Here is an 87,041-nt window from a genome sequence, read left to right as displayed (position 1 = left end):
TTCTGGTTGTCGCTGACGAGCACCACGGCGGAGAAGGCGGCCAGGGCGCCCTGGATGACGTATACGGACATCGAGGGTGTGTCGAAGATCCGGGGCCGTATGACGGGTGCCAGGAGCGTCCATGCGAGGACGGCCCCCGCGACCGATGTGGTGACGGTGTGACGGGGGAGGATGCGGAGCAGCGCCGGGGCGGCGAAGGCCAGGGCGAGTGCCGGCATGAGGTAGGTCGCGTCGGGCTGGCTGCGTGCCACGGCCGGGACGGCCACGAGCGCGCAGAGGACGGCCAGGGTGCTGGAGACCGCGAGCAGTCGGCGGCGCGGTCCTTGGCCGGGCGTCGTCGGGAGGTCGCGGATCGCGGCGATGATGTTGAACCTGCTGATGCGCACGCTGGTGGCCAGGATGGCGGCGAAGGCGATGAGCAGGCCCATGGCCAGTCCGTTGAGGACGCTTGTGGGGGTGATGGCGAACGCGATGCGGATGCTGCTACCGCCGACCGACCAGCCCTGGAAGATCCGCGCGGCCACCACGGCGACGCCCCAGCCGACCGCGACCCCGATGGCCACGCCCAGTGTGCTGGGGGGTGGGCCTCGACCCACAGCATCCGTCCGGCGGCGTCGCAGACCGCGAACAGATGCTCCCCGCCCGTCGCGTACGCCCCCATCAGCTCCCTGATCACCGGCATCGCCGCCGCCAGCGGATGACCGTCCCGGTACGCGGTCAATTCGTCCTCGTCGAGCTCCACCCGGGCAGCCCCGTCCGGACTCACGCGTGCGCGTGCGGAGCGCCGCCACGACGCGGCGACCAGCGGCCGGACGTTCCCGGTCTCGGCAGGGACCCCGTCCGTCGTGGTCGAGGGTTTCGGCCCCGTCCGCCCGGCAACCCACGCATCGCTCAACTCGGCCTCCTCGTCGAGGTCGTCCGGCCCGTCGGGCACATCGTGATGCGGCGGCGCGCCGCAGACAAGCGTCCCGGCACTCGGGCATATGCACCCTGTCCGGGAGCCGCCCCCGACCCGTCCCCGACCCGTCACGTAGAGTGGGGCTCGGGCCGTGACTGGCGCTGGAGGTGGATCACCACCGGGGAGCGGCCCGGCGGGAGCGCGTTCCACCGGCGCGACCGTACCGATGCCGTGCGCCTGGGCGAATCACCGGTCAGAGACGACGCCCAGGAGTTGCCATGTCCACCAGCACCGCCACCCTCATGGACGGCACGGCCCTCGCCCGCCGTACGGTCGAGGAGACCGCCGCCCGCGCCGCCGAGATCACCCGTCGCACCGGCGTCACCCCCTGCCTCGCGACCGTCCTGGTCGGCGCGGACCCGGCCTCCGTGACGTACGTGAAGATGAAGCAGAACCGCTGCGCGAAGGCCGGAATCCGCTCCCAGCACGTCGAGCTCCCCGCCTCCACGACGACCGAGGAGCTCGTCGCCGCGATCACGGCGCTCTCCCAGGACCCCGAGGTCCACGGCATCCTCCTCCAGCACCCCGTCGGCCCGCACATCGACGAGCGCGCCGCGTTCGAGGCCATCGCACCGGAGAAGGACGTCGACGGTGTCACCATGGCCTCCTTCGCCGCCATGGGCTTCGGTCTGCCCGGCTTCGTCTCCTGCACGCCCGGCGGCATCATGCGCCTCCTCGACGCGTACGACGTCGAACTCCGGGGCAAGCGCGCCGTCGTCGTCGGCCGCAGCGCGATCCTCGGCAAGCCGGCCGGTCTGCTCCTCCTCGGCCGCGACGCCACCGTCACCTACTGCCACTCCCGGACCGAGGACCTCTCCTCCGTCGTCCGCGAGGCCGACGTCCTCGTCGCCGCCGTCGGCAAGCCGAACTTCATCAAGGGCGCCGACATCAAGCCCGGCGCCGTCGTCGTCGACGCCGGCTACAACCCGGGCAACATCGGCGACGTCGACTTCGCGTCGGCCGCCGAGCGCGCCTCCCTCATCACCCCGGTCCCCGGTGGTGTCGGTCCCATGACCATCGCCGTGCTCCTCGCCCAGACGGTCGAGGGCGCGGAGCGCCAGCTCGGCCTGTAGGGACGACGTGTGACGGGGCGGCAGCGGCGGTGGTGGCGTGCGGGAGCGGCGCCGACGATTGTCACGGTTCTGTACGGGCGTCGCCCGGTGCGCGGAAATGGGTGGCCGGACGGCCGCCGAACGGCGAACCTGGACCGCGTGCCGCACCCGTCCACCGACACCCCACCGCCGGACCGCCGACCGGGCGAACCCGACCTGCTCGGCGCGTCCGCTGCGCAGGCCGAGTCCACCCCGCGTGACGTGTCCCCTGCGCACGTCCAGTCCGGCTCGCGTGACGCGGCCGAGCCGGGCGACGCGTCCGACCACGTCGATGCGTCCGGCGCGCGTGACGCGTCCGGCGCGCACGACGTCTCCGACCCGGACTACTCGTCCGGGTCGCGCGGTTCAGGTGACCCGGTCGGTGCCTCGACTCTGCTCGGTGCCTCGGATCTGCTCGGCGCGCCGGACCAGGTCGGTGCGGCAGCCCGCCCCGGCGGTGCGTCCCGCTCCAGCGACGCTGCCGGCCCCGGGGATACGTTCGGCCCCGGCGACACGTCCGACGCCGGCGACACGTCCGGCGGGAGTCGGGCGCGCCGCTCCGCCGTGGCGCCGCGAGCCGGCTCCGAGTCCGGCTGGTCTCCCCGGCTCGTCCGGCTCGGCGCGCCCCGGCCCGGCCCCGCCGCGCGGCGCGCCAACCGGTTCGGCGTGCCGCTCGTCCCGCTGCTCGTGGCCGCCCTCGTGGCGACCGCCTTCCTCGCCGCCCGTGGCGGAACAGAGCAGAGCGTGTCCACCGCCGGCCGGCCGGGCGAGGACGCGATCGGCGCTCCGCCGCCCGTCGTCGGCGGAGACGGCCGGCCCGAGGCCACCCCGCCCGGCGACGGAGGACCGGCCGACACGCGCACCGGCGACACCGGGGCCACCGGCACCCGTACCGCCGACACGCCGACGGCAGACGCGGGCACGGACGGCACACCGACCCGCACCGCGCGCCCACAGCGGTCCGCTCCCCCCGGGGACAGCCCGTCCCCGACGCCTTCCCGCACCGGGAGTACCACCGCCCGCCACACCCGACCGCCTCCGCGACGCGTGACGGTGGCTCCGAGCGGCCCGTCTCCTTCGAGGCGCTGCGCGTCGGCGACTGCTTCGACATCGACCGCGACGCGCCGGGCACCGCCCTCCGGCGCGCCTGCGACACGCCGCACCAGGCCGAACTCGTCGCCCGGCTCCGCCTGACCGGCCTGCGCGCCACCGACGCGGCGATCCGTGAGGCGGCGACCCTGCTGTGCCGCGAACCGCTGCGCCGCAAGGCCGCGCGGCAGCCGGCCGGCACGCGCTGGACCACCTTCGTCCAGTACCCGTACCGAACCAGCTACCTCCTCGGTTCGGACACCGTCGCCTGCAGCCTGGCCGCCTCCTCCGCCACCGGCGGCAAGATCAGCCACCGGCTCCGGTAGGGCCGGCGGCGAGGGCCGTCGCCAGGGCGGTGGCCGGATCGCGGTCGGGCGGTCCGGCGGGGGACCAGCGGGCCCCGGACTTGAGGTACGGCCACCAGCGCCCGTCCTCACCGAGCCGTAGCTGCGTCTCCGCGCCCACCACGGTCCAGCGCGCGCCCGCCCGTCGCAGTACCGGCCGCTCGTCGTCCTCCCAGGCCTCCGAGAGCCGGGCCCCGGCCCAGGTGAGAGCCTCGGCGTCCGGCGTCCACTCCTCCTCCAGTACGGCGAGGGCGGCGGCGCCCCCGAACCGCCACGCGCGCATGGCCAGGTCCATCTCCGCCCGTGTCCGCCCCGAACCGGAGGTGAGCCGCGCCGCGATCCACGGCGCGGGGGAGCCCGACGCGAGCCGCACCGCGTCCTGCGCAGCCGTCAGCGGCGGCGCCTCAGCAGGGGATCCGCCGACCGCGCCGCCACCGAGCACGCCCGACGCGCCGACGGTGAGCGCCTCCACGAGCATGCGGTGGGCGCGGTCCGCCGCGTCCGACGCGAGGAATTCGAGCGCCTCCGGGTCGATCCCCGGCCCCGGCTCCGTATCCGTGTCAAGGGACGGCGACCGGCCCGGCGCGTCAGGGGCGACCGGTGGGGCGGGCAGCGGCGGCAGCAGGAAGGCCGCCGCGTACGCCTCCTCGGCCGACACGCCGGGCATCCCGCCGACGCCCTCGGCGCCGTCCGCGTCCGGCGTGTCGTCCGCTCCCCGCCCGCCGCGCACGGCACGGGAGACGCTGCGCTCCTGCAGCTGGTCCAGGAGGGTGCGCTCGCCGCGCCCCCGCATCAGGAGCAGCACGAAGGGGTCCTCGTCGAGCAGGCGCGCCACCTGGTAGCAGAGCGCCGACGTGTGCGGACAGTGGTCCCACGCCTCGCAGCCGCACTCCGGATCGAGGTCGCCGATCCCCGGCAGCAGATCGAGTCCGGCCGCCGCCGCGTCCTCCACCAGGTGCGGCGGCATCTCGCGGTCGAGGAGTGCCGCGATGTGGCCCGCGCTGTCCACGGCGAGGTCGAGAAGCCGTTCCCACTCCTCCTCCGAGAACTCCCGGACCAGCACGTCGCTGCGGTGCGCCGTGCCGTCCCGGTCCTTGACCACCGCCGTGATGCGGCCGGGCCGCACCGACACGGCGCCCACCGCGCCCGCCCGCGCCTGCCGGCGTCCCGCCTTGAGCTGCTGGCCGTCGAGCGCCGTGTCCTCCAGGGCCTTGAGCCACGCCCGGCCCCACCAGGTGCGGGTGAAGGCCGCGCCCTGCGAGGGAGGCAGCGCCGCGAAGGTCCGCTCGTCGCCCTCGTGTCCGTACTCGCTCATCGTCCGTCCCCCCGCAGTCGTACGAGCTCCGCCAACTCGGCATCGGTCAGTTCGGTCAGCTCCGGCGGGGTGTCCCCGCCCGCGCCGAGGACGGAGTCCGCCAGCTCCCGTTTGCGGTCGAGCATGGTCGCGATCCGGTCCTCGATCGTGCCCTCGGCGATCAGCCGGTGCACCTGAACCGGTCGGTCCTGTCCGATCCGGTACGCGCGGTCGGTGGCCTGGGCCTCCACGGCCGGGTTCCACCAGCGGTCGTAGTGCACGACGTGTTCCGCGCGGGTGAGGTTGAGGCCCGTGCCGGCGGCCTTCAGGGAGAGCAGGAAGACCGGGACCTCGCCGTTCTGGAAGCGGACGACCATCGCCTCGCGCTCGGCGACCGGTGTCCCGCCGTGCAGGAACTGGGTCCGTACCCCGCGTGCCGCGAGATGCGCCTCCAGGAGCCTGGCCATCCCCACGTACTGGGTGAACACCAGCGTGCAGGCGCCTTCGGCGAGGATCGTGTCGAGCAGTTCGTCGAGCAGTTCCAGCTTGCCCGAACGGCCCTCGATCCTCGGCCGTTCCTCCTTGAGGTACTGCGCCGGATGGTTGCAGATCTGCTTGAGACCGGTCAGCAGCTTCACGACCAGACCGCGCCGCTCCATGCCGTCGGCCTCGGAGATCGCCTCCAGGGTCTCCCGTACCACCGCCTCGTAGAGACCGGCCTGTTCCGGCGTCAGGGAGACGGTGCGGTCGGTCTCCGTCTTCGGCGGCAGCTCGGGTGCGATGCCCGGGTCCGACTTGCGGCGGCGCAACAGGAACGGACGGACCAGCGCGGCCAGTCGTGTGGCGGCGGCCGGGTCCCGGCCCCCCTCCACGGCGGCGGCGAACCGCGTCCGGAAGGTGCCCAGGCTGCCGAGCAGTCCCGGGGTGGTCCAGTCGAGGATGGCCCAGAGCTCGGAGAGGTTGTTCTCCACCGGTGTGCCGGACAGCGCCACGCGCGCGCGTGCCCCGATGGTCCGCAGCTGCTTGGCCGTCGCCGAGTACGGGTTCTTGACGTGCTGCGCCTCGTCGGCGACGACGAGTCCCCAGGTCCGCGCGGCGAGTCGTGGCGCGTCGAGCCGCATGGTGCCGTACGTGGTGAGGACGAAACCGCCGTCGGCCAGGTCCTCCAGGTCACGGGTGGCGCCGTGGAAACGGCGCACGGGCGTGCCGGGCGCGAACTTCTCGATCTCCCGCTGCCAGTTGCCCATGAGCGAGGTCGGGCAGACGACGAGGGTGGGCCCTGCGGAGGCCGGGTCGGACTGCCGGTGGAGATGCAGGGCGATGACCGTGATCGTCTTGCCGAGTCCCATGTCGTCGGCGAGACAGCCGCCGAGGCCGAGCGAGGTCATCCGGTGCAGCCAGTCGAGACCGCGCAGCTGGTAGTCGCGCAGGGTCGCGGCGAGCGCCGGGGGCTGGGAGACCTCCGGCCGGCCGCCCTCGGGATCGGCGAGCCGCTCCCGCAGCCGCTCCAGCCAGCCGCTCGCCGCCACCTCGACGGTGTGGCCGCCGATCTCCGTGGTGCCGGTGAGAACGGCCGAGAGGGCGTCCACCGGAGTCAGCTTCCGGTCCGAGTGGGACCGGGCCCGGTGTACCTCGGCCGGGTCGACCAGCACCCACCGGTCACGCAGGCGCACGAGGGGTCGCCCGGCCTCGGCGAGCCGGTCGAGCTCGGCGCGGCTCAGCTCGTGATCGCCGACGGCGAAGCGCCAGTTGAAGCCGAGCAGAGCGTCGGCGGAGAGGAAGGAGGGAAGCCCGGAGGAGCGGCTCTCGTCGGACTCCTGAGAGTCCTCGGCTTCCCCGGTTCCTCCGATGCCCCCGACTCCTCCGGGTCGCGTGGCCTCTCCGAAGCCCTCGGGGGGGCGCCCCGCCTCGTGGGCCGTTCCACCCGTCGGGCCGATCACCGCGCTCGCGGTCAGCCGGTCGGCGAGCTCGCGCGGCCAGTGCACCTGGACCCCGCTCGCACTGAGGGCGCGCCCCGGCGCGCCGAGGAGCTCCGCGACCTCCTCGTCGGCGAGTTCGACGGTGTCGGGTACGGCCGCGGTCAGGAGCGGGGCCAGCGGGGGCCAGGCGCGGGCGGCGCGCCGCAGTGCGAGGAGGGCGTCCATCCGGGCCCGGGGACCGAACGCGGCTCCCGTCCGGCCGGAGCCCGCCCATACCTCCGCCGCGTCCGCGACCAGCGTCGGATCGGCGACGCCGTGCAGTTGCAGCACCGCACGGAAGGTCGGCGCCTCCTCCGACTCGGCGGTGAAACCGGGAAGTTCGAGCCGGAGCGAGAGCCGAACGCCCGCGTCGTGCACTGCGGCCACATCGGCGGCCCACGCCCGGTGCTCGGGAATCGTCTGCGGCGTGTGGGTCGCGAAGGCCGGCCCGCCGGCGGCGAGGGGAGCCGCCGGGGTACGGGGCAGGGCGTCGGCGACGGCGTCGGCGAAGGCGCGGAGCAGCGCCTCGGGTTCGGGAAGGAGCGGCGGCTCGTCCGACGACAGCGGTACGGCGTGGGCCGTGGGCGGCATCGACGCGGCGAGCGTCCGCAGTTCGGCCAGTTCGGCGGGGCCGAGGGGACCTGCTCGCCAGGCGTCGACGTCACCGGGCGTGAGGCCGGGTAGGAGCAGGCCGCGGGCGACGAGGTCGAGGGCGAGGAGCGAGGCGGCGCCCCAGAAGGCACTCGCGGGGGACGCGGCGTCGGAGAAACGGGCGCGGGCGAGCAGCGGCAGGGAGTCCCGTACGGAGAGGGTGAACGCGGGAACGGTCACCGGCCGAAGGGTCTCGCCGTCCACCACCGTGATGTCGACGGGGACCGGCGTGGCGTCCGGGGCGGTGTGTCGGGCGGTGCCCGGTGTGTCCGAGGTGCCTGTGCCCGTGTCTGTTCCTGCGCCTGCGCCGGTACCCGTGCCGTCGGGTGTGTCCGGCAGTGCGTCACCGTCCGGCGACCAGAAGGCGATCCGGCCTGCGCGAGGCGGATCGGCGGGAAGGAAGACGGCGGAGAGGCGGGTGAGTTCGCGGGGGAGTTTCAGAGCGGGTTCGCGGGCGGGATCATCGGGTCCGTGCGACAGCGACAACGCATTCCTCAAATTTGACTACCTGACGTCCGAGCCGCCGAGGGTACCTGACGCGAAGCCGCGACGGCGCGCTCATCTCGCGTGATCCACACCACAGCCCCGCGAGGGTGGGGATCTCCCTACCTCCGGCCCCCGGCGCGCCCCCGCCCCGGGGCGGGTGGTGACGCCATGGCTCCGGACGCCCGCGGATCCGTACGTTCTCGGTAGGCGCCCACAGGCCGAACGAACACGGAACCCGCCGAGTCGCCGCCGGATCCCGACCGACAGAAACCGGAGCCAGCCATGTCCCAGGCCACCATCCTGCCCCCGGCCGCCGCACCCGCCGCGGCGCCCGGCCGCGCCAGGGGCGGCAGCGAGTTCTCCCCGCTCCTGCGGATGGTCAGGGAACAGGGCCTCCTCGAACACCGCCCCGCCTGGTACGCCCGCGGCATCGCGGTGAACCTCTTCGGCATCGCCGCCGTGGTGGCCGGACTCGCCCTGATCGGTCCCTCCTGGTGGGTCCTGCCGCTCGCCGTACCCCTCGCGCTGCTCTCGGCCCGGGTCGCCTTCGTCGGCCACGACGCCGGACATGCCCAGATCACGGCGAACCGGAAGGTCAGCCGGATCGTCCAGCTCGTCCACGCCAACCTTCTGCTCGGCATGAGCAGGGAGTGGTGGAACGACAAGCACAACCGTCATCACGCCCACCCCAACCACCTCGACAAGGACCCGGACGTCGCGGCCGACATCCTCGTCTTCGCCGAGCACCAGACCACCGGTCGCAAGGGGCTGCGCGGATTCCTCACCCGCCACCAGGCCTGGCTGTTCTTCCCCCTGACGACCCTGGAGGGCATCGCGCTCAAGGTGTACGGGGTCCAGTCCCTGCTGGCGAAGGACGGACCCTGCCGCACCCGCCGCGAGCGGCTCGTCGAGGGCTCGCTGCTCCTCGCCCACTTCGCCGGATACACGGCCCTGCTGCTCACCCTCCTCACCCCCGCCCAGGCCCTCGTCTTCGCCCTCGTCCACCAGATGCTGTTCGGAGTGCACCTGGGTATGGCCTTCGCCCCCAACCACAAGGGCATGGAACGGCCCGACGAACACGCGGACGGCGAGAGCTGGGGTCATCTGCGGCGCCAGGTGCTGACCTCGCGCAACATCCGGGGCGGCGTCCTGACCGACTGGTTCCTCGGCGGGCTCAACTACCAGGTCGAGCACCACCTCTTCCCGAGCATGCCGCGCCCCCATCTGCGCCTCGCTCAGCCCGCCGTCCGTGCCCACTGCGCCGCACTCGGCGTCCCGTACACCGAGACCGGCTTCGTGGACTCGTACCGCCAGGCCCTCGGTCATCTTCACGAGGTGGGCGCGCCGCTGCGTTCCGAGTGGGCCGAGTAGGGTCGGGGACGGTCACGCGAGGTGTGATCATCGGTTCGGCAGTCGGCAGTCGGCAGTCGGCAGTCGGGGCAGTCGGTGACCGGCGGTCGAACCCGCCGGTGGCCGGCTTTCCGGCCGCGGGAGAGCGGAGAAGGGGGAGTTCCTCGCCATGAGCGACGGTACGGTCACCACGGTCAGCAGTAACGGCACGTACACGTTCACCAAGCCCAACAGGGAGGGCATCACCCTCCTCGCCGGGCTCGGCGTGGAGGGCGACGTCCACGCTGGCGTCACGGTGAAGCACCGCTCCCGTGTCGCTCAGGACCCGACCCAGCCCAACCTGCGCCAGGTCCACCTCATCCACGCCGAGCTCTTCGACGACGTCGCCGGCGCCGGCTTCGAGGTCGCCCCGGGCGACCTCGGCGAGAACGTCACCACCCGGGGCATCGACCTCCTCGGTCTGCCCACCGGCACCCGTCTGTACCTCGGGGCCGAGGCCGTCGTCGAGGTCACCGGACTGCGCAATCCCTGTGCCCAGATCGACAACTTCCGGCACGGACTCCTCAAGCAGGTCCTCGGCCGTGACGAGAACGGCGAGATCGTGCGCAAGGCCGGGATCATGGGGATCGTCCTGAGCGGCGGGGAGGTGCGGCCCGGCGACCCGATCCGCGCCGAGCTGCCCGAGGGCCCGTACCGCCCGCTGGAAAGGGTCTGAGCGAGAGCGCAGAGCCGGCCGGAGGGGTCTGGCCGGGAGCAGTGCTCACCGGACCAGGGTCTGACCGGAACCGAGCTGCCCGCCGGGGCCGGTCGGCGCCCCCGGCTCACTCCTCCAGAGCGCAGGAGTTGACCACGTCACCGCTCGCGGGCCGCGCGATCGTGCGGTCCGTCGGCGGCGCCGTACCGTTCTCCACCCAGCGCGTCAGCGCGTCGAACGCGGAGCGGTAGCACGGCAGGATCGGACGCAACTGGTCCGGATACGTGTCGTACAGGCCGTCGGTGTGCGTCCCGTCCCGCACCGTGTAGTACCGGTGCAGCCCACCCCGGCCCCGCGCGTCGATCATCCGGGTGTAGACGTCCGAGTCCGTGGCGATGGGCAGCAAGGTGTCCAGGTCGCCGTGGAGTGTGATGAGCGGCTTGCCGATCCGTCCGTCCAGCGCGACCTTCGCGACCGCTCGGTGGACGGAGGCAGGCCGGGACGCGTAGTCGTACGAGGCGTCCGAGGCACAGGGCGCGAAGATCTGCTCCACGGTCGCGCCGGCGGTGGCGCCGGGGCACGCCGGATCGTACGAGGGGTCGAACTCGGCCCGGAAGATCTTCTGCGTCAGTCCCCAGTACGCCTTCTCGTGGTACGGCCAGAGGAAGCGTGAACCGGGCGCGAAGCCCGCCCCGATCAGATCCTCGTCGGAGGCCTGCCCGAGCGATCTGGCCACGGTCACCGGGAGGCTTGTCAGCAGATTGGGGCCCCGCGTGGTCCACAGCACGCCCTCCCAGTCGACCCCGCCGTCGTACAGCTCGGGACGGTTCTCCAGCTGCCAGCGCGTCAGGTACCCGCCGTTGGAGATGCCCGTCATGTACGTGCGTTCCGGGGACCGGCCGTAACGCTGCCGCACGGCCTTCTTGGCGGCCCGCGTCAGCTCGGTCACCCGCCGGTTCCACTCGGCGACCGCGTCGCCCGGGCCCCGTCCGTCGGTGAAGAAGTCCGGTCCCGTGTTGCCCTTGTCCGTGGCCGCGTAGGCGAAGCCCCGGGAGAGGACCTGGTCGGAGATGAGGGCGTCCGTCGAGTACTGCCGCCGGGTGCCCGGCGCGCCGGTGACGACGAGCCCGCCGTTCCAGCGGTCGGGCAGCCGGATGACGAACTGCGCGTCGTGGGCCCAGCCGTGGGTGGCGTTGAGCCGCGAGTCGTCGGGGAAGTAGCCGTCGACCTGGACTCCCGGCACACCCGAGGGATTACGGGTCCCCCGGGCGGCGAGCCCGGCCTGGTCCGTCGTGTCGGTGTACGGCGTGCCGGCCAGCCCGGCGGTCGTCAGATCCGCGAGACAAGCGGACTGCTGGTGTTCGGCGCCGGGGACCCGGAGCCGGTCCTGCCGCGCGCAGTGCGAGGTGGCGGGCTCCTCCGCCCCGGCGGGGCTCGCGGGGGCGAGGACGGTGACCCCGGTCAGAAGCGCGGCGAACAGGGAGACGCCTGGGAACAGGCGCATGAGAGACCTCCGGTGGGGCGACGGAAAGGGATGGGCGCCACATCGTGCGGCGCGCCCCTCCCGCCGGGCCATGTCCTGGGACCACACCTCGGTCCGTCGTCCTATGGGGCACAGGATCGAGACAAGGACCACCGAAGCCGTGGTCAGCGGTCTCGGCCGAACTCATTACGCTGCCGGAGTGGACACTCCGTCGGCGGACGAGATACGCGCGATGCACCTGAGGCACGCACCGAATGAAGAGGCCTTCGAGCTCGTCTTCACACACTGCGAGATCGTGTGGAAGGTGGCCGAGCGGCTGATCTCTCGGGCGGCCCTGGACGTCGACGTGGACCTCGTGCGCGCGGGCTGCCTGCTGCACGACATCGGCGTGTACCGCCTCTTCGACGCCGAAGGGCGGCTGGACGGCCGGAACTACATCCGCCACGGCCTCCTGGGGCACGAGATCCTCGTGGCCGAGGGGCTGCCGGAGGTCGTGTGCCGGTTCTGCTCGTGCCACACGGGGGTCGGACTGACCAAGGAGGACGTGGTCAGCCAGGGTCTGCCGCTGCCTCCCGCCGACTATGTGGCGATCACACAGGAGGAGCGGCTGGTGATGTACGCGGACAAGTTCCACAGCAAGAGCACACCGCCGAGGTTCCTGTCCCCGGACACCTACGCCCGGTCCGTGAGCCGGTTCGGCCAGGACAAGGTCGTGGCGTTCGGGGCACTGCGCACGATGTTCGGAGACCCGGAACTCGACGAGCTCGCCGCGACGTACGGCCACGCCCTGACCTGACGGCTCGCGGCTCCTCAGGCCGGGCGGGCGAGCGGCACGACACGGACAGGGGCCGGACGCACGGCTCAGTACGGGCAGGCACCGGGCGCCCGCCCCGGGGCGGACACGCGGCCCCACCTGTCAGGGGCGGTCGTACGGTTACGGTGCCACCCGTCAGGACGGCCATGTGCGCACGCTGCCGGCCCGCGGGACGGCCATACGTTCACGGTGCCACCCGTCAGGACGGTCGTACGGCCATCGCGTCGAGGGATTCGAGGAGCGCGGGGAGCCGGGGTCCCCGTGTCACCGGCAGCACCTCGCGCGGCAGCTCGTCGAGGAGGATGAACGCCATGTCGTCGGCCCTGGCCGCGAGCGACCAGCCGGGGCCGTCCGCGCGGAGCATCCGCGTACCGGCGTCCGCGCCGGGGGCGGACCGCACCCGGCCCACCGGCGGCGGGTCTTCCAGATAGCCGCGCAGCTCGTCCAGGGCCCGCCTGACTCCGGCGGAAGAGCCGCCGCCGCTGGGTGCCGCCCCGGCGGGTACGGCCCCCGGGGCTGCGGCCTCGGTGCCGGGAACCGCCGGGCCCGCCGGAGCCGCGTCGTCGTCGCTCACCTGGGCGCGCCAGGCCGCCCACTGGAGGGCCACCTCGTCGGCGCCGAGGCGTCGCTGGGCAGGACCCCACTCGTCGCCGGAGGGCGGGACGAGCGGGGCCGGGTCGCCCTCCTCCGGCGCGGGGTCGTGCGGGGCCGGTACGCCCGGGGCCCGGCTGCGCACCGCCAGCGGCCAGCCGGGCAAGCCGGCCACCACCGAGTTCTCGTCGGGGGAGAGGTCGTAGGCCATGCCGCAGTCCCAGGAGGAGATGGCCACCGCGACGAGCGAGACATCGTCGACGACGACCGTCCAACGCGCCCCGAGCCCGTCCTGGCCGAACACGAGCCCGTACCCCTCCGCGTACGGCTGCAGCCCCAGCGCCGCGCAGGCCGCCGGGTAGTCGTCGCCGAGCACGCTCGGGAAACGCGCGGGTGTCAGCAGGGCCGCGGTCAGTACGAACAGCGCGTCGGCATCGCCGTCGGCCTCGGCCTCGGCGATCGGGTCGGTCCCAGCCACGCATGCCTCCCCATCTGGTTGTCGGCGCACCTTAACCAGTGAGTAGGGAGGCCTGTCCATAGCCCGGAGCCGTGACCTGCATCGCCGTAGGGCCGCGACGGCCGACGATCAAGCCTTTCGCGCCGCACGTCCCGCGCGTCACTCCCCGGCCGACCCGTCGGATCGTCCCGGAGCACGAGGCTCCTCGCGGAGTCCGAGCAGCGAGCGGGCCACGGCGCCGGGCGACTCGTTCCGTTCCCGGGCGAGGGTGAGCAGGGCTCGGCAGGCCAGCTCGTTGACCCCGAACGACAGCATGCCGGGGGAGACCCTGCTCGCCGCCTCCTCGGCCCTCGCCGGGTCGTCCTCGGCGCACGCGGCCACGTACTCCGCCGCCGCCTCGAAGAGGTTGTGCCCCTGCCGGGGCCGGGGTGGCGTCGGCGCGGCGGTCTCGGGCGCCCGCCGGGCGGAGGGAAGGAGTCTGCGGAGTCGTTCCGATACCCGTGCCACGCCCCACCGCCTTCCCCGGGCAGGACTGCCCGGCATGTCCACGGTAAGCAGTGAAGTGCCGGGAAAAAAGAGGGCGTTGGCGTCGGTGATGGCAAGGTGCCGTGATGGAGGGCCGACGAGGTACGGCGTGGGAGGAACACGGCCCGGTCGAGCGGCCCCGGTCGAGTGGCCCCGGTAGAGCGGCCCCGGTCGGGCGGAGCCGGGGCGCGCGGGGGACATGACGGATGCCCCTCACGAGAGCGACAAGTACGCGCTCAAGTCCGTGGGCGCCGGTGGAATCTACGTGTGCGACGAGGGGCTTTCGAGTACGCAGCCGCGCGACGGCCGGGCCACGAAGCCGCTGGCCACGCGCAGCATCAAGATCGACTACCTGTTCGGCCCGTCTGCCGGGACGGTCGTCTCGTGCGACGTGACGGCCGACGAGGGCCAGTCGGACCACTACCCGGTCAAGGCGCGGTTCCGCTTCTGAGCGCGGTGACCCGGAACCCGGTCCGGGACACCCCGAGGGTGTCCCGGACCAGATCACTCCGGTTGCGGAGGCGTGTCCGTACCGAGGAGCGGGAGGTTCTTCTCGACGGCCTTGCGCCAGGAGCCGTCGGAGATCATCCGTTCGAGCGCGGTCGTGACCCTTCCCCGAAGCGGACTGCCCTTCGGGAGGCCGACGCCGTAGCGCTCGTCGCTGACGCGGAAGCCGGCGAGCTTGAACCGGCCCTTGTACGTGTCCTGCGCGGCGTAGCCGGCGAGCAGCGCGTCGTCGGTGCTGAGGGCGTCGACGGCACCCGAGGCCAGGTCGTCGACGCAGCGCGAGTAGGTGTCGCGGGTCACGACCTGCGCCTGGGGGGCGAGTCTCGCGGGGATCATGAGTGCGGAGGTCGAGCCGGTGGCCGCGCAGACCTTCTTGCCGTTGAGATCCGTCGGGGTCCTGACGGAGCTGCCCGTCGGCAGCAGGACGTCCTGATGGGCCACAAGATAGGGGCCGGCGAAGTCGATGCTCTTCTTTCGTGCCTCGTTGATCGTGTAGGTGGCCACGACGAGGTCGACGTCGCCGCCGGCGAGGGCTGACTCACGGGTGGCGCTCCGGACCTCCTTCCAGACGACCTCGGCCGGAGCGTGTCCGAGTGCGCGGGCGAGGTAGTTCGCGACGTCCACGTCGAGACCGGCGTAGGTGCCGTCCGGCTTCTTCAGGCCGAGACCGGGCTGGTCGAACCTGATTCCGATGGTGATCTTGGGGCCGCCGCCGGTCGGGCTCGCCGCGGACGCGTCAGTGGACGGCGTGGACGGCGTGGACGGCGTGGACGAAGAGGACGCGCTCTGACCGCCGGGCCGGCCCGCGACACGGTCGCCCTCTCCGCCTTCCTGCCCGCCACCGAGGGGAAGGAGGTTCCAGACGAGCACGCCGCCGAGCACGACGACGGCCCCCGCCGCCGCGGCGTACACCCCGGTACGCGGCTTGTGTGCCGAGGGCGGCAGGGGAGGCCGGGGCGGTGGCGGAGGCGCGAGAGGGAAGGCGGTGGCGGTGTCGGCGGTGGCATCGACGGAGAAGGGCGGCGCCGCGGCTGCCTGCGCTCCGCCGCCCGGCGGGATCGCGTCCCGGGGCTCGCCGTCGACGGCGGGCCGCCCGCCGTCCGCGACCGCTTCCGGAGCCTGAAGTGGAGCGTGATCCTGATCCTGAGGTAGAGGTTCAGGTTGAGAGCGGGCGAGGCCCGGGGCCGGGGGTTCGGCTTGAGGTCGAGTCTCGGCGTTCGCCTCCGCTTCGACGTCTGCGAGCAGACGATCCAGCGACCCGCCGTCCGGGCGTGCGCCCGGATCCCGTACCAGCACGCTCGTCAGCACCCGTGTCAGCGGCCCGGCGCGACGGGGCGGCGGCACGTCCTCACCGAGCACGGCCGCGAGCGTCGCGAGGGTGTTGGCCCGGCGCAGCGGGTGGTGACCTTCGACCGCCACGTACAGGGTCATCGCCAGGGACCAGAGGTCGGCGGCGGGCCCGCCCTCCTCGCCGCCGACGCGTTCGGGTGCCATGTAGTCGGGCGTGCCGATGATCGAGCCCGCGGCGGTGAGGGCCGTGGCCCCGTGGATCGCCGCGATGCCGAAGTCGGTGAGGACGGGCAGGCCGTCGGGCCGCAGGAGGACGTTCGCCGGCTTGATGTCGCGGTGCTGGATGCCGGCCGCGTGCGCGGCGCGCAGTCCGGCCAGGATTCCGCGCCCCAGAGTGGCGGCCGCGCCCGGTGTGAGGACGCCCCGGTCGAGCCGGTCCTGGAGCGAGCCGCCGGCGACCAGCTCCATGACGAGCCAGGGGTACGTGCCTTCGCCGCCGTCGACGATGTGATGGATGGTCACCACCTGGGGGTGCGCCACGCGCGCGAGGGCCCGGGCCTCGCGGAGGACCCGGATACGGAGTTCCCGGGCGCCCTCGGGGTCGTACTCGGCCAGTGCAGGGTCGGGAGGGCGTACCTCCTTGAGGGCCACCTCACGGTGGAGTGCCAGGTCCCGTGCTCTCCACACGGTGCCCATTCCGCCCCCGCCGAGCCGCGCCAACAGCTCGAACCGATCGTCGACAACCCGCGCCACTCACAGCCCCCTCGCCCCGACACGGCCCCCGGCGGGACCTGGTGAGTCCCGCGGCCTCGGACCGTCGCCCGCCCCGACTCTGCCACATCCGGCCGACGGATCCGGCCGGTTCGAGGAGGGCCGATCGGCGGCGGCGCTCCGCCCGCGTCCGGGCCATGACGCGGCCCTGACACGCGGCGGATGTCACTCCTCCGCAGCCGGCCGGACGCCGCCGTGCAGGCCCGTCGCGCCCGGGCCGTGTCCTGGCCAACGCCTCGGTCGACGCTGTGGGGCTGGGCAGGGCCGTATGAGGCCGTGTGGGGCCGTTGCGAGGCGGTGGGAGGCGGTGGGAGGCCGTGCACGGTGCCGGTGCGGGGCCGCACCGGTGCGCGTGGAGGCTCAGCCCTCCCGTACGGCCGTGGCGAGATAGCGCGCGTCCTCGTCGACGTAGCTGACGAGCCGCCAGCCGGCCTCGGCGAGTACCGGGCGCAGCCGGGGTTCGGCGCGTAGGTCCTCCGGGGTGATCCGCCGGCCGTGGCGGGCCGCGAGCGCGGCGCGGCCGATCGGGTGGAAGAGCGCGAGCCGGCCGCCGGGCCGTACGACACGGGCGAGTTCACGCAGGTCGGCGACAGGTTCCGCGAGGTGCGAGATGAGCCCCGCGCCGAAGACGGCGTCGAGCGCGCCGTCGCGCACAGGGAGGCGCCCGACGTCGGTGAGCAGCAGTGTCGCGGTGCCGTCGGCTCCGCCGCGACCGGCCCCGGCGGCCTGTTCGAGCATCTCGGGGGTGAGATCGGCGCCGAGTACGGTGCCGGAGGGGCCGACGGCGGCGCGGAGCGGCGGGAGGGCCCGCCCAGTCCCGCAGCCCGCGTCGAGCACCGCGTCGCCCGGGCGCAGACCGAGTTCGTCCACCGCGGCCGCGTAGGCGGGCCCGTCGTCGGGGAACCTGCTGTCCCAGTCGGCGGCGCGAGCGCCGAAGAACTCTCGGACGTGTGTGGGGTCATCGCTCATGCGGACATGATCCCGTACCCGGAGGGGTGAACGATCTGTGTGCACGTTCGAGTCCTGCGCGATCGTTCGGGATCATCTCTCTGTCATATTCCATCAGCTTTCGAAATGCGCCCCTGGTGCGCCCCCCGATGCGCACTAGCGTCCCTGAGCCATGGGACACCTGGACCACGCCACCTTCGGCTGGCTGACACCTGCACTGTCGTACGCGATGGCCTGCGTCGGTGCCGCCCTCGGGCTGCGCTGCACCGTACGGGCACTCGACGCGACAGGCCGCTCGCGACGCAACTGGCTGCTCACCGCCGCCTCCGCGATCGGCACCGGCATCTGGACGATGCACTTCGTGGCGATGCTCGGCTTCGGCGTGACCGGCACCGACATCCGCTTCGACGTTCCGCTCACCATCCTCAGCCTCGTCATCGCCATGGCGGTGGTCGGCGTCGGAGTGTTCGCCGTCGGCTACGGACGCGACCGCGTCCGCTCGCTCCTGATCGGCGGGCTCACCACGGGAGTCGGCGTGGCGAGCATGCACTACATGGGCATGGCCGCTCTCCGGCTCCACGGCGAGGTGCGGTTCGACCCCCTGCTCGTCGGCCTCTCGGTGCTCATCGCCGTCGTCGCCGCCACCGCGGCTCTGTGGGCGGCCCTCAACATCCACTCGCCCGCGGCCGTCGCCGTCGCCTCGCTCGTGATGGGCGCGGCCGTCAGCAGCATGCACTACACGGGCATGTTCGCGGTGCGGGTGGACGTGACGCCCTCCGGCGCGAGCCTCTCCGGGGCCACCGTCATGCAGTTCATCTTCCCGCTCGCCGTCGGCCTCGGCTCCTACCTCTTCATCACCTCCGCGTTCGTCGCCCTCTCCCCGACCGCGAAGGAGCGGGCCGCCTACGCCTCGGCCGGGCGCCTCACCGAGCCCGACGAGCGTGCGGCGGACGTCGCGCCTCCCGGCTTCCGCGCCGCGCAGACCGCCCGTACGCCCGTGAACTGATCCGTACTCCTCCCGTCTCACCCCCTTCCCGTCTCACCCCCTTCCCGTCTCACCCCCTTCCCGTCTCCCCATTCCCGCCTCACCCCTCTCGTAGGACCCACCGCACCAGAGACAGTCGCAGCCGGAACGAGGAGGCCATGCGAACTCCCCGCAAGACCAAGGGCACCGAGGCGACGGCGCCGCCGTCGGCGGCCGCGCGCGGGCGTCGCGCACACGCCGGGCCGCCCGCCGACGAGCCGGGGGAGCCCACCCCCGAGGCCTCCACCACCGCTGGCCACGCGGCCACCTGCCACGCGGCCTCCTCCCATCGAGCCGGCACCACAGCCGCCCCCGCTCCGCCCGCGCCTCCTGCCGGAACCGGAGCAGGAGACGGATCAAGAGCAGACGCCAGAGCAGGGGCCGGATCCGGAGTCGACGGGCGCCTCGATGCCCGCCTCGACGTCCGCCCCCCGCGGCACGGTCTGCGCCCCCGTACCGTCCGCGCCAAGATCGTCTCGCTCCTGATGGTCCCCGTCGTCTCGCTGCTCGCGCTCTGGGGATTCGCCACCGTCACCACCGCCCAGGACATCGCCCGGCTCCGCCAGCTCCAGCGCGTCGACGCCGAGATCCGCGAGCCCGTGACGGCCGCCCTCGCCGCCCTCCAGGCCGAACGGCGCGCCGCCGTACGCCAGGTGGCCGCCCCCGGCGCCACCCGGGCCGCCGAGCTCAAGGACCGGATTCGCCGGACGGATGAGGCCGTCGGCCGCCTCCGCCTGAACGACACGCACACCGTCGGCGACACCGGCGATCTGCCCGGCGACGTCGGCGACCGGGTGAGCGCGTTCGTCGGCAAGGTCGAGGGCCTCGCCAAGCTCCGCACCGCCGCCACCGACGGACGGGCCGACTGGGACCAGGTCTACGAGGAGTACACCGCGGTGGTCTCCGCCGCCTTCGCCGTCGGCGGCGCCCTCACCGGCATCCAGGACACCCGACAGGGATCCGACGCGCGCGTACTCCTGGAATTCGGCCGGGCGGGGGAGATGCTCTCCCGTGAGGACGCCCTCCTCACCTCCGCCCACCTCGTCGGCCGGTTCACCGAGGAGCGGCTCCGCGCCTTCTCCGGCGCCGTCGAGACCCGGCGCACCCTCACCGCCTCCGCCACCGCCGACCTGCCCGCCGCCGAACACGCCGCGTGGACCCGCCTCGCCGCCGGAGACCACACCCGCCTCATCCGCGCCGAGGACCGGATCAGCGCCGCGAGCCCAGGGCGCCCCGCCGCCCAGGCGGTCACCTCCACCGACTGGGACGACACCCTCGCCGCGGTACGGAACGGACTCACCGCGATCGAGACCGACGCGCGCACCGCGGCGGCCGATCGCGCCGACCCCTTCGCGGGCGGTGTCCTCAGCGCGGGTGGCGCTGCGGTGGTCCTCGGCCTCGCGGCCGTCGCCGCCTCCCTCGTCATCTCCGTACGGATCGGCCGCGGACTCGTCGTCGAACTCGTCAGCCTCCGCAACACCGCCCTCGGCATCGCACGCGGCAAACTTCCCGCCGCCATGCGACGGCTGCGCGCCGGAGAGGAGATCGACGTCCAGGCCGAGGCGCCCCCGGGACCCGTCTCCCAGGACGAGATCGGCCAGGTCGGCGAAGCCCTCACCACCGTCCACCGCGCGGCCCTCTCCGCCGCTGTCGAACGCGCCGAACTCGCCAGCGGCATCTCCGGCGTCTTCGTCAACCTCGCCCGTCGCAGCCAGGTGCTCGTCCACCGCCAGCTCAACCTCCTGGACAGCATGGAGCGGCGCGCCGACGATCCCAACGAACTCGGCGACCTCTTCCGGCTCGACCACCTCACCACCCGTATGCGCCGCCACGCCGAGAGCCTGATCATCCTCTCGGGGGCCGCCCCCGGCCGTGCCTGGCGGATGCCCGTCCCCCTCACCAACGTCGTCCGCGCCGCCGTCTCCGAAATCGAGGACTACGCGCGCGTGGAGGTACGACGGCTCCCCGAGACGGCCGTCGTCGGCGGCGCCGTCGCCGACCTCACCCACCTCCTGGCCGAACTCATCGAGAACGCCGCCCAGTTCTCCCCGCCCCACACCAAGGTGCGCGTCAGCGGCGAACCCGTCGGCAACGGATACGCCCTGGAGATCGAGGACCGGGGACTCGGCATGGGCAGGGAGACGCTCGCCGAGGCCAACACCCGCATCGCCCAGTCCGAGGCCCTCGACCTCTTCGACAGCGACCGGCTCGGCCTGTTCGTCGTCAGCAGGCTCTCCTCGCGTCATGACATCAAGGTGCAGCTGCGGACCTCGCCGTACGGCGGCACGACGGCCGTCGTCCTGCTCCCGACCGACCTCCTGCAGGGCGCGCTGCCGCCGGGCCGCGCCACCTCGGCGAGCGGCCACGGACCCGACACGCCTCACGCCGGAACCCCGCACGTACGGGATCCCGGTACGCCCGCCCCCGGCGCGGGCCACTCGGGTACGGACGACCGGCGCGGCCACGACGGGCATGCGACGGACGACCGGCTCGGTGCGGACCGGCTCGGCTCCGACCGTCGTACGGACGACGCGCGCGCCGCACGCGAACGCGAGGAGGCGCATCGCGCCGAGGCCCGCCGCTTCGGCCGCCCGCAGATGACCCGCCCCCCGGCACAGTCCGGTCCGCCCCCCGTGGGCCCCGCGCTCGCCGCAGGCCCGCAGGCGGGCCCCGCCCTCGCCGGGGGCACCCCCGCCGGACCCGTTCCGGCGCCCCGTGGGACCGCTCAGAGATCACCGGCCGGAGCCGGGCCCGGGAACCTGCCGAAGGAGGCGGGTGGCCCCAGGCCGCCGGTCCCGCCGCAGGCGCCGCCCTCCTCGCGCCCACAGTCCCTGCCTCGCCCGACCGCCGTGCCCGCGCTCGCGCCGCCCTCGGAGCCGGGGCCCCCACCGGCCCGGGTCACGGAACTGCGCCGCCGCGGCCCCTCCGTACCGCCACCGGCCCGTGAACAGCGGCCCGGCACACCCGCCGGCCAGGCCGGTCCCGCGGGGCACGGCGACCCGGAGGGCGAACTGCCCCGCCGCGTACGGCAGGCGAGTCTCGTTCCACAGCTGCGTGAGGCGCCCGCGCCGGCACCGGTGTTCGTACCGACGGCGCAGGGCACGGACGCCCGCACCCCCGAGGTCGTACGGGACAGGATGTCGGCCTACCAGGACGGCTGGCAGCGGGGCGGCGGCGCCGCTCCGGGGAGCAGGCGCCCTCTCGGAAGCGGTACCGGTACCCATGCGCGCCCCGGCCACGAACCCGGCCACGGAACGACCCCCCTCGACGACCCCCCTTCCGAAGGAGACCACGCATGATCGACCACGAGAGGATCTCTCACCACCGACCCGGCGAACTCGACTGGCTCCTCGACGACCTCGTCATGAGGGTCAGGGAGGTCCGCCACACCGTCGTGCTCTCCAACGACGGACTGGCCGTCGGGGCCTCGAACGGACTCAGCCGCGAGGACGCGGAGCACCTGGCCGCCATCGCCTCCGGCTTCAACAGCCTGGCCAAGGGCGCGGGACGCCAGTTCCACACGGGCGGGGTCCGCCAGACCATGGTCGAGATGGACGACGGCTTCCTCTTCGTCGCCGCGGCGGGGGACGGCTCCTGCCTCGCCGTCCTCAGCTCCGTGAGCGCCGACATCGGCCTCATCGCCTACGAGATGGCCCGCCTCGTGAAGCGCGTCGGCGAGCACCTGCACACCCCGCCGCGGCTCACGGTGACCCCGCCGGCCGCCGGCTGACCCGGAGACATCCATGAACGAGGACAGCACCGGCGGCGGCCCGTCCGCGCCGGGCAGTCAGTGGTACGACGCCGACGCCGGACCGCTCGTACGCCCGTACGCGATGACCGGCGGACGGACCAAGCCGGGGCCCAGCAACGTACGGTTCGACCTCATCGCCCTCGTCGTCGTGGACGACGACCCGCCCGGGCCCGCCGAGGAGTCCCTCCTCGGACCCGAACACCGGTCCCTGCTCACCCTGTGCCGGGCCGAGACCCAGTCGGTGGCCGAGCTCTCGGCCGACGCCGACCTGCCCGTCGGCGTCGTCCGGGTCCTCCTGGGCGACCTCCTCGAATCGGGCTTCGTGCGCGTCAGCCGGCCCGTACCGCCCGCACAGCTCCCCGACGAAAGAATCCTGAGGGAAGTAATCGATGGCCTACGAGCGCTCTGAGAGCACCGGTGCGGACGACGGCGCGGACACCACCGCCCTCGCCCTGAAGATCCTGGTCGCCGGTGGATTCGGTGTGGGCAAGACCACCCTCGTCGGCGCGGTCAGCGAGATCCGGCCGCTCCGCACCGAGGAACAGCTCAGCCGAGCCGGGGAGCTCGTCGACGACACGGGGGGAGTCGACCAGAAGACCACCACGACCGTCGCCATGGACTTCGGCCGCATCACGATCCGCTCCGGGCTCTCCCTGTACCTCTTCGGGACGCCGGGCCAGGACCGGTTCTGGTTCCTGTGGGACGAGCTGTCACAGGGTGCCCTGGGGGCCGTCGTCCTCGCCGACACGCGGCGGCTCGAGGACTGCTTCCCCGCGGTCGACTACTTCGAGCACCGGAAGATCCCCTTCGTGGTCGCCGTCAACTGCTTCACGGGCGCGCGTACCTACGGCGCGGCCGACGTCTCCCGCGCGCTGGACCTGGACCGGGGCACACCCGTGGTGCTGTGCGACGCACGCGACCGCGACTCCGGCAAGGAGGTGCTCATCCGGCTGGTCGAGTACGCCGGACGGATGCACACCGCCCGGCTCCTCGACACCGTGGGCTGAGCCGCCCGGGCGTCACCGGTACGCCGGCGGCGGACCGTGTCCTCGGTGTCCAGGGCGGGCCGGACGATCAGCCGCCGGCCGGAGCGCCCAGCGTGGACCGCGGTGCTCAGCGGATCCTGTGCTCCGTCCAGAACGGGCCGAGGTCCCTCGACGTCGCCGCCTGCGCCGCGCGCTTGAACTCCGCGGGGGTGGCGACGCCCAGCCAGTGGTCCCGCACGTAGCGCCGCAGCATGCCCGCCATCGCCGGGCCGCCCAGGACGCGTTCCAGGTCGTGCAGGGCGCAGGAGCCGCGCCTGTAGACGACTTGGCCGTACTCCGAGCGGTGGCCGTCGGCGAAGTAGGCCATGGACCGAGTGACGGCGGCCGTGTCGCTGGGCCACTGGCCCTGGTCGTCCCAGCAGGTGGTGGTGTCGTCGCGGTAGTACAGCTCGGTCGCGTACTGGGCGAAGGACTCGTCCAGCCAGGGCGACGCGAACTGGTCGTTGCCGACGATGCCGTAGAACCACTGGTGGGCGATCTCGTGGACGACGGCCGACCCCTCCGGTTCGGTCCACAGCAGCACGAGGCCCGGGAACTCCATGCTGCCGAAGTCGTCGAGGTTGTCGCTCATGACGAGGTCGAGCTCGCCGTACGGGTACCGCCCGAACCGCTTGCCGAACTCGTCGACCGAGCCCACGGCGTCCCTCAGGTCGACGGCGACACCCTCGGGGGACGTGGCGGCGGTCCAGTACGCGTTCAGCCGGACCCCGCCGGGCGTGGTCACCGTCTTCGACCGGAAGGGGCCCGCCGCCCACGCGAAGTCCCGCACCCCGCGCGCGACGCTGGTGCTGATCGTGCGGCCGGGTGCGCCCGCGCGCCGGGTGGTGACGCCAGTCGTGGGAACGAGCAGTGCACCGGGATGGTCGAGGACGACCCTGAAGTCACCGGCCAGGGTGTGGAAGCTCTCGCCGAAGCCGACGTCCGGGTCGAGGTGATCGCCCTGCGCGTCACGTACCGAAAGCAGGGGCAGCGCATTGCCGAGGTAGCGGTGCGCACCGTCCTTGCCGAAGCGGTGGACGCGGTCCGGGACGGTGATCGCGAGGTCGAACGAGATGGTCGTACGTGCCCCGTACCGCAGTGGCTCGGGCAGGTCGATCCGCAGCGCGGTGCAGTCGACGGCGAGCGGCCGCGGCGTGCCGCCGGCCACCCTGCCCACCCGGACCGGGGACGGCTTGTCCGGAGTCCCGCAGCCGTCGGTGCCGTTTCCCCACAGCCGGATGTCCACCGAACTCAGCGAGGTGCGGGCCGCGTTGCGGAAGGACACCGACTGGCGTCCGGTCCAGCGAGAGCCGTCGTCGTCGGAGCGGAGTGTCACGTCGTACGACGGGCGGTTCGGCGTCGGTGTCCGGGTCGGGGCCACGGCCTCGGCAGAGTCCAGGGGGTCCTGCGCCGCGGCTGTTCGAGGGACGAGCAGCAGGGCGGCCGCGAGAACGGGCAGCAGCGCCCGCCAACACCTGAGCGAGGTCATGGCAGGCACGCTAGAACGCCCGTGCGGCCGGACGGGCGGGTTCCGGAGCACGGGCGGGTTCCTGAGTGCCACCGCTCCCTCTTCCGGGCGGCGGGTTTCGGTTTTCCGGATCGATGTTTGCCGGTCGGCCTTTTCGGCTGGCCCCTTTGGGTCGGTCTCTTTCAGTCGACGCCCTCCGGCCGGAGACCGCTAGTCGGCGACTAGTCGGCGACACCGCCTCTGGCGATCACCTTCTGGATGCGTACGCGGACGAGGAGTTCGCCCGGGACGGCATTGCGCTCCCCGAACTCGTCCGCCCGGTCCTCGCCCATGTAGCGGGCCCCGATGCGGCCGGCCCAGTGACGCAACTCCGCCGGTTCCTCGCTGAGTTCGGCTTCACCGCTGAGCGAGACGAAGGCGAACGGCGGCGTGTCGTCGTCGACGCACAGGGAGACGCGCCCGTCGCGTGCGAGGTTGCGCCCCTTCACCGTGTCCTTGCCCGTGTTGAACACGAACGTGTCGCCGTCGAGGAGGAACCAGATCGGCACGAGGTGCGGACTGCCGTCCTCGCGGACGGTCGCCAGCTTGCCGGTGCGGGTTCCCGCGGACACGAAGGCCCGCCACTGTTCATCGGTCATCCTCGTCATGCCCCCATCCTGCGGCACGCGCGGGCGTGGTGCAGTGCTTGCCCTGTTCACGACAGTGCGTAAGGCTTGCGGCGATACGGCGGACCACTGCGGCACGGGGACCACGGCAATCCGGGTCTACGGGGACGCACCACCCAGGGGGAGGACCACTGATGGCGTTGGACAAGGGACTGGACTGGCTTCTCGACGACCTGACCCAGCGGGTCGGATTCATACGGCACGCGCTGGTGCTGTCGAACGACGGCCTGGTGACGGGCGCGAGCAGCGGACTCGCGCGCGAGGACGCCGAGCATCTGGCGGCAGTCTCGTCAGGCCTGCACAGCCTCGCCCGAGGCTCTGGGCGGCACTTCCGGGCGGGCCGGGCGCGGCAGACGATGGTGGAGTTCGACGAGGCACTGCTCTTCGTGACGGCGGCGGGCGAGGGCAGTTGCCTGTGCGTACTGAGCGCGGCGGAAGCGGATGTCGGTCAGGTGGCGTACGAGATGACGCTGCTGGTCAACCGTGTCGGCGAACACCTCGGCGTGGCGGCACGGCAGCCGAGCCGTCCTGGGGGTGGCGTGATCTGACGCTCTGGCGCTCTGACGCTCTGACGCGGTGGCCGATGGGCTGAACGGCCTGCGGGTGGTGCCGCGATGGGTTGTCCACAAGGCGTTGTCCACAGGTCGTGCGAGGTTCGTCACTCTGCGTTACGTTCTCGGTGGTGGGTCAAAGAGATCCGCACGGAGAGAACACGGACGCACGGGGGAGGGCCACGGGATGACGGTGGACGAAGGGGCGCGCACGGTGACACCGGTGCGGGCCGCGCAGGAACTGGAACTGAGGCGCGACGAGTTCCGGCTCGCGGTCCAGCTCGGCCTGGTGAGGACGGTCCCGGTGGGAGAGGGCGGACGGCGGCGGATCGAGCGGTGCGAGCTCGACCGCCTCAGGGCCGCGCCGGATTTTCCCGCCGGCTTGCGCGAACGGGTGCGCGCGGTCGGTACCGGGGAGGCCGCGGCACTCCTCGAGATCACCCCGGAGCGGTTCACCAGGCTGGTCCGGACGGGCCACCTGAGTCCGGTGCGGTTCTCGCTGAACCGCTACCGGGCGGTGGTGTGGACGTATCTCGCCGAGGAGGTCGCCGAGTTCGGCCTCGCCTGCCCGGCGCTGCTCACCGGCCGGCTGCCGCTGGAACTCCGCGAGCGCCTCGCCGCGCACGAGGACCTGCGGCCCAGGAACTGGCGGGCGCGGCGGCTCGGCGTGCTGCTCCGTGCCACGGACGATCCGTGGGCGCGGACCGCAGCCGTCGCCTCGCTGCTCGACCCGGTCCAGGTGGCCGAGGTCGTCGACGACCCGTACGAGCGCGCACACCTCGACCGGCTTCGCCCGCCGGCGCCGCCCGGCATGCCGGTGCAGGCGGCGGCGCGAGAGATCGCCGAGCGCCTCACACGCGCCGACGACCCGGACGAGATCCTCTGGTACCGGATGAGCCTGGCCATGTCCCTGGACGAGGCGCGTGCCGAGCAGCCGGCTCCGTATCCCGGCGAGGGGCGAGCGATGGTGCCGGGGGTTGTCCCTTCGGCCGGGACGAGGGCGGGCTTCGGGCGCCGGGGGTCACCGCCCCGGCCTCCGGTGCTGACCATGGCGCCCGTGCCGTCCGTGCCGCTCGTACCGTTCGAGCCGTCCGCCCGGCCCGCGTCGTTCGTGCCGCTCGGTGCGGGGGTGGGGAGGGGCCGGGGGAGGGGCCGGGCGGAGGTCCCGGCGTCACCGCCCATGCCTCCGACGCCGCCGCCTCGCGTGCTGGCGGCACCCGAGGCGCCTCCGGCACTCGTGGGGCGTCCGGCACCCGCGGTGCCTTCGGCTCCCTCGGTGCGCCCGGCGGTGGGCGACCGTCTACCGGGACGTCCGGCCCGCACCAAGCTTCTCGACCGGCTGCGGCGCAGGAAGGCGGCAGGGGACGGGCGGGGCGGAGGACGGAGGCGCCCGGTGGCCTGGCCCTGACGGCGACGTGTGACAGAGGAGTCTCCACCGAAGCGGCGGCGTCGGCGTGCGGTGCGGGCGGGCTGTGGGGAGGATGGGCCCATGCTGCTCGCCCGTGTCGCGGAGGTGTCCCGGGAGGTCTCCGCCACCTCCGCGCGCTCGCGCAAGATCGGCCTCCTCGCCGAGCTGTTCGCGGAGGCCGAGCCCGAGGACAGCCCCCTCGTGATCGCCTACCTCTCGGGCCGGCTGCCGCAGGGGCGGATCGGCGTGGGATGGAGTGTCCTGAAGGAGGTGGCTCCGCCCGCCGTACCCCCTGCCGAACTGCCCGGTCTCACGCTCGGGCGGGTCGACGAGGCGCTGACGGAGCTCGCCGAGGTCTCCGGCACGGGGGCTCGCGCCGAGCGGACCCGGCTCGTCCACGCGCTGTTCGCCGCCGCCACCGACGACGAACAGCGGCTTCTGCTGCGGCTGCTCACCGGGGAGGTGCGCCAGGGAGCTCTCGACGCCGTCGCCCTGGAGGCCGTCGCCCAGGCCGTCACCGTGCCCGCCGCCGAACTGCGGCGCGCCGTCATGCTCGAAGGGTCGCTGCCGCCGGTCGCCCAGGCGGTGCTGGCCGAGGGTGCCACGGCGCTCGACCGGTTCACCCTCAGGGTCGGCAATCCCGTACAGCCCATGCTGGCGCACACCGCCGCCTCCGTCACCGAGGCGATCGCAGCCCTCGGCGCCTGCGTCGTCGAGGAGAAACTCGACGGCATCCGCATCCAGGTGCATCGACGCGGCGACGACGTCCGTGTCCACACCCGTTCGCTCGACGACATCACCGACCGCCTGCCGGAAGTGGTCGCGACCGCCCGCGCCGTACCGGCCGACGCGTTCATCCTGGACGGCGAGGTGATCGCCCTCGACCCCGACACCGGCCGCCCCGTCTCCTTCCAGTCCATCGCCGCCCGGGTCGGCTCCCGCACCGACGTGGCCGGCGCGCACGCCGGTCTGCCGCTCACGCCCGTCTTCTTCGACGTCCTCGCGGTCGACGGCGAGGGACTGATCGACCGGCCCGGCCACGACCGGCACGCGGTGCTCACGCGGCTGCTCCCCGAGCCCCAGCGGGTCCGCCGCCTCGTCGTGACGGATCCGGCCGACCCCGCGCAGGTCGAGGAAGCCGAGCGGTTCTTCGCCGACACGCTGGCCCGCGGGCACGAAGGCGTCCTGGTCAAGGCGGGGGACGCGCCCTACGTGGCGGGGCGCAGAGGACGCACCTGGCTGAAGGTGAAGCCGGTCCACACCGTCGACCTCGTCGTCCTCGCCGTCGAACGTGGCCACGGACGCAGGACCGGGCTCCTCTCCAATCTCCATCTCGGAGCCCGCACCGCCGACGGCGGTTTCGTCATGCTCGGGAAGACCTTCAAGGGGCTCACCGACGAGATGCTGCGCTGGCAGACCGAGCGGCTCGCCGAACTCGCCGAGGAGGACGACGGATTCACCGTGAGAGTGCGGCCCGAGCTCGTCGTCGAGATCGCCTACGACGGGCTCCAGACCTCGACCCGCTACCCGGCCGGTGTCACCCTCCGCTTCGCCCGTGTCCTGCGCCATCGTCCGGACAAGCCGGCCTCCGAGGCAGACACCGTCGAGGAGATCACCGGCAGGCGCTGAGCAGGTGCTTTTGAACTGCTCTTGAAGTCCTGCAGGTCAGCCTCGTGCCGCGCAGGATCTTGTTGTCAGCGTGACCGTCTATCTTCGGCACATGACACAGAGGGATGCTGCCGCGTTCGGTCGTGAGTGGGCTCGTTTCGAGTCGTGGCTCAGGTCGCACTCTCCTGCCGACCACGCAGTCTTGCGAAGGCCGGCGGAGCGCGATCGGCTCGTCGAGCTGGAATCACGGCTCGGCTTCGACCTGCACCCGGAACTCAGGGCAATGCTCGAACAGCACGACGGAGCTGCCGGACCTGTTGCGGTCCCCGGTTCCCGCGGACCGCTGCCTGCTGGCGCGTTTCTTCCCTCCGGACACCGACTCAGCGGTGTGGACGACATCGTGATGATGTACGACGTCCTCGCGGACGTCGGCAAGGACAACATCGACGCCGACCTGTGGGAGGAGGACGCGTTGGCAGTGAATCTCCATCACTGCGTGCCTTTCGCACTTCCCAACGATGGCGGTGTCGCCTTCATCGATCACCGTCCCGGGCCCTCGTACGGTCACGTCTACGAGATGGGCATCGGGTCAGGAGACCTGGAGGGGATCCTCTGGGCGACCAGCCTGACGGAGTTGTTCCGAGCCCTGACCGGGGCTCTGGAGACGGGCGGCCCCTTTCTGTACTACTGGCCCGCTCCCTACGAGGACGCATCGGGCCACCACTGCCTCGAATGGGAGATCCGAACCTGAGGAAGCCTGAGGGGCGGGCGGCCCTCGCGGGACGGCGTCGCGCGAGGGATGCTGGAGACGTGGCACGACGAGCGTCGGTGCGACGGGCGCGGGGCGCTGGGAGCGACGGGCCGCGAGGAGATGAGCGACGTGTACGACTTGCACATCGACACCGACGTGACCGTGCAGCTCAACGACTGCTGCCGGGAGGACGCGCAGGCCGTTTTCGACGTCCTCGACGGTGTCTACGAGCTGGAGGACGCGACGGCCCCGAGCCCGCAGGCGGCCGAGGGGCCTTCCCCCACCGTGTGGACGGCCATCTTCGACACGGCGGGCGGACGGCACCAGGAGGTGCGCCCCACTCACCTGACCTCCCCGGTAGGCGCCACACTCAGTGGCGGCTACCACGCCGTCGGCGAGGTTCAGAAGGTGCTCGCCGTCGGCTTCGACATCCAGTCCATGCAGTCCGTCTCCGGTGACCAGGAGACCGAGGCCCGACTCCTGCTCGCCTCCCGCTGAGCCGGAGGCGCGAACTCCCCGGACGGAGCGGACGGGCGCCGTCCGGGGTTGTCGTGCGCCCACCCGCGCGGGTGTCGTCCCTCTTGATGTGCCCACGTGCCCACGTGCCCACGTTTCCACGTGCCAGGGCGTCTGCCCGCGCGCTTGAAGGACCCCGCCGACACCCCCGGTATACACCGTGTGTAGAGTGCTGCGTCGGCCGTGATTACTGCCCTGACCTGGTGGTTTTCCGGCTGAACCGAAGACAGCGCCGGGGAAAGCGGGTTCCATCATGTTCCGATCCAGGCTGGGCCGACGCCGAGGGGCGGCTACTGCCCTGCTCGCCGCGGCGTCACTGATGCTGACGCTCGGAGGCTGCGGAGTCGCCACCCTCACTCCGCAGGACGCCCGGGGCGAGGGCGGAACGGACGACAAGCCGGGCGCCGCGGCCCGCCGTGTCGACTGCGCCGAGGTCAAGTGCATCGCGCTGACCTTCGACGCGGGACCGGGCAAGGACACCCCCCGGCTCCTCGACATCCTCAAGGAGAAGAAGGTCCGCGCGACCTTCTTCCTGCTCGGCAGCAAGCACGTCGACCGCTACCCCCAGGTGGTCAAGCGAATAGCCGACGAGGGGCACGAGGTGGCCAACCACACCTGGACCCACCAGATCCTCACCGATCTCGACGAGGCGGAGGTGCGTGACGAGCTGTCCCGCACCCAGGACGCCGTCGAGAAGATCACCGGCCGGAAGCCCACCCTGATGCGCCCTCCGCAGGGGCGCACCGATGGCGTGGTCGCCGGCGTCAGCAGGGATCTCGGACTCGCTCAGGTCCTGTGGAGCATCACCGCCAAGGATTACGCCACCACCGACTCCGCCCTCATACGCCAGCGTGTGCTCGACCAGGCGCACGGTGACGGGATCATCCTGCTCCACGACATCTACGACGGCACGGTTCCGGCCGTTCCCTCGATCATCGACGAGCTCAAGCGGCGGGGTTTCACCTTTGTGACCGTGCCGGAGCTGCTCGCCCCGGGCAAGGTCGAACCGGGAGCCGTCTACCGTCCCGAGAGGGACTGACCAGACCTGCCGAAACCGGGTGAGGTGACTCACACCGCCCACGGGGGCATGCTCGGAACATTCGGGAAACGCTGACCGTTCCTACTTATGTGACTGCGAAGGGGTCCGGTCCCCAAGGTCCCCCCCCAGAGGTGACCGCTCTTCGCGTCACGGCGATCGGCCCCGGTTGGAATCCCCCGTCCAACCGGGGCTCTGTCGTTTCCGGTCACCCTCCCGCACGGCGGGACTGCGGCGCACGAGGGGCGCTCACTCCGGCGCGTTCGACCCGTTCGAGTGAGCATCGGCATGGTGGCCCCAGCCTCGGGCAGTGATCATCCCGAGCCGTCGAGTCGATCACTCGCCGGCCGTCCGAACAGGGACGATCGACCGGGGGACCTCATGCTCCGCACCACCGCGCACACACGTCACGCCCTCCTGACCGCAGCCGCCGCACTCCTGCTCTCCGGCTGCACCGTCGTGGGATCCGGAGCACCCGAGACCCCCGGGATCCCCGCCGGTACGGCGGCCCAGGACGCGCTCCTCAAGGCCGCCGAGCACCGGCTCGTCGTGGACTGTCTGCACGGCCAGGGCCTCTCGCTGACGTCCAGGCCCCGCGCCCCGGACGAGGACCGAACTCTTCGGGCGGCGCTCTTCGGCGCCGGTCCCCGAGAGCTGTCCGTCACCCTCGCCACAGGGGCCACCGTCACCGCCCACGAGGACGGTTGTCTGGCCAGGGCCAGACAACGGCTCTACGGCGACCAGCGTCGCTGGTTCCGGGCCCAGGTCGTCGTCGACAACCTCCGTGCCGAAGCCCAGGCCCGGGTCGGCGCCTACCCCACCCACCGCGCGGCCCTCGCCCGCTGGAACCGGTGTGTGACGTCGTCGGGCAGCGCCCCGCGCCCCGACCGCCCCGATCCGGCCGTCGCCGCCCGGTGCTCCCGCGAGACCGGACTCGACGAGGTCCGGGCCCGGCTGGAGGCCGCCGAGCTGGTCACGGTGCGCGCCCTGCGCCGTGAGGAGCTCACCACGTACCGGCAGCTGCGCGACCGCGCACTGCGGCGGGCAGTCGAACTGCCCGTGACCGTCCCCTCGCAGAAAGGCCCCACCCTCTCGTGAAGCGACTTCTCGTCACCACTGCCGCGGCCCTGTTCGCCGCCACCGCCGGCCTCGCCTTCGCCGCCTCCGCGGGGGCCGCCGAATGCCCCAGTGGGGAGTTCTGCGTCTGGCAGGACTCCAACTTCGGCGGCCAGCGCGCGAACTGGAGCGGAGACGACGGCTGGTGGGAGAGCTGGATCTCCGACACCGACTCCTCCTGGGCCAACCACGGCATCTCCGGCCCCGGCATCAAGGACCACGTCAAGGTCTATGAGAGTGCGTGGCAGGGCGGCAGCATGACCCTCTGTCTCGCCCCGGGACAGGAGGTCGGCTACAACGGTGCTGCCAATGACCGCGGTGACTCCCACATCTGGTCGATGGGCTGCTGACCCGGCTCCGCGCTCTCCCGGTGCAGGGCCTGTGCGGCGACCTTGGTACCGCCCCCGAATCAGCCGTGGGCGATGGTGCCCGTCGGGTGGCGGAGGGCCGAGGTGAGCATCAGGCCCGCGCCACGGACGACGCTGGTCGACGGGTCGTTCGCCAGGCGGAGACGGGCGCGGAGGAGGTGGGCGAGGCGGCCGGTCACGTCCAGGCACAGGGCTCCGCCGCCGGTCACCAGGACGCCGCGCCGCAGCGCTCCACGCACGGCACCGGTGCGGTCGTGGCGCCACAGGTCGCTCACCATGTCGGCCGCCGTCGCCGCGACCGTGTCCGGGGCGCCGCGGTAGTCCGGGGCGCCGTCGGGGTCCCGGACGTCGTCGACCCCCACCTCGGCCAGCCGGGCGTCCTCGACGAGGCCGTCCACGACGAGCGTGACCTCGGTCAGCTGTGCGCCGAGGTCGACGACGAGCAGCGGGCCGCCGCCCGGTGGGGCCGCGTAGGCCGCCGCGGCGCGGGCGCTGTCCACGGCGATGACCCGTGTCGGGCCGAGCGCGTCCACCATCTGTCGGGCGGCCTGCCGCTCCTCGGGAGCGGCGAGCACGGGGTGGGTCAGCATCACGACGGTGTCGTGCCCGCCGTCGCCCGGGGCCGAGGCGGTGAGGCGTCGGAGCAGCCGGAGCTGGGAGGCCGTGTCGGTCACGCGCCCGCGTCGCACCGGACCGCTCGGCACGTCCGCGAAGACGCCCGCCCCGGGTGCCCAGGCCCGGGTCCTGGAGCTGCCGATGTCGAGGGCGATCCCCCGTACAGGCCGCCTCGCGCCCGGGCCGCCGCCTGAAGATCCGAACGATCCCATCGCTTCCGTCCATTCTCCGCGGACCCGCTGATTGTGAGGTCGATACGGCCTCACTATGCAGTATCCGTGGCAGGAGCGCCATGAAGCTTGTGGATCGAAGGGCTCTCCGTGAGGTGGGGTCAGTTCTCGGCGCCCAGCCACAGGTCGGGGCCGAACACCTCGTAGTGAATGTCGGCCGCGGCGGTGCCCCGGCCGATGAGGTCGCCTCGGACCGTACGGAGGAACGGCAGCGGTCCGCACAGGTACGCGGTCGCGCCGGTCGGCAGATCGAGGGTGGTCACGTCGGCGCGGCCGGGCCGCGCTCCGGAGTCGCCGGGCTCCTCGTACCAGAGGTGCAGCGTTCCCTGCGGCAGTGCATCGACCAGGCGTCGCAGTTCGTCGGCGTGTGCGTGGGAGGCGGGGGTGCGGTCGGCGTGGACGACCACGACGGGGCGGGTCGAGCAGGTGGCGGCGAGGTGGTCGAGCATCGCCAGCATCGGGGTGCTGCCGATCCCGGCGGAGGCGAGCAGCAGGGGTCCGTCGCCCTCGGGCAGGACCAGGTCCCCGAACGGGGCGGAGACCTCCACGGTGTCGCCCACGCGTGCGTGGGTGTGCAGCCAGGAGGAGACCTCGCCCGCCGGGTCGCCGTCGACCCGCTTCACGGTGATCCGCCACTGCGGGTGCCCGGGGGCGGCGGACAGGCTGTACTGGCGGATCTGCCGGGCGCCGTCGGGCAGCGCGACCTGGACGCTTACGTACTGGCCCGGCCGGAACGCGGCCGTGGCGGTTCCGTCGGCGTGCCGCAGGACGAAGGAGACGGTGTCCGCCGTCTCCTCCCGCCGCTCGGCGATCTCCATGGACCGCCAGACCTGCCCTTCGGCGACGCCGGCTTCCTGGTAGAGGCGGGTCTCCACGGCGATCAGCGCGTTGGCCATCAGCCAGTACACCTCGTCCCAGGCCCGTGCGACCTCGGGCGTCACCGCGTCGCCGAGGATCTCGACGATCGCGGCGAAGAGGTGCTCGTGCACGGTCTTGTACTGCGAGGAGGTGACGCCGAGCGAGGCGTGCTTGTGGGCGATCCGCGACAGCATCACGTCGGGACGCTCGTCCGGCTTCTCGAGCAGGGCGACGGCGAAGGCGGCTATCGAACCGGCGAGCGCCTTGCGCTGCTCGCCGGCGGCCTGGTTGCCCCGGTTGAACAGGTCGCGCAGGAGCTCGGGGTGGGCGGCGAAGAGGCGGTCGTAGAACCGCTCGGTGATCCGGTCGAGCGCGCCGCCGACGGCGGGCAGGGTGGCGCGGACGACCGGGACGGCCTGCTCGGACAGCATGGGAACTCGCAATCTGGTAGATGATTCGCGTATTTAACGGGGTGCGTGCGCGCTGTCGGGCGCGAACGGCTCAGGGCGTGGGGCGTGGGGTGAGGGAGAGGAGCAGAGGGCCGGTGGGTGAGTCCACCAGCTCCGCCACGGTCAGGGGGTCCAGCGTGCGGTAGAACGCCTCCTGCGCCTCGCGCAGCGCCCCCCGCAGCCGGCAGGCGGTGCGCAGTGGGCACGGGGGATCGCCCTCGCAGGCGACGACCTCCTCCTCGCCCTCCAGGGTGCGGGCCAGCCAGCCCACCGAGGAGCGCCGGCCCCGTTCCGTCAGGGCCAGGCCGCCACCACGGCCGCGCCGCGCCTCGACCACGCCGAGATGCTGGAGCCGGGTGACCACCTTCGCCATATGGGCGTAGGGCACGTCCATGGACTCCGCCACCTCGCGGGTGGTGACGGACTCCTCCGGAGCGGTGACCGCCAGGCGCATCACGGCACGGAGCGCCAGGTCGGTGAACTTCGTCAGTCTCACGCCGTGACCGTATCAAAGCGGTATCCGGCATACGCATTAAGGGGTGGGGCCTCGTCTCCAGCGTCGCCACAGCCACCAGCCGCCCGAGAGCAGGCAGCTGGTGGTGAGCACGATCCCCACGACCGGCCATCGTCCGCCCGCGATCCGGAGGTCCGTGACGATCACCAGGAAGAGCGCGACGGTCGGCAGGAGAACGGAACCGACCGCGCGCAGCCCTGCCTTGGCCAGGGCCGGGTCGAGTCGCACACCGCGCGGGGAGCGCAGATCCAGGGAGCCGACGTAGAAGACGGTGGCCCGGTCGGTCAGCCGTGTGGTGCCGCGGTAGTACTGGACGGCCATGTAGGGCAGCCAGACCAGCGGCGCCACCAGGCCGACCAGGAACACGGCACCGAGGAGTGCCCACCGGCCGATGCGGACCCACAGGCCGGCTGCGTCACCCGGTGTGACCAGCCCGAGGAGCCGTGCCATCCGCGCGATGAGGTTCCGGAACCCCGCCGTGCGCCCCCGGCCACCGCCGGTTCGTGGCCGGGCTCCGGCCCCGTCCAGCGCGGCCCGCGCGGTCTCGGTGTCCCCGTACACCCCTTGCAGGACGAGCAGTTCGGCCCCGCGCTGCGGGTCCGTGGCGTCCCGCCCCTCGACGGCGGCGATTTCGAGCACCGTGCGTACCTGGGAGAGGAGCGCGGCGCAGAAGGCCAGCGGGATGAGCAGCAGGAACGGGCCGCCGACGAAAGCGCCTTCCGCCGTCACCGTACGGCGTCCACGGGCCACGACCAGGGTGCGCAGGGCGGCCTCGTCGGCCTCGGGGTGCTCCCTGCGGAGGCGGGCGACGGCCGGTCCGGCCCGGGGGCCCAGATGGCGCAACGCGAAGGACGCGAGCGACTCCGGCAGCCTGCCGGGCTCGGCCATGATCTCCCTCAGCAGGGAACCGGCGAGCCCGGCGGCCGGTGCCGCCCGCGTCCTCCCGCGCACCTCCGTGCGCGCTTCCCGTGCGTGCCCCTCCCGGGCCTCAGGCCAGGACCTTGGCCTTGGCCTTCTCGAACTCCTCGGGAGTGATCGCGCCCTTGTCCTTCAGTTCCGCCAGCCGGGCCAGCTCGTCGGTGGCACTGCCGCCGCCACCGCCCTCCGGCGTCGAGGCGGTCTTGCGGATGTAGTCCTGGAAGGCCGCCTCGCTCTGCCTGGCCCGCTTGAGGTCACGCGCGCCCATGCTCTTGCCCCGGGCGATGACGTAGACCAGCACCCCGAGATAGGGGAGCACGATGCAGAAGATCAGCCAGCCGGCTTTGGCCCAACCGTTGAGGGAGTGGTCCCGGAAGATGTCGGTGATCACCTTGAAGAGCAGGAACAGCCACATGATCCAGATGAAGAACCACAGCATGGTCCAGAAGAGGTTGAGGAGAGGGTAGTCGTCCATTCCTGCACGCTCCGTTCCGACGCCGGCCGGGAGAGGCCAGGTGTTGGAGCGAGTCTCACCCAGCCTCGGCGCCCCCGCATGTCGTGGCCGCTCGGCCTGCGGCCCGCCCGCCGCCGTGTTCGGATGGAGGGCGTGAACCGCGCCCGTCGCCGGGGGCCGCATGCGGAGCCGCGCCGGGCAGAGAAAGGCTCAGACGGCGGGCAGAGCAGGGCTCAGACGGCGGTCAAGGCGCGGCTCAGGTGGCGGTCAAGGCACGGCTGAGACGCCAGGCAGGGCATGGCTGAGAGGCCGGGCAGGGCACGGCTGAGACGCCCCGCGGGGCAGGGATCAGGCGCCGCGCAGGGCCGCGAGCGCGCGGTCCGCGTGGGCGCTCATGCGCAGCTCGCTGCGTACGACCTCCCGGATCCGCCGGTCCTGGCCGATCACGAACGTGACCCGCTTCGTCGGCGCGAGCGAGAATCCCCGCTTCACCCCGAACCGGTCGCGGACGGCACCGTCCGGGTCGGACAGCAGGGGGTAGCCGAGCGAGTGCCGGTCGGCGAACTCCTGCTGCCGTTCCACCGCGTCCGTGCTGATCCCGACGGGCAGCGCGCCGACGGCGCGGAACTCGGCCGCCAGATCGCGGAAGTGGCAGGCCTCGGCGGTGCAGCCGGGGGTGAGCGCCGCCGGATAGAAGAAGAGGACGACCGGTCCTTCGGAAAGGAGACCGGTGAGGGAGCGCGGGGCGCCCGTCTCGTCCGGAAGGCTGAAGTCCTCGACGAGGTCACCGACGTTCATAGAGGCCCGTCCCCGATCCGTACCCGATGTGCCACCGGCGCGTCCGGTGGCCGGCCGGTGACGTTACCCCAGAGTAGGAGCCGACGTCACCCCTCGTACGCCCTCGCTCCTCGGGGTGCCTCAGCCGCTGTGCGCCGCCTCCGCCGCCTTGCTGCGGGCCGTCGCCCGGCTCCGTGCCGTGGCGCGCCGGTCGAGGACGGCGAGGGCGCGCTCGCCCCAGCGCAGGTTCTCCTCCTCGAAGAACCGGCCGCGCATCAGCGTGAGGTACGGGCCCACCCGCTCCGCCTCGTCGAGGTACGTCTCCTCGTCCCGGCCGGCGAGCATCCATTCGCGCAGCCGGTCGTAGCGGGCCAGTTTCGCCCGGGCCGTCTCCATCCGCTGGGCCACGAACCCGCGGACGGCCGTCGTGTCGCCCTCGTCGCAGGCCTGCACCTGCACCATCAGCTCGTCACGGACGGCGCTGGGCCGCGGCGGCGTCGAGGTGTAGGCGGCCAGATCACGCATCCCGGGCTCCGTGAGGCTGAACATCCGCTTGTTGGGGCGACGTTCCTGCTCCACCACGCGCGCCGTGATCAGGCCGGCCTCGGCGAGCTTGTCCAGCTCGCGGTAGAGCTGCTGCGGGGTGGCGGCCCAGAAGTTGGCGACGGACACGTCGAAGATCTTGGCCAGGTCGTATCCGGAGGCCTCGCCCTCCAGGAGAGCTGCGAGGACGGCGTGCTTGAGGGACATCCGGCCACGCTAGCAGCACGTTGAATAGTTTCCTCCGCACCTATTCAACCGGCGATCCCCGAGCCGGACGGGGCTCTCTCGCTGGCACGTCCGTCCGGCGCCTGCCTAGGCTGGAGGGAGGGGACGGCAGATCCGAGGGGCAGCGCGATGGACAACCACACGTTTGTCTACACCACCTATATCCGGACCACCCCCGACGAGCTCTGGACCGCGCTCACCGACCCGGAGAGCACTCGCCGGTACTGGGGCGTGGCCTTCGAGAGCGAGTGGACGACCGGCGCCCCCATGGTCTGGGACGAGAACGGACGCAGGACCGTCGACCCCGAGCAGGTCGTTCTGGCGGCCGAGCCCGGCCGCCGCCTCTCCTACACCTGGCACACGTTCACCCCGGCCTGGGCGGAGGCCGTGCACCTCGGGCAGGACGTGTACGAGCGGCTCGCCCGTGAGCGCCGGTCCCGGGTGACCTTCCTGATCGAGCCCTCCGGAGACACCGTCAAGCTCACGGTCACACATGGCGACCTGGAACCCGGCGGTCTGATGAGGGGGATGATCGGCGAAGGCTGGCCCGCGCTGATCTCCAGCCTCAAGTCCCTTCTGGAGACGGGGGAGGAGCTCCCGGAGCCGCCCCGCTGACCCATTCGAGTCGTCTCGTCCACCACTCCGCCGCCACGCCCGGCGTCTTGATCATCCGATTCTCCTTTCATCCGATTTGATACTGCGGTCGGCACCGCTCGCCGGCATCGCCGTCAGAAAGGGGAGGGTGTCCGACGTGTCGTCACGCAGATACGTACGAGGGTGGGGAGCGTTGTCCCTGGCCGTCGGGGCCGTCCTCGTCAGTACGGCTGCCCAGTCGCCCACCGAACCGGACGCACGCACCACCGCGGGCCCGGAACCCGCCACCGTCGTCACCGTGGACGGCTGCACCACTGTCGGCGGCCTCTGCTCCGCACCCCGTCACACCGTCGTGCTCGACGGTGCTCCGGTCCTCACCGGGCGTCCCTTCACACTCGGCCCCCGGGCCTCCGGGCCGGTGGAACTCGCGCTGCGCACCCGCGGAGTCCTCGCCGACGTCACCGTCACCGACCAACGCGGCCGCCGCGTCGCCGGCACCCCGAGCCCCGACCGCACCCGGTGGACCAGCACCGCACCGCTCCCGGCGGGGTCCCGCTACGCCGCCCGCCTCGTCGTCGAGCAGAGCGGGGCCGAAGACCCCCACCGTCACCTCGCACGGCTGGACTTCCGTACGGACACGGCCCCCGCCGGAGAACGGCTCACCGTCACCTTCGGGCCGGAGGACGGCGGCACGTACGGCGTCGGCCAGCCGGTCACCGCCGAACTCAGCCACCCCGTACCGGCGGACGCCCCGGAGGCCCGGCGGATCGTCGAACGAGCCCTCCAGGTGCGGACCCGACCTCATGTCGAAGGCGCCTGGTACTGGGTCGACTCCGACACCCTGCACTACCGGCCCCGCGGCTACTGGCCCACCCACGCCACGGTCCGGGTCCGCAGCGGCCTCGACGGGGCTCGGATCACCGGCGGCCTCTTCGGAGGCCGCTCGCAGCCCCTCACCTTCACCACCGGGGACCGGATCGAAGCCGTCACCGACGTCTCCGCCCTGCGGATGACCGTGTTCCGCGACGGACAGCCGCTCCGCACCCTCCCGGTCACCACCGGCAAGGCCGGCTACCGCACCCGGGGCGGTACCAAGGTCGTCCTGGGCAAGGAGCCGCTCGTGCACATGCGCGGCGACTCCATCGGCATCGCGCGCGGCAGCCGCGACTACTTCGACCTCAAGGTCCGCTGGGCCACCCGGGTGACCTGGAGCGGCGAGTACCTCCACGCGGCCCCCTGGTCGCTCGACGTCCAGGGCAGTGAGAACGTCAGCCACGGCTGCACCGGAATGAGTACCGAGGACGCCGCCTGGCTCTTCGCCACCGTCCGCGAGGGCGACCTCGTCCGTGTGATCAACGGATACGGCGAGCTCATGAGCCCCTTCGACAACGGCTTCGGCGACTGGAACCTCAGCTGGCCCGAGTGGCGGCGCGGGAGCGCCCTCGGCCCGAGTGCGGCCGGCCCCCGTTCGGCAACCGCCGCGACGTTGCTGCGCCCGGCACTGTGAACCGCAAGGAGCTGAGATGACGGACATCACCCAGGTCGCCGTCGGGGACGGGACCCTCTACGTGGAGGCGCGGCGCCTCGGCCCCGACGCGGAACTCGAAGGGCTCGGTGGCCGGCTCCCCGACCTCTCCGCCGTCACCGAGGCGCTCTCCTCCTTCGCCGGACAGATCGGGGACGCCCTCCACCGGGCGGCCCCGGACCGCGCGACGGTCGAGTTCGGCTGTCAGCTCGGCCTGGACGCCGGCAGACTCACGGCCCTCGTCGTCCAGGGCAGCGCCCACGCGAGCCTGCGCGTCACTCTCGAATGGACGAGGCCGCCGCACTGAGCAGCCGGAGTCCCCGCCTAGCGACCGCGTCATGACGGAGGAGCGAGGCTCGGATGCCGCATCCCGGCCTCCGAACCCCGGCCTGCCGTGCTACCGGTACTCGACCGTGAGCGTCACCGGCGTGTCCCGGTTCACGAAGAGGTACGCCGTCCCGGTCGGAGCCGCCGTGAACCCGAGCCGGACCTGTGTGACCCCGCCCCGGTTCAGCGCCGCGAGCGCCTCCGCCGAGAGATCCGTCGACACGGCGCTCCCGGAGGTGAACGCGTCGATCCGCGCCGCGCCCGCCACCGTGGCCGCCGCCGACCAGTCCGCGGGCTCGACCGCGCACGCCCCGAAGCAGCCCGTGCGCACGTCCGCCTGGAGCCGGTTGCCCGTGGGAGAAGCCCAGGGATCGCCCGAGCCGCTGGTCCTGCTGACGGTGAGCCAGGCCCGGGTGATCTCCTTGCCCGCCGGGATCGTCGAGGTGTCGAAGGAGAACACCGACCGGTTCACCTTGCCGTCCGTGCCCCGGCCGAGCGCGAACCCGGAAAGATCCTCCAGGGTGCCGACCGCGGCGCCCGAACCGTCCGCCGCGGCCTTCACGTACCCGTCCTCGGCGTCCGTGCTGGAGAGGACCGTCCGGCCGGAGGTGGGCGGCGGCGTCCCGGCGCCGCGCAGCGCACGCACCATGCCCATGATCGCCTCGATCTGCTTCCCGCCGTGGCGGGCGTAGGCCGTGTCGCCGAGGTAGCCCCACCAGTTCCAGCAGCCGTTCGGATTCTCCAGGGTCGTGGTGGGCGCCGCCTGCGGATACAGCACGATCATGTCGTTGGTGTCGGCGTACTCGTTCAGGTACGCGCCCTCGACGAAGCGGGTCCCGAAGCCCTGGTACGCGTACCCCTGCTTGCAGCCGTGGAGGGCCACGAGCAGCTTGCAGCGCGCCCCCTGGACGCAGGACGCCGGGACGTACGCGAAGCCCTCGGCGCCCATCGACAGGGCCGCCGCCGAGCCGCCCGGCGCGTACACGTTCTGGTCGAAGCGGATGAGTGAGCCGCCGGTGCCGGAACCGGGGGCGGCGACCGATCCGAAGAGGTGCCCGAGCAGCGCCCCCTCCGCGTCGATCCCGCAGCTGTTGAGGAACGGGGTCTGCGTCACCGTGCACGAGTTGGGGCCGAGCGGCGTGATCCAGGCGTGGCCCGCCGCCGTGGACCGGTTGTACTGGACGCGGGCGCCGAAGTGGCCGTAGTAGTCGGCGAGCGCGTCCGCCACCGGGCGCTTCACCGTCGAGTCGCCCGAACCGCTGAACACGTACACCGGGTCTCCGGCCAGATTCTCCACCGGGTCGACCTGGCCCTGTGCCGACCGGTCGCGGGTGGCCTGCTCCAGAGCGGCGAGCTGAAGGTTCTGCGTGGTGTCCATACAGGCGTTGAGCGCCGTGGCGAGCTGGCCGCGCGCGCAGTCGTACGGCCCCGAGGCGAACGCGGCCGAGCCCTGGAAGGTGCCCGAGTAGGCCACGTGCAGCTGGGTGGCCATGTAGCCCCCGGACGACACCCCCGCGCTGAACACGGAGCCGATGTCGTACCCCTGGAGCGTTCCGGGCACGGGCGGGGGAGCGGCGGCCCCGGCGGGGACCGCGGTGGGGAACAGGGTCGCGGCGGCGCAGAGCAGCAGCGCCGCGAGGCGGCGTGGCCCGCGAAGGAGGGCGGGGCGCGGTGCACCCCCGGGGCGGGATGGACTCATCGGACGGAATGGAAGCGTGAGACGGGTTGAACGCATGAGGTCTCCCGGATGGCTCGTTCCTGACGGAGGTTCGGCCGGGAGGCTACGGGCGGTTCGGAGCCCTCCTCCATGGGCGAGGACGCCACAATCAGGCCCGCCGGGTATGGCGGCCCGTCACCTGGCAGCCGCCACGGGGGCGACCGGTGCGAGCTGCGAGGATGCCGTCATGGAACCTCACGAGGAGAAGAACGGCCCCCTGGCCGAGGCGATCGCGCTGCGTGAAGAGGGCCGCCGGGAGGAGGCCCGCGAGCGGCTCGTCGCACTCGCCGTCCAGCACCCGGACGACGCGGAGATCGCCTACCAGACGGCCTGGGCGCACGACGTCCTCGGCCTGGAGGCTGAGGCCGTGCCGTACTACGTACGCGCCCTGGCGGGCACCGGGCTCGGCTCCGGGGACCGGCGCGGGGCTCTCCTCGGCCTCGGCAGCACCTACCGGGTCCTCGGCCGCTACGAGGAGGCCGTCACCCTGCTGACCGGCGCCGTCGAGGAATTCCCCGAGGAGGGGGCCCTGCGGGCGTTCCTCGCGATGGCCCTCTACAACACGGGCGAGCACCACGAGTCGGCCCGCCTGCTGCTCCGGCTGCTCGCCGCCACCAGCGAGGACCCGTCCGTACGCACCTACCGCCGGGCCATCGAGCACTACGCCGAGGACCTCGACGCGACCGAGTGACGCGAGGCCGGCCCGCGGTCCGCCCGGGGCGGTGGGGTGGACTCTCGCGATCCGTCGGCGGAACTCGGTCCGCAGGCGGACAGCGGCCCGCCGGTCGTGGCGGGCCCCTCAGCCTCGCCCGCCCCCTCAGCCTCGCCCGCCCCCTCAGCCTCGCCCGGCCCGTCGGCCTCGCCGGGGCCGTCAGTCGTTCACAGCCGTCAGGAGCACAACGGCGTCGTCCAGCGCCGTCAGCCCGTGCCGCTCCTTGGGGATCATCCGCAGCGTGCCCGCCGAAAGCTCCTCCGCCCACCCGGCCGCCGTCAGGTTCACCCGGCCCCGCAGCACCTGGAGGCTCGCGGCCGGCGGCGCGTTGTGCTCGTCCAGGGACGTGCCGGCGGTCAGGGCGATGACGGTCTGCCGGAGCACCCCGTCGTGCATGACCAGATGGGCGCTGCGCCCGTGCGCCGCGGTGCGGGCCGCGACCAGATGCTCGTCGGCGAGGGCGGTGAGGTCCAGCTTCATGACTCTCCCTGCGGGGTGCGCGGGCGGATACCCCCAGCCTCCCGCGTGCCGTCCGGGACGCAACTCGGGGCCGCCGGTCGTGCGGAGCGCACCACGACCAGCCCGCCGACGGCGACGAACAGCCCGGCGGCGAGCAGAGCGGCCGACCAGCCGTGCGCCGCGTACAGCCAGGACCCGACGAGGGAGCCGAGGGCCCCGCCGCCGAACGTGGCCAGCATGAAGACCGTGTTGACCTGTGCCGCCACCGCCCGGCCGATCCCGAAGATCCGCGCCTGGTTGGCCACCTGGCAGGAGCTCACCCCCACCACCAGCAGATTCGCCCCCGCCACCAGCGCCACGGGGGAGTGGGGGGCCAGACCCGCCGCGCCCAGGCCGAGCCCCGCGAGCAGCAGCCCCCAGGTGCTGACGCGCTCGGGGCCGTACCGGTCGGTGAGCGGACCGGCCGTCGCCGACAACAGCGCCGCGGGCAGCGTCAGCACCCCGAAGAGGCCGGCGGCACCCGGCCCGTACCCGAGCGGCGGCGCGGCCAGATGGAAGGCGAGCACCGCCCAGAACACACTGAACGCGGCGAAGACGCACGCCCCGAGCAGCGCCGGGACCCGCAGGTCGCGGTGGACCACCAGAAGCCGCGGCAGCCCCGCCAGGAGCCCGGCGTACGAGGTCCGCCCGCGTGCCCCGAGCCGCACGGGCAGCCTGCGCGGCAGTACGCACAGCAGCGCCCCCGTCGCGGCGGCGGCCACGACGTAGGCCACCCGCCAGCTGCCGCCGGCATCGGTCACGGCGCCCGAGACCGTTCGGGACAGGGTCGACCCCAGGGTGAGTCCCAGACCGACGAGGCCCACGACGCGGCCCTGCCGCCCGGGGCCCGCGAGCGCCGCCGCCACCGGCGTGAGGATCTGCGGCAGCACCGTCGTCGTGGACAGCGCGAGCGTCGCCAGCGTCAGGGTGACCACGTCGGGCGAAGACGCCGCGACGAGCAGGGCCACGCAGGTGAGCCCGAGCAGCACGCGGGTGAGACGGCGGAGCCGCGCGGTGCCGGCCAGTGGCACGAGCAGCAGGATGCCGACCGCGTATCCGAGCTGGGAGGCCGAGGCGACCAGGCCGGCCGTCCGCTCCGAGACGTCGAGGCCGCGTGCGACGGCGGCGAGGAGCGGCTGCGGGAAGTAGATATTGGCCACGGTGACCGCGCCGGCCAGGGCGAAGAGCGGCATGTTCACGGGCCGGGCGGGTTCTGGGGCGGCACGTCGACTCGGTTCCACGGACTCTCTTCCGTACGGCGAGGGGGATGCCTCCAGGCTCCTCGCCGTCGACCCGGTCGAACAAGATGCGATCATCGAACCGGCGTTGAGTCACGCTAAACGAACGAGAGGAGGGCTCCGGTGCTCGAACGGTACGAACTGGAAACGTTCCTCACGCTCGCCGAGGAGCTCCACTTCGGGCGCACCGGCGAACACCTGGGCGTCTCCACCGGCCGTGTCAGCCAGACGGTCAGGAAGCTGGAGCGCCGCGTCGGCACCCCGCTGTTCGCCCGCACCAGCCGCACGGTCGCCCTCACCCCCGTCGGACGGCGCCTGTACGAGGACCTCCTGCCCGCCTACCGGCAGCTCCGTACGGCCCTGGAGCGCGCCACCGACGCCGGACGCGGCATCCACGGTCGGCTGCGGACCGGCTTCGCCACCCCCTGGGGCGGCGAACTCCTCACGGCCGCCGCCGACGGCCTCCTCGCCCGCCACCCCGGCTGCGAGATCACCGTCCGCGAGGTCCCCCTCGACCGCGGAGTCCGCCCCCTCCAGGACGGGGAACTCGACGTCCAGCTCACCGCCTTCCCCGTGCGCGAGCCGGACCTCACCACCGGCCCGGTCGTCCTCCGGGACGACCGTGTACTGCTGGTGCCGGCCGCACACCCGCTGGCCGGCCTGCCGTCCCTCGGTCTCGACGACCTCGCAGGTCTGCCCCTGATCACCACCGAGGGCGCCAACCCCCGTCACTGGCTCGACCACCACTACCCCCGGCGCACGCCGTCCGGAGCCCGCATCGAACGGGGCCCGGTCGCCGCGACCTGGCAGGAGGTCCTCTCCCACGTCACGGCCGGCCGGGGCGTCGCCCCGGGCGCGGCCCGCGGCGCCCGCTACCACCCCCGCCCCGGCATCGCGTACGTCCCGCTGAGGGACGCCCCGCCCCTGGAGTACGGACTGGTCTGGCGCACCGCAGCCGACTCCGCCCTGATCAGGGCGTTCGTGACGGCGGTCGGCACGCCGCCGTCCTGAAGGCCGACGGACCGGCCGCCGAGCCGCGGAATCGGCGACCGACCGGGAGGATCGGCCGCCGCCCCGGGGGATCGGGCACCGTCCCAGAGGGATCAACCGCCCTCCCCTGGGATCAACCGCCGTCCCGGGGGACGAGAGCCCCCGTCAGATGGTCGTACGCCACATGCGCGTGGAGCCGGACGCCGGTGACGAGGGTGTCGTCGTCCGCGTAGAAGTGCGGGTTGTGATTGGTCACCAGACCGCGGCCGCCGGGCACGGGCACCGGCCGCCCGGACGCGTCCAGGGTCGCGTCCTGGACGCCGAGCATCACGTACAGGCCGCCGAACCGGCTCACGAGCTCGGAGACGTCGTCGTACCCGAGCGTCGCTCCGCTCTCCACCACCCGCTCCTCGCCCACCACTCGGCGGAAGGTCGGCAGCCCCGCCTCGACCCACGGCCCGCTGTTGTGCACGGGTGGCACCGCCTGCAGGTACTCCACCGTGGCCGTCGCCCCGTACGCCGCCGCCGAGTGCTCCGCGAGCGTCGTGAGACGCTGCTGGACCCGGCCCATGTCCGACTCGACGGCGCAGCGGACCGTGCCCCACAGCGTCACCGTCTGCCCGACGATGTTGAAACGGCCGACGTCCTCGACGTGCCCGATGGACACGGTGACCGGGTCGAAGGCGGAGACCTGCCGGTACAGCTGACCGATGCCCGTCAGGACCGCCCCCACCGCCGGCATCGGGTCGACTCCCTCCCAGGGAGTGGAGCCATGGGTCTGCTTGCCGGTGACGACGATACGGACGAGGGTGGACGCGCCGTACTGATTGCCGATCCGGTACCCCACGTACCCCTTCGGATACGGCGTCACATGCAGCCCGAACGCCATCGTGGGCACGGGGTCGGCGAACGCGCCCGCCTCGACCATCGCCCGCGCCCCGCCCTCCTCGGTCACGGGAGGCCCCTCCTCGGCGGGCTGGAAGACGAGGAGCACGGTGCCCGGCAACCGGTCGCGCACCCCCGCGAGCACCGTCGCGGCGCCGAGCAGGGCCGCGGTGTGGCAGTCGTGCCCGCAGGCGTGCGAGACGGGGAACGGGCCGCCCGGGTAGTCGCCGTCGACCACCTCGGAGGCGAAGTCCGTCCCGCACAGGTCCTGGACCGGCAGCGCGTCCATGTCGGCCCGCAGCGCCACGACCCGCTCGCCCGGCAGCCCGCCGCGCAGGACGCCCACCACCCCGTGCCCGGCGACGCCCGTACGGACCTCGTCGAGCCCGAGGGCGCGCAGCCGGTCCGCCACGAGGCGGGCCGTGTTCACCTCACGGTTGGACAGCTCCGGATGCCGGTGCAGATGGCGCCGCCAGGCCACCACCTGATCCGCCACCTCGGCCGCCCGCCTGTCCAGTTCGTCATGGATCGCCTCGCTGCCCAACGGGACTCCCTCTCGTTCCGGCCGGCGCCGTCGTCACGGGGTACGTACTCCACCCAGGCTGCCATCGGAAGCGGGGCCCGGCACCGCTCCGGCACCGTTCCGGGATCGCGCGGGTGAGCCGGTCCAGTGACCGGAGGGCACAGAGGGGTCTGCGGCGGGCGAGGGGGCGGCGTCACCGCGCCGACGTACCGCCTAGCCGATCGTCACTACGCGCGCCCAGTCGGGCGGTGCGTCCGGCACGTAGTCGGGATCGTCCTCGTCCCACGAGCCGGACCTCTCGCGGGGGAAGAGCCCGACCACGGTCCGGCACGGCGGCCTGCTCTCGGGCCAGGGCGTCTGGCCGTCCGTCAGGACCACGATGACGTCCGGCCGGGGAGCCGCCCGCAGCGCCCGCGTGAACCCCGCACGCAGATTCGTACCGCCACCGCCCACCAGGGGAATGCCCTCGGCACGGCACAACGGGTGCACGGTGTGGGCGGCGGCGTCGCACGACAGCACCGTCACCAGGTCGCGGCGGCCGCCCACGGCCCGGGAGATCGCGGCCACCTCCAGGAGCGCACCGCCCAGTTCCGCGTCGCTCACCGAACCGGAGGTGTCGACGATCACCGAGACCCGGGGAGGCCTGCGCCGAAGACTCGGCAGCACGGCGCCCGGCACCCCCGCCGAACGCCGGGACGGCCGCCCGTAGGAGTAGTCCTCGCCCGCGCCCGATCCGGTGGCCGCCGAACGGACCGCCGCCCCCAGCAGTTCCCGCCACGGCTGCGGGGGATGGAAGACCTCCTCCGCCCACCGTTTCCACCCGCTCGACGCGTTTCCCGGCCGGCCCTTGACCGCCTGCGCCACTCGGAAGCGGACCGCGTCCCGCTGCTGTTCGCTGAGGCCGTCGGCACCCTCCGGCCCCAGGTCCCACTCCCGGTCCAGCCCGTCGCTGCCGCTTCCGCAGTCCAGCCAGGCGAAGGCCTGCGTGCCGGGACCGAGGCCGAACTGGCGCAGGTAGTCCTCCATCAGCTCCCCGGAGGGCAGCCCGAGGAACTCCGGAGTGACCGCGCCCTCGGGCACGACCAGGCCGTCCCCGAACGCGTCGTCGTTGATCTCGCAGTCCGCCGCGATGTTCATCAGGAGCCTCGCCCCCGGACCGGTCATGCCCCGCAGCCGGGCGACGCGGTCACTGCGCCCGTGGTGGTCGCGCAGGAGGTGCGACACCTCGTGGACCCACACCCCGGCCAGCTCCTCCACCGGCGTCCGGTCGACGAAGCCGGGGGAGACGTAGCACCGCCAGTACCGGTCCACGGCCATTGTCGGCACACGCCGGGACTCCACCGTGTGCAGGGCGAAGAGCGCCGTCGCCAGGTAGGGACGGGCCCGGACGGCGAGCAGCCGGGCGGCGAAGAGCTTGTCGAGGTCGAGGGGCCTGACGGTGAGGGTGTCCGCGCCGCCCCCGCCTGCGCCCCCGCCCGTACGCCCGCCTGTGGCCGTGCTCATCGCGCGGCCGGCATGGCGGCCGAGGCCTTCGCGACGACGGCTGCCGCCTCGTCCGCCCGCCGGGACATCGAGACCGCCCCCGCGAGCCGCTCGATGGTCGGTGGCACGTCCCACTCCTCGCGGCGGAGTGCGGCGAGCGACGTCGCCGGGACGACGACCAGATCCGGCGCGCCCGTCTCCACCGCCCTGGCGAGGAGGGCCCAGGCCGCGTCCCAGCGGGACTTCTCCGGGCGTGCCCGGACGGCGGCCACCACACCGTCGAGTGCGGCCTGCCGCAGGTCCCCCCGCTCCGGAAGGACGGCGCCGGCCGGGTCGGCGAGAAGCGTCTCGGGGTCCGGGAGGTCCATCCGGTCGAGACAGGCGAGCAGTTCGAGCCCGGGGCCGTCTCCCACGGTGCCCCGGACCAGGAGGGAGAGCACCTCGCGTGAGGAACCGGCCGCCGTGGCGAAGGCGATGAGACCGAGGCTCATCTCCCAACTGCGGGGCGAAGGCCAGGGCCCGCCCCGCCGGGCTTCGCCGTTGGGCAGCTGGTGGACGAGCTTGGGGCGGGCCGCGAGAAGCCCGCACACCGCGCGCCGGGCGAAGTCCACGGCATGCGGCAGACGCTCCGGGTCGAGCCGGGGCAGCGTCGCCCTCGGCCAGGTTCCGCCGAGGCCGCGCACCACGACGTCGTGGTCGTGGATCCACTGGAGGTGCACGAAACGGTTGGCCAGGGGCGGGCTCAACTCCCAGCCGTCCGCGGCCGAGGCCCGGGGATTGGCCGCGGCCACGATCCGTACCCCGGGAGGAAGACGCAGGGCGCCGATCCGGCGTTCCAGGACGAGACGGAGCAGGGCGGCCTGCACGGCCGGCGGAGCCGTGGACAGCTCGTCGAGGAACAGCAGGCCACGACCTGCCCGGACGAGTCGCACGGCCCAGTCCGGCGGGGCCATGGGGACGCCCTGCTCGGCGGGATCGTCCCCGATCACGGGCAGCCCCGAGAAGTCGGAAGGCTCGTGGACGCTGGCGATCACCGTGGTCAGGGGAAGGTCCAGGGCCTCGGAGAGCTGTGTCAGGGCGGCGGTCTTGCCGATGCCGGGCTCACCCCACAGGAGTACGGGCAGGTCGGCGGCGACGGCGAGAGTCAGGGCCTCCAGCTGGGTGTCGGGGCGCGGTTCCGTGGTGGATTCGCGGAGCAGGGCGAGGAGTTCGCCGGCGACGTCGAGCTGGGAAGCGGACGAGGAAGCGGACGAGGAGACGGCAGCGGAGACGGAAGTGGAAGAGAGGGAGGACGGCGGCGGGGTGCGCAGGGGCATGAGTGGTCACCTGTGGGTTCGTCGTGGGACAGGAGGATGGGTGCCGGGACCGAGGCAGGCGGCGCCGGCTCGTCGCCCGTGAGCCGGGCCCGTCGCCGCTTCGGCCGGGCCGGCGAGGCCGGGGCCGCTCAGGTCAGCGGGTGAGGGTGTGGCGCGGGTGGGTGCGGTGGTGCCGGGGCCGGTCGGGCCCGGGCAGGGCGCGACCGGGCCCCGGGCCGTACAGACCCGCCCGGAAGAGCCCGTACGTGATCCGCCGCCGGGCAGCCGTCTCCAGAGCGTCCCGCAGCGCACCGCCGCGCAGCACGGCGCCGGGGCCCAGCAGGCCCTCGACGACGGCCAGCGCGCCGACGGTGTCGCCGTGGTCCAGGCGTTCGCGGACACCGGTGAGGCACTCCGGGCGGCGGTGGGCCTCGTCGACGGCCTGAAGACAGGGGAGGGGAGGTCCGCCGAGCGCGACCAGAAGCTCCTCGCGACGGAGTTCGGCGGGGCCGTGGTCGAGTGGCGCCAGAACGCCGTCGGACAGACCGATCCGGTGCAGGACACCCCGGCAGTCCACGAGACGCGGCTGCCCCGGCCGGTCCCCTTCCGGGGGCGGTCCGGTCGGCGCGTGGTCCGGTACGAGTGCGGAGGCGACCAGCGGATGCAGTCGCCCCGCCTCGATCAGACCGGCGCGCAGCAGCTCCAGGTCGGGCGGAACCCACGTCGAGGCGTCGGGAAGAACCGGCAGCGCCCGCAGATCCGCAACCGAAGCCGCTGCCGGCGCCGTGACGGATGCCGACGTCGCTGCGCGCCCGTGCATCGACATGGCCGCCACGGAGGTGTCACCGCGCGCGTCGACATCGAGCAACAGCTGACGGCGTGCCCCGAGTCGCACGCGGACGCGTCCGGCGGTGAGCCCTTCGGCCCGCAGCAGGATTCCCGCCTCCGCAGCCCATCGGTCGACGGCGCGGCCCGGTTCCCGTTCGACCGCCAGCGTCGGATCCGTGGACGCCCCGCCCGCCCCGGAGCGGAGCCGCAGTTCGTCGCTGCGGTGGGCGTCCCAGAGGTGGCGGTGCAGGTCGAGGCGGTGGCGCGGATGGGGACGGGCATGCGGATGGCGGTGCTCGCCGGCCTCGGCCCGGGACCGGTCCCACAGCGCGAGGCTCATCCGCTGCCCGGCATCCGCCCATGAGGGCGGGGTCCGCACCACGAGGTATACGGCGTGGGATTCGGCGTCCGTCGAGACGTCGTACCGTGCCAGTGGGACGGTCAGTCCCGGGCGCAGCAGTCCGTCGGGGGCGATCCGCGGCATGTGCCAGCGCAGCAGATCGGGAGCGAGCCGGCGGAGGTCCGCCCGGACCCGGTCGGCGAGTTGCCGCCCGTAGCAGCGGGTCGTGGAGCGCAGGTCGAGATCGACGTCGATGCCGGCGGCGGCGCAGGCGCCCGCCCAGTCCCCGACGGAGCGGCGAAGGGCGGCGGTCTCGATCATGGAGGGCGGCACGGCGAACTCGCGCACGCGCAGCCAGAGGGAAAGGCGGGTGTCGCCGTTCGCGGTGGGAGTGAGCATCAGCACTCACCTTGCGCGGACGGGACCCCCGATCTGGAAGCAGAGTAGGTCGTCATCGCGATGATCGTATCGACGCCTGTTTCGCGGGTCCAAGGCTTTTCTCCGCGCGGGCAGTTCGTCCACCGAAGCACGGCTCCCGGCGGTCGGTGCACGCCCGGCAGCTGGCGCGAGAGGTCCTCACCGCAGGGGGTGAGGACATCTCGCGCCAGCTGCCGGACATCTGCGTCATTCGATGAGTCCCCGGCCTGCCGGTCAGGCGATCTCCTGGCCCGCGGACGCCTTCCGTGTCTGCACGCCGGTGACGACGAGTGCCAGCCCCACGACGACGATGCCGAGGTAGGCGGTGGACGGAAGGTCGACGACCTTGTGCAGCCAGCCCCACTCCGTGCCGAAGAAGGTCTGCGAAGCGAAGCTGACGAGCCCCTGGGCTCCTATGACGTAGCCGATGCTTTCGACGGTGTATCCGATGGTTGTTCGCACGGATCAATCCTCGTGCGGCAATGCCGCAAGATCCTCCTCCGCAGGGCCGAGAACGCAGTAGGCCGAAGGATGCAGTCGCTTGAGCAGTGCACCGGCACGGCACGCAGGCGCGGCAGAGCGGTCGACACCAGACTGTCCGGCGGTTCTGAGGGCGGCAGCGCGATAGAGCGCGCCAGCGGTCGCGGGGGAGGCACCCCGCTGCGCGGCAGATCACCGGTTGCGACGAAGGCCTCCTGGTCCGGGCCTGTCGTGGAGTCGGAGCCGGCTCCGAGGTGCGCCTCCGCGCCGTCGCGGATGCGCTTCAGCAGGGCGTGGGGCGCTCGGTCGTCCGGCGCGGTGGCCGGTCTGAAGGTGTGGTCGATCAGACGACGGAAGCCCGGCGGGGATCGACCGGGTCGATCTCGTGCTCGTCGAAGAGGGTTTCAAGGGCCTCCAGGCCGCCCTCCCAGCGGAAGTTCTTCTCGGCCTCGGTGATCGGCAGGAGCCAGAGAATTCGGGCGTGGGCCCCACCTGTCCAGGTGCAGATCTCGAACTCGGGCCCCAGCGGATAGGGCAGGCTCACGAGGTAGTGGTCACAGGCCGAGTCGTCCAGCCACGGCCGGCCGATGGGGACGGTGTGTCCGACGTCGAGTCGTTGCTCGACAGGCCCGCAGTGGTAGTACGCGTTCATGGTGACGCTCTCCAGGTTGGCCCACTCGTCGCGCGGTGCCGCGAGGAAGAACTCCGTCCCGTGACCGTCGTGCTGTGTCGCCTCCCAGCAGCCCGATGTGACGTAGAGCCACCAGTCCCCCGGATGGGCGGGATGGATCCGGAAGATCCGGAACCCGGGCGCGCGGTCCTCGATCGGCCCCTCCACTCCGGCCACCTCGTCGATGGCACGGCCGGGAAGAGTGCTGCGGAGGTGGTCGAGCAGAGCGGTGCGTGCTGTGGCGTTCGACATTCGATCATGATGCCTCCGGGCGCCCGAAACTCATCGCGGGGGTGCGGCCCCGTTCACCCGCCCTGTCACACCGAGTGCGACGGACCCTCCGTGCCTGCTCGGTCCGCCGCTCCCGGTCGGTTCTCCCGTCGGTACGCGCCGGGTGCGGTTCCGTGCGTGCGTTTGAAGGCGTTGGCGAAGGCGAACTCGGATGTGTAGCCGACTTGGGCCGCGATGGATCTCAGTGGTGCGTCCGATGTCCGCAGCAGGCCTGCGGCGGTGGTCATACGCCACCAGGTCAGGTAGCCGAGGGGTGGCTGGCCGATCAACATGGCGAAGCGTCTGGCGAAGGGAGCCCGGGAGAGCCCGGCTTCCGCCGCGAGTCTCGCCACGGTCCAGGGTGCCGCCGGGTCCCGGTGGACGGCATGGAGGGCGGCGGTGACAGGCGGGTCGTTCAATGCGGCTGCCCACCCCGTGGTGGTTTCTCCGGCAGGCTGTTGTGTGAACCAGATGCGGAGGATGTACAGCAGCAGGGCGTCCAGGAGCGCGGGCACGGCCGCGTCCGTGCCCAGGCGCGGGTTCTCCAGCTCGGCGGCCAGGAGTGTCACGGCGGCGCGCACCTCGGGGTGGCGGTCGGGGTGCGCCGGCAGATGGATCAGGTCCGGGAGGGTCAGTAGCAGCGGGTGAGTGCGGGACGGGTCGAGCCGGTAGGCCCCGCAGAGCACAACGGTGGCCGGACCGCCGTCTCCGCTCCGGTCGACGCTGTCCGAGGCGTAGGCCTCGTACCGCTCGTGGTCGTCGGGGCCGCAGGCAGGTGCTGTCACGGGGGTTCCCGGGCTGTCGGCCAGGGTGTGCCCGCCGCCGTGGGGAAGGAACACCACGTCGCCCTCGCCCAGTCGGACGGGCTCCGCGTCGGAAGGCAGCAGCCAGCAGGAACCCCGCAGGATCACCTGGAAGCCCGCCGACCCGGGTACGGAGGTGAACTCCTGCCCCCACGGGGCGTGCCACCGCACATACGCCGACCGGGGCCGGCCGGTCCGGGTCACCGCGACCACGTCGCTGAGTACGTCCATGTGCTGAGAGTAGGGGTGGGGGCGAGACGATCGCGTATGAAGGGGGCGGTCTGACGCATGGATCGTCTCCTGCGCGGTCCGTAGATTCACGGCATGACGATGATGAAGACCGCGCGTATCCATGAGTTCGGCGATGCCTCCGTGATCCGCTACGAAGCGGTTCCCCGTCCGCGACCGGCCTTCGGTGAGGTGCTCGTCCGTGTCGCGGCGACCTCGTTCAATCCCACCGAGGCCGCTCTGCGGGCGGGAATGCTGCAGGCGTTCCTCCCCGTGGACCTGCCCTACACGCTGGGCTGGGACGTCTCCGGCACCGTGGTCGAGATCGGCGCGGGGGCGGAGGGCTTCGCCGTCGGCGACCGGGTCGTCGGGCGGATCGACAGCGGGGGTGCGGCCGCCGAGTACGTCCGGGCGCCCGCCGCCGTGCTGGTCGCGGCACCGGCGTCCATCCCTCTCGCGCACGCGGCAGCCCTTCCCCTGGCCGGTCTGACGGCCTGGCAGGCGGTGTTCGAACACGGGAAGGTGGCCGCTGGTGAGCGGGTACTGGTCAACGGTGCGGGAGGCGGTGTCGGAGGCTTCGTGACACAGCTCGCCAAGCGCGCGGGGGCCGAGGTGATCGCCACAGCCGGTCCGCGGAGCACCGAGGCGGTCCTGAGGCAGGGGGCGGACCGAGTGATCGACTACACCGCCGGGCCGGTGGGTGCCGCGCTCGACGGCGGGCCGGTGGACATCCTGCTCAATCTGGTCCCGCTGAGCCCGCCGGACGCCGCCGCGCTGGCGCCTCTGGTGCGGCCGGGCGGGCGGATCGTCTCGATCGCCACCCCGATCGAACCGGCTGCCGGTGCCGGGGTGAGGGCGACGCACATGGTCGCTCGCAACGATGTCGCGCATCTCGCGGCGCTCGTGGAACTCGTCGACGCGGCCGCGCTCGGCGTCGATGTCAGCGCCTCACGTCCACTGGCGGACCTCGCCGACGTGCACCGCCTCGGCGAATCCGGCGGGATCCGCGGCAAGGTCGTCGTCATCCCCTGAGCCCGGGCGGCGACCGGCACACGAACGGCCGCCCGTCCCACCGTGGAAGGGCGGGGCGGGCGGCCGTTCGGACGGGCGACCGGTGTCAGCCGGTGAAGACCTCGGTCAGGGACCAGAGGGCGAGGCCCGCCATGCAGATGCCGCCGATGCGCTGCACCGTCTTGAGCGGCACGCGCTTCGCGATGAACCGGCCTGCCACCAGGGCGAGGGCGGAGACGCTCATCAGGGCGGCGAGGGAGCCGATCGCCGTGGACCAGGTGCCGTTCGTGGCGGCCAGGTTGGCGGTGGTGATCTGGGTGAGGTCGCCCCATTCGCTGATGAAGACGGCCATGAAGGCGGTCGAGAAGACGGGCAGGAAGCCGGTGACGGTCTTGCCGCCCTCGTCTGCCTCGTCGTCGTCGCCCCCGCCGCGCAGCAGCATGAAGGCGCCGAAGCCGAACAACAGGGCAGAGACCAGTTTCACGGACCAGCCGGGGAGCAGCCCGAGCAGGCTGCCGGCTCCCACGGCGATGGCCACATGGGCCAGGAAGGCGGTCGAGGTGCCGATCCATACGTACAGAGGACGCATCCGCGTGCCCATGGCGAGGGACGCGAACATCGTCTTGTCGGGAAGCTCGGCGAGGAAGATCAGCCCGAAGGCGGTGAGGATCGCCAAGGGGTCGAGGTGCATACCGGGGCTCTCTGCTCGGTCCGGGCCCGTGGACTCGGCACGACACCTCGGTGGGCGACGGGAGGACCACTCGGCCCGGCATGACGGACCACGCCCACGAAAGCGCGGACGCGGTTGATGCCTGGCCGAAGGTCTCGCCCGCCCGCGTGAGACGCGGACCCGGTCACCGGGAACCCGAGGGTTCCAGTATGTCGACGACCGATTTGCAGGGCTACTCCCCTTCGCTGCCGTTCAGTGTACCCGACCTGGGCACATGGGTGAGTAGACAGTGTCTACTGAATCTTGGTAGACACTGTCCATGGATGACGGAACCGAAGATCATCAGGCACCCGGGATCGGGTACGGCGGAAAGACCGACGGGGAGGGCGACGGAGGGAGCGACGGAGGACACGGCGGCGAGAACGGAGACGAGAACGGAGGCGACCGCGACGGTGGCGACCGTCGCGGTGACGGCGAAGGCGGGCTGCGGGACCGGCTCGTCGGCGTCGGCGTCGAGCTGGTGAACGCCGAGGGCGTCCAGGCCCTCTCGCTCCGTGAGATCGCCCGCCGCGCGGGTGTCTCCCACGGCGCTCCCCGCCGCTACTTCCCGACCCATCTCGACCTCCTGTCGGCCATCGCCCGACAGGGCTTCGCCGAACTCGCCGCCCGTGTCGCCGCGGAGGACCGGGAGAGCGCCGCACCGCGCGAACGGATCGCGCTCCTCGCCCGCGTCTACCTCGACTTCGCCGGGGCCCGCCGCGGAATGTACGAGCTGATGTTCCGGCACGACCTGCTGGAGAGCGGCCGGCTCGGGCTGCGCGAGACGAGCCTGCCGCTCTTCGCCCGCCTCGCCGGGCTCGTCGCGCGTGTCCACCCCGGTGCGGCCGATCCCGCCGTCCTCGCCGGCGCGCTCTGGGCCAACCTCCACGGCATCGCGCAGCTCTGGCACTGGGGCAGCCTCCGCCTCGCGACCGGCGGCGACGACCCCGCCCCGCTCCTCGCCGCCGCCCTCGACGCCCACCTCGGCCCCGCGGAGCCCGCCCCGTGACCCCGCGCCGCACTCCCGTCCTCGCGTGCAGCGTCGTGGGCGCCGCCGTCGTCGCGCTCGACGGCACCGTCCTCACGATCGCCCAGCCCGCCCTCCAACGTGATCTGCACGCCGACGTCGGCCAGGTCCAATGGACCAGCACCGGCTATCTCGTCGCCGTCGCGAGCCTCCTGGTCTTCGCCGGCCGACTCGGCGACCGCTACGGTCACCGCCGGGTCTTCGCCGTCGGCGCCCTCGGCTTCGCCGCCGTGTCCGCGGGCATCGCCCTGGCCCCCGGCATCGGCGCGGTGATCGTGCTGCGCGCGCTCCAAGGGGTGTGCGGAGCGCTCCTCCAGCCCGCCACACTCGGCATGCTGCGCACCGTCTACCCGCCGGAACGGCTCGGAACGCCGATCGCCGTGCGCACCGCCGTCATCGGCCTCGCCGCCGCGGCCGGTCCGCTCGTCGGCGGCGCGCTGGTCTCCGCGTACGGCTGGCGCGCGGTCCTCCTCCTCGGCGTACCCCCGACTCTCGCGATCGGTCTGGTCGCCCTCGTCACCCGGGAACACCGGGCCGAGCCGGCCCCGGCGGACGAGCCCGGTCCGAGCCGCGTGCCGACTCCGGCCGATGCGCCGGGCCCGTCCCTCGATCCAGCTCCGGCGGATGCGCCGGGTCCGTCCCCCGCTCCGGATCCGGCCGACGGGCCGGTACCCGCCCCACGCCCCACCCCGTCCGGACTCTCCTCGCTCGACGCCGGCGGCGCCCTGCTGCTCGCCGTCGCGCTCGGGCTGCTCGTCCACGGGCTCGTCGACGCCGCCCGGCCCGGCGGCTCCGTCGCCGGGCTGCTCGCCTGCGCCGCGGCCGTGGTCGCCGGGTGCGCCTTCGCCCGGCACGAGCGCCGTGTCGCGCGCCCCCTCCTGCCCACGGAGCTGCTCCGGAGCGTGCCCGTCGTCGCGGGTCTCGCCGTCCTTCTCGCCGCGTCGGCCGCCCTGTCCGGCTCGCTGTTCGTCGCGACGTACTTCCTTCAGGACGTCCAGGGGCTCGACCCCCTCGACTGCGCGCTGCGCATGCTGCCGCTCGCCGCCCTCATCGTGCTCGGCGCGCCGCTCTGCCCGCTGCTCCAGCGCCGTTTCGGGCCCCGGCGCACCGCGACCGCAGGCGCAGTCCTGTTCGCGCTCGGAGTGCTGCAGCTCTCCCGGCTCGACGCGACGGCCGGCGCCGCCGCCGTCTGCGTCAGCGCGGCTCTGCTCGGCGCCGGGTTCGTCACGCTGATGGTGACCGCGACCTCGGTCGTCGTGCACCGGGCGCCCGAGGCCCACGCCGGAGTCGCCGGCGGCCTCCAGCAGACCGTGATGAACATCGGACCGGCGCTCGGCGTCGCCCTCGCGACCCTCCTCGTCGCCCTTGTCCCGATCGGCGGATTCGTCCCGGCCGCGGGCGTCGCCGCCCCGGCCCTCACCGTGGTCGCCGCGCTCGCCGTCCCCGCCGCCCTCGCCCTGCCCGGGCCGGACCGGCGGCGGACACGCCCGGGTTCGAGGTCACCCCGGTCAGGACGGCGACCTTACGTACGATCATGAGATGCCCGCTGGTCACCCGGGCCGTCCCGGCACCGCGACGCGCACCCAGTTCAACCTCGGTCGCGCACTGCCCTTCCTGGTCCTGGCCCTGACGTTCGCCGCCGATCTGATCACCCCGGACCGGGAGCGCTTCGATCGGCTCCTGGTCGCCGCGCCCGCGCTCGCCGCCGTCACCTGGAGCGTGCGCGGGACGATCGGCATCGGGCTGCTCGCCATGGGCGCCCGGCTCGTCCTCGGCCTCATCCGGGGGGAGCCCCTCGTCCCCGACATCGTCGCCAACGAGGCCGTGATCGCGGGAGTCACCGCCGCCGCGGCCTGGGTCAGCCGGGTCCGCACCCGCTACGAGCAGGACCTGCGGCAGCTCACCGCCGTCGCCGAGGTGGTGCAGCGGGTCGTGCTCCGCCCGCTCCCCGCCCGCCTCGGCCGCTTCGAGCTGCACCTGCTGTACGTGGCGGCCGAGGCCAAGGCCAGGATCGGCGGGGACTTCTACGAGGCCGTACGGGTCCCGGGCGCGGTGCGGATCATGCTCGGCGACGTCCAGGGCAAGGGCCTGGGAGCCGTCGAGACCGCCTCCGTCCTCCTCGGCTCCTTCCGCGCCTCCGTCGACGACGCGCCCGGCCTGGCCGCCCTCGCCGACCGGCTCGACGAGGGCCTCGCCCGCTACGGAGCCTGGGACCCGGACTCCGACGCCGCCGAACGTTTCGCGACCGTCGTCCTCGTGGAACTCCCCGACGGCGAGGACGTCGCACGGCTCCTGAGCTGCGGTCACCCGGCCCCACTGGTCCAGCGCGGTGCCGAGGTCGAGCCCGTGCACTTCGCCGACCCGTCGCTTCCCGTCAACCTCGCGGGCCTCGCCGACGATTCCCACCGTCATGTCGAGGAGGTGCCGTTCGGCCCGGGGGACCGGCTGCTCCTCTTCACCGACGGCGTCAGCGAGACCCGAGACCTGACCGGCACCTTCTATCCGCTCGAAGTGCGGCTGCGCGGCTGGGCGCGGGAACCGGCCAGTGAGGTTCCGGCGCTGCTCCACAAGGACCTGACCCGCTACGGCTCCGGCGGCCTCGACGACGACGTCGCAGCCCTGCTCGTGGTCCACCCGCCCGAAGCCCGCTCCCTCTGACCCGCCCCGGCCTTCCTCGCTGCCGTCCCCGCCGTCCCCGCCGGCCTCGAAGCGCGCCGTCACGTGCCCGAACCCCGTCCCCGTCGTCCCCAAACATCGACTTCGGGGCGTCTTGTGTCGTTCCCGCCCGGTTGCGTGATACGTGCGCTGTTCGTGCGCTCTGGCCGCTCCGACCCACATACGTGAGGCTTGCGACCGTCCGCACCGCGGACAGTCACCAGTCCAGTCGAGAGGAACGGGTGCACGTGCCCCAGGACAACCCCTTCACCACCGGCTCGTCCGAACACTTCCCCGGCTTTCCGGACGTCTCGGCGGCCCTGACCGCCGCCGAGACCTCCCGGATCGCCGGGCGCGGCCTCTGGGCCGCCGACGGAACGGTGGACCCCGGTGCCGTCCGGCTCGGCCAGACCCTCGCCAACGCGCTCCTCGGCGGGACGACCGACGGCACCGACGGCGCCGAGGCACTGCTCCCCGCCGAACTCGCCGCGTACGTCCAGGAGGTACGCGGCCTGGCACTGCCCGCGTACCACCGCATCGAAGGGGCCGCGGGGAGCGAGGGAGACACGGAGAACGTCCGGCTCTCCGCCTTCAGCCTCCGGCAGCTCGGACCCGGCCCGCACCCGCTCGTCGTCGTCCCCGCCGGCTGGACCCCCTTCGGCTGGCCGCTGTTCCTCTGGTCGTACCTCGTCCTCGCCCACAAGGGCTACCACGTCCTCGCCTACACGCCGCGGGGGCTCGGCATCCCCGGCCTGCCCTCCACCTCCAGCGGCCTCGTCGACGTCGCCGGACCCCACGACTGGGCCGACGGCTCCGCCGTCATCGACTTCGCCGTCGACTACTTCGCCCCGAGCGTGATCGGCTTCATGGGCGAGTCCTACGGCTCCGGCATCAGCCAGCTCGTCGCCGCCCACGACGACCGGGTCGCCACCGTCGTCGCCCTCAGCACCTGGGGCAACCTCGCGACCAGCCTCTACGACAACAACACCCGCCACCTCGCGGCCGTCAAGGCGCTCCTCGCCCTCACCGGCGGGCCGGTGGAGAGCAAGTTCGACGAGGAGAACCAGCGGATCCTCGCCGACTTCCAGGCCGACCGGAACCTGGACACCGTCGTGGAGTGGGGCTCGAAGCGCGCCCCCGAGTCGTACCTCCCCCAGACCAACGAGAAGGGCACGCCCACCTTCTTCTCCAACACCTGGCACGAGAGCCTCTTCGCGGTCAACCAGGCCCTGGACACCTTCAACGGCCTCGACGTGCCCAAGCGGCTCAACATGTGGATCGGCGACCACGCCGCTCCCGAGGGCCCCGCGCTCATCGGCCCGCCCACCACGCCCGGCGAGGTCAACCTGCCCATGGCGGAGGCGTACGCCTGGCTCGACCACCACCTCAAGGGCGAGAACAACGGGGTGGAGGACTGGCCGCAGGTCTGCAACCAGGTGATGTTCACGTACGTGACGGAGCCGATCCTGGACCCGCAGACCGGAGAGCCGACCGGCGAGAACCGGATCGTCGTACCCGCCCGCCGGGAGACCGGCGCCGACTGGAGCGAGGTCACCCACAGCACCGAGGCGTTCGGTCTCACCGGGGACGGCGGGAGCGGGGCCGACGGCCGGCTCGTTCCCCTCGGCGGAGGAACGCCCGGGGCGGAGGAGACCGGCTGGCGGCGCGCGTTCCTCGCGGGCGTGGACACCGAGGCCACGGCCATGGACGCGATCATGCAGACCGGCCGGGCGGAGTGGGCCGGGAACCCCAAGATCTACGACACCCGCAAGATCGACCGTCGGCACGCGGTCGCGTGGACGACCGAACCGCTGGTCTCGTCCGACGGGGCGGAGACGGCCGCACGTCGCGTCCGGGGCACCCCGCGGGTGCGCCTCACGGTCCGCTCCACCGCCACCTCCGCGAGCCTCTACGCCCATCTGCTGGACGTCGCCGAGGACGACACGGCCCGCATCATCAGTCACGAACCGCTCAACGTCTACGGATTGACGCCCGACCAGGACACGACCGTCACCTGGAAGCTCCAGGCGGCCGCGTACGACATCGCCTCCGGGCACCGGCTGATGCTGGTCGTCGACAGCAAGGACCCGCTGTACGGCGACGCCTCCGTCACCTGGACGCAGACCGTCGTCGGCTCCCCGGAGGACGAGCCGTCCTTCCTGGAGCTGCCGCTCGGCTGAGGTCCGGTGGCCGGACGGCGGACGGGTACGCGGCTCCCCGCACGCGGACCCGTCCGCCGTCGTGTCACACCGCCGGGGCCAGCCCCAGATGCTCGCGGAGCGTCGTGCCCGTGTACGCGGTCCGGTACACGCCCCGCTCCTGGAGCTCCGGCACGAGCAGCTCCACGACGTCGTCGAGCCCGTCCGGCACCAGGTACGGCGTGATGTTGAAGCCGTCGACGGCGCCGTGCCGCACGAACCGGGCGAACTTCTCGGCGAGCCCGGCCGGAGTGCCCACGTGCCCGCGCTGCTGCGGCCCGAGCTCGATGACCGCCTCGCGCAGCGACCAGCCGTTGGCCTCGGCCTTCGCCCGCCACCGGGCCACCACCTCCCGGGGGTCCTCGACCCACCGGGTCCCGAAGGTCCCCTTGTCCTGGGCGGCCACCGGATCCTCGGCGGGCAGCGGCCCGTCGGCGTCCCGTCCGGACAGGTCGATGCCCCACAGCCGGCTCGCGATGCCCAGCGCCACCGCGGGCGTGACCTGGGAGAGGCGGACCCAACGGGCCTTCTCCTCGGCCTCCTTCTCGGTCGCACCGATGACGATCTCCGTGCCGGGCAGGATGCGCAGCGCGTCCTCGGCCCGGCCCGCCGCGCGCAGTCTGCGCCGGATGTCCCCGGCGAAGGCGAGGGCGTCGTCGAAGTCGGTACCGTGCGCGGAGAAGATGACGTCGGCGTTCCGGGCACCGAAGTCCCGGCCGTCCCCCGAGTCGCCCGCCTGGAAGATCACCGGATGACCCTGGGCGCTGCGCGGCAGGGTCGGCGCCAGGTCGACGTCGAACTGGGCCCCTCTCGACCGTACGCGTCCCACGGCGCCCGGCACCGACCAGGTACGGGCCTCGACGGAAGCGGCCACGGCGTCCTTCTCCCAGCCGTTCCAGACGGCGCGCGCGACGGTCAGGAACTCCTCGGCGCGCCGGTAGCGGTCGGCGTGGTCGAGGAAGCCGCCCCGCCGGAAGTTCTCCCCGGTCCAGGCGTTGTGCGTGGTCACCACGTTCCAGCCGGCCCGGCCTTCCGAGAGGAGGTCGAGACCGGCGAGGCGCCGGGCGAGGTCGCCCGGCTCGTTGAAGGTGGTGTTGGAGGTGGAGACGAGCCCGATGCGCTCGGTCGCGGCGGCGAGCGCGGACAGCTGGGTGATCGAGTCCGGGCGGCCGGCGACGTCCAGTTCGTGGACACCGCCCTCCGACTCGCGCAGCCGCAGACCGTCCCCGAGGAAGAAGGCGTCGAAGAGGCCGCGCTCGGCGGTGCGCGCCACTCGGAGGAAGGACGCCGGATCGATCTGCGAACCGCTCGACGGGTCGGACCAGATCGTCCAGTGGTTGACGCCCTGGAAGAACACCCCGAAGTGCAGCCGGGCGTCCGGGCGGGGGACGTCGGTCGGGTCGGTGCGGGTCATCGGGTCTCCTCCCGGACGAGTGCGGCGGCGCCGTCGGTCGTGAAGCGGCTGAGAGGCCGGGCGAGGCCCAGGGAGCCACGCAGAGTGGTGCCCGGCAGCGGGCGGGCCGCGATCCGCCGGACGAACAGTTCGGGCAGCACGAGCCGGGAGAGCACGGCCAGGTCCTCGTCGAGGACGAGCGGACGCAGCCGCACCCCGTCGACCCGGCCGCTCAACTCGGTGAGCAGGGAGACCAGTCCTGCGGCGGGTCCGGTGTACCGCAGCCGGTCCGGGCGGGCGGTCCACGGCGCGTACCGCTCCAGCTCGGTGATCCGCTCGCGCGCCGTCGCGCCCGGGGTGTCCAGGGCGACCTCGATCTCGGCGAAGGCCAGCGGCGGCGCGCCCTCGCCGGACGTCGCGGACGCGGCCGCCTCGCCGACCTCGGCGGCGGTGGTTCCGCCGACCAGTGCCACATCGATCAGTTCGGCCGGTACGAGACCCGTGCGGGCGAGGACCACCGGCCGCCCCTGCGGAGGGCGCGGCACGATCGACGGACCCCGCACGGAGTACGTCTCCCCCGTGAAGTCGACGGTGTGGAGCCGCGACCGGTCCAGATAGCGGCTCGTGGCCACGGACCTGATGACCGCGTCGTCCTCCCATGAGTCCCACAGGTCTCGTACGACCCGGAGGCCGTCGCGGGCCTCGCGGGCCCGCGCGTCGGCGCCCTCGACCGGAGGCCGGCCCCAGGCACGCGCGGCGGCGGGGTCCTCCTCGACCCCCACCACCCATCCGGCCCGGCCGGCCGACACATGGTCGAGCGAGGCGAGCTGCGAGGAGACGTGGAACGGCTCGGCGTAGGTGGTCGCGAGGACGGGGGCCACCCCGAGGACGCTCGTCGACGCGGCCACGTACGCGGCCCGTTCCACCGCCCCGATCCGGCCCACCGGATCGGCGCCGGAACCCGGCGGCAGAATCGAGTCGTCCAGCGTGACCAGGGTGAACCCGGCGTTCTCGGCGACGGCAGCGACCCGGGCCTGCCGACGCGGGGTCAGCAGCTCGCCGGGGGAGTGCGCGGCACGTCGCCACGCGGCCGGATGGGCACCGTCACCGTCGATCTCGACGGCCAGGCGCAGGGCAGGGCGGGGCATGGGAGGTCCTTCCGGAAGACAGGAGCGCGCGGCCGGCCACGGGCGCGCGGAGACGCGCCGAAGAGGGCCGGGTCACGGGATGTCGGCGGACGCGCGGACCCACGCGGGGCGGGGTCAGGCGCGGCAGGAAGGACAGATGGCCGATGAGGTACGGCAGTAGTCGACGTGCCGTCGGCAGACCAGCGGCGCGCTCACCCGGAAGCCGGTGCGGAGGTCGGCGGGGAGGCTGTCAGGGAGGCCGATACGGGGGCCGCGCGGCGCCGCGATCGATACGCGCACATCCGCCTCCCCGCAGGCCCTGGCCCAGAACCCGTCCACGTCCGGAAGGGAGCGCCTCAGCTTAGGCAGGCCGCCTTCCGCACTGTCAAGGCCGTCCCGGGAGGTGGTCGGGCGGACAGCGTTCCGAGGAGCGGGAGCCGGCCGGCGGACCGGCAAGTGGACCGGGCACGGCGGCACTTCCTCCGTGGCGGCGACCGGTGGGCGGGGGCGCGGCGGACGGGGCGGAGAGGGAGGGACGTGGCCGCGCCGCACGCGTGGCCTTCGGGGATGGGCCGGACGTCGTACGGCGGAGTGCAGACCGTCCCGTGTCCGCCCCTGGTCTGACGGGACATGGGCCCGCAGACGGACGCGTCCGTCCGGCCGTGGCCTCTAGCGTGCCCTCATGATCCGATTCAGCAGGGCGGCCGCGGCCGCCCTCATCGCCTGCTCCCTCACGTTACCGGCGGCTCTCGCCACGGCGGGCCCGGCCTCGGCCTCGGCTCCCGTCGGCACCGACGTCACGTCGGCGTGGCAGTCGCCGTTGTCCTCGTCCGGCACACCGGCCTGGCGATCGGCCCCGTCCTCGTCCGGCGCGCCGGTCGTCACCCGGGCCGCGCTTCCCGCACCCACCGGCCCGTACTCCGTCGGCAGCACCGTCCTGCCGCTCGTCGACCGGTCCCGTACCGACCCGTGGGTGCCCACCGCCGACGGGCGCGCGCTCATGGTCACACTCCACTACCCGGCCGCACGGGCCGGGAGCGGGCGCCCCGCGCCGTACGCCACCCGGGACGAGGCACGGCTGCTCGCCGAGCAGCTCGGGCCCGGCGTCTCCGGCGACGTGCTCGCCCGGACCCGCACCCACAGCGGGACCGACGCGCGGCCCGCGCCGGGCAGGCGCCCCCTGGTGCTGCTCTCGCCGGGCTTCAGCGTCTCCCGCTGGACGCTCACCCATCTCGCCGAGGACCTGGCCTCCCGCGGTTACGTCGTCGCGTCCGTCGACCACGCCTACGAGTCCTACGGGATCAGCCTGCCCGGCGGCCGTACCCTCACCTGCGTCGCCTGCACGGCTGTGGACGAGGGCGGTGTGCCCGCCAGTGTGGTCACCACGACCCGGGCCGCCGACATGCGGTACGTCCTGGACCGGCTCACCGGGCCCCGGCCCGTCTGGAAGTACGCCGACGTCATCGACGCCCGTCGGATCGGCATGGCCGGTCACTCCATCGGCGGGGCGAGCGCGGCGAGCACGATGGTGGCCGACCGGCGCGTCGACGCCGGGATCAACATGGACGGCTCGTTCTGGGAGGACCTCCCGGCGGAGGGGCTGGGGGGCCGCCCGTTCATGATGCTCGGGACCCACGACGACATGCACCTGCCCGGCGGGATCGACACCAGCTGGGACCGGGCGTGGACCGCGCTCGACGGGTGGAAGCGCTGGGTCACGGTGGCCGGCTCCGAGCACTTCACCTTCTCCGACGGCCCCGTGATCTCACGTCACTTCGGCCTGCCGCAGCCCGAACTGCCCACCGACCGCGCCGTCGCCGTCACCCGGACGTACGTGGCCGCGTTCTTCGACCAGCACCTGCGCGGCCTCGCGCGCCCGGTCCTCGACGGCCCGACCCCGGCGAACCCGGAGGTCCACTTCCAGCACCGCTGACCCGACCGTCGGCGGCTCGACGAGACGCCCGGGACCGGCACCGCCGGCCCGGCCGCCCCGTATCGCTCAGGAGCGGTACGGGGTGTTCGCCTCCGCCCAGTCGGCCAGCGCCCGCGCGCACTCGGCGACCGATTCACGCCAGGTGCGCGCGGCCCCGTCCCCGGCCTCGTCGCTGACGTGCTTCACGATGCGCAGCGGCACCCCGGACAGCTCCGCGGCCACCGCGAGCGCGTACCCCTCCATGTCGACCAGCGGCGCCCGCTCCGCGAGCCGGGCGCGAGCGGCCTCGTCCGAGATGAACGCGTCCCCGGTGGCCAGAACCACGTCGCCACCGTCCGGGAGCGACAGCGACGACCCGTACGTCTCGCCGGTCAGCGTCGCCAGCAGCTCGCCGTCGAGGTCGTGCTGCACGACCGTCCCGACGACGTGCGTCCCCGTCCAGCCGGGCCGCAGTGCCCCGGCCGTGCCCAGGTTCACGATCCCGGACGGCCGCGGGCCCCGGCCGAGGACGGTCGCGAGCGCGGTCGCCGCGTTCACCTTGCCCATGCCGGTCAGGAGCACGGGCAGATCCGTCTCCAGGAACTGCGCCTCCTCCTTGACGGCGAGGACGATCAGGGGACGGTCGGCCGTTATCTCTCCCAAGAGTTCCATGGAGGTCACGCTAGTTCGCGCGCCCGCCCGCAGTACAACCGGGACCGGAAGTCGCCCCCACCGACGGGCCGGGACTCACCCCAGGGAGAGGCCGCGTTCCGCGAGCACCTCGCCGAGCACGCGCAGCGCCTTCGGCCCCACACCGTGCAGGGCGGCGAGCTCGGCGGCGGGGACGCCCGCGAGCTGGTCGAGGCGGGTGTATCCGGCCGCGGCGAGCGCGCGCGTGGCGGGCGCGCCGATGGCGCGGGGGAATTCCGTCTCGGGACGGTCGGATCCGGTGGGCATGGACCGATCGTGCCATGCGGGCGACGGTCCGGCACCACCTCCGCCCCAGCCCCGCGTTTCGCGGTTCACACCGGCAGCAGGCGGCCGATCAGCGCCCCGAGCTGGCGGGCGTTCCGGCAGGGCCGCATCTCGACGAGACCGGCGTAGGCCGGGGCCACCGAGTCGCCCGTACCCCACAGCGAGGGCTGCTCGGGGTTGAGCCAGTGGACACGGCGTGCCCGGTCCGCGATCCGTCGCAGCGCCGCGAGGTTCGGGTCGGAGCCGTTGGTCCGGGCGTCCCCGAGGACGAAGACGACCGTGCGCGGGCCGAGGGCCTCCAGATACCGGTCGGCGAACTCCCCGAGCGCCGTCCCGTAGTCGCTCTGCCCGTGCCACCCGGTCAGCTCCGCCTCCGCGAGGATCCGGTCGCCGAGCCCCGCCGGATCCGCCGAACCCCGGGCGATCAGCCCCGTCACCTCGTCCACCCGATTGACGAAGGCGAACACCCGCACCCGGCTGAACTGGTCGTGCAGCGCCTGCACGAGCAGCATCGTGAACTGCGCGAAGCCGGCCACCGACCCCGACACGTCGCACAGCAGGACCAGCTCCGGCCGCCGGGGAGGGCGCCGTCGCAGCACGGGCCGCACCGGCACGCCCCCGGTCGACAGCGAGCGGCGCAGTGTCCGCCGCAGATCGATCTCCCCGCGCGAGGCCCGGCGCCGACGGGCCGCGAGCCGGGTGGCGAGCTTCCGCGCCAGCGGCCGTACCGTCCGCCGCAGCTCGTCCAGCTGGGCCCGTCCGGCGAGGAGGAAGTCCACGGTGTCCGCCGTCCCCGCGACCGCGCGTCGTGCGACCCGGCCCCGGCCCTGCCGCTCCGCGACGCGCCGCCGGGCCGCGGTCCTGACCCGCTCGCGAAAGGCCTCGATCCGGCGCCGGATCTCGTCGTCGAGGAGCCGCTCGGTGAACTCGGGGTCCTCCGCCCCGGGAGCGGCCCGGAGCCGCTCCCGTACGCGCGCCAGCAGCGTCTCCGGCCGCAGCCGGGACAGCGTCTGGTACGAGGACCAGCCGTCCGACCCGGGGCCGGAGCCGTAGCCGCCGAAACCGCCGACCGCCTCGGCGGCGAGACGGTCGAGAGCGGCGCCGTCAGCCGCGGTGAGGGCGTCCGCGAGGCGGTCCCGCAGCGCCGCGAGAGCCGCCGGGGTGTTCTCGTACGCCTCCGCCGCCGCTGTGTGGCCCAGTGGGAAGTACAGGTCGAAGACCTGGTCGAACACCGGTCGCTGCCTCTCGCCGTGGAGGAGGGTCGCCGCCAGCGCCTCCCGGAGCCGCCCGCGGTCCGTGAGACCGACCGCCTCCACGGCGTGCCCGGCGTCCACGGTCTCGCCGGTCCCGATCCCGAAGCCGTGGGCGCGCAGCGCGCCCACGAGACCGGTGAGCCGGGCCGCGGTCGCACCGGGCGCCGTGGCGGCGGCGGAACCTCCCGGGGCGTCGGGGGCGTCCGCGGGCCTCACACCGCGTCCAGGTCGAGCTTGGCCGCCGCCTTCACGATGTCCTCCTGGTGCTTCAGCAGGACGCCCAGGGTCTCCCGTACGACCCGTTCGTCCAGTCGGTCCGCGCCGAGTGCCAGCAGGGTCCGGGCCCAGTCGATCGTCTCCGAGACGGACGGCAGCTTCCGCAGGTCCATCGCCCGCAGCGCACCGACGACCCGCACCACGGAGTCGACGAGGACGGCGTCGAGACCGGGGACCTTGAGCGTGACGATGCGTCGCTCCAGTTCCTCCTCGGGGAAGCCGATGTGCAGGAAGAGGCAGCGCCGGCGCAGCGCCTCGGACAGCTCGCGGCTCGCGTTGGAGGTGAGCACGGTGAAGGGGCGCCGGGTCGCCGTGATGGTGCCGAGCTCGGGAACCGTGATCTGGAAGTCGCTGAGCACCTCCAGGAGGAGGCCCTCGACCTCGACGTCCGCCTTGTCGGTCTCGTCGATCAGGAGCACGGTCGGCCGCTCGGACCGGATCGCGGTGAGCAGCGGCCGGGGGAGCAGGAACTCCTCGCCGAAGATGTCCGTCCGCGTCTCGTCCCAGGACTCGCCCCGCCCGGCCGTGATCCGCAGCAGCTGCTTGGCGTGGTTCCACTCGTACAGCGCGCGGGACTCGTCGACGCCCTCGTAGCACTGGAGCCTGACCAGCCGCGCGCCCGTCACCTCGGTGACGGCCTTGGCGAGCTCCGTCTTGCCGACGCCGGCCGGGCCCTCGACGAGCAGCGGCTTGCCGAGCCGGTCGGCGAGGAAGACAGTGGTGGCGACGGCGGGTGACGCGAGGTAGCCGGTCGTGGCGAGCTTCTCGGCGACGTCGTCGACGGAGCTGAAGAAACCGGTCGTCATGGCTGTCCCCCCGGGGAGCGGAATCTCGTACTGGCCAGTAGCCTCTGCTTGTACTTGATCAGATCGGGCACCGTCGCACAACCGTCCCGCGCGAGGTGTGCCGCGCGCGGGACGCCACCCGCTGGTGCAATGGGGGAACCGGGTGTGCCACCCGGGGACCGCGCGGCGGTGGAGGTGTCGTGGCGGAACGGGACGAGGAACGGGACGAGGCCCTCCTGGCCAGGGTGCGGGCCATGGAGCGGGCGATCGGCGAGATCGGTACGACGCTCGACGAGACGAGCACCTGCCGCGAACTCGCCGGCTTCGTCGCCCGCCACCTGCGCGCGGCCACCGAGGTCGACCTGCTGACGGAACAGGGCGCTCCACTCCGCCGCGCGGCAGCCGCCTCCGGTCCCGAAGCCCGCGGTCCCGAAGCCCGGGGCCCCGCGGCCCGCGGCCCGGCGGCCCACACCCCCGCCACCCACCGTCTCTCCGTCCCCCTCGCCGTCCACGGCGAGGAACCGCTCGGGACCGTCGGCGTCGCCCGGAGCGGCGGCGGGCCCTTCTCCGACGACGAAGCGGCCCTCCTCCGGTACGCGGCCCGGCTCGCGGCCCGCCACCTCGGGCATGCCGGTCGCCTCGCGGCCACCGAGGACACCGCGCTCCATCTCCAGCGCGCCCTCGTCGCCGAGCCCGGCCGTCCCCACCCCAACCTGGAGATCGCGGGCGCCTACCTCCCCGCCGGGCCCCGTGCCCTCGTGGGCGGCGACTGGTTCGAGACGGTACGGCTCCACTTCGGCCGCAGCCTGCTGGTCGTCGGCGACGTCATGGGACACGGCCTGGACGCGGCCGTCGACATGAACGCCTACCGCACGGCCCTCCGCGAGGTCGCCGCGACCGACCTGCCGCCGCACCGGGTGCTGCGCCACCTCGACGCCGTGGTCGCCGAGGACGACGCCCGCCGCCCCGCCACCGTGCTGCTCGTCCGGGTCGACCCGGCCCGTGGCACCGCCACCTTCGCCTGCGCCGGACACCTGCCGCCCGCGGTGTTCGGCGCGGACGGCTCGGCCGCGCTGGTCGACCTCACCGTGGGACCACCCCTGGGCACCGGCGTCGGGGGGTACGAACCGACCACCCGACCGCTCCGTCCGGGCGACACCCTGCTGATCTTCACCGACGGACTCGTCGAGCGGCGCGGCGAGGACATCGACGTCTCCCTCGGCCGCCTCGCCGCGCTCAGGCTCACCCCGGACTCCGGCCCCGGACAGGTCGTCGACGAGGTGCTCCACCGCCTCGGCGCACACGACGCGGAGGACGACGTGGCCGTCCTCGCGGCCCGCATCCGCGCACGTGCCCCACAGTGACACCGGGTCACGTCATCCCCACGGAACGCCGTGACACACAGTCACACAGCCCCTGCTCGCGGCATGTTTCACGCCTGAGCGGGATTCTTCCCGCAGGACGCTTGTGCGCGGCCCCCGGGCCCGGCACGCTCCTCCGTATGAACACGGCCAGGCATGCCAGTGAACGTCTGATGAGCTGGCCCTCGCTGACCCCCGGTCGGGCCCATTGCGGCGCCGAGATCGGACTGGGCACGGCGACGGAGGAGATCGTGCATTTCCACGGTGAACACGAGGCCGACGTCCACCTCACCCGCGCCATGGTCGCGAAACTGCGCCCGGCGCTGCTGGGGTCGAGCGCGGTCCGTCTCCGTGCCGGTTCGGGCTGGGTGACGGTCCGTCTGGACATGGGGTCGGACATCGATCTGCTCGCCACCCTGGTGAGCGCGGCCCTGCAGGCGAACGGCGTCCCCGACGTCGCCCCGGACGGCTGCACCCGGACCCGCCCGGTCACGGGGATCATCCGCTGAGCCGAGCGCGGGCTACGCGCGCGTGCTCCCGGAAACGTCTTCCGGGACCCGTCCCGGAACCGGTCACGGGACGGGGAAGAGCATGCACGTGCTGGTCGCGTGCGCGAGCAGCCGGTCCTCGGCGTCGTACAGGCCCGCCTCCGCGAGTGCGGTCCTGCGGCCCCGCGACAGCACCGTGCCGATCGCCCGGACCTTGCCGGTCTCGGTCGTGATCGGCCGGAGGAAGCGGGTCGAGAGGTCGAGCGAGGTGTACGCCGTGCCCTGCGGGAGAGTCGAGTGGACCGCGCAGCCGGCCGCCGAGTCGAGCAGGGTCGCGTACACCCCGCCGTGCACGCTGCCGATCGGGTTGTAGTGCTCCTCGCCCGGTTCCAGGACGAACACCGCCCGTCCTTCCTCGACCTCCTCCAGGCCGAAGCCGAGGAGCGCGGCGATCGGCGGGCCGGGGAGCCGTCCCGCCACCATCTCCCGCAGGAAGTCGAGCCCCGCCATCGACCCGGCGGCCCGGGCGGTGGCCCCGGCGTCCTCCCACTCGACCGTGCGCGACCGCCCCATGACCACTCTCCGCCCGCCGTGGCCGGCTGACTCCCAGCTGGCTCTGTACCGCGAAGCTAGCTGTCCCGAAAGCTGACTGTCAACGACACAGTCAGGTGGCTACAGTGTGACGATGAAGTGGCTGGAGACGGACACGGAGAACTGCCCGGTTCGCCGCACGCTCGACCTCGTGGGCGAGAAGTGGACCCTGCTGATCCTGCGCGACGCCTTCAACGGCGTCCGTCGCTACGACGAGTTCCGCCGGCACCTCGGGCTCTCCGAGGCGGTCCTCGCCGACCGGCTCCGCAAGCTGGTCTCGGCCGGCGTGCTGCGGGCGGAGCCGTACCGTGAACCCGGCGCCCGTACCCGGTACGAGTACCGGCTCACCCCCAAGGGGGTCGACCTCTGGCCCGTGCTCCTCGCCCTCAAGCAGTGGGGCGACACCCACGCCGGGGAACCCGAGGGTCCGGTCCTCGACATCCGGCACACGGACTGCGGAGCCCCCGTCCGCGTCGTCGTGCAGTGCGAGGACGAGGAACGGGCCACGCTCACCGCCCGTGACGTCACCGTCCGCCCGGGCCCGGGAGCCCGCCCGATCCACCCCTGAGACCGGGCCGGAGGAGAGCCGGCAGACGCCCCGCCCCGACGCGCACGACACCCGTTCGGCCGCACCTCTGCGATGTCCGGCCGTCCGGCCGGGTACCTCAGGAGGCATGCCCTCCACACCCGGTCCGCCGCACGACGGTGTCCCCACCGAACACGGCCACTGGTTCCAGCGGCTCCACGCACGAGTCCTCGCCTCGCCCGTCGGCCTCGCGTGGAACCGGGGCCGCGCCATGGAACTCATGCACCGCGCCATGGGCTTCGCGGCGCTCAGCCTCCTCACCCTCGTGCCCCTGCTCATCGTCGTGGCCGCCGCCGACCTCGCCAGCGGCCAGGGCTTCGCCCGCTGGCTCGTGCAGGGCCTGGGAGTGTCCGAGGTCTCGCAGGAGGAGGTCGAGCGGCTCTTCGGCCAGCCCGGGCAGGCCCTGCAACGCACCACCGCCTTCGGTCTCGCCGCGCTCGCCGCCTTCGGTGTCACCTTCGGATCCGCCGTACAGACCGGGTACGAGCGGGTCTGGGACCTTCCCACCGCCCGCTGGCACACCATGTGGCGGCACGTCGTCTGGCTGGCCGTCCTCGTCGCCTGTCTGCTGGTCTTCGTCGCCAATCCCGCACCGGCCGATTCGCCCGCCCTGTTCACCGGCCTCGTCGCCCTCGGCGACCTCGTCGGCACGTTCTTCTTCTTCTGGTGGTCGCAGCGCTTCCTGCTCTGCGGGCGCATCCGCTGGCGCGCTCTCGCACCCGGTGCCGTCCTGACCGCCCTGGGCCTGCTGGGGCTGCGGATCTTCTCCCAGCTGGTGTTCTCCCCGCTGATCGCCTCGAACGCGGTGACATACGGCCAGTTCGGCACCGTCCTCGTCCTGCAGTCGTGGCTGGTCGGTGTCGGCTTCGTCGTGTACGGCGGTGCTCTCGTCGGCCGCCTGGTGCACGAGTACCTGCTCCGGCGCCGTCTGCGCCGCGCACGCACGGCGGGCACCTGACCTCACGGCGCACGAGCGACGAGTGCCCGATCCCGGGGTGCGAGGGCGACCGGCGCCGGCCCCCTGCGCGCGTACGACCTGCGTGCGATCCCCCCGGTTCCGGAGCCGACCCGTGTCACCCCGGGTCGTACACCCCTGGTCCGATGCCCCGGACGCGGGCGGCCATTACGATCACCGCATGCCTGTCACCCCGTCAGCGCCGTTCCTCAGAAGAGTCACCCCCGGTGGGTGGGCCGCGATCGCCTGGCTCGCGGGCATGCTCTTCACCGCCCTCCTGCGGATCCGGCTGCCCGGCCAGGACGCGGCCGAGGTCATGGCCGGCGTGGTCATCGTGCGCTGGGACGGGCTCGCCATGCTGTGCATCGCGACCGCCCTCGCCCTGCGCGGCAGCGCGCTCCTGACCCGCCGTCCGACCGCGTCCCTGACGTACCTCCTCGTGGCCGCGGTGATCGCCAGCACCCCGCTCAGTGTCATGGCCATCCCGGCCGCGCAGTACCTCGCCGTGGACGTCGCCCTCTACGCCATCGCCGCCGCCCGCCCGCCCCGCGAGGCGGGCAGGGCGCTCCTGCTCTCCCTCGGTGTCCTCTTCGGCCATCTGGCGGTCCGGCTCCTGTCGGGCTGGAACGTCGCCACCACCGGCGCACTCGCCGTCGCCCTGACCGCGGCCGTCGCCTGGCTGCTCGGCCGCTCGGAGCAGCAGAGCCGGGTGCACGCCGAACGGACCCGCACCCAGAGCGCCGCCCAGGCCGTCACCTCCGAACGGCTCAGGATCGCCCGCGAGATGCACGATTCGGTCGCCCACAGCATCGGCATCGTCGCCCTCCAGGCCGGCGCCGCCCGCCGTGTCATCGAGACGCAGCCCGCACAGGCCCGTCAGGCCCTCACCGAGATCGAGACGGCGAGCCGCGAGACCCTGGCCGGACTGCGCCGCATGCTCGGCGCGCTGCGCACCGACGAGCCGGGCGACCCCGGCCCACGACCCGCCGAGGGCACGGGGCTGCCCGAGATGCCCGGCCTCGCCGTCCTCGACCGGCTGGCCGAGGTCACCGCGGCCGTCGGTGTCCGGGTCGCCGTCCGTCGCGTCGGAGCGCCCCGAACCCTCCCGCAGGACATCGACCTCTCCGCCTTCCGTCTCGTCCAGGAGTCCGTGACCAACGTCGTACGGCACTCGGGGGCCGACTCCTGCACGGTCACCGTCGATCAGCAGGACCCGGAGGCCCTTGTCGTCACCGTCGAGGACTTCGGCCCCTGCCCCGGCCCTCGCCGCGGACGGGACCACGAACGGGACCGCGACCGTGACCCGGGACGGGACCGGGACGGCGAACGGGACCGCACCCACGACCAGGACCGCGACCGGACCCGCCCCGCAGGCGGGTCCGGCTACGGTCTCGTCGGGATGCGGGAGCGAGTCGCCCTGTTGCACGGAGAGTTCGACGCGGGACCCCGCCCCGGCGGCGGCTTCCGTGTCACCGCCCGCCTTCCCCTCCCCACAGGAGCCACCGTCCGATGAGCGAGACCACCACCGAGCGCCCCGTCCGGGTCGTCCTCGCCGACGACCAGCCCCTGGTGCGCACCGCGCTCCGGATGGTCATGACCGACACCACCGACCTCGTCGTCGCGGGCGAGGCGGCGGACGGCGCCGAGGCCGTCCGCCTCGTCGAGGAGACCGGCGCCGACGTCGTCGTCATGGACCTGCGCATGCCCGGTACGGACGGCATCGAGGCGACCCGTCTCATCACCGCCGGCTCCAGCGGCGCCCGGGTGGTCGTGCTCACCACCTTCGACGACGACGACCACGTCTACGGGGCGCTCCACGCGGGCGCGTCCGGGTTCCTGGTCAAGGACATGGCCCTGGACGACATCCTCGCCGCCGTCCGGGTCGTGGCCTCGGGCGACGCGCTGATCGCCCCCAGCGTCACCCGGCGGCTCATCAAGGAGTTCACCGACCGGTCGAGGTCCGTCCCCGCCGCGCCCCGGCGCGGGGCCGAGGGGATCACCGACCGCGAGCGCGAGGTCCTCACCCTGGTCGGCCGGGGTCTCTCCAACACGGAGGTGGCCACCGAACTCCACATCAGCGTCGCCACCGCCAAGACCTATGTGACCCGGCTGCTCGCCAAACTGGACGCACGCGACCGCGTGCAGCTGGTCATCATCGCGTACGAGGCGGGCCTGGTCTCCGCTGCCTGAAAGTGATCACACGATCCGGTGATCCGCCCAGGAGCGGTCGGCCCCCGGCCCCCGGACCGCTTGGATGAGGGTGATCCCATCGGCCCGTCGAAGGAGAGCCGCCCATGGCGAACATCTGGCTGCCGCCCGTCGAGTACGTCGCAACCCTGCCGAGAGCGACGGCGTACGCCTGCCTCTACTTCACCGACACCGGGGGCCGCCCCTTCCAGCTGCGTGCCAGCTACCGCGCCGAGCTGTGGCAGTGGCCCGGTGGGAACATGGACCCGGGGGAGACCCCCTGGGAGACGGCCGTCCGCGAGTGCCAGGAGGAGACCGGGATCGTCTTCGCCGGGGAACCGCGGCTCCTCGGCACCCACTTCGTCACCGACCGCGGCGACGACTGGCCCGCCAACCACATCGGCTTCGTCTTCGACGGCGGTGACCTGACGGACGAGCAGATCGCCGGCGTCGTCCTCGACCCCGAGGAGCACAGCGAGTACAGCCTCCGCACGCTCGACGAATGGGAGCGGGAGATGGAGCCCGGAGAGTTCACCCGGCTCGCGGGCATCGACCGGGCCCGCAGGACCGGCAGGCCGCTGTACCTGGAGACCGGCCGCGAGGTGGACCGGTCCTAGGGTCTGTCGTCACATTCCCGTCTGCCCCGCGACGCCTGGCACGCACTCTCGCCGCACCGGGCGAAAGTGCGAGTACGTCCAGTACGAGCACTTCCCCCCGGCACGCCGAGAGCACGCACCAGACGCCGCAGGGCCGCCCTGCGGGCGACGACGGGAATGTGACGACAGACCCTAGGCCAGGGAGTGGGGGCCGCCGCTCCGGACGACCCCCACCTCTGGTTCCGGCCGTTCAGGTGCGGCAGCCCACCGGGTGGGCGACGTCGACCACGAAGCGCTCCGGGGAGTGCAGCCGGAAGGTCTTGTAGGCGGGCTTGGTGTCGAAGGCGGCTCCGACGGTGACCACGCCCTCGAAGTCGCCGGTGAGGGCGACCCCCTTGAGCGCGGGCAGATGGATCTTCACCAGCTGGGGTCCCCGGTACACGGACTTTCCGGCATCGTCGTGGGCGGCCGCGGGGGAGAGACGGATCTCCAGGAAGTACTTCCCCGCCAGCGGGACCCGCTGTCCCGAGGCGTCGTAGTGCAAGGCGGAGACCGGGTGCACGGTGACCGGGGGCATGGCACCCCGTATGTCGATCACCAGCCGGTCGAAGGTGGCGTGGCCGCCCCAGCGGGCGTTGACGACCAGGGCCGTGGCCTGGGTCGACGCGCTCGGGGAGGGGGCGCGGGCGGCGCCGGCCGGGATCGTGGCGCCGATGCCGGCGGTCAACAGGATTCCCGCGGCGACGGCCGCGAGGGTGTGACGGTGATGCATGACGTCCCCCAATTTCTCCTGCTCCGGGGACAGTGGTGTCACTGACAGAGACATCCACCACAACCATATGGTTCCACCTGATAGGGGGTAAAAGTGCGAAATATGCTATCCCGTGCGGTGACCGGCCTCCGGGGTGAGGGATCGGACCCCGGGGCGGGTCGGGAGACCGGCCTCAGGAGTGGGCCGGAGGTCGGCACCGGGGGTGGGCACCGGGGGTGGGCACCGGGGGTGGGCACCGGGGGTGGGTCGGAGACCGGCCTCGGGGGTGGGCTTGAGATCGGCTTCCGTCGGCCCTGATCCGGTGACGGCCGTAACTCCCTGGCCTCTCAGCAGTTGACCCGGTCATGAAGAAGCGCAGCATGCTCGCCATCGCCTCCCTCGCCGCAGGCGTCGTCACCGCCCTCATCACCCCTCCGCCGCAGGCCAGCGCCGCCGAGAGCCCCCTGGGCGGCGCCACCGGTCTCCTCCAGGAGGACCAGGGCGTCGAGACCGTCGTCCACGACACCGTCCAGGGAGCCGAGGGCGCCCTCCCGGCCCCCGGGACCGGCGGACTGCTCTGACCGTGCCCACGACGGCGACCGGTGCCCCGCGCCCCTGACGGGCCGCGGGGCATCGGCACGCCGCGACCCGGGAGGAGGCGGCCCGTGCGCGCGCCGTGCGTGACTAATGACAGGATGTCCCCATGAGCGACAACGTTTACTTCGAGATCACCATCAACGACGAGCCCGCCGGGCGCATCGTCTTCCAGCTGTTCGACGAGGACGTCCCGAAGACGGCCAGGAACTTCCGCGAGCTCGCCACCGGTGAGCACGGCTTCGGTTACGCCGGCTCCCCGTTCCACCGCGTCATCCCGCAGTTCATGCTCCAGGGTGGCGACTTCACCCGCGGCAACGGCACCGGCGGCAAGAGCATCTACGGCGAGAAGTTCGCCGACGAGAACTTCAAGCTGAAGCACGACCGCCCGTTCCTGCTCTCGATGGCCAACGCCGGCCCGAACAGCAACGGCTCGCAGTTCTTCGTCACCACGGTCGTCACCGACTGGCTCGACGGCAAGCACGTCGTCTTCGGTGAGGTCGTCGAGGGCCAGGACCTGGTCAAGAAGATCGAGGGCCTCGGCTCCCGTTCCGGCGCCACCGCCGCGACCATCAAGGTCTCCGAGTCCGGCATCGTGAAGGCCTGATCGCCTTCCCGACGTGAGCCGAGGGCGCCGCGCGCCCTCGCTCTCCCCACCCGGCCGGGGCGGGGGACGCTGTCCGCGCGACATGCGTCCCCGCCCTCGCCGAGGTTCCGCCGTTCTCCCCACGGCCTGTCGGGTCTCGCTCCCGGCGCTCCTCTCCGGTATCGGCGAGCGCTCGGGCAACGGTGAGCGGTCAGGAGGCGACCGCTCAGGTGAAGGCGAGCGCGTTCCGCTCCGCCCACGCCGAGAAGGCGTGCGGCGCCCGGCCGAGGACCCGCTCCACATCGGGGCTCACCCGCTGCTCCTCCGCGCGGGGCTCGCCCATCACCGACAGCATCCCGTCGACGGCCTCCTCCGGCAGGAACCGCACCAGCTGGGACCTGGCCTCACCCGCACTCTGCGCCACGAACGCGACCGGCTCGCCCACCGCTCCGGCGAGAGCCCGCGCCTGCTCGCGCGGTGACACCGCCTCCGGTCCGGTCAGTACATAGACCCGCCCCGCGTGCGCCGGGTCGCGCAGCGCCTCCGCCGCGACGGCGGCGATGTCCGCCGGATCCACCACCGGCAGCGCCACATCGGCGAACGGGGCCGCCACCGTACGGGCCGAACGCACCGGCTCCGCCCAGAGGAAGGCGTTGGACGCGAAGCCACCGGGCCGCAGGACGGTCCAGTCGACCCCGGACTCCCGTACCGCCGTCTCGAACGCCCGCAGAATCTCGTGCGACGCCGAATCGGTCCGCGTCCCCACCAGTTGCGAGGACTGGAACACGATCCGCCGCACCCCGGCGGCCACCGCGGCCGCCACGATCTCCCGCGGACTCAGCTCGTCCCCCAGGCCCGCGACGAGCAGATACACCGCCTCCGCGCCCTCGAACAGCCCCTTCAGGCCGTCCACATCGGCCAGATCCCCCTGCCGGTGCGTCACCCCGGCGGGCAGCCCGGCGGCAGGCCGCCGGCTCACCGCCGTCACCCGCTCACCGGCCGCGGCCAGCAGCTCCACCAGCGGTCGTCCGACGTTTCCGGTCGCTCCGGTCACCACGATCACAGCTGTTCCCCTCCAGGGAGTCATCGGCGGAGCGTGAGCGCTCCGCCTTCTTCATGACCTCATCCTGGAAGGCGAACTGGCCATCTTCTGACCACTTTCACGGCGGGATCCGAAAGTGCCCGCGGAACTCAGCTCTCCTCGCCGAACCGCCGCTCGAACCGGGCGATCCGGCCCTCGGAGTCCACCGTCCGCGCCGTGCCCGTGTAGAACGGGTGGCTCTCGGAGGAGATCTCGACATCGACCACGGGGTACGTGTTGCCGTCGTCCCACTCGATGGTCCGGTCGCTGGTCGCCGTGGACCGGGTCAGAAAGGCGTACCCGGCCGAGCGGTCGCGGAAGACCACCGGGCTGTACTCGGGCTGCTTGTCCTGCTGCACGTGTCCTCCTCGGGCTCCCGCCCTGACTCGTCCGGCCTGATCGGCACGGCACCCCCCAGCCTCCCCGCGCCCACGGCGGCCGACCAGCGCCACAGGCCCGACCGGGTGATCCTCAGACGTGCTTCGGCCAGCGGGCCGCGAGCAGCAGAGCGATGTCGTCCGGGCGCGACGTGGACTGCCGGGCCTCCCTCGTCACCCGGTCCGCCGCCTCGGCGAGCGGCAGCGAACCCGTCGCGGCGAGTGCCCGGCGCAGCTGCTCGATCCCCTCGTCGATGTCCCGGCCCGGCTGCTCCACCAGGCCGTCCGTGAACAGCGCGAGCACCGCGCCGGGAGCCAGCCTGAGCCGCGTCACCGGGTACGAGGCGCGGTCGTCGATCCCCAGCACCATCCCGCCCGCCAGTTCCACCAGCTCCGTCGTCCCGTCGGGGCGAAGGAGCAGCGGCTGCGGATGCCCGGCCCGCACACCCCGCAGTTCCCCCGTCTTCGGATCGAGCAGTACGTAGCAACAGCTCGCGAACTGCCCCGGATCCAGGTCGATGAGCAGCCGGTTGGTGCCCCGCATGACGTCCTGCGGACGATGACCGGCCAGCGCGAAGGCCCGCACCGCGCTCCGCAGCTGCCCCATCGTGGCCGCGGCCGCGACCCCGTGCCCCTGCACGTCACCGATCACGAGCGCGAGGCGACCGTGCCCCGTCTCGATCACGTCGTACCAGTCCCCTCCGACGTCCATGCCCTGCGTGCCCGGAAGATAGCGCCCGACCGTGTCCACTCCCTCCCACACCGGCAGCCGGTGCGGAAGCAGCGCGTCCTGGAGTCCCCGTGCGACCGCCGACTCCGTGTCGTACCGCTGCGCGCGCTCCAGCGCCTGCGCGATGAGCCCCGCGAGCGCCGTGAGGACGGCCCGCTCCTCCGGGCTGAAGCCGCGCGGCCGGTCGAAGCCGAGGATGCAGGAGCCCACCGGCCGGCCCGAGGCGATCAGCGGAAGGAACGCCCGCGCCCCCGAGTGGGCGTCCAGCGGCAGACCCGGATAGGTCCGGCTCAGCTGCTCCATCGACTGGAAGAACAGCGGTCTGCCCGTCGTCAGCGTCTCCACCCCGGGCACGTGTTCGTCCAGGGCCACGCCGTCGAAGGGTTCGAGGAAACCCGGCGGGAACCCGGTCTCCCAGGCCAGATACAGCCGCCGGTCGCTCAGCAGGTAGATGGCCAGCTGCCGTCCGCCGAACGCCGGCAGCAGCTCCTCCGTCACCACCGCCGACACCTGGCGGGCCGTCACCGCCTCGGACAGCGCGATCGCCAGGGCCACCGGCCGGTACAGGGCCGAGACCCGGTCGTCCGCCAGGGAGAGGCTGTCGTCCTTCTGCCCGCCGGTTCCGGAACCCCGCGTGAGCTGCACAGGATCGTCCTCCGGGACCAGCACCATGGTCACCCCGTCCCGGCCCGGATGGAGGGATACCGTCAGCCACCGGCCCTGCTCCGGGCGGGCCAGGAAGCGCACCGGCTCACCGGAGATGAGGGCCGCGCGCAACTGCTCCTCGTGGAAGGGGAGGCTGAACCAGGGCAGCGCCTCCCACAGCGGGCGCCCCGCGAGAGCCCCGCGGGGGCGGCCGAGGAGCCGCTCCGTGCGCTCGTTGACGTAGGTGACACGTCCGAGCCGGTCGATCGCCAGGATCGCCCGCGGCAGTCGGTCCGTGGCGTCGGACCCGATGAGCCCCGTGCCGAGGTCGACGAGGGTGCAGGTGAGCCGCAGACCGGTGTGGGTGCCCCACGCGGGGGTCCCGCTCCGCGTGTCCGGCGGGCTCTTGCGCGCCCGTGTGGAGACCTCCAGCAGGTGCAGTCCGCCGTCCGGTCCCTTCAGCCTGATCCGGCGTCCCGCCGGACGTCCGTCCGGTCCCGTCGCCTGCCGGGCCGCCGCCCACAGCGCGTACCCGTCCTCCGGCTCCAGGAGCGCCGTCAGTACGTCGATCGGGCAGGGGGAGGGCACCTCGGCACCGAAGATCTGCAGGAGCCCGGCGTCCATCGTGACCATGCCCGTGTCGAGGTCCCAGTCGAACGAACCGAAGCGGACCGGTGGAGCCCCCGCGGTGGACTGCTGCACACACACCGGGTCGCCCGGCCATTCGACCGTCGTCCCCTGACGGGAGAGGTCGGCCAGGGCCGCGCCGAGTTGCAGCGCTCCCTGCGTCATCCTGCTCCGGTCCCGCGAGTCCACCGGAACCCCCGGGGTCGGCGGCCGCAGCGCGACGAGCACCCCGAAGCGCTCGCGACCCGCGACGACCGGTGCGTACAGGGAGGCGAAGGGGAACGGCAGACTCGCCACGAGCTGGGGGAACCGCCGCATCGCCTCCTCGACGTCGGGGAGGTGGACGGACTGGCCCGAGCGGTACACCTCGGCGATCGGGAACGGCCGGTTGGTGTGCATCCGCCACCACGGACGGAACAAGGGCCCCGGCAGTCCCACCAGGACCGCGAGCCGTAGCAGCCCCGGTGTGCCGGAGCGCAGATACACCCCGCCCGCGTACCCGCGCACCTGCTCGAGAGCCCGTAGTGCCGACTCCGCGAGGGTCCAGGTCAGCGCGCCGGAAGCAGGCCCGTCGGCGGCTCCGTTCCCGGACGGAAGCCCGGTGCCGCCCGCCGGGCCGGGGCCGGCCGTGCCGTGCGAGGTCACACAGCCAGGATGCGCCTCACCGGAAAGGCCCCGCATCCCGGACCGCGGCGCCGCGGTGCCCGGCCGGGCGCGCCGCGGTGCCCGGGGCGCGACGGTGTTGACCGCACGCGCTCGCATCGTCACACTCGGTCGTCGACCGGCGCCGCAGGCGCCCGGCGTCACCACCTCATGACCAGGGAGCACGATGACGGGCCGGGTTCTTCCGTACGACGTACAAGGCGACGGCCCCCGGCGGGCCCTCGTACTGCACAACTGGTTCGGCGACCGCACCAGCTTCGCCCCACTGCGTACCCATCTGAGCGACGCCGCCGGCTCCTACGCCTTCGTCGACTGCCGGGGCTACGGCGAGGCCCTCGACCACCCGGGGGACTACACGATGGAGGAGGTCGCGGCCGACGCCCTCGCGGTCGCCGACGACCTGGGCTGGGACTCCTTCTCCGTCATCGGCCATTCGATGGGTGGCAAGGCGGCCCAGCTGATGCTGCTCGACGCCCCCGACCGGGTCCGCTCGATCATCGGGATCTCGCCCGTCTCTGCGGCCGGATTCCCCCTCGACGGCGAGACCTGGGAGCTCTTCGCGGGCGCCGCCGCGGAGCCCGCCAACCGGCGCGCGATCATCGACAACACCACCGGCGGCCGGTACGACGACGCCTGGCTCGGCGCCCTCGTCGAGCGCTCCGTCGGGCGCTCCTCCGCGACGGCCTTCCGCGCGTACCTGGACTCCTGGTCGCGCACGGACTTCCACGAGCGGGTCCGCGACAACCCGACCCCCGTCCTGCTCGTGGTCGGCGCCCACGACCCGGCGCTGGGCACCGAGGCTATGGAGGCCACCTGGCTGCGGTGGTACCCGAACGCCCGCCTCGAAGTCCTCAAGGACGCCGGTCACTACGCGCCGGAGGAGACTCCGCAGGCCCTCGCCGAGGCGATCGAGGCCTTCCTCGCCGCCTGACGCCCCTGGAGTCCCCGACGCCGGAGCGCAGCCCCGCCGGAGCGCCGCCCGACAGGTCGGGCGGCCTTCATCCGAAGGTTGCGGGAGGCGACGACTTTCGAGGACAGCGGTGCGGCCCCTCGGCACCGGATCATCGTGCTCACGACCTCTTGGGACGGTCCCTCGTGGACCGTCCCCGATCAGCAGGAGCACGCCCTTCTTCGTGCCGTACCACTTCGACTTCACCGCCTCGGGCCGGACCGTCATGACCGTCGACAAGCTCTTCGGTCTGCGCGACCGGTACGTCGTCGACATAGCGGACCCCGAGCTCGACCGCCGCCTCGCCATAGCCCAGGCGGTCGCCCTCGACGCCCTGCAGTCCCGCTGACGGCCGACCGTCCTACCCTGGAGAGACGGGCAGGGGACGGGGCACCCCGGTTCTCCCCGCGCCCGGAGCCCCGTGCGGGCGGAAGGGCGGCGGGCCATGCTGTTCAGCGATCGCACCGACGCGGGTCGGCAGCTCGCCGCCCGCCTGGACCACTTCAAGGGCCATGACGTCGTGGTTCTCGGGCTGCCACGCGGTGGGGTGCCGGTGGCCGCGGAGGTGGCCGACGCCCTCGACGCCCCGCTGGACATCTGTCTCGTACGGAAGCTGGGCGTGCCCCAGCAGCCCGAGCTCGCGATGGGGGCGCTGGGCGAGGGCGGTGTACGGGTGGTGAACGAGCGGGTGATCCGCGAGGCCGGGGTCGACGCGCGTGACCTCGCCGCGGTCGAGGAGCGTGAGCACGTCGAGCTCGATCAGCGGGCCCGGCGCTACCGGGGCAGCAGGCCCTCGGTGCCCCTCGAAGGCCGGACGGTGCTCGTCGTCGACGACGGTCTTGCCACCGGTGCCACGGCGCTGGCGGCCTGCCGGGTGGTGCGTGCCCGGGGCGCCGCACGGATCGTTCTCGCGGTGCCGGTGGCGCCACGGGGCTGGACCGCCCGGCTCGGCGGCGAGGCGGACGAGACCGTGAGCGTGCACGCGCCGGAGGTGTTCTACGCGATCGGGCAGTTCTACCGGGACTTCTCGCAGACACCGGATGCCGAGGTCATCGCCTGTCTGGACCGGAGCCGGGAGGGGCGCGCCCCGATCGTCCAGGACACGGCCGTGCGGATCCCCATCGACAACGGCGTCACGCTCTCGGGCCGGCTGGCGGTGCCCGAGGGCGCCCTCGGCATCGTCCTGTTCGCCCACGGCAGCGGCAGCAGCCGGCACAGCCCCCGCAACCGGGCGGTCGCGGCGGCGCTCAACCGGGCGGGACTGGGGACGCTGCTGTTCGACCTGCTCACCGAGGCCGAGGCGGCAGACCGGGCGCATGTCTTCGACACCCCGCTGCTCGCGGGCAGGCTCACCCGCGCCACGGAGTGGCTGGCCGGGCGTCCCGAGAGCGACGGACTGCCGCTCGGCTACTTCGGCGCGAGTACGGGAGCGGCCGCCGCGCTGTGGGCGGCGGGCGATCCCGACTCCTCCGTGGCCGCCGTCGTCTCACGCGGTGGCCGGCCGGACCTCGCGGCGGACCACCTGGCCCGGGTGACGGCGCCCACGCTTCTGGTGGTGGGAGGCAGGGACGCGCTGGTCCTGGACCTCAACCGGCGGGCCCGGTCGCTGCTGCGCAGCGAGAGCCGGCTGGCCGTCGTGGACGGCGCCACCCATCTCTTCGAGGAGCCGGGTGCCCTGGATGAGGTGGCGGAGCTCGCCACCTCCTGGTTCACCGGGCACTTCCGGGGTCAGTAGGCCCCGTTGACGTTGTCGATCGAGCCGTAGCGGTCGGCCGCGTAGTTGCAGGCGGCGGTGATGTTGGCGACCGGGTCGAAGAGGTCCATCGACGTGCCGGGCACGTGGTAGGCCTGGAAGGTCGGCTCGATGACCTGGAGGAGACCCTTCGAGGGGGTGCCCGCCACGGCGTTGGAGTCCCAGAGGTTGATGGCCTGGGGGTTTCCGGAGGACTCGCGCATGATGTTGCGGTGGATCCCCTCGTAGGAGCCGGGGATGCCGTGCTGGGCCATGATGGCCAGCGACTCCTGGATCCAGCCGTCGAGGTTGTTGGCGTACTGCGTGGCGGCGACGGGAGCGGCCTGGACCGGAGCGGCCGCGGCGGGAGCGGCGGCGGAGGCGCCGGTGTCGGTGGCGACGCCGGGGGACGCGCTGCGGTGCTCGGAGCGGCTCGCCCGATCGGTCGTGGAGGTCTTCTCGGTGGCGGTCTTGGCAACTGTCCTGGGGGCCTTCTTCGCCTGCGCGGGGGCGGCCTTCACGGAGCCCGGACGAAGCGTCAGTTCAAGACCCGGGTGAATAAGTGACGGATTGTCACCCACCGCGCTCTTGTTGGCTCGGTAAAGACCCTTCCAGCCGCCCTGAATTCCCTTCTTCTGGGCGATCAGGGAAAGGGAGTCACCGCTGACGACCGTGTAGGAGCGTGCGGCGGCCGGGGCTGCGGGAGCCTTGGTGACGGTCGCCGCGGCGATCGGAGCCGCGGGGGCGGCAGCGGCGCGGGCGGCGATTTCCGGGGCGCCGGACACGGGCGCGGCGCCGGCCACGGCCGGGGCGATCAGCGGGAGGGCAAGGGCGGCTCCACCCGTTCCGACCAGCGCGAGTCCACGGGAGACGGGACGGAGTCGGGGGCGGCGGTGCTTACCGTGAGCAGGCATGACGGATTCCTCTCCGGCGCCTTCGGGGTGAGCTGTCGGGTTCGGACTGGAGATGTCCGGCCGCGCGCACGCGGCTTCACCCCGAGCCGTTCCGGAAATCCGGGCCGGCGTATTCGTGGGTCCCCCGCTCCTGCCGTCGGGTGAAAGGGAGGTATTTCGAGTGGTGGCAGGATTCGGCGGTCCACTCGAATGGAGGTGACCGTAGGCCAGTAATGCGACGGAGAACAAGAGCGGGAGTGCTCTCCGCCCTCGAAATGGATCACGGAATTCATCGAATTCAAGATCGAACGAATCTCCGGCCCGCCGAACTTCCTTGCGCCGCCCGGCATGCGCGGGCTCCGGTCACCGGGGCGTCTCCGGGAGAGTGAGTCGCGTCACCAGGTACCCAATGTCCGAATTCGCACTGTAATTCTGAAAATAGGTAAGTGGGCTGAAAAGGGTCGGTCGAATGGGTGTGCACTCAAGGGCAAAAGTCGCAAAACCGACATTCGTCCTGAAAGATGGAGTGACCCCGACCGAGGAGCCGCCCGGATGTCTCCCCCCGCCTCCCTGCTGAACCCCGACACTCTCGACCGCGAGGCCGCGGCGCTCTACGAAAGCGCCACCTGGCAGCGGATCGTCACGGACTGGACCCCCGCACCCGTCCCCTCTCCCGCCCACGTGCCTCCTCCCGTCCACGTGCCCGCCCCGGCACCTGCCGACGTGCCGGACACGGAGAGCTGGAGAGACCTCCTCTCCGTGCCGGTGGACCGGCTCGTCGCCGAGGCGCTCGACGCGCTTCCGCCGCCCCTGCCCGGCGAGCGTCGGCTCCCGGGCCGGATCGGTGCCGCCCTGCCCGACCGGCTGCACACCTGGCGCCGCATCGGCCAGCCCGGGCTGAGACCCTCGACGCACCTCGGATACGCGCGCCTCGTGCTGACGGAGTGGGGCTGGCAGAACGCCCCGTACAAGCTGCGCGACGTGCGCGGCGCCCGGTGTGTCTGCGGCGCCCTCCTCGCCGCCCACCGGCTCGGCTACGGCAGCGCGACGACGATGAACGAGGCGGCCGCCTGGATCATGACCGAGCTCCGTTCGCGGGGGTGGGGCGAGCTGATCGGGCCGTGGAACCGGGCCCCCGGCCGTACCGCCGCCGACGCGGTGGCGCTCCTCGATGCCACGATCCGCCGAGCGGCGCACGCCGGCCGCTGACGGCCTCTCCGGGGCGGCGGGGGGGGGGGGGGGGGGCGGCCCCCCCCCCCCCCCCCCGCGCGCCCCCCGGGGGCGGCCCCCGGGCCCCGGCGACGTTGGGCGCGGGAACGAGCCGCCCCCCGATCG

83 protein-coding genes, 1 pseudogene and 2 riboswitches are annotated in these 87,041 nt (G+C 73.1%); of the genes and pseudogenes, 43 read left to right on the top strand and 41 right to left on the bottom strand.

The annotated features are described in order from the left end of the window. Both ACH4MY_RS28040 and ACH4MY_RS28035 read right to left on the bottom strand, forming a co-directional pair. A partial coding sequence (locus ACH4MY_RS28040) for a hypothetical protein (RefSeq protein WP_398006517.1) occupies positions 1–563 on the bottom strand: 563 nt, incomplete at its 3' end. 8 nt (positions 564–571) lie between these two features. After that, positions 572–895, bottom strand: a pseudogene (locus ACH4MY_RS28035) (transcriptional regulator); the annotation flags it as partial. A 144-nt stretch (positions 896–1,039) separates the two neighbouring features. Continuing rightward, a riboswitch (ZMP/ZTP riboswitch) is annotated at positions 1,040–1,148 on the top strand. A 28-nt stretch (positions 1,149–1,176) separates the two neighbouring features. Here ACH4MY_RS28035 and ACH4MY_RS28030 point away from each other — a divergent pair. Together ACH4MY_RS28030 and ACH4MY_RS28025 are read left to right on the top strand one after the other, a co-directional pair. Then, positions 1,177–2,031: a bifunctional 5,10-methylenetetrahydrofolate dehydrogenase/5,10-methenyltetrahydrofolate cyclohydrolase gene (locus ACH4MY_RS28030; protein WP_398006516.1), complete on the top strand. Its 855-nt coding sequence runs from the start codon at positions 1,177–1,179 to the stop codon at positions 2,029–2,031. A 138-nt stretch (positions 2,032–2,169) separates the two neighbouring features. Continuing rightward, positions 2,170–3,243 (top strand): hypothetical protein, encoded by a 1,074-nt coding sequence (locus tag ACH4MY_RS28025; protein ID WP_398006515.1) that lies wholly within the window; start codon positions 2,170–2,172, stop codon positions 3,241–3,243. A gap of 201 nt (positions 3,244–3,444) precedes the next feature. Here the strand turns inward: ACH4MY_RS28025 and ACH4MY_RS28020 are convergent, their stop codons facing one another. Further along, positions 3,445–4,797 carry an SWF or SNF family helicase gene (locus ACH4MY_RS28020; protein ID WP_398006514.1) on the bottom strand — a complete coding sequence of 451 codons (1,353 nt, stop codon included), beginning with the start codon at positions 4,795–4,797 and terminating at the stop codon, positions 3,445–3,447. Then, complete coding sequence (locus tag ACH4MY_RS28015; RefSeq protein WP_398006513.1) at positions 4,794–7,871, bottom strand: DEAD/DEAH box helicase; 3,078 nt, start codon at positions 7,869–7,871, stop codon at positions 4,794–4,796. The genes ACH4MY_RS28020 and ACH4MY_RS28015 overlap by 4 nt, the downstream gene beginning before the upstream one ends. A gap of 282 nt (positions 7,872–8,153) precedes the next feature. Between ACH4MY_RS28015 and ACH4MY_RS28010 the strand changes: the two genes are divergently transcribed. Together ACH4MY_RS28010 and ACH4MY_RS28005 are read left to right on the top strand one after the other, a co-directional pair. Then, complete coding sequence (locus tag ACH4MY_RS28010) at positions 8,154–9,242, top strand: fatty acid desaturase family protein (RefSeq protein ID WP_398006512.1); 1,089 nt, start codon at positions 8,154–8,156, stop codon at positions 9,240–9,242. A 148-nt stretch (positions 9,243–9,390) separates the two neighbouring features. Further along, positions 9,391–9,936, top strand: coding sequence for an MOSC domain-containing protein (locus tag ACH4MY_RS28005; RefSeq protein ID WP_398006511.1), 546 nt, complete (start codon positions 9,391–9,393; stop codon positions 9,934–9,936). Between the two features lie 106 nt (positions 9,937–10,042). Here the strand turns inward: ACH4MY_RS28005 and ACH4MY_RS28000 are convergent, their stop codons facing one another. Further along, complete coding sequence (locus ACH4MY_RS28000; protein ID WP_398006510.1) at positions 10,043–11,419, bottom strand: tannase/feruloyl esterase family alpha/beta hydrolase; 1,377 nt, start codon at positions 11,417–11,419, stop codon at positions 10,043–10,045. A gap of 211 nt (positions 11,420–11,630) precedes the next feature. Between ACH4MY_RS28000 and ACH4MY_RS27995 the strand changes: the two genes are divergently transcribed. After that, a complete protein-coding gene (locus ACH4MY_RS27995) occupies positions 11,631–12,194 on the top strand; it encodes an HD domain-containing protein (RefSeq protein ID WP_398006526.1) in 564 nt (187 codons plus the stop codon). Positions 12,195–12,411: 217 nt separating this feature from the next. Here the strand turns inward: ACH4MY_RS27995 and ACH4MY_RS27990 are convergent, their stop codons facing one another. Beyond that, on the bottom strand, positions 12,412–13,281 hold the full coding sequence (locus ACH4MY_RS27990) for a hypothetical protein (protein WP_398006509.1): 870 nt from the start codon (positions 13,279–13,281) through the stop codon (positions 12,412–12,414). 138 nt (positions 13,282–13,419) lie between these two features. Continuing rightward, positions 13,420–13,767 (bottom strand): hypothetical protein, encoded by a 348-nt coding sequence (locus ACH4MY_RS27985; RefSeq protein ID WP_398006508.1) that lies wholly within the window; start codon positions 13,765–13,767, stop codon positions 13,420–13,422. A 217-nt stretch (positions 13,768–13,984) separates the two neighbouring features. Here ACH4MY_RS27985 and ACH4MY_RS27980 point away from each other — a divergent pair, with 217 nt between their 5' ends. Continuing rightward, positions 13,985–14,236, top strand: coding sequence for a hypothetical protein (locus ACH4MY_RS27980; RefSeq protein ID WP_398006507.1), 252 nt, complete (start codon positions 13,985–13,987; stop codon positions 14,234–14,236). A gap of 53 nt (positions 14,237–14,289) precedes the next feature. Here the strand turns inward: ACH4MY_RS27980 and ACH4MY_RS27975 are convergent, their stop codons facing one another. Further along, positions 14,290–16,278 (bottom strand): bifunctional serine/threonine-protein kinase/glutamate ABC transporter substrate-binding protein, encoded by a 1,989-nt coding sequence (locus tag ACH4MY_RS27975; protein ID WP_398006525.1) that lies wholly within the window; start codon positions 16,276–16,278, stop codon positions 14,290–14,292. Positions 16,279–16,713: 435 nt separating this feature from the next. Next, positions 16,714–17,322: a methyltransferase domain-containing protein gene (locus tag ACH4MY_RS27970; RefSeq protein WP_398006506.1), complete on the bottom strand. Its 609-nt coding sequence runs from the start codon at positions 17,320–17,322 to the stop codon at positions 16,714–16,716. A gap of 151 nt (positions 17,323–17,473) precedes the next feature. Here ACH4MY_RS27970 and ACH4MY_RS27965 point away from each other — a divergent pair, with 151 nt between their 5' ends. The 5 genes from ACH4MY_RS27965 (at position 17,474) to ACH4MY_RS27945 (ending at position 23,083) form a co-directional block, all read left to right on the top strand. Further along, entirely contained in the window at positions 17,474–18,307 is an 834-nt protein-coding gene (locus tag ACH4MY_RS27965; protein ID WP_398006505.1) for an MHYT domain-containing protein, read from the top strand. Positions 18,308–18,444: 137 nt separating this feature from the next. Further along, entirely contained in the window at positions 18,445–21,624 is a 3,180-nt protein-coding gene (locus ACH4MY_RS27960; protein ID WP_398006504.1) for a nitrate- and nitrite sensing domain-containing protein, read from the top strand. Next, the gene (locus ACH4MY_RS27955) at positions 21,621–22,055 is read left to right on the top strand and encodes a roadblock/LC7 domain-containing protein (protein WP_398006503.1); all 435 of its coding nucleotides are present in this window, start codon (positions 21,621–21,623) and stop codon (positions 22,053–22,055) included. The genes ACH4MY_RS27960 and ACH4MY_RS27955 overlap by 4 nt, the downstream gene beginning before the upstream one ends. Before the next feature lie 13 nt (positions 22,056–22,068). Continuing rightward, a complete protein-coding gene (locus ACH4MY_RS27950) occupies positions 22,069–22,485 on the top strand; it encodes a DUF742 domain-containing protein (RefSeq protein WP_398006502.1) in 417 nt (138 codons plus the stop codon). Continuing rightward, on the top strand, positions 22,466–23,083 hold the full coding sequence (locus tag ACH4MY_RS27945) for an ATP/GTP-binding protein (RefSeq protein WP_328490586.1): 618 nt from the start codon (positions 22,466–22,468) through the stop codon (positions 23,081–23,083). Before ACH4MY_RS27950 ends, ACH4MY_RS27945 begins: the two co-directional genes overlap by 20 nt. Before the next feature lie 106 nt (positions 23,084–23,189). Here ACH4MY_RS27945 and ACH4MY_RS27940 read toward each other — a convergent pair whose 3' ends face one another. Beyond that, positions 23,190–24,590, bottom strand: a complete 1,401-nt coding sequence (locus tag ACH4MY_RS27940; RefSeq protein ID WP_398006501.1) for a M1 family metallopeptidase — start codon at positions 24,588–24,590, stop codon at positions 23,190–23,192. Between the two features lie 200 nt (positions 24,591–24,790). Then, positions 24,791–25,216: a PPOX class F420-dependent oxidoreductase gene (locus ACH4MY_RS27935; protein WP_398006500.1), complete on the bottom strand. Its 426-nt coding sequence runs from the start codon at positions 25,214–25,216 to the stop codon at positions 24,791–24,793. Between the two features lie 152 nt (positions 25,217–25,368). Between ACH4MY_RS27935 and ACH4MY_RS27930 the strand changes: the two genes are divergently transcribed. The 8 genes from ACH4MY_RS27930 (at position 25,369) to ACH4MY_RS27895 (ending at position 32,570) form a co-directional block, all read left to right on the top strand. After that, entirely contained in the window at positions 25,369–25,782 is a 414-nt protein-coding gene (locus tag ACH4MY_RS27930) for a roadblock/LC7 domain-containing protein (protein ID WP_398006499.1), read from the top strand. Between the two features lie 190 nt (positions 25,783–25,972). Continuing rightward, entirely contained in the window at positions 25,973–27,193 is a 1,221-nt protein-coding gene (locus tag ACH4MY_RS27925) for a DUF6397 family protein (protein WP_398006498.1), read from the top strand. A gap of 81 nt (positions 27,194–27,274) precedes the next feature. Beyond that, positions 27,275–28,822, top strand: a complete 1,548-nt coding sequence (locus ACH4MY_RS27920) for an ATP-dependent DNA ligase (RefSeq protein ID WP_398006497.1) — start codon at positions 27,275–27,277, stop codon at positions 28,820–28,822. Positions 28,823–28,913: 91 nt separating this feature from the next. Continuing rightward, entirely contained in the window at positions 28,914–29,552 is a 639-nt protein-coding gene (locus ACH4MY_RS27915) for an SMI1/KNR4 family protein (protein ID WP_398006496.1), read from the top strand. Positions 29,553–29,672: 120 nt separating this feature from the next. Then, positions 29,673–30,050, top strand: coding sequence for a hypothetical protein (locus ACH4MY_RS27910; protein WP_398006524.1), 378 nt, complete (start codon positions 29,673–29,675; stop codon positions 30,048–30,050). 271 nt (positions 30,051–30,321) lie between these two features. Further along, entirely contained in the window at positions 30,322–31,107 is a 786-nt protein-coding gene (locus ACH4MY_RS27905) for a polysaccharide deacetylase family protein (RefSeq protein WP_398006495.1), read from the top strand. Between the two features lie 378 nt (positions 31,108–31,485). Then, entirely contained in the window at positions 31,486–32,202 is a 717-nt protein-coding gene (locus tag ACH4MY_RS27900) for a hypothetical protein (RefSeq protein ID WP_398006494.1), read from the top strand. Then, positions 32,199–32,570, top strand: a complete 372-nt coding sequence (locus ACH4MY_RS27895) for a peptidase inhibitor family I36 protein (RefSeq protein ID WP_398006493.1) — start codon at positions 32,199–32,201, stop codon at positions 32,568–32,570. The genes ACH4MY_RS27900 and ACH4MY_RS27895 overlap by 4 nt, the downstream gene beginning before the upstream one ends. Before the next feature lie 59 nt (positions 32,571–32,629). Here ACH4MY_RS27895 and ACH4MY_RS27890 read toward each other — a convergent pair whose 3' ends face one another. The 7 genes from ACH4MY_RS27890 to ACH4MY_RS27860 form a co-directional block, all read right to left on the bottom strand. Then, positions 32,630–33,415 carry a rod shape-determining protein MreC gene (locus ACH4MY_RS27890; RefSeq protein ID WP_398006492.1) on the bottom strand — a complete coding sequence of 262 codons (786 nt, stop codon included), beginning with the start codon at positions 33,413–33,415 and terminating at the stop codon, positions 32,630–32,632. A 119-nt stretch (positions 33,416–33,534) separates the two neighbouring features. Continuing rightward, complete coding sequence (locus tag ACH4MY_RS27885; protein WP_398006491.1) at positions 33,535–34,722, bottom strand: globin domain-containing protein; 1,188 nt, start codon at positions 34,720–34,722, stop codon at positions 33,535–33,537. Positions 34,723–34,792: 70 nt separating this feature from the next. Next, positions 34,793–35,236: an RrF2 family transcriptional regulator gene (locus tag ACH4MY_RS27880; RefSeq protein ID WP_398006490.1), complete on the bottom strand. Its 444-nt coding sequence runs from the start codon at positions 35,234–35,236 to the stop codon at positions 34,793–34,795. A 36-nt stretch (positions 35,237–35,272) separates the two neighbouring features. Further along, positions 35,273–36,205 carry a hypothetical protein gene (locus ACH4MY_RS27875; protein WP_398006489.1) on the bottom strand — a complete coding sequence of 311 codons (933 nt, stop codon included), beginning with the start codon at positions 36,203–36,205 and terminating at the stop codon, positions 35,273–35,275. Positions 36,206–36,242: 37 nt separating this feature from the next. Next, positions 36,243–36,647: an SHOCT domain-containing protein gene (locus ACH4MY_RS27870; protein ID WP_398006488.1), complete on the bottom strand. Its 405-nt coding sequence runs from the start codon at positions 36,645–36,647 to the stop codon at positions 36,243–36,245. A gap of 327 nt (positions 36,648–36,974) precedes the next feature. Continuing rightward, entirely contained in the window at positions 36,975–37,424 is a 450-nt protein-coding gene (locus ACH4MY_RS27865; protein ID WP_398006487.1) for a peroxiredoxin, read from the bottom strand. Positions 37,425–37,544: 120 nt separating this feature from the next. Then, positions 37,545–38,153: a PadR family transcriptional regulator gene (locus ACH4MY_RS27860; RefSeq protein ID WP_398006486.1), complete on the bottom strand. Its 609-nt coding sequence runs from the start codon at positions 38,151–38,153 to the stop codon at positions 37,545–37,547. A 147-nt stretch (positions 38,154–38,300) separates the two neighbouring features. Between ACH4MY_RS27860 and ACH4MY_RS27855 the strand changes: the two genes are divergently transcribed. From ACH4MY_RS27855 to ACH4MY_RS27845, 3 genes are all read left to right on the top strand, one after another. After that, positions 38,301–38,786 carry an SRPBCC family protein gene (locus tag ACH4MY_RS27855; RefSeq protein WP_398006485.1) on the top strand — a complete coding sequence of 162 codons (486 nt, stop codon included), beginning with the start codon at positions 38,301–38,303 and terminating at the stop codon, positions 38,784–38,786. Positions 38,787–38,958: 172 nt separating this feature from the next. Next, positions 38,959–40,272, top strand: coding sequence for an Ig-like domain-containing protein (locus ACH4MY_RS27850; RefSeq protein ID WP_398006484.1), 1,314 nt, complete (start codon positions 38,959–38,961; stop codon positions 40,270–40,272). A 16-nt stretch (positions 40,273–40,288) separates the two neighbouring features. Continuing rightward, on the top strand, positions 40,289–40,597 hold the full coding sequence (locus ACH4MY_RS27845; protein WP_398006483.1) for a CU044_2847 family protein: 309 nt from the start codon (positions 40,289–40,291) through the stop codon (positions 40,595–40,597). 90 nt (positions 40,598–40,687) lie between these two features. Here ACH4MY_RS27845 and ACH4MY_RS27840 read toward each other — a convergent pair whose 3' ends face one another. Next, positions 40,688–42,316, bottom strand: coding sequence for a poly(3-hydroxybutyrate) depolymerase (locus tag ACH4MY_RS27840; RefSeq protein WP_398006482.1), 1,629 nt, complete (start codon positions 42,314–42,316; stop codon positions 40,688–40,690). 205 nt (positions 42,317–42,521) lie between these two features. Between ACH4MY_RS27840 and ACH4MY_RS27835 the strand changes: the two genes are divergently transcribed. Then, on the top strand, positions 42,522–43,025 hold the full coding sequence (locus ACH4MY_RS27835) for a tetratricopeptide repeat protein (RefSeq protein WP_398006481.1): 504 nt from the start codon (positions 42,522–42,524) through the stop codon (positions 43,023–43,025). Between the two features lie 180 nt (positions 43,026–43,205). On the opposite strand, the gene ACH4MY_RS27830 is transcribed toward ACH4MY_RS27835, so the two are convergent. Then, positions 43,206–43,526 (bottom strand): cupin, encoded by a 321-nt coding sequence (locus ACH4MY_RS27830; RefSeq protein WP_398006480.1) that lies wholly within the window; start codon positions 43,524–43,526, stop codon positions 43,206–43,208. Continuing rightward, positions 43,523–44,785, bottom strand: a complete 1,263-nt coding sequence (locus ACH4MY_RS27825; protein ID WP_398006479.1) for an MFS transporter — start codon at positions 44,783–44,785, stop codon at positions 43,523–43,525. Before ACH4MY_RS27825 ends, ACH4MY_RS27830 begins: the two co-directional genes overlap by 4 nt. Positions 44,786–44,905: 120 nt before the next feature. Here ACH4MY_RS27825 and ACH4MY_RS27820 point away from each other — a divergent pair, with 120 nt between their 5' ends. Then, the gene (locus tag ACH4MY_RS27820; protein ID WP_398006478.1) at positions 44,906–45,793 is read left to right on the top strand and encodes a LysR substrate-binding domain-containing protein; all 888 of its coding nucleotides are present in this window, start codon (positions 44,906–44,908) and stop codon (positions 45,791–45,793) included. Positions 45,794–45,905: 112 nt separating this feature from the next. On the opposite strand, the gene ACH4MY_RS27815 is transcribed toward ACH4MY_RS27820, so the two are convergent. The 7 genes from ACH4MY_RS27815 to ACH4MY_RS27785 form a co-directional block, all read right to left on the bottom strand. Continuing rightward, positions 45,906–47,201: a M20 family metallopeptidase gene (locus tag ACH4MY_RS27815; protein ID WP_398006477.1), complete on the bottom strand. Its 1,296-nt coding sequence runs from the start codon at positions 47,199–47,201 to the stop codon at positions 45,906–45,908. Positions 47,202–47,393: 192 nt separating this feature from the next. Further along, positions 47,394–48,683 carry a VWA-like domain-containing protein gene (locus tag ACH4MY_RS27810; RefSeq protein WP_398006476.1) on the bottom strand — a complete coding sequence of 430 codons (1,290 nt, stop codon included), beginning with the start codon at positions 48,681–48,683 and terminating at the stop codon, positions 47,394–47,396. Next, positions 48,680–49,978, bottom strand: a complete 1,299-nt coding sequence (locus ACH4MY_RS27805; RefSeq protein WP_398006475.1) for an AAA family ATPase — start codon at positions 49,976–49,978, stop codon at positions 48,680–48,682. The genes ACH4MY_RS27810 and ACH4MY_RS27805 overlap by 4 nt, the downstream gene beginning before the upstream one ends. Before the next feature lie 133 nt (positions 49,979–50,111). Next, positions 50,112–51,524: a hypothetical protein gene (locus ACH4MY_RS27800; RefSeq protein WP_398006474.1), complete on the bottom strand. Its 1,413-nt coding sequence runs from the start codon at positions 51,522–51,524 to the stop codon at positions 50,112–50,114. Between the two features lie 252 nt (positions 51,525–51,776). Further along, the gene (locus ACH4MY_RS27795) at positions 51,777–52,004 is read right to left on the bottom strand and encodes a hypothetical protein (RefSeq protein ID WP_398006473.1); all 228 of its coding nucleotides are present in this window, start codon (positions 52,002–52,004) and stop codon (positions 51,777–51,779) included. Between the two features lie 361 nt (positions 52,005–52,365). Then, positions 52,366–52,944 carry a suppressor of fused domain protein gene (locus ACH4MY_RS27790; protein ID WP_398006472.1) on the bottom strand — a complete coding sequence of 193 codons (579 nt, stop codon included), beginning with the start codon at positions 52,942–52,944 and terminating at the stop codon, positions 52,366–52,368. 65 nt (positions 52,945–53,009) lie between these two features. Then, positions 53,010–53,996, bottom strand: coding sequence for an AraC family transcriptional regulator (locus ACH4MY_RS27785; protein WP_398006471.1), 987 nt, complete (start codon positions 53,994–53,996; stop codon positions 53,010–53,012). 93 nt (positions 53,997–54,089) lie between these two features. Here ACH4MY_RS27785 and ACH4MY_RS27780 point away from each other — a divergent pair, with 93 nt between their 5' ends. Next, positions 54,090–55,025 (top strand): NADP-dependent oxidoreductase, encoded by a 936-nt coding sequence (locus tag ACH4MY_RS27780; RefSeq protein WP_398006470.1) that lies wholly within the window; start codon positions 54,090–54,092, stop codon positions 55,023–55,025. An 85-nt stretch (positions 55,026–55,110) separates the two neighbouring features. Here ACH4MY_RS27780 and ACH4MY_RS27775 read toward each other — a convergent pair whose 3' ends face one another. Next, positions 55,111–55,695 (bottom strand): TMEM165/GDT1 family protein, encoded by a 585-nt coding sequence (locus ACH4MY_RS27775; protein WP_384923489.1) that lies wholly within the window; start codon positions 55,693–55,695, stop codon positions 55,111–55,113. 298 nt (positions 55,696–55,993) lie between these two features. On the opposite strand from ACH4MY_RS27775, the gene ACH4MY_RS27770 reads away from it, so the two are divergent. The 4 genes from ACH4MY_RS27770 to ACH4MY_RS27755 all read left to right on the top strand — a co-directional run bounded on the left by ACH4MY_RS27770 (position 55,994) and on the right by ACH4MY_RS27755 (position 61,575). Then, positions 55,994–56,722 (top strand): TetR/AcrR family transcriptional regulator, encoded by a 729-nt coding sequence (locus ACH4MY_RS27770; protein WP_398006469.1) that lies wholly within the window; start codon positions 55,994–55,996, stop codon positions 56,720–56,722. Further along, on the top strand, positions 56,719–58,278 hold the full coding sequence (locus ACH4MY_RS27765; RefSeq protein WP_398006468.1) for an MFS transporter: 1,560 nt from the start codon (positions 56,719–56,721) through the stop codon (positions 58,276–58,278). Before ACH4MY_RS27770 ends, ACH4MY_RS27765 begins: the two co-directional genes overlap by 4 nt. A gap of 1 nt (position 58,279) precedes the next feature. Next, positions 58,280–59,398 carry a PP2C family protein-serine/threonine phosphatase gene (locus ACH4MY_RS27760; protein ID WP_398006467.1) on the top strand — a complete coding sequence of 373 codons (1,119 nt, stop codon included), beginning with the start codon at positions 58,280–58,282 and terminating at the stop codon, positions 59,396–59,398. Between the two features lie 245 nt (positions 59,399–59,643). Next, positions 59,644–61,575, top strand: a complete 1,932-nt coding sequence (locus ACH4MY_RS27755) for a CocE/NonD family hydrolase C-terminal non-catalytic domain-containing protein (protein WP_398006466.1) — start codon at positions 59,644–59,646, stop codon at positions 61,573–61,575. 64 nt (positions 61,576–61,639) lie between these two features. Here ACH4MY_RS27755 and ACH4MY_RS27750 read toward each other — a convergent pair whose 3' ends face one another. Next, positions 61,640–63,007: an NtaA/DmoA family FMN-dependent monooxygenase gene (locus ACH4MY_RS27750; RefSeq protein ID WP_398006465.1), complete on the bottom strand. Its 1,368-nt coding sequence runs from the start codon at positions 63,005–63,007 to the stop codon at positions 61,640–61,642. Continuing rightward, positions 63,004–64,134 carry an LLM class flavin-dependent oxidoreductase gene (locus ACH4MY_RS27745; protein WP_398006464.1) on the bottom strand — a complete coding sequence of 377 codons (1,131 nt, stop codon included), beginning with the start codon at positions 64,132–64,134 and terminating at the stop codon, positions 63,004–63,006. Before ACH4MY_RS27745 ends, ACH4MY_RS27750 begins: the two co-directional genes overlap by 4 nt. A gap of 661 nt (positions 64,135–64,795) precedes the next feature. Here ACH4MY_RS27745 and ACH4MY_RS27740 point away from each other — a divergent pair. Beyond that, positions 64,796–66,046 (top strand): alpha/beta hydrolase family protein, encoded by a 1,251-nt coding sequence (locus ACH4MY_RS27740; RefSeq protein WP_398006463.1) that lies wholly within the window; start codon positions 64,796–64,798, stop codon positions 66,044–66,046. 66 nt (positions 66,047–66,112) lie between these two features. On the opposite strand, the gene ACH4MY_RS27735 is transcribed toward ACH4MY_RS27740, so the two are convergent. The 4 genes from ACH4MY_RS27735 to ACH4MY_RS27720 all read right to left on the bottom strand — a co-directional run bounded on the left by ACH4MY_RS27735 (position 66,113) and on the right by ACH4MY_RS27720 (position 69,335). Further along, a complete protein-coding gene (locus ACH4MY_RS27735; protein WP_398006462.1) occupies positions 66,113–66,697 on the bottom strand; it encodes a nucleosidase in 585 nt (194 codons plus the stop codon). 75 nt (positions 66,698–66,772) lie between these two features. Continuing rightward, on the bottom strand, positions 66,773–66,982 hold the full coding sequence (locus ACH4MY_RS27730) for a DNA-binding protein (RefSeq protein WP_398006461.1): 210 nt from the start codon (positions 66,980–66,982) through the stop codon (positions 66,773–66,775). A 65-nt stretch (positions 66,983–67,047) separates the two neighbouring features. Further along, positions 67,048–68,382, bottom strand: coding sequence for a VWA domain-containing protein (locus ACH4MY_RS27725; protein WP_398006523.1), 1,335 nt, complete (start codon positions 68,380–68,382; stop codon positions 67,048–67,050). Positions 68,383–68,465: 83 nt separating this feature from the next. Continuing rightward, entirely contained in the window at positions 68,466–69,335 is an 870-nt protein-coding gene (locus ACH4MY_RS27720; RefSeq protein WP_398006460.1) for an AAA family ATPase, read from the bottom strand. 179 nt (positions 69,336–69,514) lie between these two features. Between ACH4MY_RS27720 and ACH4MY_RS27715 the strand changes: the two genes are divergently transcribed. Together ACH4MY_RS27715 and ACH4MY_RS27710 are read left to right on the top strand one after the other, a co-directional pair. Next, positions 69,515–70,678 carry a PP2C family protein-serine/threonine phosphatase gene (locus ACH4MY_RS27715; RefSeq protein ID WP_398006459.1) on the top strand — a complete coding sequence of 388 codons (1,164 nt, stop codon included), beginning with the start codon at positions 69,515–69,517 and terminating at the stop codon, positions 70,676–70,678. A 137-nt stretch (positions 70,679–70,815) separates the two neighbouring features. Further along, on the top strand, positions 70,816–71,184 hold the full coding sequence (locus tag ACH4MY_RS27710) for a luciferase family protein (RefSeq protein WP_229902158.1): 369 nt from the start codon (positions 70,816–70,818) through the stop codon (positions 71,182–71,184). Positions 71,185–71,247: 63 nt separating this feature from the next. On the opposite strand, the gene ACH4MY_RS27705 is transcribed toward ACH4MY_RS27710, so the two are convergent. Beyond that, entirely contained in the window at positions 71,248–71,736 is a 489-nt protein-coding gene (locus tag ACH4MY_RS27705) for a PaaI family thioesterase (RefSeq protein WP_398006458.1), read from the bottom strand. A 112-nt stretch (positions 71,737–71,848) separates the two neighbouring features. On the opposite strand from ACH4MY_RS27705, the gene ACH4MY_RS27700 reads away from it, so the two are divergent. The 5 genes from ACH4MY_RS27700 to ACH4MY_RS27680 all read left to right on the top strand — a co-directional run bounded on the left by ACH4MY_RS27700 (position 71,849) and on the right by ACH4MY_RS27680 (position 76,099). After that, on the top strand, positions 71,849–72,322 hold the full coding sequence (locus ACH4MY_RS27700; RefSeq protein WP_398006457.1) for a winged helix-turn-helix transcriptional regulator: 474 nt from the start codon (positions 71,849–71,851) through the stop codon (positions 72,320–72,322). A 106-nt stretch (positions 72,323–72,428) separates the two neighbouring features. Then, the gene (locus ACH4MY_RS27695; protein ID WP_398006456.1) at positions 72,429–73,298 is read left to right on the top strand and encodes a YhjD/YihY/BrkB family envelope integrity protein; all 870 of its coding nucleotides are present in this window, start codon (positions 72,429–72,431) and stop codon (positions 73,296–73,298) included. A gap of 178 nt (positions 73,299–73,476) precedes the next feature. Next, positions 73,477–74,808, top strand: coding sequence for a sensor histidine kinase (locus tag ACH4MY_RS27690; protein WP_398006455.1), 1,332 nt, complete (start codon positions 73,477–73,479; stop codon positions 74,806–74,808). Next, positions 74,805–75,485 carry a response regulator gene (locus ACH4MY_RS27685; RefSeq protein WP_398006454.1) on the top strand — a complete coding sequence of 227 codons (681 nt, stop codon included), beginning with the start codon at positions 74,805–74,807 and terminating at the stop codon, positions 75,483–75,485. The genes ACH4MY_RS27690 and ACH4MY_RS27685 overlap by 4 nt, the downstream gene beginning before the upstream one ends. A gap of 104 nt (positions 75,486–75,589) precedes the next feature. Next, positions 75,590–76,099: an NUDIX domain-containing protein gene (locus ACH4MY_RS27680; RefSeq protein ID WP_398006453.1), complete on the top strand. Its 510-nt coding sequence runs from the start codon at positions 75,590–75,592 to the stop codon at positions 76,097–76,099. Between the two features lie 229 nt (positions 76,100–76,328). On the opposite strand, the gene ACH4MY_RS27675 is transcribed toward ACH4MY_RS27680, so the two are convergent. Next, on the bottom strand, positions 76,329–76,850 hold the full coding sequence (locus ACH4MY_RS27675) for a hypothetical protein (RefSeq protein WP_398006522.1): 522 nt from the start codon (positions 76,848–76,850) through the stop codon (positions 76,329–76,331). Positions 76,851–77,194: 344 nt separating this feature from the next. Here ACH4MY_RS27675 and ACH4MY_RS27670 point away from each other — a divergent pair, with 344 nt between their 5' ends. Next, complete coding sequence (locus ACH4MY_RS27670; RefSeq protein ID WP_398006452.1) at positions 77,195–77,410, top strand: hypothetical protein; 216 nt, start codon at positions 77,195–77,197, stop codon at positions 77,408–77,410. Positions 77,411–77,532: 122 nt separating this feature from the next. Then, on the top strand, positions 77,533–78,030 hold the full coding sequence (locus ACH4MY_RS27665; protein ID WP_398006451.1) for a peptidylprolyl isomerase: 498 nt from the start codon (positions 77,533–77,535) through the stop codon (positions 78,028–78,030). A gap of 205 nt (positions 78,031–78,235) precedes the next feature. Here the strand turns inward: ACH4MY_RS27665 and ACH4MY_RS27660 are convergent, their stop codons facing one another. The 3 genes from ACH4MY_RS27660 to ACH4MY_RS27650 form a co-directional block, all read right to left on the bottom strand. Then, on the bottom strand, positions 78,236–79,072 hold the full coding sequence (locus ACH4MY_RS27660) for an SDR family oxidoreductase (protein ID WP_398006521.1): 837 nt from the start codon (positions 79,070–79,072) through the stop codon (positions 78,236–78,238). A 128-nt stretch (positions 79,073–79,200) separates the two neighbouring features. Continuing rightward, a complete protein-coding gene (locus ACH4MY_RS27655) occupies positions 79,201–79,449 on the bottom strand; it encodes a type B 50S ribosomal protein L31 (RefSeq protein WP_398006450.1) in 249 nt (82 codons plus the stop codon). Positions 79,450–79,561: 112 nt separating this feature from the next. After that, positions 79,562–82,114, bottom strand: a complete 2,553-nt coding sequence (locus tag ACH4MY_RS27650; RefSeq protein WP_398006449.1) for a SpoIIE family protein phosphatase — start codon at positions 82,112–82,114, stop codon at positions 79,562–79,564. A gap of 184 nt (positions 82,115–82,298) precedes the next feature. Between ACH4MY_RS27650 and ACH4MY_RS27645 the strand changes: the two genes are divergently transcribed. The 3 genes from ACH4MY_RS27645 (at position 82,299) to ACH4MY_RS27635 (ending at position 84,816) form a co-directional block, all read left to right on the top strand. Beyond that, positions 82,299–83,063 carry an alpha/beta fold hydrolase gene (locus ACH4MY_RS27645; RefSeq protein WP_398006448.1) on the top strand — a complete coding sequence of 255 codons (765 nt, stop codon included), beginning with the start codon at positions 82,299–82,301 and terminating at the stop codon, positions 83,061–83,063. A 202-nt stretch (positions 83,064–83,265) separates the two neighbouring features. After that, on the top strand, positions 83,266–83,430 hold the full coding sequence (locus ACH4MY_RS27640; RefSeq protein WP_398006529.1) for a hypothetical protein: 165 nt from the start codon (positions 83,266–83,268) through the stop codon (positions 83,428–83,430). Positions 83,431–83,526: 96 nt separating this feature from the next. After that, on the top strand, positions 83,527–84,816 hold the full coding sequence (locus ACH4MY_RS27635; protein WP_398006447.1) for an alpha/beta family hydrolase: 1,290 nt from the start codon (positions 83,527–83,529) through the stop codon (positions 84,814–84,816). On the opposite strand, the gene ACH4MY_RS27630 is transcribed toward ACH4MY_RS27635, so the two are convergent. Beyond that, entirely contained in the window at positions 84,810–85,727 is a 918-nt protein-coding gene (locus ACH4MY_RS27630) for a transglycosylase SLT domain-containing protein (RefSeq protein ID WP_398006446.1), read from the bottom strand. The genes ACH4MY_RS27635 and ACH4MY_RS27630 overlap by 7 nt on opposite strands. Before the next feature lie 4 nt (positions 85,728–85,731). Then, positions 85,732–85,916: riboswitch (cyclic di-AMP (ydaO/yuaA leader) on the bottom strand. Between the two features lie 342 nt (positions 85,917–86,258). On the opposite strand from ACH4MY_RS27630, the gene ACH4MY_RS27625 reads away from it, so the two are divergent. Further along, positions 86,259–86,915: a hypothetical protein gene (locus ACH4MY_RS27625; RefSeq protein WP_398006445.1), complete on the top strand. Its 657-nt coding sequence runs from the start codon at positions 86,259–86,261 to the stop codon at positions 86,913–86,915. Positions 86,916–87,041 lie beyond the last annotated feature (126 nt).

The organism is Streptomyces sp. NPDC017246, from assembly GCF_044331325.1.
GTDB lineage: Bacteria > Actinomycetota > Actinomycetes > Streptomycetales > Streptomycetaceae > Streptomyces.
The sequence above is the reverse complement of the archived record's forward strand: the minus strand, read 5'-3'. Positions and strand labels throughout refer to the sequence as shown.

Coding starts and splice junctions, on each gene's coding strand:
- ACH4MY_RS27945 (WP_328490586.1), top strand. CDS start 22,466: ATGGCCTACGAGCGCTCTGAGAGCACCGGTGCGGACGACGGCGCGGAC.
- ACH4MY_RS27665 (WP_398006451.1), top strand. CDS start 77,533: ATGAGCGACAACGTTTACTTCGAGATCACCATCAACGACGAGCCCGCC.
- ACH4MY_RS27635 (WP_398006447.1), top strand. CDS start 83,527: ATGCTGTTCAGCGATCGCACCGACGCGGGTCGGCAGCTCGCCGCCCGC.
- ACH4MY_RS27745 (WP_398006464.1), bottom strand. CDS start 64,134: ATGCCCCGCCCTGCCCTGCGCCTGGCCGTCGAGATCGACGGTGACGGT.
- ACH4MY_RS27730 (WP_398006461.1), bottom strand. CDS start 66,982: ATGCCCACCGGATCCGACCGTCCCGAGACGGAATTCCCCCGCGCCATC.
- ACH4MY_RS27770 (WP_398006469.1), top strand. CDS start 55,994: ATGGATGACGGAACCGAAGATCATCAGGCACCCGGGATCGGGTACGGC.
- ACH4MY_RS27950 (WP_398006502.1), top strand. CDS start 22,069: ATGAACGAGGACAGCACCGGCGGCGGCCCGTCCGCGCCGGGCAGTCAG.
- ACH4MY_RS27750 (WP_398006465.1), bottom strand. CDS start 63,007: ATGACCCGCACCGACCCGACCGACGTCCCCCGCCCGGACGCCCGGCTG.
- ACH4MY_RS27695 (WP_398006456.1), top strand. CDS start 72,429: ATGCCCTCCACACCCGGTCCGCCGCACGACGGTGTCCCCACCGAACAC.
- ACH4MY_RS27790 (WP_398006472.1), bottom strand. CDS start 52,944: ATGTCGAACGCCACAGCACGCACCGCTCTGCTCGACCACCTCCGCAGC.
- ACH4MY_RS27675 (WP_398006522.1), bottom strand. CDS start 76,850: ATGCATCACCGTCACACCCTCGCGGCCGTCGCCGCGGGAATCCTGTTG.
- ACH4MY_RS27625 (WP_398006445.1), top strand. CDS start 86,259: ATGTCTCCCCCCGCCTCCCTGCTGAACCCCGACACTCTCGACCGCGAG.
- ACH4MY_RS27785 (WP_398006471.1), bottom strand. CDS start 53,996: ATGGACGTACTCAGCGACGTGGTCGCGGTGACCCGGACCGGCCGGCCC.
- ACH4MY_RS27910 (WP_398006524.1), top strand. CDS start 29,673: ATGAGCGACGTGTACGACTTGCACATCGACACCGACGTGACCGTGCAG.
- ACH4MY_RS27700 (WP_398006457.1), top strand. CDS start 71,849: ATGAAGTGGCTGGAGACGGACACGGAGAACTGCCCGGTTCGCCGCACG.
- ACH4MY_RS27920 (WP_398006497.1), top strand. CDS start 27,275: ATGCTGCTCGCCCGTGTCGCGGAGGTGTCCCGGGAGGTCTCCGCCACC.
- ACH4MY_RS28005 (WP_398006511.1), top strand. CDS start 9,391: ATGAGCGACGGTACGGTCACCACGGTCAGCAGTAACGGCACGTACACG.
- ACH4MY_RS27645 (WP_398006448.1), top strand. CDS start 82,299: ATGACGGGCCGGGTTCTTCCGTACGACGTACAAGGCGACGGCCCCCGG.
- ACH4MY_RS27830 (WP_398006480.1), bottom strand. CDS start 43,526: ATGAAGCTGGACCTCACCGCCCTCGCCGACGAGCATCTGGTCGCGGCC.
- ACH4MY_RS27760 (WP_398006467.1), top strand. CDS start 58,280: ATGCCCGCTGGTCACCCGGGCCGTCCCGGCACCGCGACGCGCACCCAG.
- ACH4MY_RS28000 (WP_398006510.1), bottom strand. CDS start 11,419: ATGCGCCTGTTCCCAGGCGTCTCCCTGTTCGCCGCGCTTCTGACCGGG.
- ACH4MY_RS27865 (WP_398006487.1), bottom strand. CDS start 37,424: ATGAACGTCGGTGACCTCGTCGAGGACTTCAGCCTTCCGGACGAGACG.
- ACH4MY_RS27980 (WP_398006507.1), top strand. CDS start 13,985: ATGACGGATGCCCCTCACGAGAGCGACAAGTACGCGCTCAAGTCCGTG.
- ACH4MY_RS27995 (WP_398006526.1), top strand. CDS start 11,631: ATGCACCTGAGGCACGCACCGAATGAAGAGGCCTTCGAGCTCGTCTTC.
- ACH4MY_RS27630 (WP_398006446.1), bottom strand. CDS start 85,727: ATGCCTGCTCACGGTAAGCACCGCCGCCCCCGACTCCGTCCCGTCTCC.
- ACH4MY_RS27720 (WP_398006460.1), bottom strand. CDS start 69,335: ATGACGACCGGTTTCTTCAGCTCCGTCGACGACGTCGCCGAGAAGCTC.
- ACH4MY_RS28030 (WP_398006516.1), top strand. CDS start 1,177: ATGTCCACCAGCACCGCCACCCTCATGGACGGCACGGCCCTCGCCCGC.
- ACH4MY_RS27685 (WP_398006454.1), top strand. CDS start 74,805: ATGAGCGAGACCACCACCGAGCGCCCCGTCCGGGTCGTCCTCGCCGAC.
- ACH4MY_RS27710 (WP_229902158.1), top strand. CDS start 70,816: ATGAACACGGCCAGGCATGCCAGTGAACGTCTGATGAGCTGGCCCTCG.
- ACH4MY_RS27890 (WP_398006492.1), bottom strand. CDS start 33,415: ATGGGATCGTTCGGATCTTCAGGCGGCGGCCCGGGCGCGAGGCGGCCT.
- ACH4MY_RS27955 (WP_398006503.1), top strand. CDS start 21,621: ATGATCGACCACGAGAGGATCTCTCACCACCGACCCGGCGAACTCGAC.
- ACH4MY_RS27965 (WP_398006505.1), top strand. CDS start 17,474: ATGGGACACCTGGACCACGCCACCTTCGGCTGGCTGACACCTGCACTG.
- ACH4MY_RS27970 (WP_398006506.1), bottom strand. CDS start 17,322: ATGAGCGATGACCCCACACACGTCCGAGAGTTCTTCGGCGCTCGCGCC.
- ACH4MY_RS27925 (WP_398006498.1), top strand. CDS start 25,973: ATGACGGTGGACGAAGGGGCGCGCACGGTGACACCGGTGCGGGCCGCG.
- ACH4MY_RS27860 (WP_398006486.1), bottom strand. CDS start 38,153: ATGTCCCTCAAGCACGCCGTCCTCGCAGCTCTCCTGGAGGGCGAGGCC.
- ACH4MY_RS27735 (WP_398006462.1), bottom strand. CDS start 66,697: ATGGAACTCTTGGGAGAGATAACGGCCGACCGTCCCCTGATCGTCCTC.
- ACH4MY_RS27940 (WP_398006501.1), bottom strand. CDS start 24,590: ATGACCTCGCTCAGGTGTTGGCGGGCGCTGCTGCCCGTTCTCGCGGCC.
- ACH4MY_RS27705 (WP_398006458.1), bottom strand. CDS start 71,736: ATGGGGCGGTCGCGCACGGTCGAGTGGGAGGACGCCGGGGCCACCGCC.
- ACH4MY_RS27885 (WP_398006491.1), bottom strand. CDS start 34,722: ATGCTGTCCGAGCAGGCCGTCCCGGTCGTCCGCGCCACCCTGCCCGCC.
- ACH4MY_RS28010 (WP_398006512.1), top strand. CDS start 8,154: ATGTCCCAGGCCACCATCCTGCCCCCGGCCGCCGCACCCGCCGCGGCG.
- ACH4MY_RS27775 (WP_384923489.1), bottom strand. CDS start 55,695: ATGCACCTCGACCCCTTGGCGATCCTCACCGCCTTCGGGCTGATCTTC.
- ACH4MY_RS28020 (WP_398006514.1), bottom strand. CDS start 4,797: ATGAGCGAGTACGGACACGAGGGCGACGAGCGGACCTTCGCGGCGCTG.
- ACH4MY_RS27905 (WP_398006495.1), top strand. CDS start 30,322: ATGTTCCGATCCAGGCTGGGCCGACGCCGAGGGGCGGCTACTGCCCTG.
- ACH4MY_RS27930 (WP_398006499.1), top strand. CDS start 25,369: ATGGCGTTGGACAAGGGACTGGACTGGCTTCTCGACGACCTGACCCAG.
- ACH4MY_RS27835 (WP_398006481.1), top strand. CDS start 42,522: ATGGAACCTCACGAGGAGAAGAACGGCCCCCTGGCCGAGGCGATCGCG.
- ACH4MY_RS27690 (WP_398006455.1), top strand. CDS start 73,477: ATGCCTGTCACCCCGTCAGCGCCGTTCCTCAGAAGAGTCACCCCCGGT.
- ACH4MY_RS27975 (WP_398006525.1), bottom strand. CDS start 16,278: ATGGGCACCGTGTGGAGAGCACGGGACCTGGCACTCCACCGTGAGGTG.
- ACH4MY_RS27900 (WP_398006494.1), top strand. CDS start 31,486: ATGCTCCGCACCACCGCGCACACACGTCACGCCCTCCTGACCGCAGCC.
- ACH4MY_RS27670 (WP_398006452.1), top strand. CDS start 77,195: ATGAAGAAGCGCAGCATGCTCGCCATCGCCTCCCTCGCCGCAGGCGTC.
- ACH4MY_RS27960 (WP_398006504.1), top strand. CDS start 18,445: ATGCGAACTCCCCGCAAGACCAAGGGCACCGAGGCGACGGCGCCGCCG.
- ACH4MY_RS27870 (WP_398006488.1), bottom strand. CDS start 36,647: ATGGACGACTACCCTCTCCTCAACCTCTTCTGGACCATGCTGTGGTTC.
- ACH4MY_RS27810 (WP_398006476.1), bottom strand. CDS start 48,683: ATGAGCACGGCCACAGGCGGGCGTACGGGCGGGGGCGCAGGCGGGGGC.
- ACH4MY_RS27800 (WP_398006474.1), bottom strand. CDS start 51,524: ATGCTCACTCCCACCGCGAACGGCGACACCCGCCTTTCCCTCTGGCTG.
- ACH4MY_RS27935 (WP_398006500.1), bottom strand. CDS start 25,216: ATGACGAGGATGACCGATGAACAGTGGCGGGCCTTCGTGTCCGCGGGA.
- ACH4MY_RS27740 (WP_398006463.1), top strand. CDS start 64,796: ATGATCCGATTCAGCAGGGCGGCCGCGGCCGCCCTCATCGCCTGCTCC.
- ACH4MY_RS27780 (WP_398006470.1), top strand. CDS start 54,090: ATGACGATGATGAAGACCGCGCGTATCCATGAGTTCGGCGATGCCTCC.
- ACH4MY_RS27805 (WP_398006475.1), bottom strand. CDS start 49,978: ATGCCCCTGCGCACCCCGCCGCCGTCCTCCCTCTCTTCCACTTCCGTC.
- ACH4MY_RS27840 (WP_398006482.1), bottom strand. CDS start 42,316: ATGAGTCCATCCCGCCCCGGGGGTGCACCGCGCCCCGCCCTCCTTCGC.
- ACH4MY_RS27855 (WP_398006485.1), top strand. CDS start 38,301: ATGGACAACCACACGTTTGTCTACACCACCTATATCCGGACCACCCCC.
- ACH4MY_RS27680 (WP_398006453.1), top strand. CDS start 75,590: ATGGCGAACATCTGGCTGCCGCCCGTCGAGTACGTCGCAACCCTGCCG.
- ACH4MY_RS27915 (WP_398006496.1), top strand. CDS start 28,914: ATGACACAGAGGGATGCTGCCGCGTTCGGTCGTGAGTGGGCTCGTTTC.
- ACH4MY_RS27845 (WP_398006483.1), top strand. CDS start 40,289: ATGACGGACATCACCCAGGTCGCCGTCGGGGACGGGACCCTCTACGTG.